General features: G+C 48.6%; 100 protein-coding genes and 4 pseudogenes (1 of these 104 only partly in view). 55 read left to right on the top strand and 49 right to left on the bottom strand.

Features of this window, described 5'->3' with window-relative positions:
- Nucleotides 1-293: 293 nt before the first annotated feature.
- On the bottom strand, nucleotides 294-1853 hold the full coding sequence (locus W04_RS02075) for a PAS domain-containing methyl-accepting chemotaxis protein (RefSeq protein WP_053909605.1): 1560 nt from the start codon (nucleotides 1851-1853) through the stop codon (nucleotides 294-296).
- A 568-nt stretch (nucleotides 1854-2421) separates the two neighbouring features.
- On the opposite strand from W04_RS02075, the gene W04_RS02070 reads away from it, so the two are divergent.
- From W04_RS02070 to pelG, 7 genes are read left to right on the top strand one after another with little or no spacing between them, the layout of a single operon-like run.
- On the top strand, nucleotides 2422-5040 hold the full coding sequence (locus tag W04_RS02070; protein ID WP_197275930.1) for an endo alpha-1,4 polygalactosaminidase: 2619 nt from the start codon (nucleotides 2422-2424) through the stop codon (nucleotides 5038-5040).
- Nucleotides 5041-5042: 2 nt separating this feature from the next.
- Nucleotides 5043-8537 (top strand): tetratricopeptide repeat protein, encoded by a 3495-nt coding sequence (locus W04_RS02065; protein ID WP_053909603.1) that lies wholly within the window; start codon nucleotides 5043-5045, stop codon nucleotides 8535-8537.
- A gap of 12 nt (nucleotides 8538-8549) precedes the next feature.
- Complete coding sequence (locus tag W04_RS02060) at nucleotides 8550-9062, top strand: hypothetical protein (protein WP_157576232.1); 513 nt, start codon at nucleotides 8550-8552, stop codon at nucleotides 9060-9062.
- Nucleotides 9063-9069: 7 nt separating this feature from the next.
- Nucleotides 9070-10437 (top strand): PelD GGDEF domain-containing protein, encoded by a 1368-nt coding sequence (locus W04_RS02055; RefSeq protein WP_053909601.1) that lies wholly within the window; start codon nucleotides 9070-9072, stop codon nucleotides 10435-10437.
- Nucleotides 10400-11380 (top strand): hypothetical protein, encoded by a 981-nt coding sequence (locus W04_RS02050; protein WP_053909600.1) that lies wholly within the window; start codon nucleotides 10400-10402, stop codon nucleotides 11378-11380. Before W04_RS02055 ends, W04_RS02050 begins: the two co-directional genes overlap by 38 nt.
- Nucleotides 11367-12872, top strand: a complete 1506-nt coding sequence (gene pelF, locus W04_RS02045) for a GT4 family glycosyltransferase PelF (protein ID WP_053909599.1) — start codon at nucleotides 11367-11369, stop codon at nucleotides 12870-12872. The genes W04_RS02050 and pelF overlap by 14 nt, the downstream gene beginning before the upstream one ends.
- A complete protein-coding gene (pelG, locus tag W04_RS02040; protein ID WP_053909598.1) occupies nucleotides 12860-14227 on the top strand; it encodes an exopolysaccharide Pel transporter PelG in 1368 nt (455 codons plus the stop codon). Before pelF ends, pelG begins: the two co-directional genes overlap by 13 nt.
- Nucleotides 14228-14239: 12 nt before the next feature.
- Here the strand turns inward: pelG and W04_RS02035 are convergent, their stop codons facing one another.
- Complete coding sequence (locus tag W04_RS02035) at nucleotides 14240-15064, bottom strand: endo alpha-1,4 polygalactosaminidase (protein WP_040643388.1); 825 nt, start codon at nucleotides 15062-15064, stop codon at nucleotides 14240-14242.
- Nucleotides 15065-15244: 180 nt separating this feature from the next.
- Here W04_RS02035 and glsB point away from each other — a divergent pair, with 180 nt between their 5' ends.
- Nucleotides 15245-16165, top strand: a complete 921-nt coding sequence (gene glsB / locus W04_RS02030) for a glutaminase B (RefSeq protein ID WP_022946966.1) — start codon at nucleotides 15245-15247, stop codon at nucleotides 16163-16165.
- On the opposite strand, the gene W04_RS02025 is transcribed toward glsB, so the two are convergent.
- Both W04_RS02025 and W04_RS02020 read right to left on the bottom strand, forming a co-directional pair.
- Nucleotides 16162-18096: a methyl-accepting chemotaxis protein gene (locus tag W04_RS02025; protein ID WP_053909597.1), complete on the bottom strand. Its 1935-nt coding sequence runs from the start codon at nucleotides 18094-18096 to the stop codon at nucleotides 16162-16164. The genes glsB and W04_RS02025 overlap by 4 nt on opposite strands.
- Before the next feature lie 83 nt (nucleotides 18097-18179).
- Complete coding sequence (locus W04_RS02020) at nucleotides 18180-20384, bottom strand: bifunctional diguanylate cyclase/phosphodiesterase (RefSeq protein WP_053909596.1); 2205 nt, start codon at nucleotides 20382-20384, stop codon at nucleotides 18180-18182.
- A gap of 296 nt (nucleotides 20385-20680) precedes the next feature.
- Between W04_RS02020 and W04_RS02015 the strand changes: the two genes are divergently transcribed.
- A complete protein-coding gene (locus W04_RS02015; RefSeq protein ID WP_053909595.1) occupies nucleotides 20681-20881 on the top strand; it encodes a hypothetical protein in 201 nt (66 codons plus the stop codon).
- A gap of 2 nt (nucleotides 20882-20883) precedes the next feature.
- Here the strand turns inward: W04_RS02015 and W04_RS02010 are convergent, their stop codons facing one another.
- The gene (locus W04_RS02010) at nucleotides 20884-22428 is read right to left on the bottom strand and encodes a sensor domain-containing diguanylate cyclase (RefSeq protein WP_053909594.1); all 1545 of its coding nucleotides are present in this window, start codon (nucleotides 22426-22428) and stop codon (nucleotides 20884-20886) included.
- Nucleotides 22429-22626: 198 nt separating this feature from the next.
- Here W04_RS02010 and W04_RS02005 point away from each other — a divergent pair, with 198 nt between their 5' ends.
- From W04_RS02005 to W04_RS01995, 3 genes are all read left to right on the top strand, one after another.
- The gene (locus W04_RS02005) at nucleotides 22627-23022 is read left to right on the top strand and encodes a hypothetical protein (RefSeq protein ID WP_026111298.1); all 396 of its coding nucleotides are present in this window, start codon (nucleotides 22627-22629) and stop codon (nucleotides 23020-23022) included.
- 130 nt (nucleotides 23023-23152) lie between these two features.
- The gene (locus W04_RS02000; protein ID WP_157576229.1) at nucleotides 23153-25303 is read left to right on the top strand and encodes a nuclease-related domain-containing protein; all 2151 of its coding nucleotides are present in this window, start codon (nucleotides 23153-23155) and stop codon (nucleotides 25301-25303) included.
- A 195-nt stretch (nucleotides 25304-25498) separates the two neighbouring features.
- On the top strand, nucleotides 25499-26011 hold the full coding sequence (locus W04_RS01995; protein ID WP_022946437.1) for a GAF domain-containing protein: 513 nt from the start codon (nucleotides 25499-25501) through the stop codon (nucleotides 26009-26011).
- A gap of 47 nt (nucleotides 26012-26058) precedes the next feature.
- Here W04_RS01995 and W04_RS01990 read toward each other — a convergent pair whose 3' ends face one another.
- Both W04_RS01990 and W04_RS01985 read right to left on the bottom strand, forming a co-directional pair.
- Nucleotides 26059-26982: a histone deacetylase gene (locus W04_RS01990; RefSeq protein ID WP_053909592.1), complete on the bottom strand. Its 924-nt coding sequence runs from the start codon at nucleotides 26980-26982 to the stop codon at nucleotides 26059-26061.
- A complete protein-coding gene (locus tag W04_RS01985) occupies nucleotides 26979-27449 on the bottom strand; it encodes a hypothetical protein (protein ID WP_231657976.1) in 471 nt (156 codons plus the stop codon). Before W04_RS01985 ends, W04_RS01990 begins: the two co-directional genes overlap by 4 nt.
- Before the next feature lie 420 nt (nucleotides 27450-27869).
- Here W04_RS01985 and dgt point away from each other — a divergent pair, with 420 nt between their 5' ends.
- Nucleotides 27870-29324 (top strand): dGTPase, encoded by a 1455-nt coding sequence (dgt, locus tag W04_RS01980; protein ID WP_053909591.1) that lies wholly within the window; start codon nucleotides 27870-27872, stop codon nucleotides 29322-29324.
- A 47-nt stretch (nucleotides 29325-29371) separates the two neighbouring features.
- On the opposite strand, the gene W04_RS01975 is transcribed toward dgt, so the two are convergent.
- Together W04_RS01975 and W04_RS01970 are read right to left on the bottom strand one after the other, a co-directional pair.
- Nucleotides 29372-31108, bottom strand: a complete 1737-nt coding sequence (locus W04_RS01975) for a methyltransferase domain-containing protein (RefSeq protein ID WP_053909590.1) — start codon at nucleotides 31106-31108, stop codon at nucleotides 29372-29374.
- Between the two features lie 107 nt (nucleotides 31109-31215).
- Complete coding sequence (locus W04_RS01970; RefSeq protein ID WP_053909589.1) at nucleotides 31216-31578, bottom strand: hypothetical protein; 363 nt, start codon at nucleotides 31576-31578, stop codon at nucleotides 31216-31218.
- Nucleotides 31579-31827: 249 nt separating this feature from the next.
- On the opposite strand from W04_RS01970, the gene W04_RS01965 reads away from it, so the two are divergent.
- From W04_RS01965 to W04_RS01935, 7 genes are all read left to right on the top strand, one after another.
- The gene (locus W04_RS01965; protein WP_053909588.1) at nucleotides 31828-33777 is read left to right on the top strand and encodes a sensor domain-containing diguanylate cyclase; all 1950 of its coding nucleotides are present in this window, start codon (nucleotides 31828-31830) and stop codon (nucleotides 33775-33777) included.
- Between the two features lie 81 nt (nucleotides 33778-33858).
- Entirely contained in the window at nucleotides 33859-34317 is a 459-nt protein-coding gene (gene nudB, locus W04_RS01960) for a dihydroneopterin triphosphate diphosphatase (protein ID WP_053909587.1), read from the top strand.
- Nucleotides 34318-34386: 69 nt separating this feature from the next.
- Entirely contained in the window at nucleotides 34387-34944 is a 558-nt protein-coding gene (locus W04_RS01955) for a hypothetical protein (protein ID WP_053909586.1), read from the top strand.
- Between the two features lies 1 nt (nucleotide 34945).
- Entirely contained in the window at nucleotides 34946-36046 is a 1101-nt protein-coding gene (locus tag W04_RS01950) for a beta-ketoacyl-ACP synthase III (protein ID WP_053909585.1), read from the top strand.
- A 2-nt stretch (nucleotides 36047-36048) separates the two neighbouring features.
- The gene (locus tag W04_RS01945; RefSeq protein WP_053909584.1) at nucleotides 36049-36729 is read left to right on the top strand and encodes an iron-containing redox enzyme family protein; all 681 of its coding nucleotides are present in this window, start codon (nucleotides 36049-36051) and stop codon (nucleotides 36727-36729) included.
- Nucleotides 36722-37564, top strand: coding sequence for a hypothetical protein (locus W04_RS01940; RefSeq protein WP_045980172.1), 843 nt, complete (start codon nucleotides 36722-36724; stop codon nucleotides 37562-37564). Before W04_RS01945 ends, W04_RS01940 begins: the two co-directional genes overlap by 8 nt.
- A 26-nt stretch (nucleotides 37565-37590) precedes the next feature.
- Complete coding sequence (locus tag W04_RS01935) at nucleotides 37591-39495, top strand: hypothetical protein (RefSeq protein WP_053909583.1); 1905 nt, start codon at nucleotides 37591-37593, stop codon at nucleotides 39493-39495.
- Nucleotides 39496-39535: 40 nt separating this feature from the next.
- Here the strand turns inward: W04_RS01935 and W04_RS01930 are convergent, their stop codons facing one another.
- Nucleotides 39536-40564 (bottom strand): NADP-dependent oxidoreductase, encoded by a 1029-nt coding sequence (locus tag W04_RS01930; RefSeq protein ID WP_053909582.1) that lies wholly within the window; start codon nucleotides 40562-40564, stop codon nucleotides 39536-39538.
- Between the two features lie 149 nt (nucleotides 40565-40713).
- Here W04_RS01930 and W04_RS01925 point away from each other — a divergent pair, with 149 nt between their 5' ends.
- Nucleotides 40714-41073: a MerC domain-containing protein gene (locus tag W04_RS01925; RefSeq protein WP_053909581.1), complete on the top strand. Its 360-nt coding sequence runs from the start codon at nucleotides 40714-40716 to the stop codon at nucleotides 41071-41073.
- Nucleotides 41074-41123: 50 nt separating this feature from the next.
- On the opposite strand, the gene W04_RS01920 is transcribed toward W04_RS01925, so the two are convergent.
- Nucleotides 41124-43385 (bottom strand): TonB-dependent receptor, encoded by a 2262-nt coding sequence (locus tag W04_RS01920; RefSeq protein ID WP_053909580.1) that lies wholly within the window; start codon nucleotides 43383-43385, stop codon nucleotides 41124-41126.
- 131 nt (nucleotides 43386-43516) lie between these two features.
- Between W04_RS01920 and W04_RS01915 the strand changes: the two genes are divergently transcribed.
- A complete protein-coding gene (locus tag W04_RS01915) occupies nucleotides 43517-44425 on the top strand; it encodes a histone deacetylase (RefSeq protein WP_053909579.1) in 909 nt (302 codons plus the stop codon).
- A 56-nt stretch (nucleotides 44426-44481) separates the two neighbouring features.
- Here W04_RS01915 and cyoE read toward each other — a convergent pair whose 3' ends face one another.
- From cyoE to W04_RS01885, 6 genes are all read right to left on the bottom strand, one after another.
- Nucleotides 44482-45366: a heme o synthase gene (gene cyoE, locus W04_RS01910; RefSeq protein WP_053909578.1), complete on the bottom strand. Its 885-nt coding sequence runs from the start codon at nucleotides 45364-45366 to the stop codon at nucleotides 44482-44484.
- 16 nt (nucleotides 45367-45382) lie between these two features.
- A complete protein-coding gene (gene cyoD, locus W04_RS01905; RefSeq protein ID WP_053909577.1) occupies nucleotides 45383-45739 on the bottom strand; it encodes a cytochrome o ubiquinol oxidase subunit IV in 357 nt (118 codons plus the stop codon).
- Nucleotides 45736-46365, bottom strand: coding sequence for a cytochrome o ubiquinol oxidase subunit III (gene cyoC / locus W04_RS01900; RefSeq protein ID WP_053909576.1), 630 nt, complete (start codon nucleotides 46363-46365; stop codon nucleotides 45736-45738). The genes cyoD and cyoC overlap by 4 nt, the downstream gene beginning before the upstream one ends.
- The gene (gene cyoB, locus W04_RS01895) at nucleotides 46362-48350 is read right to left on the bottom strand and encodes a cytochrome o ubiquinol oxidase subunit I (RefSeq protein ID WP_053909575.1); all 1989 of its coding nucleotides are present in this window, start codon (nucleotides 48348-48350) and stop codon (nucleotides 46362-46364) included. Before cyoB ends, cyoC begins: the two co-directional genes overlap by 4 nt.
- Before the next feature lie 2 nt (nucleotides 48351-48352).
- Nucleotides 48353-49258, bottom strand: coding sequence for a ubiquinol oxidase subunit II (cyoA, locus tag W04_RS01890; protein WP_053909574.1), 906 nt, complete (start codon nucleotides 49256-49258; stop codon nucleotides 48353-48355).
- 349 nt (nucleotides 49259-49607) lie between these two features.
- Nucleotides 49608-50006, bottom strand: coding sequence for a hypothetical protein (locus tag W04_RS01885; RefSeq protein ID WP_373432692.1), 399 nt, complete (start codon nucleotides 50004-50006; stop codon nucleotides 49608-49610).
- A gap of 420 nt (nucleotides 50007-50426) precedes the next feature.
- Between W04_RS01885 and W04_RS01880 the strand changes: the two genes are divergently transcribed.
- From W04_RS01880 to W04_RS01850, 7 genes are all read left to right on the top strand, one after another.
- Complete coding sequence (locus W04_RS01880; RefSeq protein ID WP_053909572.1) at nucleotides 50427-51869, top strand: hypothetical protein; 1443 nt, start codon at nucleotides 50427-50429, stop codon at nucleotides 51867-51869.
- 4 nt (nucleotides 51870-51873) lie between these two features.
- Nucleotides 51874-52350 (top strand): hypothetical protein, encoded by a 477-nt coding sequence (locus W04_RS01875; protein WP_157576226.1) that lies wholly within the window; start codon nucleotides 51874-51876, stop codon nucleotides 52348-52350.
- Nucleotides 52351-52390: 40 nt separating this feature from the next.
- Nucleotides 52391-52771: a hypothetical protein gene (locus W04_RS01870; protein WP_053909570.1), complete on the top strand. Its 381-nt coding sequence runs from the start codon at nucleotides 52391-52393 to the stop codon at nucleotides 52769-52771.
- 149 nt (nucleotides 52772-52920) lie between these two features.
- Complete coding sequence (locus W04_RS01865) at nucleotides 52921-53232, top strand: hypothetical protein (RefSeq protein ID WP_157576223.1); 312 nt, start codon at nucleotides 52921-52923, stop codon at nucleotides 53230-53232.
- 69 nt (nucleotides 53233-53301) lie between these two features.
- Entirely contained in the window at nucleotides 53302-53808 is a 507-nt protein-coding gene (locus tag W04_RS01860) for a hypothetical protein (protein ID WP_053909568.1), read from the top strand.
- A complete protein-coding gene (locus W04_RS01855) occupies nucleotides 53753-54145 on the top strand; it encodes a hypothetical protein (RefSeq protein ID WP_157576220.1) in 393 nt (130 codons plus the stop codon). The genes W04_RS01860 and W04_RS01855 overlap by 56 nt, the downstream gene beginning before the upstream one ends.
- Nucleotides 54146-54204: 59 nt before the next feature.
- Complete coding sequence (locus W04_RS01850; RefSeq protein WP_053909566.1) at nucleotides 54205-54597, top strand: hypothetical protein; 393 nt, start codon at nucleotides 54205-54207, stop codon at nucleotides 54595-54597.
- 146 nt (nucleotides 54598-54743) lie between these two features.
- Here the strand turns inward: W04_RS01850 and W04_RS01845 are convergent, their stop codons facing one another.
- Nucleotides 54744-56234: an OmpA family protein gene (locus W04_RS01845; RefSeq protein ID WP_053909565.1), complete on the bottom strand. Its 1491-nt coding sequence runs from the start codon at nucleotides 56232-56234 to the stop codon at nucleotides 54744-54746.
- Between the two features lie 66 nt (nucleotides 56235-56300).
- Here W04_RS01845 and W04_RS18670 point away from each other — a divergent pair.
- The 4 genes and pseudogenes from W04_RS18670 to W04_RS01830 all read left to right on the top strand — a co-directional run.
- Nucleotides 56301-56441 (top strand): annotated as a pseudogene (locus W04_RS18670) (helix-turn-helix domain-containing protein); the annotation flags it as partial.
- Between the two features lie 187 nt (nucleotides 56442-56628).
- Nucleotides 56629-57369: a ferredoxin--NADP reductase gene (locus tag W04_RS01840; RefSeq protein WP_053909564.1), complete on the top strand. Its 741-nt coding sequence runs from the start codon at nucleotides 56629-56631 to the stop codon at nucleotides 57367-57369.
- Between the two features lie 14 nt (nucleotides 57370-57383).
- A complete protein-coding gene (locus W04_RS01835) occupies nucleotides 57384-57899 on the top strand; it encodes a nuclear transport factor 2 family protein (protein ID WP_053909563.1) in 516 nt (171 codons plus the stop codon).
- A gap of 34 nt (nucleotides 57900-57933) precedes the next feature.
- Nucleotides 57934-58257 (top strand): hypothetical protein, encoded by a 324-nt coding sequence (locus W04_RS01830; RefSeq protein WP_045980153.1) that lies wholly within the window; start codon nucleotides 57934-57936, stop codon nucleotides 58255-58257.
- A gap of 33 nt (nucleotides 58258-58290) precedes the next feature.
- On the opposite strand, the gene W04_RS01825 is transcribed toward W04_RS01830, so the two are convergent.
- Complete coding sequence (locus W04_RS01825) at nucleotides 58291-59211, bottom strand: tetratricopeptide repeat protein (protein ID WP_022944667.1); 921 nt, start codon at nucleotides 59209-59211, stop codon at nucleotides 58291-58293.
- 313 nt (nucleotides 59212-59524) lie between these two features.
- Between W04_RS01825 and W04_RS01820 the strand changes: the two genes are divergently transcribed.
- A complete protein-coding gene (locus tag W04_RS01820) occupies nucleotides 59525-60154 on the top strand; it encodes an ABC transporter substrate-binding protein (RefSeq protein WP_197275929.1) in 630 nt (209 codons plus the stop codon).
- A gap of 52 nt (nucleotides 60155-60206) precedes the next feature.
- On the opposite strand, the gene W04_RS01815 is transcribed toward W04_RS01820, so the two are convergent.
- Nucleotides 60207-60596 (bottom strand): biopolymer transporter ExbD, encoded by a 390-nt coding sequence (locus tag W04_RS01815; RefSeq protein ID WP_022944665.1) that lies wholly within the window; start codon nucleotides 60594-60596, stop codon nucleotides 60207-60209.
- Nucleotides 60597-60861: 265 nt separating this feature from the next.
- Here W04_RS01815 and W04_RS01810 point away from each other — a divergent pair, with 265 nt between their 5' ends.
- The 3 genes from W04_RS01810 (at nucleotide 60862) to W04_RS01800 (ending at nucleotide 63230) form a co-directional block, all read left to right on the top strand.
- Nucleotides 60862-61539, top strand: a complete 678-nt coding sequence (locus tag W04_RS01810; protein ID WP_022944664.1) for a tellurite resistance TerB family protein — start codon at nucleotides 60862-60864, stop codon at nucleotides 61537-61539.
- A 260-nt stretch (nucleotides 61540-61799) separates the two neighbouring features.
- Nucleotides 61800-62504 carry a spondin domain-containing protein gene (locus tag W04_RS01805; protein ID WP_053909561.1) on the top strand — a complete coding sequence of 235 codons (705 nt, stop codon included), beginning with the start codon at nucleotides 61800-61802 and terminating at the stop codon, nucleotides 62502-62504.
- Between the two features lie 9 nt (nucleotides 62505-62513).
- On the top strand, nucleotides 62514-63230 hold the full coding sequence (locus tag W04_RS01800; protein ID WP_053909560.1) for a spondin domain-containing protein: 717 nt from the start codon (nucleotides 62514-62516) through the stop codon (nucleotides 63228-63230).
- Nucleotides 63231-63343: 113 nt separating this feature from the next.
- Here W04_RS01800 and W04_RS01795 read toward each other — a convergent pair whose 3' ends face one another.
- A complete protein-coding gene (locus W04_RS01795; protein WP_053909702.1) occupies nucleotides 63344-64600 on the bottom strand; it encodes a diguanylate cyclase in 1257 nt (418 codons plus the stop codon).
- Between the two features lie 211 nt (nucleotides 64601-64811).
- Between W04_RS01795 and W04_RS01790 the strand changes: the two genes are divergently transcribed.
- The gene (locus W04_RS01790; protein WP_053909559.1) at nucleotides 64812-65171 is read left to right on the top strand and encodes a MerR family transcriptional regulator; all 360 of its coding nucleotides are present in this window, start codon (nucleotides 64812-64814) and stop codon (nucleotides 65169-65171) included.
- Between the two features lie 63 nt (nucleotides 65172-65234).
- A complete protein-coding gene (locus tag W04_RS01785; RefSeq protein ID WP_053909558.1) occupies nucleotides 65235-65804 on the top strand; it encodes an NAD(P)H-dependent oxidoreductase in 570 nt (189 codons plus the stop codon).
- A 334-nt stretch (nucleotides 65805-66138) separates the two neighbouring features.
- Here W04_RS01785 and deoD read toward each other — a convergent pair whose 3' ends face one another.
- On the bottom strand, nucleotides 66139-66840 hold the full coding sequence (gene deoD, locus W04_RS01780) for a purine-nucleoside phosphorylase (RefSeq protein ID WP_022944793.1): 702 nt from the start codon (nucleotides 66838-66840) through the stop codon (nucleotides 66139-66141).
- A gap of 24 nt (nucleotides 66841-66864) precedes the next feature.
- Complete coding sequence (locus tag W04_RS01775; RefSeq protein WP_053909557.1) at nucleotides 66865-68076, bottom strand: phosphopentomutase; 1212 nt, start codon at nucleotides 68074-68076, stop codon at nucleotides 66865-66867.
- A 301-nt stretch (nucleotides 68077-68377) separates the two neighbouring features.
- Here W04_RS01775 and udk point away from each other — a divergent pair, with 301 nt between their 5' ends.
- From udk to W04_RS01760, 3 genes are all read left to right on the top strand, one after another.
- Nucleotides 68378-69007, top strand: a complete 630-nt coding sequence (udk, locus tag W04_RS01770) for a uridine kinase (protein ID WP_022944791.1) — start codon at nucleotides 68378-68380, stop codon at nucleotides 69005-69007.
- 14 nt (nucleotides 69008-69021) lie between these two features.
- A complete protein-coding gene (locus W04_RS01765) occupies nucleotides 69022-70245 on the top strand; it encodes a NupC/NupG family nucleoside CNT transporter (RefSeq protein ID WP_022944790.1) in 1224 nt (407 codons plus the stop codon).
- A 151-nt stretch (nucleotides 70246-70396) separates the two neighbouring features.
- Nucleotides 70397-71200, top strand: coding sequence for an ABC transporter substrate-binding protein (locus W04_RS01760; protein ID WP_053909556.1), 804 nt, complete (start codon nucleotides 70397-70399; stop codon nucleotides 71198-71200).
- Here the strand turns inward: W04_RS01760 and W04_RS01755 are convergent.
- The 15 genes and pseudogenes from W04_RS01755 to W04_RS01700 all read right to left on the bottom strand — a co-directional run bounded on the left by W04_RS01755 (nucleotide 71189) and on the right by W04_RS01700 (nucleotide 86028).
- Complete coding sequence (locus W04_RS01755) at nucleotides 71189-72193, bottom strand: NAD(P)-dependent alcohol dehydrogenase (RefSeq protein WP_053909555.1); 1005 nt, start codon at nucleotides 72191-72193, stop codon at nucleotides 71189-71191. The genes W04_RS01760 and W04_RS01755 overlap by 12 nt on opposite strands.
- Before the next feature lie 98 nt (nucleotides 72194-72291).
- Nucleotides 72292-72981, bottom strand: a complete 690-nt coding sequence (locus tag W04_RS01750; RefSeq protein WP_053909554.1) for a hypothetical protein — start codon at nucleotides 72979-72981, stop codon at nucleotides 72292-72294.
- Nucleotides 72968-73696: a hypothetical protein gene (locus W04_RS01745; RefSeq protein ID WP_053909553.1), complete on the bottom strand. Its 729-nt coding sequence runs from the start codon at nucleotides 73694-73696 to the stop codon at nucleotides 72968-72970. Before W04_RS01745 ends, W04_RS01750 begins: the two co-directional genes overlap by 14 nt.
- Nucleotides 73693-74028, bottom strand: a complete 336-nt coding sequence (locus tag W04_RS01740) for a cupredoxin domain-containing protein (protein ID WP_022944785.1) — start codon at nucleotides 74026-74028, stop codon at nucleotides 73693-73695. The genes W04_RS01745 and W04_RS01740 overlap by 4 nt, the downstream gene beginning before the upstream one ends.
- Complete coding sequence (locus W04_RS01735) at nucleotides 74016-75302, bottom strand: ATP-binding protein (protein ID WP_197275928.1); 1287 nt, start codon at nucleotides 75300-75302, stop codon at nucleotides 74016-74018. The genes W04_RS01740 and W04_RS01735 overlap by 13 nt, the downstream gene beginning before the upstream one ends.
- A gap of 11 nt (nucleotides 75303-75313) precedes the next feature.
- Complete coding sequence (locus tag W04_RS01730) at nucleotides 75314-75979, bottom strand: response regulator (protein ID WP_022944783.1); 666 nt, start codon at nucleotides 75977-75979, stop codon at nucleotides 75314-75316.
- Nucleotides 75980-75994: 15 nt separating this feature from the next.
- Complete coding sequence (locus W04_RS01725) at nucleotides 75995-76642, bottom strand: tetratricopeptide repeat protein (RefSeq protein ID WP_053909551.1); 648 nt, start codon at nucleotides 76640-76642, stop codon at nucleotides 75995-75997.
- 3 nt (nucleotides 76643-76645) lie between these two features.
- Entirely contained in the window at nucleotides 76646-77431 is a 786-nt protein-coding gene (locus W04_RS01720) for an SDR family oxidoreductase (protein ID WP_053909550.1), read from the bottom strand.
- Entirely contained in the window at nucleotides 77428-78117 is a 690-nt protein-coding gene (locus W04_RS19040; protein ID WP_231657990.1) for a TenA family transcriptional regulator, read from the bottom strand. The genes W04_RS01720 and W04_RS19040 overlap by 4 nt, the downstream gene beginning before the upstream one ends.
- Nucleotides 78118-78582: 465 nt before the next feature.
- Nucleotides 78583-79548, bottom strand: a pseudogene (locus W04_RS19035) (AMP-binding protein); the annotation flags it as partial.
- On the bottom strand, nucleotides 79545-80234 hold the full coding sequence (locus tag W04_RS01710; RefSeq protein ID WP_053909548.1) for a thermostable hemolysin: 690 nt from the start codon (nucleotides 80232-80234) through the stop codon (nucleotides 79545-79547). The pseudogene W04_RS19035 and the gene W04_RS01710, both read right to left, overlap by 4 nt.
- Nucleotides 80235-80350: 116 nt before the next feature.
- Nucleotides 80351-80533 carry a carbohydrate-binding protein gene (locus tag W04_RS19225; RefSeq protein WP_373432694.1) on the bottom strand — a complete coding sequence of 61 codons (183 nt, stop codon included), beginning with the start codon at nucleotides 80531-80533 and terminating at the stop codon, nucleotides 80351-80353.
- A gap of 24 nt (nucleotides 80534-80557) precedes the next feature.
- Nucleotides 80558-81484 (bottom strand): annotated as a pseudogene (locus W04_RS01705) (trypsin-like serine protease); the annotation flags it as partial.
- 42 nt (nucleotides 81485-81526) lie between these two features.
- Nucleotides 81527-81691 (bottom strand): hypothetical protein, encoded by a 165-nt coding sequence (locus W04_RS19030; protein ID WP_231657974.1) that lies wholly within the window; start codon nucleotides 81689-81691, stop codon nucleotides 81527-81529.
- 323 nt (nucleotides 81692-82014) lie between these two features.
- The gene (locus W04_RS01700) at nucleotides 82015-86028 is read right to left on the bottom strand and encodes a rhombosortase-dependent M36 family metallopeptidase (protein WP_053909546.1); all 4014 of its coding nucleotides are present in this window, start codon (nucleotides 86026-86028) and stop codon (nucleotides 82015-82017) included.
- A gap of 77 nt (nucleotides 86029-86105) precedes the next feature.
- Here W04_RS01700 and W04_RS01695 point away from each other — a divergent pair, with 77 nt between their 5' ends.
- The 4 genes from W04_RS01695 to W04_RS18820 all read left to right on the top strand — a co-directional run bounded on the left by W04_RS01695 (nucleotide 86106) and on the right by W04_RS18820 (nucleotide 89735).
- Nucleotides 86106-86522 (top strand): hypothetical protein, encoded by a 417-nt coding sequence (locus tag W04_RS01695; RefSeq protein WP_053909545.1) that lies wholly within the window; start codon nucleotides 86106-86108, stop codon nucleotides 86520-86522.
- Between the two features lie 337 nt (nucleotides 86523-86859).
- On the top strand, nucleotides 86860-88350 hold the full coding sequence (locus W04_RS01690; protein WP_053909544.1) for a SulP family inorganic anion transporter: 1491 nt from the start codon (nucleotides 86860-86862) through the stop codon (nucleotides 88348-88350).
- 9 nt (nucleotides 88351-88359) lie between these two features.
- Nucleotides 88360-89211, top strand: coding sequence for a universal stress protein (locus W04_RS01685; RefSeq protein WP_022944223.1), 852 nt, complete (start codon nucleotides 88360-88362; stop codon nucleotides 89209-89211).
- A gap of 356 nt (nucleotides 89212-89567) precedes the next feature.
- Nucleotides 89568-89735 carry a hypothetical protein gene (locus W04_RS18820; protein ID WP_157576217.1) on the top strand — a complete coding sequence of 56 codons (168 nt, stop codon included), beginning with the start codon at nucleotides 89568-89570 and terminating at the stop codon, nucleotides 89733-89735.
- Nucleotides 89736-89889: 154 nt separating this feature from the next.
- Here W04_RS18820 and W04_RS01680 read toward each other — a convergent pair whose 3' ends face one another.
- The gene (locus W04_RS01680; RefSeq protein ID WP_053909543.1) at nucleotides 89890-90531 is read right to left on the bottom strand and encodes a hypothetical protein; all 642 of its coding nucleotides are present in this window, start codon (nucleotides 90529-90531) and stop codon (nucleotides 89890-89892) included.
- 9 nt (nucleotides 90532-90540) lie between these two features.
- The gene (locus W04_RS01675) at nucleotides 90541-91023 is read right to left on the bottom strand and encodes a DUF2938 family protein (protein WP_053909542.1); all 483 of its coding nucleotides are present in this window, start codon (nucleotides 91021-91023) and stop codon (nucleotides 90541-90543) included.
- 94 nt (nucleotides 91024-91117) lie between these two features.
- Between W04_RS01675 and W04_RS01670 the strand changes: the two genes are divergently transcribed.
- From W04_RS01670 to W04_RS19170, 4 genes and pseudogenes are all read left to right on the top strand, one after another.
- Nucleotides 91118-92020 (top strand): LysR family transcriptional regulator, encoded by a 903-nt coding sequence (locus tag W04_RS01670; protein ID WP_053909541.1) that lies wholly within the window; start codon nucleotides 91118-91120, stop codon nucleotides 92018-92020.
- 312 nt (nucleotides 92021-92332) lie between these two features.
- Nucleotides 92333-92872, top strand: coding sequence for a hypothetical protein (locus tag W04_RS01665; RefSeq protein WP_053909540.1), 540 nt, complete (start codon nucleotides 92333-92335; stop codon nucleotides 92870-92872).
- Nucleotides 92873-93113: 241 nt separating this feature from the next.
- Nucleotides 93114-93380: a hypothetical protein gene (locus W04_RS19175; RefSeq protein ID WP_306341145.1), complete on the top strand. Its 267-nt coding sequence runs from the start codon at nucleotides 93114-93116 to the stop codon at nucleotides 93378-93380.
- Nucleotides 93381-93392: 12 nt separating this feature from the next.
- Nucleotides 93393-93713, top strand: a pseudogene (locus tag W04_RS19170) (acyl carrier protein phosphodiesterase); the annotation flags it as partial.
- Here W04_RS19170 and W04_RS01655 read toward each other — a convergent pair.
- The 3 genes from W04_RS01655 to W04_RS01645 form a co-directional block, all read right to left on the bottom strand.
- On the bottom strand, nucleotides 93700-94074 hold the full coding sequence (locus W04_RS01655) for a diacylglycerol kinase (protein ID WP_053909539.1): 375 nt from the start codon (nucleotides 94072-94074) through the stop codon (nucleotides 93700-93702). The pseudogene W04_RS19170 and the gene W04_RS01655 sit on opposite strands and share 14 nt — an antisense overlap.
- A 39-nt stretch (nucleotides 94075-94113) precedes the next feature.
- Nucleotides 94114-95988 (bottom strand): LTA synthase family protein, encoded by a 1875-nt coding sequence (locus W04_RS01650; protein ID WP_306341144.1) that lies wholly within the window; start codon nucleotides 95986-95988, stop codon nucleotides 94114-94116.
- 253 nt (nucleotides 95989-96241) lie between these two features.
- On the bottom strand, nucleotides 96242-96454 hold the full coding sequence (locus tag W04_RS01645) for a cold-shock protein (protein ID WP_022946139.1): 213 nt from the start codon (nucleotides 96452-96454) through the stop codon (nucleotides 96242-96244).
- 370 nt (nucleotides 96455-96824) lie between these two features.
- On the opposite strand from W04_RS01645, the gene W04_RS01640 reads away from it, so the two are divergent.
- Complete coding sequence (locus W04_RS01640) at nucleotides 96825-100040, top strand: S41 family peptidase (protein WP_053909538.1); 3216 nt, start codon at nucleotides 96825-96827, stop codon at nucleotides 100038-100040.
- A gap of 716 nt (nucleotides 100041-100756) precedes the next feature.
- Here the strand turns inward: W04_RS01640 and W04_RS01630 are convergent.
- The 5 genes from W04_RS01630 to W04_RS01610 all read right to left on the bottom strand — a co-directional run bounded on the left by W04_RS01630 (nucleotide 100757) and on the right by W04_RS01610 (nucleotide 107911).
- Entirely contained in the window at nucleotides 100757-101425 is a 669-nt protein-coding gene (locus tag W04_RS01630; RefSeq protein WP_053909536.1) for a M15 family metallopeptidase, read from the bottom strand.
- An 86-nt stretch (nucleotides 101426-101511) separates the two neighbouring features.
- Complete coding sequence (locus tag W04_RS01625) at nucleotides 101512-102522, bottom strand: hypothetical protein (protein WP_053909535.1); 1011 nt, start codon at nucleotides 102520-102522, stop codon at nucleotides 101512-101514.
- Between the two features lie 127 nt (nucleotides 102523-102649).
- Entirely contained in the window at nucleotides 102650-104587 is a 1938-nt protein-coding gene (locus W04_RS01620) for a phytase (RefSeq protein ID WP_053909534.1), read from the bottom strand.
- Complete coding sequence (locus W04_RS01615; RefSeq protein ID WP_053909533.1) at nucleotides 104577-105572, bottom strand: metallophosphoesterase; 996 nt, start codon at nucleotides 105570-105572, stop codon at nucleotides 104577-104579. Before W04_RS01615 ends, W04_RS01620 begins: the two co-directional genes overlap by 11 nt.
- A 44-nt stretch (nucleotides 105573-105616) precedes the next feature.
- On the bottom strand, nucleotides 105617-107911 hold the full coding sequence (locus W04_RS01610) for a TonB-dependent siderophore receptor (protein ID WP_053909532.1): 2295 nt from the start codon (nucleotides 107909-107911) through the stop codon (nucleotides 105617-105619).
- Nucleotides 107912-108196: 285 nt separating this feature from the next.
- Here W04_RS01610 and W04_RS01600 point away from each other — a divergent pair, with 285 nt between their 5' ends.
- The 3 genes from W04_RS01600 (at nucleotide 108197) to W04_RS01590 (ending at nucleotide 110517) form a co-directional block, all read left to right on the top strand.
- Nucleotides 108197-109123, top strand: a complete 927-nt coding sequence (locus W04_RS01600; protein WP_053909530.1) for a GGDEF domain-containing protein — start codon at nucleotides 108197-108199, stop codon at nucleotides 109121-109123.
- Nucleotides 109098-110102 carry an AraC family transcriptional regulator gene (locus tag W04_RS01595; RefSeq protein ID WP_053909529.1) on the top strand — a complete coding sequence of 335 codons (1005 nt, stop codon included), beginning with the start codon at nucleotides 109098-109100 and terminating at the stop codon, nucleotides 110100-110102. Before W04_RS01600 ends, W04_RS01595 begins: the two co-directional genes overlap by 26 nt.
- A gap of 76 nt (nucleotides 110103-110178) precedes the next feature.
- On the top strand, nucleotides 110179-110517 hold the full coding sequence (locus W04_RS01590; RefSeq protein WP_053909528.1) for a DUF1232 domain-containing protein: 339 nt from the start codon (nucleotides 110179-110181) through the stop codon (nucleotides 110515-110517).
- Here the strand turns inward: W04_RS01590 and W04_RS01585 are convergent.
- A complete protein-coding gene (locus W04_RS01585; protein WP_231657972.1) occupies nucleotides 110514-113360 on the bottom strand; it encodes an FAD-binding and (Fe-S)-binding domain-containing protein in 2847 nt (948 codons plus the stop codon). The genes W04_RS01590 and W04_RS01585 overlap by 4 nt on opposite strands.
- Nucleotides 113361-113622: 262 nt before the next feature.
- On the opposite strand from W04_RS01585, the gene W04_RS01580 reads away from it, so the two are divergent.
- Nucleotides 113623-115343, top strand: partial view of a glycoside hydrolase family 3 protein gene (locus W04_RS01580; protein WP_053909527.1) — the 5' portion only. Its footprint extends 100 nt past the window's final position; only the first 1721 of its 1821 coding nucleotides appear in the window; the start codon lies at nucleotides 113623-113625; the stop codon falls past the right edge of the window.

Raw genomic sequence — 115343 nt, 5'->3', positions numbered from 1 at the left:
ATTAGAGTTATATTGGGTACATATTTATTTCGTCTAGTTTATAACCAAAACAGTTTTTTAATAGCTTTGATGATAGAAAATGCAAAGAGTTATGCTATTTAGAAATATGACATGAACGTCAACGTTAATGCTTCTGCACACGTTGGTGGTTTTTACTTGCCGTTCACAAGCACTGGGCAAAGGGTTGACGGGGGAGTTAAGAGTGACACGTGTGCTAGCAGGTTCACCGCCATAAGCGTTACTCAGGCGGTGATAGGCCTAGTCAGCACGCTAGCGCGCTGACAGTTTAGGTATTAATCATGTGAGCGAGAGAAACGCACCACCAGCTCACAGAGCTCATCTGATACAGTTGTTAAGCGAGTAATAGCTTGTTGCGCTTGATCCGAGCTTTGCTGGCTATCATCAGCCAGGCCGGCAATACTGACCACTTGCTGGTTAATATCCTCAGCCACATGAGCCTGCTCTTCAACAGCCGCAGCCATTTGATTCGCCATGTCATTAATGTTGGCCACCGCCTGAGCAATACCACTGAGTTTTTCGGTGCTTAGTTGCACTTCATCAAGGCCTTGTTGCGACTCTTTACGCCCTTGCTCAGCAATAGTGACCGCCTGCTCACTGCGGCTATTGAGCTCGCTAATGATCCCTTGGATCTCCCCGGTCGATTTCTGTGTGCGTTGTGCAAGTTGCCTTACCTCATCAGCTACCACCGCAAAGCCTCGGCCTTGCTCACCAGCACGCGCCGCTTCAATCGCCGCATTGAGTGCCAATAGGTTGGTTTGCTCAGCAATTTGTTCAATCATTTGCGCCGCTTGCGCAATCAAGGCTGACTGCTCTGAGACCCCTTGTACCGAGTCACCGATTTGTTGCACCGTGTGCCCTAAGGTTTCAATAGATTGACGAGTCTTATCTGCCACTGCGGCACCTTCTGAAGCCAAATCATTGGCCTCGCTGGCTTGCCCAGAGGTCAGCTGAACATTTTGTGATACTTCGCCAATGGTGGCCGTCATTTCGTTCATTGCCGTGGCGACTTGCTCGGTTTGCTGATGCTGAGCGTCTATTTTCTCTCTCGCATCGACCGACATGGAATAGCTGCTGCTGGCATCTGCAGCAACACGGTTCGCGGCATTATCGATACGCGTTAAGATGGTATTTAAATGCGCCCTGTCTGATTTCACCGCTACGCTTAAACGCCCCAAAGGGCCAGCATGATCGCAGTAGCTTTGCACCGCAAGTGGGTCACAGAAGCGATCGCCTATGAGTGTGTCTAAGCGTTTTTTCAAACGCACCCGGGAAAAGGTATTAAACCCGGCAAACACTAATACACTCACTAGGGCCACCGCCTCGGCGGCGACAGTATTGCCACTTAGGAAGATAATAAAAGCGACTGCGAGGGCTAGGCCCAAGGCATAAAATTCAGTATTGTTAGGCAGCGTGAACGTGCTTTTATTGTCTCTGATGCGCGCGTAAAGTGCCTCAGCGCGGGCAATATCCTCACGTCGTGGGCTGGTGCGTACCGATTCATACCCTACCACTTTACCTTGTTCGGTAATGGGCGAAACATGGGCATCGACCCAGTAGTAGTCACCATTCTTACAGCGGTTTTTTACTAGCCCCATCCACGCTTTACCTTGCTTTAGGTAACCCCACATTGTTTTAAACGCCGCAGGTGGCATATCGGGATGGCGGACAATATTGTGAGGTTGGCCAACCAATTCGTCGCGGCTAAAGCCACTGATATCGACAAACGCTTGGTTACAATCAAGGATAGTGCCATTTAAATCAGTGACGGAAATGAGCTTTTGCTCGGGAGGAAAACGCTTTTCACTAGCGGTGATGGGTTGGTTATTTCTCATTAATGATTCCCTGTTACGACGCCCGTGCCATGCTGCACGTATAAAACTCTATATTAACAAAAACTTATACTTCATAGATAGCATTTGCTTGGCAAAAAAATAGCAGCTGCCATACTTACAACGTGAGTGTTGTAAGCTGCTGTAATTTATTACTTAGTTCAGTCTAGTTAAGCTTTGCTCGAAATTGCAAAGAATTCGCTGGGTACAGAGCCGTTGCCGGTCAATTTGCATAAACAATACATCTTATCGGTGAGTTGTTTACCTTTGTTCACCCTAGGTAAATTATTGCGTAGACGCATTACCCGGGGATGTGACATAATAGCGGAATACCCACCCTAAAGAATTAGTTTTAGTAGCAGTCTGTAGCAAGCTATTAAAGGGCTAACCCAGCCGCACATCGTCACTTGGTTTAAGTTAATCGGCAGTATTACTATTGACTAAATGTAAATTTGTTTTCACTGTGGTTGTTGCTCTGTTTGTCTCGGGTTTAATAGCGCAGCCTACAAGAGCAGTTGCACCCACACACTTCGAACAGTCAATCGCTTTTTATTACGGCGAAGTTGACTCCGTGCGCGAGCTTATAAGCTATCAGCGGGTTGTGGTGTCACCGCAGCAGCTGTCAAAACGCCAGTTACAGCAATTAAAAAATGCCAATACGCAAGTGTATGCATATCTCAGTGTGGGGGAGTACCTAGGCGCAGATACCCGGCTTTTAGACGCCGCAAGCATGGGCCGTAACAGCGCCTGGCAAGCCGAAATTATGGATGCGGCATCGCTTGTGTGGCGTCAACATCTGCAACAACAAACTGAGCGCTATCAGCGCCAAGGATTCAGCGGTGTTTTTCTCGATACCTTAGATAGTTATCAACTTGCACTGCCTCGCGAACAACATGCCTCGCAACAACAAGCGCTTGTCTCGCTCATCGATAATATCGCCACATCACTGCCGGTGATGCTCAATCGCGGCTTTGAATTGGTCGACAAGCTAGCCCAGCCGCCGCAAGCGGTGGTCGCCGAATCACTGATGTACGGCTTTGATATAACCAAGAATGACTATACTCGCCAAAGCGATAGCGATATCCAGTGGCTTCGCACCAAGCTTGAGCACATTGAGGGCTTGGGCATTGAGGCCATTGTGATTGATTACCTGCCAGCGGGTGTAGAAGCCAGAGTCGCGGCAGCAAAAGAAATCGCTGCTTTAGGCTTCACCCCCTATGTCAGCGACGGCTTATTGCAGCAGTTTGGGGTTTCTTTGCACTACCCTGTTCGTCGGCGAGTGCTGGGGGTCTATGACTCGAGCGTAGTGCTTAAAAAGCAATCTGCGTGTCATAAATATTTAGCCACCTTAATCGAGTATCAAGGCTATGTTCCCCAATGCGTTGATATTCGTGATGGCCACCTTACACAGCTTGATTTGAATCGGTTCGCCGGCGTCGCGTTTTGGCTCCCCCAAGCCAGTTATCAGCATTTAGATGCACAACAGCTGCTACTGCGCAGTATTTCTCAGCGGCCAACAGTCATTATCGGTGAGCTTCCCGATGATGAAGCCTTGCTAGCGCGTTTAGGGATACGTGAAAACGGCAGTTACATCGGCGCGCTTGAAAGTAGCGGAGCCAAGCTCACCTACCCCATGCCCCATGCTGCGCCCAAACAATTTCCTCGATATCAGTTAACTGATTCACGCACACCGGCGTTAGTGAGCATTAATGATAGCCAAGGCAATACGGGCGTGGGCGTAGCGCGTATGCCCTGGGGTGGGCTGTTTCTTGAACCTCTGACGGTCCAAGAGTTAATAGGCGATCGCAACCGTTGGCCACTAGAGCCATTTGCGCACCTAATGCCACTGTTTTCCCTTGCTGCTATTCCGGTGCCCGATGTCACCACCGAATCCGGGCTGCGCATCGTTACCGCGCACATCGATGGCGATGGTTTCCCCTCAGTCGCTTGGCTTCCTGGGCGCCCCTATGCTGGCGCATCAATACTCAATAATGTGCTGAAAAAATCGCCCCTCCCCCATACGGTTTCAGTGGTTGAAGCGGAAGTTGCTCCTCATGGCTTATACCCTGACATTGCCAGTGAACTAGAGGAAATAGCGCGGCAAACCTTCGCGCTTGATAACGTTGAAATTGCTTCGCACACCTTTAGCCACCCTTTCTTTTGGGACGACCGTATTGATGCGAAAGAAAAGCTCTATGGTGATTCCTTACCGGTCCCCAATTACACCCTTGATTATGACCGTGAAGTGTTTGGCAGTGTGCGTTATATCAACGAGCATCTAGCCCCTAAGCATAAGCAAGTAGAGGTGTTCTTGTGGTCTGGCATGGCCGACCCAACCGCTGATGTCATTGCTAAAACCAGGCAACTCGATTTATACAACGTCAATGGCGGCAACACCTATGTACTCAACGACAACTACTCTATTGCCCAAGTATATCCACACCTAAACTGGTATAAAGACGGCATTCAAGTCTACGCTGCGGTGATGAACGAAAACCTCTACACAGAGCTGTGGACTGAAAACTACCGAGGCTTTGCCCGTGCCAGCGAAACCTTTGAATTACTCGGTGCGCCACGACGCTTAAAGCCTGTGAGCATTTACTACCATATGTATTCCGGGGTTTATCCTGCTTCTTTAGGCGCATTAGATCACCTCTATGATTGGGTAGAGAAGCACGAATTAACACCACTGTACTTAAGCGAATACGCCCACCGTGCGCGCACGCTTTATGAAACTGGGGTGGCTCGCGCCATTGATGATGATAACTGGCATATTACCAGTACCGGCGTGAAATCGTTGCGTATCGCTAGCAATCAACTACCAGATGGTGACAGTGAAGGCATCGCAGGGTTCACCCCAGGCCCGGATGGCAACTACATCACCTTAGTACAGCCTCGCTCAACTTTATCGCTTAGCCAAGGCGATGCGGCGGCGTTTTCTAACCGTGCCTATTTAGCTAAAGCCAACGCGGTGATTGAACACTGGCAGTGGCAAGGAGAGAGGTTACGCTTTACAGTGCTGGCTCATCGTGATTTGCAACTAACGTTAGATAATGTCGCTTCATGCCAAGTAAACAAGCTCAGCGACCCCGCGCTTACGCTTGATAAAGCAGCTAATCAATGGACAGTTCGCAGCACTCAGCGTGGACGCTACCATGTTGAGCTCCATTGCCCAGGGCAAGGTCAATAACGATGAACCCGCCAGCGCGTATTCACACCAAGGGCGACCCTCGCGGCGACAAGCGTATCGTGTTGATGAGTCGTCGTGCGCTGATCACCCTTGCAACGGTAACGTTGGCACTGTTGTGGATACTGCAACCCAATCGCGCTCTGCTAATTGATATGCTTGAAGACGCGCAAGACCCCACTGTGGCCATCGCCTTCTTGAACGTGCTTAAGAGCAACCAAGTACCGAGCTTAAAACTGGATTTAACCCTCGCAAAGCAGCACTTCAAGCTCGATCAATATCATCAAAGCTTGGCCCAGCTAACACCGCTGACTAAATTTGCCGACTCTGCTTTACTTACACAAGCACAAACGCTCTACGCCGACAGCCTACTGCGACTGATACAGCGCCAAGACCCAACGGCGCGCAGACAATTAATCGATTATTTAAACGCCCTAGTGCCAGAGCTCAACTCATCACAACGCCAACACTTTGCCAGCTATGCCTTGCAAATAGGCGAGCCTCGCCTTGCTTATCAGTTGCTAAGTCAACAACAAGGTGAACATCAGGCTTTATTGTCTTTAGCGTTGCAGGCGGGTCTTAAAGAGCGGGTTATTTTCCACAGCCAAGCCTTGTACGAGCAACAACCCTCAGATGCACACTTTGAGCAATTACTTGGGTTATATAGCGCCCAACAACACTGGCAACAAGGTGAGGCGCTTATTCGCCGCCATCAGCATCAGTGTGACAACACCTGTTTGCAGTTGAGTATTAACTTCTTGCGGGCCGCCAACAAGCCAACGTTAGCAGCTCAATTAAGTGCGAATAAGGCCCTACAAAGTACTGATCCCGCTGATTGGCGCCAAGCCAGTGAACGCTTTGCTGAGGTGGGTGATATTGAACAAGCGGCAGTGTGGCTTGCTAAAGTTTTGAGTGTTGCACCTACTTTGGCAGATAAGCGCCAACTTCATGATTACTATCTTTGGCTGGGCGATACCGCCAGTGCGCTGGTACTTGCAAAGCAAATTATTGCCACGCAACCTGACAAAGCACTTCTATGGCAAGGCGTCAGTGAAGCTTTAGCAGAGAGTGACCTATTTGCTTTGAGCGACTTTTACTATCAGCTAGCACTCAAAGACGAGCTTGATGATAGCACTCTTAAACAATGGGTCGACTTCAGTGATAAAGCCTTGGGCGCACAAACGACCCTCACGCATTTGCAAACGCTGCATCAGCGCTTTCCAACTCGAGAGTTTTATTGGTTCCAACTCGCGCGTTTTTATAATTTTGTCGGCGCACCAAAGCAAGCCACGGCCTTGTGGGCAACGTTGCCGCTTGAGCCGACATACGACTACATCAACTTGAATTACTTTGCGCAAAGCTTTGTCGCGATCGGCGAGGTAGATAAGGCGCTGATGCTACTTTATCGATACAGCGATGAAGAAGCCTTAGATGTAGAGCAGCTTACCAACTTACAAGAGCTGGCGACCTATATCGCAAATAGGCCATTGCAACAGCGTTTTCAGCGTGCTCGTGTGCATCGAGGTGATACCAGTTTGGACCCCTACTTACTGATTGCCACCCACAATAAGCTAGACCAACAAAGCTTGGATACCTTGTGGCTTTATTATGCGCAAACAAAAAGCATTGTGGTGCTCAATCATCTCCTAGAATATGGCCTCAGCGAGCAAAATGCAGCACTGATAAAACGTGCCAGCGAGGCGTTAACAGCCGATCACAGTGGCGATAAACGCTTATCCGTGCAGCTATTGCGCGTGCGTTTAGCCATGTATAAAAAACACCATACTCGCGCCAAAGAGCTGCTAAGTGCATTACTCACCCAGTACCCGCATAACCCGAACGTGCAACAAAGTGCATTGTGGCTGGCGATAGACAGTCAAGACACCCCATGGCTGCGTGAGTTGTACTGGTATTTAGCACCACACAACCAGCAAACTGCGTCTATGTATCAAGCGTTAGCTTATGCGGCGCAGCAACTGGGCGAATATACTCATGCTGATAGCTGGTATCGCAAGTTAGATAACGCCAAGTTAAGCACCGCCGCTGATAAATTAGCCTGGGCATCGCTGTTGCAAAATCAAGGTGCTTTAGCGCAGGCTCAACGCTTGCGCGTGCAAGTGCTCACACAATTAAGTGCTGAGCTTCGCGCCCTCCAGGATGGCGAAATTAGCTACGTATCATTGCTACGCACTTTAGTATCGCCCGCCTATGCCAGCGCACAGCTCAATTGGCATCTGCACCAAGGCAACGGTGGCGCTGATATCAATGCCTTATTTAGCGACCCAACGCTTGGAGCCTTGCAAAAGATAGCCTTATTACAAGCCCAGCAAGTCATTGCTTCCGAGCAGTTCAATGACAGCATTTTATTGTCTTTAGCGCTGGCACAGCACAACCACTCGCAAGCACGTACTTTGGCTTACCAATCAACAACACTGACCGCCACTGAGCGGGCCACAGCACTCTCGCAATTAGGTGATAATTTTGCCGCATGGCAACTGGGCCAACAAGCCCTTAATGGTGGTGTCGCCAAACAAGATTTAGCACCATTGCAACGCTTTTTAGCTGCCCAACACGACCGCCATGCCCATGGTGTGCGTTTTGAACACAGCCTGCTTGATACGTGGCAGCTAAGCACAGAGCAGCTTAGCTATTATCGTCCTTTAGGCGATGGTCATATGGCACTCTCTTATCAATATGATAGTGGCGACCCCGCCTCAACCCTAATCGATCATTACCAAGACCAGAGTGTGAATCTAGATTGGCGGACACGCGCTCGACCGCGTTGGCAAGACCTGCACTTTGGTATAGCCATCAGCGAGCGCGATACCAACACGGTATTCGGCCAGCATGCAAGCGCAACGTGGCAATCAGATAGACGTCTAAGCCACACCTTGAGTGTGCGTCACAGCATGCCCTCGCAGCAAAGTGAAAATCTCTACATGCTCGGCAATGAGGATAGGCTCGCCTATCAACTGAGCTGGCAGCCAACGCGCTACGAGCAAGTAAATATAAATATTTCGCGGGCGCTGTTTCATTCCGATTTTGGTGAGCCTATCGGTCAACAATGGCAAAGCAGCGTGCGTCTGAGTGAGCAATTCAACTTTACTCCGAGTTGGCAGGTGTATGCGCAGTATGACCACCAAGAAAACACCTTGGACGAGCGGCCATTACAGCGATTAACAGCACACTTGCAGCGCCCAGAGCCAGTTAGAGCTGTGGATTTTCTAACCCCTAAATACCGACGTTTAGCGTTGGGCCAATCGTTGCTGCGTGGTGAAGTCTCACAGCCTGGACGAAACACCCCAGGTATGCGCTATTGGCTTGATACGGCCGTGGGTTATAACTTTATTGAGCAACGCGTCGATTATTCGGCTAACGTAGGGCTGGGTGTGCAAGCATTTGGCAATGATGAATTTTTCATAAAGGGTGTGTGGCAAAGTGCCGACCAAAATGGCCGTGAGAGCTTAACACTCAACGTGGGATACTTTATCGACTTTTGATGTGAGGATAAAATGATGAAAACAATAATGGCATTGGCTTTGGCCTTCATACTCAGTGGTTGCGCAACGCACTATGCCGGTGAAAGCCCGACGCTCAGCGCCAGTCAACAGGTTTATATTATGCCCTTGGCAAATCAGTCAAATATGCCCATGGCGCAGGCTCAGGCTGAGCAACTGCTGGCATCTGCACTTGCTGAGCAAGGGTTGAAGGTAACACTCTACCCCAAGCAACAAGTGGGTGATTTACAGGCGAGCCTTGAGCCTGCCCAGCGTAATCAAGAGGCGCAGCGGTGGCTGAGTGAACAGCAGCCGGGCTATGTGGTATCTGGTTCAGTACAAGAGTGGCAATACAAGTATGGCTTAGATGGTGAGCCGGCTGTGGGGCTGACACTGACCCTTGCAGATAGCAGTGGCAATGAGCTTTGGCGTGGTTCCACATCAAAAACAGGATGGGGCCGTGAGTCGCTCTCGCAGGTCGCACTTGAGGCCATCGATACCCTGATTGATGAACTAGACTGGGATTAGTCGCGCTATGCCTCACAGTAAACGTCGTGGCCTCAATGCCGTTATCAGGCGCCTGCTTTTTGGCAGTGACCACCAGCCTATCGCCTGGTTTGAACTGGTTTTTATCACCTTTATTGCCCTGAGCATCTGGGTGTATCAAGCCAGCCTCGCTCATGAACACGCCACTGATTACTTCTATTGGCCGATGTTGGGACCCCTTGTCATCGCCCTGCGCTACGGGTTTGGTCGCGGAATGATGAGCTTCGTGCTGTTACTTGTGAGTGTCGGTGTGGTCGATAATTTTATCGCCACCGAAGTATCGATTAGCCTATCTGTGTCTGTGGGCACAGCAGTGGTGACCATGTTGGTGGGCGAATTTCGCGATCACTGGCATGATATCAATCAGCGCTTTGAGCTAAACCACCGCTATATGGAACAAAAGCTAAAAAGCTTTACGCAAAATTACCATTTATTGAAGATATCCCACGACCAGCTTGAGCAGCGCGCGGCTGGCAAACAAATGAGCCTACGCACTGGCATTCAACTACTCCAACAAGCGGCCTCCGGCCATGCGGAAAACCGTCTTGCCAACCTGGCCCAAAAAAGCCTCCAAGTATTTGCTGATGTGATTACCATGTATCAAGCAGGTTTGTACGAAATACGTGACGGCAAGCTGGTGCCCGGCGCACTGGCCACCATTGGCAGTGAACATGCCCTTATCGCTGATGATTTAATGCTACAAGATGTGTACACCTCTAAGGCTGTACTCTCTCCGGCGAACTTTATCGACAGCGATGAGTATAATCTCAATTATCAGTTGGTGATCCCCCTAGTTGATGTCAGCGGCGAGCTACAAGGGGTGGTGCTTGCAGAGAAGGTCAAGTTTGTGTCCCTCACGCAAAGTAATATTGCCCTGATTGCATTACTGGCCGGTTATATTGCCAACTTTATGTCACACCAGTTGTTCGCACCCATTCTCAAACCCGAACAACGCCAGCTGTTCCGCCAGTATTTGGAAAACCAACTGTGGTATAAGCGCCATTACGGTGCAGATAGCGCCATGGTGGTGTTTTACGACAACAGTGAAGCGCAACACCTCGATTTAGAACATGTTACCGATTTTCGCCGTGGTGCCGATATTTACTGGTCTTGCGAGCGAGAAGATGGCCGCCAAGCATTGTGCGTGCTATTGCCGATGACCACAGTGATGGAAGCAGAGCAATTTGTGCAGCGGATCCGCAGTATCCTCGCCAATAATGCCCCCCTTGCCGAAGGCGATTTAGACGTATTTGGTCCGCTGTTGGTATTTGAGCAATACCAGCAAGTAAATACCTTGCTCGAAGACTTAGGAGCGTTCGATGAAGATTTGGCTGATTCTTCAAACGATTCTCTTTGAGTCGGCAAGCCTTTACCTACTCGGCAAGCAAGACCTTAGTCTGCTCGGCTGGTTAAGTTATGCTGCTAGCCATGGCGCTGCGGCGGGAACCTTCACCTTAGTGTGTTGGCTGGCGCTGCCGCGACGCTACAAACAACCCGTTATCGGTGCCATTACCTTTATTTTTGTCATTGCGTTCAGTATGCCCATGGTCGGTATGCTGGGGTTGGCGACGATTTTTATCGTCGCCTTGTATTTCCCGAAGAAAAAGCAGCCGGCACTATGGGAGCGCTCCGAAAGCTTGGAATTACCCCTGCACCCAGAGCAACTTGAACAAAGCCAGTTTGGTGCCGCCGCACTGAAAGATATTTTGTTGTTTAATCCCTCCGATGAGCGTCGCCTGATTGCGGTCAATGCCTGTCGCTTTTTACCAGAGCGCGTGGCGGTGCCGTTGCTTAAGTTAGCGCTCACCGATAAAGTCGATGACGTGCGTTTACTTGCCTACGCCGCCATCGAAAAAATAGAATTTGGTATCAACCGCAACATTGACGCATTGAAAAACAAACTAAGCGAAGGCGCACAAGCCTCGTTGCATTTTCAAATTGCTGAGCTGTATTGGGAGCTATGCTACCTTGGCATCGCTGAAGGGCCACTGCGCAATCACTATTTAGAGCAAGCGAAAAGTTACCTACTGCAAGCCGAAGCCCTCACCCCTTCACCGCGCAGTGAGTTACAACTCGGCCGGGTGCTGCTGGAATTACAAGAATATGATTTAGCCACGCAGTATCTAGAAAAAGCACGTCATCGCGGCCTGTTATTAAAACAAGTGGCGCCCTATTTAGCCGAGGCCGCTTTTGCTCAGGGCGATTACGACCATGCCGCTTTATTAGTCAGTCACCTGCCCACCGAACCCGGTGACGCGCTAAATGAATTAAGGGAGTTTTGGCGTCGTGAAGCGTATTGATGTGTGTTTATTGTTAGAGGGCACGTACCCTTACGTGCGCGGCGGTGTATCAAGCTGGGTGCACCAGCTGATCAGTGGCCTTAGCCACCTTAACTTTTACCTTGTATTTATAGGCGGGAGCCGCTCTTTTTATCAACAGCAGCATTACACCTTGCCCGACAATGTGGTCGGCATGGAGACCCATTACTTGATGGATAAAGACGGCTTACTGGCACCGCGCGCTCGACGCGGGAAAAAATCCGCCTTCAGCCTTTGGCAAAATGTCATCTCACGCTTTAAAAATCCGGAGCAAACCTTAGATGGTGAGCATTTACAAGGCTTGTTGGCTAACTTGGGTAAAAAGCATGGCCTAAGTTATGATGACTTTTTATACAGCGAGCGCTCTTGGGATGTGATTGTTGATCTGTATTTCCAACACGCACAAAACCAATCGTTTGTGGATTACTTTTGGACCTTTCGCAACATCTACAGCCCCTTATTCACCTTAGTCAAAGTGGCTGAAAACCTCCCCCCTGCGCGGCTATTTCACAGTATTTCGACCGGTTATGCCGGCTTTCTCGGCGCCTTGGCGAAACAAAAACAGCAGATGCCTTATTTATTAACCGAGCACGGTATTTATACCAAAGAGCGCAAAATCGATCTCACTCAAGCAAGCTGGATCAAAGACCGACACAGTGCGCTGGACACCAGTATCCATAAAAAAATGGAGCAAACACGGCAAACCTGGATAGATTTTTTTGAGCAATTAGGGCGTACCGCCTACGACCAAGCAGATAGCATCATCGCTTTGTATGAAGGCAATAGACAGCGGCAAATAAAAGACGGCGCACCGGCCGATAAAACTGGGGTGATTGTCAACGGTATCAGTATGGAGCGCTTCAGTGAGGCCTACGCCAAGCGACCGCAACAGGCGCCTAAAGTCGCGGGGTTAATTGGTCGCGTGGTGCCCATTAAGGATATTAAAACCTTTATTCGTGCTATTCGTGTGGCCCTTAATAGCGAACCAGAACTACAAGGGTGGATCATTGGCCCCACCGAGGAAGATCCAAGCTATGTTCGCGAGTGCGAACTGCTGGTTAATAGCTTGGGGCTGCAAGACAACGTGCTGTTCTTGGGCATGCAAAATGTTGCCGAAATTCTTCCCAAACTTGGCGTGTGTATGCTCACCTCCATCAGTGAGGCGCAACCCTTGGTACTACTTGAGGCCATGGCCGCAGGTATCCCCTGTGTGGCCTCAGAAGTTGGCTCATGCCGCGAAATTCTCGAAGGTATGAACGAACACGACCAGCAACTTGGGCGCTGTGGCTATGTAACAAATATAGCCGACCCCAACCAAGCCAGTGAAGCCTTGCTGGCGCTATTGGAAGATGACCAGCGCTGGCGACAAATGGGTGATAACGGCTACCGCCGAGTGCAAGCATATTATCAGGAACATACGATGTATGAGCGCTACCAAACGCTGTATGAGGAGCATTTAACATGGCAGGAATAGGCTTTGAGCTACGCCGAATATTAAAGAAAAACACCCTGCTCTCTTACCTCGAAGCATACGGCTTGGCGGCAATTGTGGGCTCGGGGCCCTGGGTGCTATCCATTTTAGCGCTGATGATCATCGGTATGATAAGTATCGGTCGAGTGTTCCCTAACACTCTGATCATACAGTACCTAGTGCTAGTCACTTACATGATGGCTGGCTCACTGATCCTCAGTGGTATGTTCCAACTGCTACTAACACGGTTTATCTCCGACCGGCTATTTGAAGGCAAAGATCACAAGGTAACGCCAAACTTATTAGGCTGCATGTTACTTGTTTCGGCGCTTGGCACAGCCATTGGTATTGCGGTATTGGCCAATACATCGTTAGATGCAGCAGTGAAAATGGCGTTGTTATGCGGCTTTGTGGTGCTGTGCAACCTGTGGTTAATCATCGTATTCCTAAGCGGTATGAAGCAGTATTATCGGATTGTTGCCACCTTGGCAATTGGCTATACGCTGATGGTGCTGGCTTCATGGTTACTGCCACCTTACGGTATTTTGGGGCTATTGATGATCTTTGCCGCGTGTCAGGGGCTGATCACCTTTGTTTTGCTCTTTTTTATTTTACGCAATTACAGCGCCGGTTCGCTTATCGCCTTTCAGTTTTTAAACCGCAAGCAAGCTTTTTACTCATTAGCATTATGTGGGTTGCTTTATAACTTGGGAGTGTGGGTAGATAAATTCGTATTTTGGCTACACCCCGAGGTGTCTTTTGCCGTTATCGATATGTTCCGCGCCTCATATATCTATGATTTACCAATTTTTATCGCGTACCTCGCCATTATTCCTGGCATGGCGGTGTTTATGCTGCACATGGAAACCGACTTTGCCGCCTCAAACGAGCGGTTTTACCAAACGGTGCGCGAAGGCGGCACCTTGGAGTCGGTGTACTTACTTAAGGACCAAATGGTATTGCACTGCAAAGACAGCTTATATCAAATTTTTAAAGTGCAAGGGATCACCCTCGCATTGCTGCTGTTGTGGAGTGAGGAAATTCTCACACTGCTGAAAATAGACCTCGCCTATCTACACTTACTGTATGTCGATTTAGTCGGCGTGTCTTTGCAAGTTATTCTGATGGCCATACTCAACGTCATGTTTTATTTAGATAAACGTTATCAGGCCACGGCCTTGGTGACGGTGATGACCCTCGCCAACTTGATGCTCACTGAGCTCTCCATTCAGCTTGGGCCTGAGGTCTATGGCTACGGCTTTGCTTTAGCCATGCTGATCAGCACCGTCTTGGGGTTAGTGATGCTAAATCGTCAGTTTAACCGCCTCGAATATGAGACCTTTATGCTGCAACGCTAATAAGTAAAGCGTTCATTGCTCGCTACAGCTAAAGCGATACGCGTCATTCAATGCCGTGGGCAGCACCAAGGTGGAAAAGCCCAGCGGCTCGGTTTGTGCACAGACTCGTTGCAGCTCACCGCTGCCGACCTCGGCCACCGACAAATATTCCACATGGAAAACCGCCTTTTTAGCATCAACAAAAGGGGCTAGGCGTGCACACTCATTAAAGCGAAAGCACGATTCATTGACCGCAAAATCAAAGTAAGGCTCCAAGGTTTGCGCCAAGCCAACATTGTTTTTAAGACCCACATACAAGCCGAGCGAGCGCGCATATTCAGCGATAAACTGGCTGTAATTAATGCTGTTCTCACGAGTCAGTGCAAAACCGGTGTTATTAATATGACCATCAACATTATCCGGCTCCACCGCATCACAGCCTTTGGCGGCGGCCAAATCCATGCGCGCGCGCATGATAGCGCGGACATTGCTACTGCGCGTGTCCAACCAACGCTCATTAGCAAAATTGGCCAAGGTATTGCCAAGCTCGGAGTCTAAAAACTCGCCGGCATCCTCACGGTAAGATTCATAACTTCCGGCTGAAAAATAACAGATGACGAAGCGCCCTTGCTGCTGGAGGCTAGCAATGGTCTCGGCAGCGGTATTAAACAAATCAATGTCGTAAGCGAATACATCGTACTCGCTATTGAGCGCCCCCAATAATTGCCATTGCCATGTACTACCTTGTGGTGGATACGGCGGCGGCCCTGCAGGCGCTTGTGAGTCGGAGCTTGACCCACCGCAGCCCACCAACATACCCATACTTAGCAGCAATGCACTGCTTAACCGTCTTATCATTGATGACTCTCTTTTCTCTGCTTAGCAGTCCCTTGCGCTGTTATTGTTTGCCTCATGAGTCCATACTCTGAGGCCAAAGCACTTGGTTATCTAAAAGCGGCCATCATTTGGGGCAATGCTGCGCTTTCGTATAGGTGTTATATTCCGTATCATTGGGTTTTAGTCAAGTGAAAGAAGCGGATGAATATTCAACAGGTTATTGACGACATTAACACCGATGTACGTTCACGATTGTCGCAGTTCGAGGGCGCGGTGGCCAGTTATATTCCGGCTTTGGCTGAGGTCGACAGTGAGCAGTTTGCGATGGCGGTGCATACCGTGGATGGGCAAACCTTCAGCACCGGCGATGTGGACGTGCCTTTTACTATTCAATCGGTCTCCAAAGTGCTCACTCTCACCTTAGCATTGCAACGCTATGGCAATTCGTTGTGGCACCGTGTTGGCAAAGAGCCTTCGGGCACTGCGTTTAACTCGCTTACCCAGCTTGAATTTGAACAAGGCATTCCGCGCAACCCGTTTATTAACGCCGGCGCGATTGTTACCTGCGATGCGCTTTACTCTCGCTTAAGCGCGCCCACTCACCACATGTTAGAAACGGTGCGTTGGCTCAGCGGTAATCCTCGGGTGTGTATCAACCAAACAGTATCTCGTTCAGAGTTTCAACACCGCCATCGTAACGCGGCCATGGCGCACCTAATGACCTCGTTTGGCAATTTTGAAAATGATGTAGAAGAAGTGCTCAAGGTTTATTTTGGCTTTTGCGCCATCGAAATGAACTGCCAAGAACTGGCGCGCACCTTTGGCTATCTCGCTAATCGGGGTGTCGACATCGCCTCGGGTGAGCGTATTCTGACTAGCAAACAAAACTCGCAATTGAACTCGCTGCTCTTTACCAGTGGCCTTTATGACGCCGCTGGCGATTTTGCATATCGCGTTGGCATGCCCGGTAAATCCGGAGTAGGCGGTGCCATTGTTGCTGTTGTCCCAGGGCAGTTTGCGGTGTCGGTGTGGTCACCCAAACTCAATGCCTTTGGCAACTCCAGCGCGGGTCTTTATGCGCTGGAGCAGTTCGCCGACAGACTTTCGCTGCATCTGTTCTAAACCTTAAATTGACTCACTAAATCGCGCAGATGCTGTGCCCGCGCTAATAAGCTTTGCGTTGCGCTTTGCTGCTGCTCGGCATAAGAGTGAATGCTGCCGGCACTGTCTGATATTTCATGGGCCGACTGGTTAATGTGCTCAACCACTGTGCCCTGCTCTTCGGTGGCGGCGGCAACCTGATGATTGCCCTGACTGATCTCCTCAAACTTTTGCTGAATCGCGCGCAGCGACGCCACCGCCGTTTGCGTGTGGTCAGTGACTTGGCGGCTACTTTCTGTGCCTCGTGCGATGGCCTCTTGTGATTGCGTCGAAGTGCTTTGCAAGCGCGCCACTTGATCGCGGATCTCTGAGGTAGACTTTTGCGTACGCTGCGCCAGTGAGCGCACCTCATCCGCAACCACAGCAAAACCGCGCCCTTGCTCACCGGCGCGAGCAGCTTCGATAGCGGCGTTCAGGGCTAATAAATTCGTTTGTTCGGAAATGGCATTGATCACTTCCACTACCGAGTTAATTTCTGCCGCCTGATTAGCAAACTCACCCACGCTGGTATCCACATTATTAAGAATATCGTTGAGTTCTTGCATGGTTTGCGCGGTGAGCGTCATGTTGTCGTTAGTGGTGGTCGTTTCACGCACCGCTTCTTCGGTATCACTGGCGGTACGGTGGGCAATATCGGATACCTCGGTAATCGTTTGCCCCATTTCAGTGATCGCTGTCGCGACCTGATCCGTCTGTGAGCGCTGGCTTTCTGTGGCACTAAAGGTTTTATCGGAAAAATCGGCCAGCTCAGCAATGCCCTCGCGCATCGCTTGTTCGGTGACACTGATTTCATCCACCAGCTCAGCGACTTTGGTAATAATGGCGTTAAAGCCCTTGGCCAGATGCCCCAACTCATTATCAACGCTATCATCAAGGCGCGTACTTAAATCGCCTCCTTGCCCAGACATGGCAAGGAGGTCATCACCCACGGTACGAATGCGGCTGCTCAGCCAATTGGCAAAATACATGGTTAGCACCAAGAACACCACTGCAAGTACCACGCTGGCAAGAACCGACGTCCAAATAACCGAATTAATTGCGCCGGAGATCTCATGCTCTGGCAGCACCGCGACCAATTTCAACTCGGTGCCTTCAATAGGCATCACCGCACCATAAACCGCCTCGCCATCGAGCTCAGTTTCATTGAGTACAAAGCCACTGCCATTGCCAGAAAGAGCCGAGCTCAGTGGTGCTAATTGGTTAACATCGGCCACCGTTTTACCAATAAAGCGGCTGTTTTCATGAGCAATAATACGCTGTGTGTCATCAACCAGGAACAGATACCCTTGCTCGCCGACTTTACGTGAGGTAACCATATTGGCAATTTTCGACACATCATAACCCAGTCCCGCGACTCCTGCGCGCTGGCCATCAATACTCACTAAGGTATTAACGTATAAAGTCAGTTGCCCACCTTGTTCACTGGCATCCAGCGCCAACTGTTGCTGTGCACTGCTGGAAATGAAATCAAAGAACCAGCTATCCCGTGATTCACTGCGCGATACCTGCTTAAACAGCCCACCCTCGGTGTAGTAATTCAGGCTTTCTCGGCTTACCCAAAACACCGATGTCGCACCGGATTTTTGCTGTAAGTCGCGAAAGTAATCAAGCACCTGTCCATGCTGAGTACTCCCTTGCTCGCCATCGCGCACCCATTGATGCAACATCGCGTTTTGCGACAGCGTTTTTGAAACCGTAATGGGATACATCAGTTCGGCTCTAATTTCATTCGCTACTCGCCCAACAGTATCTGGTAATAACTGCGTTTCAGTTTGCCGATAATAAAGGCTGGAAAACTGACCAGTATTAATGAGTGCAGTCACTAACGTAACCACAAACAGGGCGACAAACACAAAACCAATGAAAATGGTTTTGAGGGTGAGGTTTTGCATGGTGTAGCTCCTAAAACATCGGTCTTATTCACTATGGCACAAGATTGTTAAATTGCGATTAAAACGCTGCTAATCGCTTAATTTTAAACACTTTTTGAACCTATATTGGAAAATTCATTGGGGCCGTTTACATCATCATTATGCTTGGCTAACAGCGCCATCGCCTCTTTTAAAGGAACTGCAGGAGAGTAATAATAACCTTGGCTAAAGTGACAACCATACTCACGCAATTGTTGCTGTTGCTGCTGTGTTTCCACGCCTTCGGCAATCACTTCCATATCCAGCTCTGAGGCAATACGAATAACGCTGGCAATCACCACTTGGTGCTTGTGTTCGCTGAGCATTTGCTGGGTAAAGCTCTTATCGATTTTAATATAATCAGCATGTAGGTCGATAAGGTGACTCAATGATGAATACCCTGTACAAAAGTCATCTAAGGCCACCATGACTCCTTTGCTGCGTAACTCATTCAGCACCCCTTCGGCTTGCTTTCGGGCATGAATGGCCACCGACTCGGTCACCTCAATGGTCAAACAGCTGGGCTTTAAGTTACAGTCAGCCAAGGTATCGAGCACCGTATCAACGGGATGCAATACATGGTTAAATTCTGAGGCTGAACGATTCACTGCCATGCTGATGTCGTTGTAGCCTTGGCTATGGATCCATGCCAAATCGGTCAGCGCTTTGCGCAGCACAAACTGACCCAAAATAGCCACAAGTCCGAACTCCTCAGCGATGGCGATAAACTCATCGGGACGGATCACCCCAAGCTCTTCATCGCGCCAGCGTGCTAGGGCTTCAAACTTAACAATACGCCCGCTTAGGTTATCGATAACCGGTTGGTAGGCCACATCTAGGCCATCAAAGCGAAGTAGCTTATGGAGTTTGTCGCGCAGTTTAAGTTTACGCAGGTAAATGGCTTCAATCTCTTGGCTGTGTACGGCAATGCTGTGAGACTGAGCGCGCTTAACACTCAACATGGCATGATTGGCGTTGCGAACGAGCACCGTGGCGCTATCGGTATCGCTATGCATGTGAGCAATGCCAATACTGCAACTTAGTTCAATGCTTAAATCACCCAAGCGTATGGGCTGGTGGATTCGCTCCAACACTTTCTCGGCGCAGCGGTGCGCGTGCCCAGGTTTGGCATCGGCAATTAAAATAGTGAATTCGTCACCGCCATAGCGGCTGATCACATCATGGTTACGCACACAATTTTGCAGCCGCAACGCCACCGCAATCAGTACCTTATCGCCAATTTCTGGACCATATAAATCGTTGATATCTTTAAAACGATCGAGGTTTAAAAACAGCACTGACGCGTGCTGCTCCTGAGCGCGAAACAACGAAATATGTTGCTCCACTTTCTCTAAGAAACTGCGACGATTTAAAAGCCCTGTTAAGGGTTCTTGGCTGGCGTAAAACCGCAGTTGGCGCTCACTTTCTTTCCATTGGCTAATGTCACGAAACAAACCAATATAATGGGTAATTTGCCCATTGGCACCACGATTAACAGTGATCGACAGCTCTTCTGGGTAAATTTCACCATTTTTACGACGATTATAAATCTCGCCTCGCCAATGGCCCATCTGCTCGAGCTGCCGCCACATTTCATGATAGAACTCTGGAGGATGCTGACCTGAGGAAAGCACTGCGGGTGAACGCCCTTTTAGTTCACTTTCACGATAACCGGTATACAACTCAAAGGCGGGGTTAACCCGCAGGATACGGTTATTGTTATCGGTGATCATGATGGCTTCTTTGCTTTGCTCAAACACGATATTACGCAGTGATAGCTCAGCTAACAGCTTATCCTTTCGCGCCAAATCGGCATCATGGCGGGCTTGAGCAGCAACGATAAATGCCAAGTCCTTGAACCACTGCTCATCAACTTGGTCAAACGTTCGCTGTTGTTCAAATAGCGCCACCAAAATACCAATGGGTTGGCGTGATACATCGCGTAGCGTCACGCCGATGTAAGCTTCAATCCCCAGCTCCGCAAGCATGGTATCGTCGGGGAATAAATCAGCCACATTATCGCCAAAAGCGCACACATCGACGCTTTGTAATGCATCGGCGCATGGAGAACCAGCCAAAGGGTATTGGAAATTTGCGCGCACGGCACCGTCTTGATGGTAGGCCACAGTCTGTACTTCTGTCGCGTTGGCGCATAACTTACCAACAAAGCAATGGGCTGTGCCAAAAGCTTCATCAATCATACTCAGTGCCAGCTCATAGGCTTGCTCGCTGCAGCTACATTGGTAAAGCGCGTTAAAAGACGATGTCATATGATTCTTGTAATTTTGTATACCATTTCATAAGAAGCTTAGCACAGTATCAGGAACAGGCTTTGAGGGAAATTCTGGTTATTGGTTAGCTGGCAAATGTATGATTCAAATCAATAAATTACAAGAGTTTAATTGTTACTTTCCAACAGTTTAACAGCTGTGATCGGCGCGCCAGCTAGCCGGTGGTGAAACTTTGCTCATTGCATCTTGAATTACGTTGCTAAGTTACAAAGTGAAGGATGATCAGCGCCCAGAAGTTGATATACTAGGGGCGATTTCTAAAATGGTAGGTATGCATGACTAAACTGGCGAATAAACGCAAAAATACTTTACTGAGCATTTGTGTGTTTTGCTGCATTGTGCTGAGCCTAAGCTGGTTGTTTATTAATGACTCGGCGCTACTACTGGCGATCACACTGCTGATGATTTTGCTGTTAGTATGGGGCATTGCGCAGCGCCTATTGTCGCTTTGGGATAAGCAGCAACCACGCAAATAGCCCTAACCTAGCAACTCCACCTCGCAGCGATTGCGGCCTCGTTGTTTCGCCCGATACAGCGCATTATCAGCAGCTTTGAGCACCACATCCACCGAGCAACCCGGCTGCCATAAACTCACGCCAAGAGACACCGTTACTTGCGGTACTGGTGTAAAATCATGGGCCTGGATAGTCACTCGCAAGCGCTCTGCCAGCTCTAACGCAATGTCTTTACCTATGCCTGGGAGAATAAGTAGGAACTCTTCGCCACCACTGCGACACACGCCATCGTATTCTCGACAACTGCTCTGCAATAGCTGCCCTAGCCCTTGTATAACGTCATCACCCACATCGTGGCCATAGTTATCATTGACACGCTTAAAGTGGTCAATATCCAAGGTGATCACCGCAAAGGCTTGTTCATCAGCGACCATAGATTGAATAAACACTTCCATATAACGGCGGTTGCCAATGCCGGTGAGCGGATCGGTTAAGCTTGCTTTATTCAGGTCGTTAATACGCTGGTGCTGCTCATTGCTGTAAGTTCTCAGTGCATTGCGTAGCGTTTTCGCTTCAAAAAACCAGGTTGGCACATCATCATATTCTTTACTTGAATCGGCCACGCGTTGCGCGAGCTGTCGCAGCGGAGCACTAATTAAATTCGCTAAATACCAAATCACTAATAAGGTGATCACGGTCACTGGTGCAGCTTTGGCAAGCACGTTCATTATAGTGTTGCCGACACTCTCAACGACTTGATTGCGCTCAGTCCCCACTAGCACCACCCAATTCGCTGCGCGCACAGGTGCATAGCCTACCAACATAGCGCCAACACCTTCGCTGCCACTTTGCATTTGCGCATTGGCAAACGCAGGCCACAATGGCGAAGCCGGCGTTATTTTAGAGCCCACACGCTGGCGTTGAGAATGATAAATAACGCTGCCATTTGCGCTGAGCACCATAATATTGGCTTTATCGTTGTGAAAGTGCTGCCCGAGTAGCCGCGAGAGAATATTGTCGCCATGCAAATAAATAGTACCTGCAATATAGCCTTGATATTGATCATCGGGGCTAAAAATGGGGTGTGAGGGGCTCACAATTAAATTGCTAGCCGGCGATACAAACGGTTGAGGAATGGTAGGTGCTTGTGCGCGCAAAGATTGCTTAGCACTGTCGCTTTGTAATCTCACACCTTTAACACCTAAGGTTAACGGCGCAGTGCTGGTAATAACGCCTTGCTCGTTCACCACCACCACAGAGTTAAAAGACGCGGTTTGCTCTAATAATCGCAGCGTTTCTTGCTGCTGTGATTTTAGGGTATTGTTATCAGCTAATCGCGCAGCGCTATAGCGCAACTGCATTTGTAAAGAGTTGAGAAACTGTTCGGTAATATCAGAGAGCTTACTGGCATAAGCCTGATTGGATGCCAGGGTATGGGCCACCATTTGCTGGCCGTGTACTCGGTAGTTAATAATGAACTGATTACCCAGGGTGACCATCACACACAGCACCGCAAACCCGAGAATAACTTGGCGTAAGTCAATCACACCAAAACGGGAAAACTTCATATACACAGCCCAACTACAAGCACTACCTACTACTTTATGAGTATAACAATAGCACTAATCATCAAGCTTGTGCTACATCAAATGATCTTCCTACTGCGATGCCCCGTACTGCTCGGTAGAGAACTATGTATCACCTTAGGTGCAATCGTTTAACTACGGTTGTCGAACAACAATGCTATTGCTGACACGGCTGTAACTATGAATCAACCAAGCGCACATTTAGATTTAGCCGAACTCACTGAGCTGGAACTGTTTACCTTATGGCTTTGCCTGCATGCAGACAAAAGCAAAGAACAGGTTTTGGCACAATTACAACCCATGCTTGGCAGCGCTTTTTTATCGCCGCAAACCATGGCGCAGCGTTGGCGTGAGGATGTTTACAGGCAACTTATGCACAAAGGTATGGCCACAGAGCAGCGCCCGGCAAAGCCTGGGTTCGCGGATTATCTATTTTGCCTGTTATCAAAAGTGCCTGATGTAGAAACGCATTATGCCAAAGAGCTGGCGCTATTGGAGTCCATTATTCAGCACCCAGAGAAGTATCAAAACAATCCAACCATCATTCAGCATTGGTTGGAATCCCCTATTCACTGACTTGAAAAATAGGCGAAAAATTCATCAACTGTTCAGTATGATTGCGAATCGCGCTTTTTGGCTATAGCTAAATGTGGCCACAAGCTTTAGACTACGTGTAGATAACACCTTGTTTACCCATGTTTATAAAATGAGATTCGCGTATTTCGTCTTATTCCTAACCTTGAGCCTTGCGAGCACTCAAAGCAGTGCCCGCGAGTATAACAGTGCCATGTGTATTCTTTTGAAGCAGCAAATGGCACAGTTTGATCATTCTCGCACGCACCCAAGTTATCGCAGTGCCAAACGAGATTACGATGCCAATTGTAAGAATATAGAAAAGCGCACACCGCAAGCGAAAGCGACCTCAAAACCCGAAAATGACCAATCTCAGCCTCAGGAAGTAGCCAGCAAACCTAAGAAGGTATTAAAAGAGCAAAGACCTGAGGCCGAACCAACAGTTACCAACTCTGAGCCGCAACTTACTATTGTCGAGCAGCGTGCCGCCGAAGAGGCTGCAAAACAAGCGAAGGCGGAGAAAACACAAACTACCGCGCCAAAAACAGCTCCGGTGACAGCGAAAAAGGTGGCTCCTGCTCCTGTACAAAGCCAACCTTCAGAGCCGAGTTCACCTTTCGTTGGCTTGATTTTCCCTGCATTAATAGCCTTGGTGCTTATTGCCATGCTAATTACGTTGCTGATTTTTATTCGCAGCAACCGCAGCAGCCAAGGTAAAGCGGTGAAGCCGAAAAAGACAGCGGCTATCAAAGCTATTCCTGTGCCGAAGTTGCCTAAGAAACAGGTTAATTACAAAAAGATGTGGCAAAAGGTCACCGGTAAACAGCCTGACACGCTCGACCCACAAGTTTATAAACGCTTTTCTTCGGTCCCTGTACTGGTGGGTCCAAAAGCCAAATCATCAGCCATCGAGCAATTATATATTAGCCCGTACGGCGTGTTTATCGTGGCACGACCAAACCAAGAAGGCGATATTTTTGGCGGCGAGCACGCTCAAGAATGGACCGCCCGAAACGGCGATGAAGAAATCAAGTTTGATAACCCCATCACTGAGCTCAAGGCCCAGGCTGGCGCGCTAGCTAAAGTACTGGACATACAAGAGCAACAGGTTAACTTACTGGTACTGTTTAGTAACAACGCTTTATTCAAATCTGATTTGCCTGCGTTGGTGATGCAGCGTGAAGACTTGGTAGACTACATTCTTAGCTACAGTGTTGAAAGCTTCGACGCCCAACAATGTTCTCACCTAGTCGACAAGGTGAAGCAATTGCTTGCGCAAGGAAGCAACGCCGCGCTAGGCGCGTCTTCAACCAAGCCGTTAATCGAGACGCCCGTGCAGCCACCAAAATCAGAGCCGCGCACTGAGCCTACGCCTCAACCAAGCGCTGCACAAGAAGAGACACCTCGCCCAGGGGTGCCCGCAGAGAACGTTGCGCCGATGCCCAAACCTGCTGCTGAGCCTCGCTCCAGCGATCCGGAAGGAGCAAGCAAGAGCGCAGAAATTCACCCGTTTAAACGCAAAGACGACGCACCCAACTCGGACGATACAGCGCACTCTAGTAAAGATTCAGCACCCGCGCCGACTCCCAAACCGACACCTGCAACGGAGCAACAAGAGCAAACTCCTCTGCCCAGCAGTGACAGCAGTAGCAAAGACTGGTCGAATATGAGTGATGAGGAGTTTATGGCGTTTTTAGAAGCCGCCAATAAACGTGCAGGTGGCGAGTCCGACCCAAGCTCCGATGAGCAAGCATCATCCACTTCTGCCACAGAGCCGCCTGCATCAAGCTCGCAGCAAAGCCACGAGGATTCCAGCCAAGGGGATGACCCGTTTGACGACTTTGACCCGTCACAACCCTTGTTAGAGACCTCTGAGCCTGAGCCTGAGCCTGAGCCTGAGCCTGAGCCTGAGCCTGAGCCTGAGCCTGAGCCTGAGCCATCAATTATTGAGCCCCAAAGCACAGCAACACAAGCGCAAACATCATCAAGCGATGAAGAGTTGGCGCTAGATATTGACGATGGTAACAGTCAAAGCCTTGATGACGCGCTTGCGGAGTTAGAGTCTGCGCTTTCAGAACAAGACCAGCAAAGTGAAGAAGCTCGCACTGATGACTCAGAGCCGGAACAAACGAGCGCTGAAGACAAAGACAAAGACAAAGACAAAGACAAAGACAAAAAGTCGAACCCTTTTGCTAACCTTTCGCTAGACCCTGACTTTAAGCCAAGCGAAGAAAAAGTAGATATTGGCGCCGGCCCGCTCGATGACGAGAAACCAAAACGTTAGTGCCTGCGTATTATTTACTGGTGCGAGTGGTATTGAGCGAACGTGCAAAAATAGTCAGGCTACAACGCCGTGTGGTGCCTATAATAAATAATTGTCAGTGGCTCACACTGGCGCAGTAAAGTTCCAGTTACGCATCTAGCGTACGGAGCAAGATTGGGCATAGTCACAACGTTATTGTTGTGAGGAGAGTGGCAAATGGTTGATTTATTTCAGCTTAACTTGGCTTTAACTAACCCAGGTTTAAGCCACATAGAAAAGCTGCAAAAGATAGTTCACACTGCAGCAGAGCATGTTCCCCAAGCCGATGTCGTAAGCCTTTGGGTGGCCAATGAAAACACCTCAAGCATTGTGTGCATCGCTAAATTTGATAAACACACCGGCGCCTATTCTGACGGCGGGGTTATTGGCCAAGATACAGCCCAGGCTTATTTTTCTGCGCTATTCAGCCATGATTTTCTTGCGATTGAAGATGTGCGTCACCACCCGTTTACCAAACATATGGTCGCAGGCTACTTTGAGCCATGTGGCTTTTACTCTTTGCTTGATTACGTGCTGCACGATAACTTCGAGCCAAGAGGGGTGCTTTGCTGTGAAAGCCGCACGCAAGTGCCACAATGGCAGGACCAAGAAAAGGCAGCATTGAAGCGCATTGCCAATATGAGTTCGCTGTTTTTCGATTTGCCCACGTACCAACGTGCCGTGGGCTAGGTTGAATGCACACTAGTTTCTGAATAAAGAGATACGTTTGCGATATTTTACAACGATGCGCACGCCTTGATGGCTGCACTCACAGCTTTTGCGCTTTGTTTGGAGTACCCACCCCCTCCAGTTACAACTGCCGGAATCTTATGTTTTTGCAAGTGCTCTAAAATCATTTTTTCCCGGGCGGCAACATCTTCAACACTGAGTCCTAATCCCCCCAGCTTATCTTCAGCAAGTACATCTGTCCCTGCCACAATAAATGCCAGCGCATAATCACTGTCGGTAAGCTCTAGGGCACTCGACAGCCTTGCTAAATATTCCTCCCCCAAAGTGCCACTGGTTAGAGGAACTGGAAAATCCACTTGTTCCCGCGTGAAACCAGATAAGGGATAAATGTCTTCGTTATAAACATCGAGCAAATGCACATTAGTCTGCTCACGGAAGCTAAACGCGTTGCCGTTTCCATGATGGGCATCAACATCAATAATAAGCACCTTGTCATCAGTGCTTAGTCGACCATTTTTGATTAACTGTTGGTGTGCTATAGCAATATCATTATAAATACAAAAGCCTTGCATAAACTGATAGCTGGCATGATGGAAGCCACCGGATAAATTCCACATTACCCCGCCCGAGTCCAGCGCTCGCTCTGCACCGAGAAGTGTTCCGGCTACCGCCAAGCGCATAGGCTTAAGTATTTTTTTGTGTAGGTAATTGAAGCTAATAAACGGAATTTTAGAAACTTCTAAAGCTCGAAATATCAGTATTTTACTCTGAACACACTTCTGCATTAGGCTGTTCAGATACTCGTTTACTATATCCATAGAAACAGGCTCGGTTGGACTGATACAATCTACTTCAACTCCTTGTTTGCTTAAATCATTTATTACACTTAAGAACTTTTCCCCCTCAAAAGGATGTAAATACCTTAAAAGTCCTAGCCGGTAATTGTAACCTGGGTGATAAATGATTTTCATAGCTGTACCTCGTTTTCGCCGGCCAATTCTCTAGCGTAACGCAGTACCTCATGGGGAGTCCAGATACCTCTTCCCAACACTCCTGCCAACTTCCCGTAGGCTCTTGCGCTAGGCTTGAAGCTGGGCTGCTTCCCACAGGCTACTTTTAGGCAATCAGCCACTACATTAGAGCAATTAAATTTAGCTAACTGATACTGGGGGATATTATTTAACAGGGAAACGACGTAATCTTCCAAAGCGTCAACATCTGCAGCCAAAATGGTCACAGTAATAGGTCTTCTGCCTCCTTCAGATTGGATGTCTTGCTCCAATGCTCCCATAAAGTTCCCAGGTTGCCTGCGCTTTAACTTTAAATCTTTTCTGCCAGCCCCTTCTGCTGGCCAAAAACTGATATAAGATGTGTCAAATGAAAGCGAAGTATGGCCCACCATTTCTCCGTGTGGCAACCAAACATGTACCTTTAACATATAAAGTCCTTTTTAAATCCCTTTTGAAGGTACAACACTATAGATTGTGGCTCTTGCTATCAACTAGGGTCTGTTGACCTTTCAAGTTCGTTTTTGCAGCAGTTTGATTGGGTTTTATACAAGGCAGAGGCTGCGTGGCATAGTTATTCTATGTGAGCCAGCCGATAACACAGTAGAAAAGCCAATCAAGTGCTGCCGAACGGTTCTTTTGAGCGCACTTTTCTCATTGTTGCTCAATATTCGCTTAGATTACTAGGCCACACATCGAGCGCCGCGATAAAAGCACGCTCAAAGAGAACAAAAATAGAACAGCAAAGATCAACAGACCCTAGTACAGCAGGTTAGAAATATAAAACAACATATGTAAATGTGATACCAGAAAGCATACTATAGAATTCAATTTACTACTGAGGCGGACGTATGGATTTTACTACAAAAATAAACACCGCACGCCAAGTGAACCCGCTGAAAACTTTGCATACCAGCTTAGAGAGCGATCGCGGCCGCATCATCAATTCCTCCGGCATACGTCGGTTGCAGCAAAAGACTCAGGTATTTCCATTAGAGCGCAATGCCGCCGTACGCTCACGCCTCACCCACTCTCTAGAGGTACAGCAAAACGGCCGCTTTATTGTGCAAAAACTGTTTTCTAAGCTCAATGCACAAGAGCGTGCACACTATGGCCTCACCGACATGGAGCGGCCCTTTGAGACCTTAGTGGAAATGGCGTGTTTGATGCACGATATAGGTAATCCGGCCTTTGGCCATTTTGGTGAGGCCGCCATCAACCACTGGTTTGCCCGCTACCTGCAGCAACGCTTTGGCCCGTTGCCAACGCTTGCGCAAACACACCCGCTAAAGCACAAGCTAATGCTTGATTTACAAAGCTTCGAAGGCAACGCGCAAGCGATCCGCGCTGTTCACTCGCTGTTAGCGCTGAACTTAAGTTACAGCCAAATAGCGGCCATTCTTAAATACACTCGCCCCGGTACTATGGCGAAAGACGCGCGCCCTGAAGATAAAAGCTACCTTATGAAAAAAGTCGGCTTTTACCACAGCGAGGCCGCATTCATCGCTCAATTGCGTGATGCCTTAGAAATGGATAATGGCTGTCGTCACCCCGCCAGCTACATTATGGAGGCCGCCGACGACATCGCTTATTGCTTAGCCGATATGGAAGACGCGGTAGAAAAAGGCATACTCTCGGTGGAGAAATTGGTGCACTACTTAGATGACGCTTATCGCCAGAGACTGGCCGCACTGGATACCGCAGAGCAAGGTTACAGCGACCTGGTGGCCAAAGCCTGCGAGTTTGCCCTACAAAAAGCAGATGAGGCCGAGTTCAACTACAACAACACCTTTTTCATTTATCTGCGTGTAAAACTCTTACACCCATTGGTCGAGCATGCGGCAACGCGCTTTAAAGACAACATAGAGCAGGTGTACGCGGGCACTCTCAACGCCTCATTAATCGAAGATGGCAGCCACCACCAAGCCATTACCGATGCCTTGAAAACAGTCGCTCGTGAACGCGTATTTTGTCACCCCGAAGTTGAAAAGCTCGAGCTACAAGGCTATAAAATCATCTCCGGCCTGCTTGATGAATACCAAGTGCTACTCGATCTAAACCATGAGCAATTCACCCAAGTACTGAGCCACCACAAAGACTTTTTAATTGCCACACGCATAGTGAAGAAACTCTCGGGAAAATACCTCAACGTTTATGAAAAGGCCGTTGCTGCGCTGGATAAAAACGCCGAATACTTTCACCTGTACGAGTTTTACCACCGCTGTCGACTCATTCAAGACCACATTAGCGGTATGACCGACCAATTCGCCTACGACGAGTACCGTACTTTAAAGGTGGTGGAATGAGTAATGAAGATAAAGCTTCGAGCTTTATAAAATCTAAAAGTAAGGCATCACCATTCTTGAAGCTGTTGCATTTCTCGTAAACGATCACGCTGCAACACTAAGGCGTCGAAAAGATCATCGACTGAGGTATTATTAATATCTAAATTCGGCAGAGCCAGGTTAGCCTCTGCAAAAAACCGTTGCTTTTGTCGATTCGCTGCATCGCCAGTATTAAGCCAAGCACTACGCCACCAGTGCTTTATTAAACCTTCTTGAGCTTCTAGGCGCTGCACACTTGGCAAGCGGTCACGCTTTTCGTTGTTGGCTTGAGCTGATGCGGGAAGCAAATTCCACAGGTCATTATTGGGCCATCGCGCAAAGGGCATGCAATGATCAATGTCATACTCTCGTTGCAGCTTACGGGTTGTCCAGACACAAGATAAATTCTCACCTGCATGGCGCAATTCGTCGAAACGCTGGCGTACCTCGGTTGTCGTTCTTTTCGGTTCCAACCAACTCAATGCTTCCATAAAAATATGACGCTTAGTGGGGCACTGGTACTGGTTGTTACCTTGATAGGATTGCATGGTTTTAGCCCATTCATTGACTAGAACAGGCTCAATCCAGCAGGCATAGCGATTGAGCGCTGTCCAGGTGTGCTCAGGCAAAGAGAACTCGCCCCATTTGCATAACGTTTGAAAATCAAGAAATAGTAACTCAGTAGCTCGCACTACCGAACTACTGAGTTCAAACACGCATTGCTGCGTATTAGGGAAAGTAATGTAACGACAAGGCATATCACGAATGTTACTCACCGCATGCGACAACGTGCGACACACAGATTTTGCCTCTTCTCCTTTAAAGCCATTCCCGACTTTCAGATCTGAGGCGGTGAGGTGGCCTAATTTGTGCCAACCATTTTTCTTCATAAAACCCATATTGGGGCTTTTATTGGGCGTTTGATAAAGGCTGTAGTGATCAATTAAGGTTTTATATTGATGGCACCAATAAAGAGCAACTAAGCCAGCTGGCAATATCACGCGATTATCCTCGCGCCGTATTACAGCACCGGGGTGGCCATCGGCAATACGCAGTAGCACTCGCATTAAGGCGAGCTTATGTGTCGCTGACTTACCATCATTTAACGCCACATGGCGGATCAGCGGAAATGCACCCGAACCATCATCTGGTAAACGAAAAACCAGCGTTTGCCAGCTTACTTGTTCACGTTTTAGCTTATCGCTCTCACGTTCAGTACATAGAGTGCAACTAAGGCCCAAATTGCGAGCCATCGCTTTAAGCGAGTCAGCGCAAACTTGATACATAGCTCGCTCGCTACGCTCATGCTCACCTTGACCATAACGCAGGGAAATAACAATTTGTCCACCTGGTTTAAGTAAGTTGGTCAGTTTACGCAACGAGCGCTCGCGTTGAGACTCCGGAATGTGCATCCAAACGGCGCTAAGTAAAATAAGATCGAAACTGATTTCTAATCTTGTCACGGCGTGAAGTGCTGGTAATGAGTCCGTGAGCCAAGTCACAGGTAAGCCTTGCGTATGCTGCTCACCGAGCTGAGCTAACAGTTCCGCTGGCTCCACAGCATAGACTTGAGTTTGGTTACCTTGTTCAGCAAAATAGCGCGCGTCACGACCTGCTCCAGCACCAATATCAAGGATCCGAGCGCGAGCCTTGCTCAGTACCGGCACAATATATGGCATACACTGCTCATGTACCTGCTCAAAGTCAGTGCTTAGATACTGTTCAGCTAAGCGCTCAGCATGGGTGTTGTAAAAGTCGCTACTCACAAAAAGCTTTGTTATTTATAAAGTTAGTTAAAAGCTATCATATAACAAACAAAAAGTAATGAAGTGCTTTGCACATAAAAAACGCCTCACTGAGGCGTTTTTAAAAATTAATGTCTCCGGCTGATAATCTCGACTATTTCTAGGCTGTTCTCTAATAGCCGGAACACATCGCCGTGCATATCCACAATTACGTGGCCATGGCGGTCTCGCCTCAGAACTTTGCCATGACGGTATACGTCATCATCAATATGTCGGCCTATACGCCAGTAGTCATCGTCGTATCTATGGCTGTAATGATCACAGTGATGATGGCGCTCATAGCGCTCTTTGTGTTTGTGCTTATGTTTTTTGCCTTGGTGCATTTTTTTCGCATGGCCTGGGGGCGTGAAGTGTTCAGGCTTAGCCATTGCCTCACTCGTAGGAAGGGCACCGGCCAGTAACGTAGTTAAGCATAAAGCTGTCAGTCGCATAGCAACCTCCTTAATTGGTCTGTTGACCATTTCGCAATAACTTTACTGTAAATGTGCGCCAATGAACCCAAGCTAAACGTATTGAGTGCAAAAATATTGCGGTTTTCTCATTTTTTAATCTAGTAACGCACTAAAAATAAATAGCTTTTAATAATTAGCCTATACTTTTGTATGAGCTATCGAAATAAATACACTCTAAAGTATCGGTACCTTAAATAGGTCATTGTTTTGGCTAAGGAAGGAGGCACTTTGCAGACACAGTCGCACACATCACTGCTTATTTTCGACTCGCAAGGAGTTTGCAGCGCTGCGCACCCCGCTCAGCTTGAGCGCTATGTAGGTCTGCATTTTGATGATTTTTCATTTTTTAACAATCAAGATGTGTGTGTGTTCACTACGTTTTGCAAGCAAGCCCCCTACATTACCCTGCAAGTTGAACTTGAACAACGTACTTTTATTGCTACAGCGCAGTGGTGTCAGGGCAACCAAAGTAGTTTAGTGGTCTCATTGAGCGAACATTTTGAGGGTTACCGACAGCGCTCCAATGCTGAGCGTTTGGAGGCCTTAATCGAGGGCACTCAAGCCGGCACGTGGGAGTGGAATATGCAAACCGGCGAGGTTGTGTTAAATGAGCGCTGGGCCAATATTATTGGTTATACGTTGGATGAGCTTTCACCCATTTCAATTGATACCTGGCTGCTGTACGCCCACCCTGAGGACTTACACGCATCAGATGCTGCCTTTGACCGCCATTTCAGCGGTGAAGACCCTGTTTATCAATGTGATGTGCGCATGAAGCACAAGCAGGGTCATTGGGTTTGGGTTCGAGATTGCGGCAAAGTGGTGACCCGCACCGCAGATGACAAACCCGAGTGGATCTCTGGCACTCATATCGATATAACCCAACGCGTGCATGACTTGGAGCAGCTCACGCAAGTAAGAAACGAGCTTAAAACCATCATCGACAGTGTCCCTGCCGCTATTTATAAAGCCCCCTTTGATGAGCCTTGTTGTTTTAGTTTTATTTCTTCGCAGATAAGCCACATTACCGGTTACAACCGCATAAAGTTCGTACAAAGCCCGCACTGGTGGCGCGAACATATTCATCCTGAGGATTTAGATGCACAGGACACACAAACCCGCCACTGGCGCAAAGAAGGGGCGCAAGGGGTGTTTAAATCCGACTTTCGGTTTCGCCACAAAGACGGCCACTATATTTGGCTTACTGAGTACAGCCAACGCATGCAAACCACGGCGAATAATGGCCAAGATTACTTAGTAGGCTCGCTCACCGATAAAAGCGAAAATGTCAGCCTCTCGAATCGACTGGATGCGTTTGCACAAGTGCTTCCGGGAATGATTTATCAATTTGCGCTAACGGCTGAGCGCTCTTGGCACTTCCCTTACATAAGCGAGGGATGTACGCGCATCTTTGAAGTCGCACCCGAAGCAGTGCAACAGGACCCCGCCTCTTTGCTTACCAAAATCGCCCACGACGATCGCCAGCGGGTGGTACGTTCTATTTTAAATTCCGCGCAAAGCCTAGATGACTGGGAGTGCGAGTTTAAAGTGGAGCTTGAAGACAATGAAGAAAAATGGTTATTCGCTCATGCTATTCCCAAGCGCCAGCTCGATGGCACAGTGTTATGGTCTGGCATGGTGATTGATATGACCGACCGCAAAAGCTTGGAGCTCACCTTACTGCGCGAATCAACAACCGACCCTCTCACCGGGCTATATAACCGCCGTCATTTCAATGAACAATTGCAGCAGCAACTAGCTCGCGCAGAGCGAGATGGTACCCATGTATCGCTAATGATCATCGACTTTGATTTATTCAAACAGATTAATGACCAATATGGCCATCATGCCGGTGACATAGTGCTCAAAGAAGCCACCATGCAGATCAGCGCCATTTTACGTAAGTACGATATTTTTGCTCGTATTGGCGGTGAAGAATTCAGTGTTATTTTACCCAATACATCCTTGGCACAAGCACGCCATGTGGCAGAAAAAGTACGGCGCCAGGTGGAGCATTGCCACATTCAAGCGCACGAACACAGCATTTCGGTGACCACCACAATAGGTGTTGCCTCTACTGAGCAAACCACCGCCCACCCCGGCGCACTTTTAAAACAAGCAGACAATTGTTTATATCAGGGCAAGCATCAGGGTCGTAATTGCGTAGTGAGCGACTAGGCGTTGGCCTACGTATCAGCACCATGGACAATACCTAAATCTTAATGCACCCTGTGCTTTTAATTGCAGTTATCAACGAATATGAGCCTACGCCAACCTTACTCTGTACTCGTAGTTATCTACACCCTCGAGGGCGAATTTCTGTTACTACAACGCGCTGATGACCCTGACTTTTGGCAATCGGTTACCGGCGGTATTGATGAAGGTGAGCTCCCCTGTGCTACCGCAGCTCGCGAAGTGTTCGAAGAAACCGGCATTGATATTAGCCAGCAGCAACTCAGGCTGGTGGATGAACAGCGCTGCCACCGTTATGCTATCCGCGAGCAATGGCGCTATCGCTATCAACCGGGGGCAACGGTGAATACCGAGTATGTATTCTCATTGTGCTTGCCCAAGCGTTATCCAATCCAACTGGCCACCGACGAGCACCTTAGTTACCTGTGGCTTGATGCCAATCAAGCCAGCGCCAAAGCGTGGTCTGACAGTAACGCGCAAGAAATCCGTACACTGGCGTCGAAGCTTGCACATAACAGCCGTTAAACACGAATATTTGTTCCGCCTTTAGCTGCTGTGGTAATCTTTGCTTCCTAACATGGAAGTGTGAACGCTATGGATACTGCACAGATACTAATCAACCTCTTACTCTTCGTTTTTTTGCCGCTGTGGGGCATTGCCGGCTTCATCGACTGGTGTTGTCACCGCGCAACCGATATCGAACACACCTCTGGGTTAAAAGAGTCATTAATGCACTCGGTCATGGGTATCCAAGTGGGTATCCCTATCCTGATGTGTTTGCTATATCGCGTAAATGTTTTGGTGCTGCTGATATGCTTTGCCGCTTGGCTGCTGCACGAGGTGGTGGCCCATTGGGATGTCTCGTATGCGACGGGTAAGCGCCACATCAGCATATGGGAGATGCACGCACACAGTTACCTGGCGACCTTGCCGCTTTATATGTTGGCGCTCATCGCAGTAGTTAATTGGCCGGTGGTGGTCGATTTAGTCACCCTCAATTGGCAAGGCCAAATGCAGCTTACCCCAATGGAATCCCCCCACGGTGGCTCTTGGTTCTTACCCGCTTACTTAACCTTTATGGCGGTACTGTGTGTGTTCCCTTATTTAGAAGAAAATATTCGCTGCTTGCGCAGCAGTTTGAAAGGACTTTAACGTGAGCGTTTATATCACCAGCACGGGTTATCACTTGCCGGGCCCGGCCATTAATAATGAGCAAATTGAGCCACTTCTGGGTTATGTGCACGGCAAAGCAAGCCGCCTAAAAAAGCGCATTTTACAATCCAATGGTATTAAAACACGCCATTACGCCATTGATAGCGATCACAACACCACTATTTCTAACGCCGAAATGGCCGCTAAAGCGGGTGCCGACTGCCTTGCGCAAAGCTATCTTGATAAACATCAGCTTGGCTTATTGTGCGCAGCCACCAGCCAAGGTGATTTGGTGCTGCCCGGGTTTGCCTCTATGGTGCAAGCCGAGCTGGCACTCAGTGATGTAGAAATCCACTCCAGCCACGGTATTTGCTCGAGCAGCTTAATGGCATTAAAGAATGCCTATTTACAACTGTTGGCTGGCGAGCACGAATCGGCCATGGTGGTCGCCAGTGAACTCACCTCGCGGCTGTTCAAAGCCAGCCGTTATGAGGCCGCAGACGCGCAGCTAGATTTTAACGCCGAGTTTTTACGCTGGATGCTCTCCGATGGCGCGGGCGCCCTCATGCTCGAGCGCCAACCCCGTGGCACCTGCTTTAAAATAGAGTGGATCCGCAGTTTTTCGCACGCCGATGCCTATCCTGTGTGTATGTCGGTGGGTACGGCGGATAAAAGCACTAAGCCATGGCAGGATTACCCGAGCTATCGCGATGCCGAGGCCGCAGGGGCTATTTTATTACGCCAAGATGTGCGCTTACTCGATAACATCGTCAAACTGGGCGTGGATGGCTTTTTAAGGCTATTAGACCAAGGCCGTGTCCAGGTCGACGAGATAGACCATTTGCTTTGTCACTACTCATCCGACTATTTTCGCCAGCCCATCTTCGACATGCTTAAGCGCGCTGGCTGCCATATTCCCGAGCATAAGTGGTACACCAACTTGTATGAACGCGGCAACACCGGCTGCGCCTCTATTTTTATTATGCTCGATGAGTTTCGTCGCACTCAGCAGTATAGCGTAGGCGATACCATTATCTGTATGGTGCCGGAAAGCGGCCGCTTTAATAACGCCTACATGAAATTAACCGTGGTACAGGAGTAAATATGGAACATTACGTATTAAGTGAGCACGGCCAGCAGTGCCTGCAAGGGCTAATGCGCATTTGGTTCGACTTTGAGCGCCAACTTGGACGCGTCGACATTATTGCGCGCCTACAGCGTGGTCAGTTTACTGTGCACGACTACCAAAAATTACTCCTTAATCTGCGCCAGCAGGTGGTTGAGGGAGCCCGTTGGATCACCCGAACCGCCTCAAGCTTTGATAGAGACTATGCCGATGTGCGCGCCGTGGTCATTGGCCATGCCCAAGAAGAGCACCGCGATTACGAGGTGTTAGAGCAAGATTACCTTGCCACCGGCGGCCAACTTGACGATATTCTCAGCGCCCCTCGCAACGCCGGTAGCGAAGCCTTGCATGCGTTTTTAATGTATCGCGGCTCGCAGCCCAACCCGGTGGATATGATAGGCGCGATGTGGATCATTGAAGGCCTAGGCCACAAGATGGCCAGCGATTGGGCAAAGCAAATAGAGCAATGTGTCGCGTTAGAGGGTGAATACACTCGCTTTATGCGCTACCACGGCGAAAATGACGATGCCCACTTAGAAAAGCTTTATCAATTAATCGACCGGGTGTGTCAAAACGAGTCTCAAGTGCAAGCTATTTTACGCACCGCCAAGGTTGTCGCTCGCCTTTACGCCCTGCAATTGGAGGAAGTCGATGGCTAATAATAGCGCCAATAAAAACGACTCAGCGCTGTTGCAAGCGCTGGCCGTTGATAATTCCATCCCCATTGAGCAAGCGGCTGTGGATTTATGGCTTAAAGACTTAAACAACCCGCTGCGCTGGTTAGTGCGCCCGCTTTTTCAAGGGCTATTCGCTATATTGCTGCATTTGGTGTGGTTATTTAAACGTTTACCGCTGCCCCAATTTAGTGCCCATGGACTACTACAAAAGCTGATTTGCTGGTTTTGTCGCCACTTTGTAAGTGTGGAGGCTAATTTGCTGATTTTGCGCCACTACGCCACCGAGTCTAACATCTTGAATTTTATCATCGCCAATAGTGATAAAGCCGATGTTGAGCCGGTGCCGCTGTATCCAAAAACCATTGATGATATGCGCCATGCCAGCTTTGTTGAGCATGATCAGTGCTTGTTTAAAGCCTTTGCTCAGCTCGGCCATTGGCAACCGCTATCAAAGCCTAAAGCTGAGCTTGATTGGCACCATTGGCAAGCGGTTAATATGGATGATTTTCAGGTGGAAAAGCGTTGGAGCCAGTTTTTAGACTTTGAAAGTGCGCATGCACTGTTTATGTGCCTGTTTTGTTTACTGCTCAAACGCGACGAATACCGCGACGCCATTAATGGCTTTAACCTAGACCAATCTATGGCGATTCGCATTGGCCAAATGATTGGCGAACCTAATCTCACAGAAATGGCTTACAACAAACACCCACTGTATTTAGTTGGGCCATGGAACCTCAGCCAACGCTTTTTAATGCATGGCTTTTTTACCGAGTATATGTACGCACGCTTGGAACAGCTGCGCGACTCATCTTGCTAATATCAACAAGGACTTACATAATAAACATGAAACATTCGCTTCTTTGTAGTGCTATTGCACTGTCTCTTTTTGGCTGCGGTGGCAGCTCTTCTGATTCACAAAGTGCCCCTTCACAACCACAAAACACGGCCCCATCGCTCAGTGGCGTTGCCAACAACACGGTTAAAGCTTTGCAAAGCTCCACGGTCACTCTAGAGATGAGCGACAACGAAAGTGATGCGCTCACCTTTACCATTGAAGACAAACCACAATGGGTCACTGTGGACCTTACCGAGAATACCGCCACGTTAACGTTGGCACCGGATTTTTTTGATATTGGCAGTCACGAATTAGCACTGAACGTTTCCGACGGTGAGCTTAGCCAAGCCTACTCTTTAACCGTTGAAGTAGATGACAACCCCGAGCAATGGCGTGATGATATCAGTCTGAGTCGCGCTGAACTGCGTGGTGCTTGGTCAAACAGCGCTAATGATTTTAATATTGTATTTAATGGTTATGATGCCGGCGCGCTAATTATTGATGACACCATGAAGCAGTTTGACTATGAGTTAAACAATAGTGCGACCGCTGTGAACTTAGCTGTTGACCCTGCTTTGTGTGGCCCATATTGCGAGCGTGAGCAACAAACTGCAACGCTGCGTGCCGTCGCTGAGTCTGACTCGCAACTGCGTATCCATGTCGAGGGGCTAGAGCAAAACTACACTTTTAATATGGCCAAACGCTCGGCTCCTGCAATCGAAGATGCCTACTTTACAACAGCAATAGACCCTAGACTCACATTTTTAGGGCTGTTCACCGCTAACGCTGAAACTCGTTTAGAAGCGAAAGTTTCGTTACCTGATCGCTCTTTTTATTACGCTAGCCTAGTTGGAAAACTCGATGGTGAGCACTTCACTGTGAATGAAACCGAGATTAGTTTTTCTAAAGACTTTGAAAACGCCAGTGCACCTCGTTGGGAAGAAGTGACGATAGGTCGCAACATCGATTACATCGAGCCACTTTACGTTGATGATAACTTTGTCGTGTATGATGCACTGCACAGTGGCGAAGTATTGTCTTCATTAAATGGCTACGAAGTAGATGACTATATTGGCTTAGCCCCTTTATTAGCTGACTATGCTTCTTTAAGCGCCACCTATCGCCTGCACAAAGTAGCCCCCCCCTCTTTAGAATTCGGACAAAAATATGTTGGTCGATTAGCATCAGTTCACGATGATCTTGCCAGTGAAACACAATTTAAAGGAGTGGTTGAGGTCATCTTTGATTCTGCCAGCGAGCTGACTATTCCTTTAACGGTTCCACATACTGAGGGGTCATTAGAGCTAAAACTTCCTTATGAGATCAAAGCGGATCACTTGCTTGTAGGTAACCCTGGCAATGAATATAAAGTTGGCTTCTTCCAACACAAAGATGACGATATTTTTGTGTCGCCAGATGTAAGCCATGTATATACAACAAAAAGACCTATGAGTCTGTTTATGAAGGCCGAAGAGCAGCCGCCGCTCTCAGTGCAAAGCTTTGCCGGTTTGTATGAGCACCTAGATTGGGTAAATGAAAATGACGATATCTATTACTCAGTTTTTCACGACAATGGCACATTGGGATTCAATTTACGTGCCGATGGCCCTCTCGATGAAGTTGAATTGAGTGAAGAGACAACACACTTTTGGGGAGTTTACGATAATCGCGTCGTTTTTATAAAGTATAATAACTGCCCTCAAGCGACTAACTTTTCTACATGTTTTGGCATCGTACAAAATGCATTAAACAATAATGAATTAACTCTTATACAAAGTTTTGCACCTCTGGCAACAGAGGGTGAGAGTATCATTTTTAACTATTCATCATACTATGGTGGCTGGGCGAATAGTGAATTTGACTCAGTTTCCAATACCGCTGTAACTTCACTTCGACAACTAAAAAAGCATTAACTTTTTAACGCCGAGGCAAGCGCCTCGGCTCGCTTTTGCATTATTCGGGGTTGTTTATTTTAACCACCATTTTGCCAAAGTTACGCCCTGCCAGAACATCATTGAGGCCTTCAGGTGCATTTTCTAACCCTTCAATTAGGTGTTCCTTATACTTAATTTTTCCCTCTTGCACCCATTTTTGCATGTCGGTGGCAAACTCTTCATAGCGATGCGCGTAATCATCAAAAATGATAAACCCTTTCATGGTCATACGTTTAGTAAGGATTTTCCCCATCAGCAATGATAAGCGATCAGGCCCTGGCGGTAATTCGGTGGCATTGTATTGCGACACAAGGCCACACACCGGAATACGCGCACCGGTATTTAATAACGGCAATACGGCGTCAAACACTTTGCCACCTACATTTTCGTAATACACATCAATACCGCTGTCGCAAACCTTGGCTAATTGCTCAGCAAAGTCATCGGCTTTGTGGTCGATACAGGCATCAAAGCCAAGCTCATCTTTAACATAACTGCATTTTTGCGCGCCACCGGCGATACCAATGACCTTTGCCCCTTTTAGCTTGGCGATTTGCCCAACATTAGCACCTACCGCGCCACTGGCCGCAGCAACCACGACGGTTTCCCCCGCTTGTGGCTTGCCAATATCAAGTAGCCCCATGTAAGCGGTAAATCCTGGCATGCCCAAAACACCTAAAGCATAAGATGGGTTTTGTGGCTGGGAGCCTAGGTTAATAACGCCTTCACCATTGCTGATGGCGTAATCTTGCCAGCCATTCATTGATAGTACCCAGTCCCCTGCTTTAAATCCTTCAATATGAGATTCAACAACCTGGGAGACCGTACCACCGACCATCACCTCATCGATAGCCACAGGATCGGCATAAGACTCGGCGTCGCTCATGCGCCCGCGCATATAGGGATCAAGAGATAAATAAATCGTGCGCAGCAGCATTTCCCCTTGCTTCGCTTTCGGGACGTCCACCTCTTGCAGGCGGAAGTTATCTGCTACGGGCTCACCTTCAGGGCGAGAGTTCAATACGATCTGGCGGTTTGATAATGACATAGTCACTCCTTTTTGAATAGCCGTTCAAATTTAAATTGGGACACGCCGATGAATTTCAATAGCTGAGCGACGATTTATTTTGAAGATGCGAAGATATCAACACAACACAAAATGTTATAATATAACACCTGAAATTTAAGGGAGGACCTATGAAAGATAAATTAGCTATTTTTTTCAGTGCTTTTTGCCTAGTCCATTGCATTGTATTGCCCGCAGGCTTTTTGCTATCGACATCTATTTTAGGGCAGTTTTTGTTCTCAGAGCGCATTCATCAAGGACTTTTCCTCGTTATTGCAGCCTTGGCGCTGTGGGCTCTTCCTCAGGGGTTGCGTCCACATCATCAACCACTGCCGTTACTGCTCGCGTTGATTGGCTTGTCGCTGCTTGGCACCGCGTTATTTGTGCCAAGCTTAGAGGTGCTTTTCTCCGTTGTCGGCAGTTTATTGCTGATGGCTGCGCATCTACGCAATTTTTGGTTGTTAAAAAAAGCCAAGCCACTGTGTGTATAGTGCTTATCTGACAGTATGTACGAGGGGCTTAAACGCCCCCCGGCGATGAGTTAGAAGCGCGCTCGCAACCCAAGGGCTATGCTGCGACCTGGCAATGGAGCAATAAAGCGTAAGTAACTTTGGTGCGCACGGGCATCTTCATCAGTGATGTTATCGATATTGACAAATAATTCCCCGCTATCTCCTAACCAAGATTGCACAACACTGGCATCAAAACCTAACAAGGCATAGCTTGATGAAGGCCTTTCATGCTTACCGACATTTTGTTGTTTGTCATGATGTGTGTAATTTACAGTAAATCGCAAGCCATCATACTGCCAACCTAGCTTTAGGCCCGTTCTATTCGCTGGAGTTTTAGGTATGCTATCTCCTTCCATAGTGCGCCGCCAATATTCAGCTTCTTGTGCTTTATCTGGGTTTAGGAAGTTATCTAGTTCAAAAGGATCGTAGCTGCCATCAAACTGATAGCGAGGCGTATTTTTTACACTGTCTGTGAAAGCAGATAGCGTTATTACGCCCCAGTCTGTAAAGGTATATGAATAATCTAAAGTAATTTCATAGCCTTGATTATCGGTATCAGCCTGACGCCACTCTTGAACATACACACCCCCTCTGTTTACGCCAGTATTTCCTAGATAAGTGAAGTCGGTGTATTCATTATCAAACCAGGTCGCGGCCAATTGTAGGTCACCCAAAGTAACGCGCGTCCCCCATTCTAACGCTCGGTTTTGTTCGACATTTAAATGCGTATTGCCTTGCTCTTCTATTAATAAAGCCAAATGGGGGTTACTTGCGTAGAGCTCATTAATTGCAGGTGCACGCTGCGCATCAGTGTAGCTAGCATGTAGGGACCACATAGGCACGGGATGATAATTCATGCTTACACTGTAGTTTTGCAAGTGAAACTCACGTTCCTGCACGTTTGCTCCTTGGCCACGCCCGGGCACATAACTCCCTTCAAGATTCGGCTTATATTGAATATGGTCATACCTTGCGCCAAACTGAAGCTGCAATGCTTGCAAGTGCAGGTTTTGAAGTAAATACAGCGCCTCTCGTTTGCCCTCGATCTCAGGCAAATAGTTATCGCTCCCCTCGCCTCGGTGTTCACTGCGCTCTATCTGTAACCCAACTGAGGCCGGTGCTTGGTCGTGCCATGTAAAGCCAATTCGTGGATTGAGTTGCAAAGCATCTACTTCGAACAGGTTAACGGAGGTGCCAGCTAACGTCTCGTCATCTCTTTGTTGAGAATAAAAGCCATTAATTTCAAGGTAGTCTAGGTAGCTTTGGGTATTGAAGTGTTGACTGTAGCGGCCATCAATACGATGAAAAGAAGAGTAAATGCGAATATCCGCTGCTTGACCTACTTTTGGGGCCGTTGCGGACCCTAGATGCATAAACCCAGGGATCCCCCGGTTAGCTTTACCAAAGCTGTAAGCAAACCCGAGCTCTTGATGCTCTGAAAGTAGCTGGCTTCCGCCAATTGAGCCAGAGGTTTGATAGCTACTAGAGTTGCTAACTTTCCCTTGGTCATTGAGGCCATAGTGACTAATTATCTGCTCATCAATGGGGGTAATATCAACCCATTTTTCACCATTAAACTGCCACTGCGGCGACGCTAGATTAACCTGACAGTGGTCGGCTAGGCGCACATCGGTCACTAACTCTGACCAGCTTGCACACACCGGTGCCTTGGCGCTGTCTGGCACTTTGTAATCACCTCGTTGACGCACAAGAATATTGGCATTAAAGGCGAAGCCTTGTTGCTGCCCTTGAGTTTGCGCTAGCAATGAGCTGGCACTATTGTAGCCACTTTGCAATTCGACTTTTTCTTGCGCTTGCCAAGCACTTAGTTGTTTTGGAATACGGCTATCATCAACATCGACAACGCCTGCCATCGCCTCACCGCCAAAAGGGATCACCGCAGTGGCGCCTTTAATCACACGGATATTGTCGGCAAAGAAAGGCTCTATCGGCACAAGTTGATCCGCACTGATAGAAGACATATCACGCACAGCCATCGCATTGGACGCTAAGACCACACGTTGAGCGCCGAATCCCCTGAGTTGTGGACGACTAGCAGAGGGACCAAAGTGGCTTGCGCTCACACCTGGCAGTGTATCAAGTGTGTCGCCGAGTGTAGGCGCTTTTAACTCGTTTAATTGGGCACCATTGAGTTCAATATTTGCGCCAATCAATTCGCTGCTTGCAGAAGGAAGTTGATGCTGCCCACTGACTTCGATGTGCTCAATGGCACCACTCACATTGTGGCTGCTGGCTAACGCTAAGGAGATAAGAGAAAGTGAAAGATTCATGATTTACCATAAAGGTTATGATACAACATAACATTATCACCACAATAACAGTCCCTTTTCAAGGAAATTAGACAAACTCTAGGTTCTTTCGTTACGCTTAACTTCTCGTTATCGCTAAGTCTGTTTGCTGTATGGCCTTGAATCCGCATTTACCTTTGGTTTATCACCCCAATTACTCGTTTAGCTTTGACCCCAATCATCGCTTTGTGATGAGCAAGTTTGCCCGCCTGTACCATCATGTAAAAGGCTTGGGCCTGGTCGGTGATAACCTTGAGCAACCGCCGCTCGGGACCCCGGATGATCTCAGCTTAATTCACTGCGATAACTATGTGCATGACCTATGGCATAACCGCTTAGATGCCAAAGCAATGCGCCGTATCGGCCTACCCTGGTCACACAACTTAATGGCGCGTACCTTTACTGCGCCTTTGGGTACGTTGAAAACAGCCCGCCTTGCCCTTGCTCATGGGGTGGCTTGCCATTTGGCAGGAGGCACTCACCATGCTCATTATGACTTTGGCTCTGGCTATTGCATGGTTAATGATTTAGCGTTCACGGCGCAAACGCTGATTAATAGTGGCGAAGTGACCAATGTGTTGGTTTTTGACCTTGATGTACACCAAGGCGATGGCACCGCCGCGCTGCTGCAACATCAACCTTATGCTTTTACCTGCTCCATTCACTGTGAAAAGAACTTCCCGTTTCGCAAATGCCCCAGTGATTTGGACATCGGTCTTGCCAATCACATAAGCGATGACGAATACCTCGGCGTGGTCGATGACACCCTAGTGCACTTGCTCGACAGCCTAAACCCCGACTTAGTCTTGTATGACGCGGGCGTTGATATCTGGCAGCAAGACGGCCTAGGTAAGCTGGATGTCAGCTGGCAAGGGATCGCACAACGTGATCGCTCAGTGCTCAAACGCTGTGCACAGCACAATACCCCAGTGGCTACGGTGATTGGCGGCGGCTACGATAAAGACCATGAACGCCTAGCAGCACGCCATGCCATTGTGGTTGAGCAGGCTGCACAACTATAAGAAAAAAGGCCCTTACGGGCCTTTGGTTAACTTTGGGAAAATGCTGCTAAAAGGTGCTAATTAAGCACCAGCAACTGTGGATTGGCAGCGTGATAGTCCACAGCCATGGTGATGCTCAACACAGTGACATTAACAATGGAAAAGGCAAACACTTGGCGTGCCCAGCCATGCATATCAATATCGCGGCGATAGCCACGTAGGGCCATCAGCAACCACCAAAAACTAGTCGTGCATGCCACCGCCATAAAGGCGAGCCCGGTGTAGCCACCGAGCGGCAATAGCATGACCACCAAGGCATACAAAGCAATGTAGAAAACAATATGCCGCTGCGCCCGGGCTAAGCCCTTTGCCACCGGGAGCACCGGAATATTGGCGTCGCGGTAATCCTGATAACGGAAAATCGCAATGGCATAGGAATGCGGCATCTGCCATAGGCAAAACATCAGCAGCAAAATGGCTGCCCCTGCATCAAATTGGCCGGTGACGGCGCCATACCCCACTACCGGAGGCACCGCCCCAGAGAGGCTGCCAACCAGGGTGCCATACACGGAGTGACGTTTCATATACAAGCTGTATATGCCTACATAGATGATGTAGCCAAAGGCAGCAAAGCCCACCGCCAAGGTATTGGTGTAGTAGATTAATGCGCCAAAACCACATACCGCCAATACCAAGGCGTGGAGCAATGCCGCCGACGCCGATATTTCGCCGGTGACGGTGACGCGGCCTTGGGTGCGCGCCATTTTGGCATCAATGTCACGGTCAATAACATTGTTCACAACGCACCCCGAGGCCACCACCAACGAGAGCCCCATGAGCGTAGCCAGCATAAGTGGCCAGTCTATCTCGCCGCGTGCGGCCAGCAAGAAGCCCCCCGCCACAGAGATAAGATTGCCGATGATGATCCCCGGTTTAGTCACCGAAAAATAACGACGAAACATAAGCTCGACCTCAACGTTAGTACATCATCATGGCGTTGGACTCATAAATGATCCACACCGATAAGCCAACCACCATAACGATGATAAGGGCACTAAAAATAAAGGAGATACTATTCGCTTTGCCTTCTTCACTAACAAAGTTAAGGTGCAAAAAGTATTTTAAATGCACGCAAATTTGCACTATGGCTGCCACCACCACAGTGGCCAAGGTACTGGTTGTGGACAACACTCCACTGCTCACCGCCCAAAACGGTGCACCGGTGAGCACTACCGAGAGTACAAAACCAATGACATAATCCTTAGCGTGATTAACTAGGCCTTGCTCTGCGACTGCCTCGAGCTTATCCATCGCGTGAGTTTCACTATGACTCATGACATCACCCCCATTAGATACACCACGGTAAATACACAAATCCAGACAATATCCAAAAAGTGCCAAAATAAGCTTAAACAGCTTAATCGCGTCACCGTTTGCCCCTTAAGCCCACGGCGCAGCACCTCAATCATCATCACGCTCATCCAAATCAACCCCGCACTCACGTGCAAGCCATGCAGCCCCACCAAAGAGAAAAACGAAGTTAAAAACGCACTTTGTTGTGGGCCATTGCCAGCGGCAATTAAGTGATGAAACTCATACACTTCCATAGCGATGAACACCGCCCCTAGGGCAAAAGTAACCGCCAACCAGCTCAATGTAGCCGCCTGTTTTTGCGCCTTAGCGGTTATCATGGCAAAACCAAAGGTAATACTACTGAGCAACAAGGCCGCCGTTTCTAGGGCAACAAAGTCAAGCTCAAAGATATCTTTGCCGGAAACCCCGCCGGCGGTGTTCATGTACAGCACCGCGTAGGTGGCAAAAAATGACGCGAATAACAAACAATCGGTCATCAGGTATAACCAAAAACCAAACACGGTATTGCTTGATGTATCGTGGTGCGCACAATCGGGGTGATGCGCCTCACCTAAGGTGTGAATAGCGGTTGATGTAGTGGCACTCATGAGCGACCCTCCGCAGTTGCATGGTGGATATGGGCTGACTCGATGGCTTCAATTTCAGCCACCGGCACATAGTAATCAACGTCATTGCTGTAACAACGCTTAATAAACACGGTTATAGCGGCGCCAAGGCCAGCAATGGCAAGCCACCAAATATGCCAAATCATGGCGAAGCAAAATGCCGTAAGCGCGGCGCTCATAAGCACGCCAGCTGAGGTGTTTTTCGGCATGTGGATGGGCGCATAGTGTTGCCCTTGCTGATAAGCCTGCCCCTGCTCTTTGATATCGGTCCAAGCGTCAATATCACGTACCACCGGGGTGTTCGCGAAGTTGTAGTACTGGGGCGGTGATGCCGTAGACCACTCTAAGGTATGGCCATTCCAAGGATCGCCGGTGGTATCTTGCAATTGCGCACGGTTTTTATAACTCACCACCAGTTGGATCACCTGAAATAGGATGCCAAACATAATGATCACAGCACCGGCAAAGGCAATGTACAGCCAGATGTTCCAATCTGGGTTGTTGGTGTGGTTTAGGCGTCGCGTCATACCTAAAAAGCCCAGTACATACAGCGGCATGAAGGCAACAAAGAAGCCCACCAGCCAACACCAGAATGACGCCTTACCCCAACGCTCATCCAATTTATAGCCCATGGCTTTGGGGAACCAATAAGCAAAGCCGGCAAGGTAGCCAAACACTGCGCCACCAATAATGGTGTTGTGAAAGTGCGCAATCAGAAACAAGCTGTTATGAAGCACGTAGTCTGCGCCGGGAATGGCCAACAACACGCCGGTCATACCGCCCACGGTAAAGGTGATCATAAAGCCAATGGTCCACAGCACCGGCACGGTGATGCGCAGACGCCCTCGGTACATGGTAAATAGCCAGTTAAACAGCTTCACCCCAGTAGGCACCGCAATGACCATGGTCATCACCCCGAAGAAGGCGTTTACATTGGCACTGGAGCCCATAGTGAAAAAGTGATGCAGCCAGACGATAAAGCCTAAAATAGAAATTGCACCACTGGCATAAACCATGGACTTGTAGCCGAACAAACGCTTGCCAGTGAAAGTCGAGATCACTTCAGAAAAAATGCCAAACGCTGGCAAAATCAGAATATAAACCTCTGGGTGGCCCCATGCCCAAAATAAGTTGATATACATCATGGCATTACCACCTGCTTCATTGGTGAAGAAGTGGAAATCCATGTATCTATCTAGAGTAAGCATGGCCAGCACCGCTGTTAAAATGGGGAACGATGCGGCGATAAGAATATTCGCCCAGGTACATGCCCAAGTAAAAATAGGCATCTTCATCAAACTCATGCCTGGCGCGCGCATTTTAAATACCGTCACCAGGAAGTTTACCGCCGTCAGCAAAGTACCCAAGCCTGATATCTGCAACGCCCAAATATAATAATCGACTCCCACACCGGGGCTAAAGGACAACTCTGACAGCGGCGGATAGGCGACCCACCCAGTCTTCGCAAATTCGCCAAGCCCTAGAGATAAATTAATCAGTATTGCGCCGCCCGCCGTAAGCCAAAAGCTCAGGTTGTTTAAAAATGGGAAGGCCACATCGCGGGCACCGATTTGCAGTGGCACCACAATGTTCATCAACCCAATCATAAACGGCATCGCCATAAAGATAATCATGATCACGCCGTGTGCGGTAAAGATTTGGTCGTAGTGCTCAGGGGGCAAGTACCCGGCCGCCCCGCCGGTAGCCATGGCCAGCTGAGTGCGCATCATAATAGCGTCAGCAAAACCACGGAATAACATGATCAGGGCAAGGGTTATGTACATCATGCCCAATCGTTTATGGTCAATGGAGGTGATCCAATCTCGCCACAGCACGCCCCATTTTTGATATTTTGTCATCGCCGCTGCAAGCAGCAGCCCCAGTACAGCCACAACCGCCAAAGTCACCATAATAATGGGCTCGTGGTATGGAATGGCCTCAATTGATAGTTTTCCAAATAGATTCATTTTCACTCCTCGACGCGATGTTGGTTATGCGCCGCATGCTCGGGCTTGGCGTAGTAATTCATTTCACCGTGACCTTGCATGTACTTCATCACAATGCTGTGAAACAGCCCCTGCTCCACCTCGTTGTAATAGCTCACCGGGTGGTATTCACTGGGTTGGGTTAACGCCTCGTAGCTGTGTTGGTCTAACTTAGTCCCTTTGGCTTTGACATTGGCAACCCAGGTATCAAAGTCGGCCTGTGTGGGGGTGGCAATGGCATTAAACTTCATACCGCTAAACCCGGCGCCACTGTAGTTAGCTGAAAAGCCTTTGAATGTACCAGGCTCATTGGCAATCAGGTGTAGCTGGGTTTCCATGCCCGCCATGGAGTAAATTTGGCTTCCCAGCTGGGGAATAAAAAAGGAGTTCATGGTACTTTGCGAGGTGATTTTATATTCCACCGGCACATTGGCTGGAAACACCAGCTCATTGACCGTGGCAATACCCTGCTCAGGGTAGATAAATAGCCACTTCCAATTTAGCGACACCACCTGCACGGTTAAATGTTCCCCTTTCCCAGCCAGCGGCTTGTATGGGTCAAGTGCTTGTGTAGAGCGCCAAGTGATCACCCCAAGCACAATGATGATAACGATGGGAATGGTCCACACCGCCGCTTCTATTTTGCTCGAGTGCGCCCATTTCGGGGCATAAATCTCATGGTCGCGACCATCGCGATATTTCCAGGCAAAATACAAAGTCATGATGATCACCGGGATCACCACAACCAACATCAGAACAGTGGCAATAATAATGAGATTTTTCTCATCAATGCCAATTTGCCCCTTGGGGTCCAGCACTCCGCCACTACAGCCACTGAGCGCCAACACCATAAGAGCGAAAGCGAATGAAAAGAGTTTTCGAGTTAACAAAACACTACCCTACAACCTAAAGGTTAAACCTCGCCACAAAGTGGCCTGAGCTACTTCAAGCGCATAAATACAGCGCTTAAAGGGCGAAATTCGCGGTTAAGGGAGCATTTTCAAGATGCAAAAATGCTGCTTTGCCAAAGGTTCTCTGCAGCCGCAACATGGGCGACTGAGTCAGCGTATAGCTTGACCTTCACTAATGTAGAGTGTGCAGAGATAAATTAGCATTGCTGCCCGAGGCACCGCGAATAACACTGCGGTGGGTTGACTGTGGTCAGTGACAAAAATTAAGCAGACGCACTGAGAGCGCTACCGAGGACACGCATTTCCTAGGGGATAGCAACTAAAACAATCAACCGGCAACTGATGGAGGAGCGCGGCACCCATGCGCGCCTTGAGGATTCTGGCAACGGGTGGGAGCGACAAAGGCAAACGCCGCTTTACGCAGCGAAATGGCTGCGCGCTTAGGCGCAAAAAAATGAAACAATAACCAACATAAACCAACTAACAACTGGGCGCTAAGCACCGGCTGGGCAAAAAACTGCATCGCCGCCACCAACCAAGGCTCTTGGCTTAAACCTTCGCCCATTAGCGCTTCAAGCTCGATGGCATCTCCAAGGGAGCCACTGAGCAACAACGCCGTATTAAGCGCAAAGAGCACACAAGCAAGCACAACACCACGACCAAAGCACGCGCCCAACACCAGCGGTTGCGTTAGCAAGGTTGAATTGTTCGTGTTAGCTGAAAGCACTATGTACATCCACTTCGGGTTTAATTACGAAATATTGGTTAGGAACTTTCACTACTTACTGAAAGTTCGCGCCGAGTATAACAAAGGCATGCTAGGTTGCAACTAACAAATCACCTAAGCCCACGCATTAAAGTAAGGCGCTAGTTCTCTAGCCACGAGATAGACGCGATTGTTATTTTTTAAAATAAAAGTGATCACTCTATTTATAAAGTTCCGTAAAAGCGTGCGAAGGGTTTGCAATTGCAACCACCTTTTGTTCCTCTCTAACTGGATTCAAACAGGGGGTGTGCATAGGAATTGGCCCCCCTTCACCATAGCGTAGAATAAGCGCCCTGACTGGGCGCTTTCTTTTTATTGTGCTTTTTTTTAGGCATCATATCGGGTAATATTGTCGCCAGTTAAAAACAATTTATGTGTGCTATGGAAAGCTCTAGTCTTGTCAAGGATTACAACCCAGTAACACCTGCGGCATTCGCTCGCGGTTACATTGTGTATTGCAGTTTTGGTCATCCTCATTTGGTGTGTCGCCCTGAACATATCCCCGATGATCCTATGCTTCCCCATCCCATCTATGCATTTCGGTCCGGGCGTGTATTCGCCGAGCAGTTTTTGCATGATCTCGACCCATGGCGCAATAGTCAGTTTATTATTAGCACCTTGTTCGACTATTTACATATCACCAGCTTCGGCTCAGGCTATAAGCCTGTCACTTCACAGCTTAACGAGGTGGCCGAAGCTTTGGTGGATGAACGCTTAGTGATGTTCGAGTTGTGGGATATTGCCGAGCACCCTAACGTGGTTAAACAACAGCTGCAAAAATCAGATAAAACACGCAGTAGCGATGCCGCTGGCTCAAGCGCACCGAAGCGCAGCAGCGGCGCCGATTTGGCAAGCCCAGAGAAAAAGGCACCCGCACCCAGTTCCACAAGCTCAGCCCCAGTGGTCACCGGCGCAGGCAAAAAAGCGGATACCAGCAAAGCGAGCGAACCGCAAGCAAGTGAAGCAAGCGCTAAAAAAGCGCCAGCACCAAAAAAAGCACCACCGCAAAGCATGGAAGAGTGTGTGCAGCGCTTGGCGGATGCGCGTAAACGTCTAGAAGAGACCGGCGAATATCAACCTAAATATTCACAGAGTGAACTTACGGAATTAGCCGAAAAAGGTGAACTAAACGACCGTTTCTTTGTGAGGCTAATCTTCGGTGATGTAAGTAAAGCGGAAAACACCAGTCTTGGCTTCCCCAGACCAGATTCAAAAAGAGCTCCATATTGGGCAACTACTTTCGATCAAATGGAAAATGCGGATACAGACCCAATGCTACTGGCCGCCTTATTCGGTATTGATCATAAGGAGATATCCCCAGATCAAGAGTTTACTTTAGCCATCATCGACTCACACTCAATGCCGCCAAAAGCCGAACGGGAAACCTTTATTCCTACGTTCGAGAAAATGAAAGACTTTAGCAAACGCGAGCTAAAAGGCGACTTGAAAGAGCGGAAAATTCCCCAAGGGGTAATCGATGAAGTGCTAAGTGAAGAAGGTGCCATTGAGTTTGAAAAGACTATTGAAACATATAAAGAAAAAGGAGGTAACATATTTGACGAGCAGGATTTTAAAGAATTTTTAGAGATAGAAAACAATAATAATCAAAATCAAAGTTTGGCTAGGTTCAGAATTATGAACCAATTTGGCGCCAATCAACTGTTTAGTGGTAACGGCTTAACGAAAATCGATAAGTCCTCAGATTGGGGTAGCAAAACTAAAGGTAACTACGGCGTGGTTGAATCTTTCACGTTTGAAAGAGACCCTCTTGAAATCAACCAACTTGAAAATGCAGTTAAGCTTATTAAAGCTCCAAGAGTGTAACGGTATGAAATTATTAAATCCCTTTGACTTGCCTTCTGACATGTGTGTTGTATTCAAAAAAGGCTCGCCTGATTCAAAAAAACATTTTCTTATTATATCGAGCGAATCTATAGATGTGCTCATTAATCTATCTCCCCCGAAATATGGCAAACCGGATATCCCTGACTTTTATGTTAACCAAGTTGAATTCCCAAAACTTACTCTTCCTTTAATTGCGAAAACAATAGAAGAGAAATTCTGGAGCAGCTCTTCAGAGGGAGGTCTACCTTCCGGAGTAAACCGAACGGATATCTTTGTAAATGGCGAAAAGGTAACTATTTATAGAGAAATGAACGTTGGCGCACCACTTAGAAAGGGTTTTAGGATCACTAACTTTAGCCGACCCAGCCGCAAATTTAAGGAAAACTTTCAAGACTTCTGGTTGACCGATGATGAGCTTTTAAACGAAGGTGTTCTGCGAGCTTTTAAAGAATGCGCTTAAGCATCACAATGAGTAGGGCTTTAGATATTTGAATATACCAATGGAACGACTTCAATACATTGCTGATCTCTTCCTGTGTTGCAAGAAAGTACAGCAAAACCCATGGACAGCGTTTGCGTTTGTCTTTGAATTTAGCGAAGGTCATGTAGCTAACTCTGGTTTCCTTTATAACGGTGAGGCAGTGCGTCCCGCTTCAGCAAGCATTGAAGAGGAGCCTCTATTACTACGAAATACTTTGCGTGAATTCCGTGAGGAAGTTTATGAGCAATGCGACTGGCGTTTTATAAAGTTATTGTTCCAAATGGAAAGCGAAACCGGGCGCTTTAAAATCGACTTTGAGTTTGAAGATAAAAGCCGCTGGGAAATCCACCCAGGTAATATGATGGAGATGCGAGAAGAGCTGCGCCCTCATTTCGATTGATGCCTATTCTGATTTGCCTACTATAGGTCTTCGATTGCGAAAAGTATCAGCCAATCAGTCTGGTACTTTTCGTACAGCAAAACCGTTGGCATTGTTAATCATCTCTTAGGAATTTTTAAAAAAGGCCTTGTTATTTAATGCCTTGTGAAATGACAGGATCAGATATCAAAGCTCAAGGCACTGGCACAATGAATTTCATAAGACTTGAGAGCGCGACTCAAAATGCGTTGAGGTTACTCAAGCTGGAAACGGATGACTCAATTGCCAGCGTTAAGCCCGAGATAATGGCGCAACTGGCGTTTATTTTGGCCTGCGCTCAATATGAGAAGAACCCTAGAGACGAGCTTCCTGAAGGAAAGGCTTTTACTTTTGGAGTCCTAACTTCCAGATATTTTACCGCACCAATCCATAACGAACTCTTAGCAAATATCGATATTATCTTCGAAGAACTCTTAACGTGAGCCATGCTTTGACCTATCTAACTCTGAGCTCAATTTAGCAAGCCCCGAGAGCGCTGATACGGGAACAATATGAATATACCAACAGAACGACTCCAATATATTGCCGACCTCTTCCTGCGTTGTGAGGACGTAGCAGAAAACCTATGGACAGCGTTTACGTTTGTTTTCGAATTCAATGATGGCCATATAGCTAACTCCGGCTTTTTATATAATGGCGACAAGGTTGAACCCGCAACAGCTAGAATAGCAGAGGATATGTTAATGCTTAGCAATACTCTTCGTGAATTCCGTGAGGAAGTTTATGAGCAATGCGACTGGCGTTTTATAAAGCTGCTGTTTCAAATGGATGGTGAAACAGGGCGCTTTAAAATCGACTTTGAGTTTGAAGATAAAAGCCGCTGGGAAATCCACCCTGGCAATATGATGGAATGCGTGAACAGCTGCGCCCTCATTTCGATTAATCGCTATTTTGGCGTTGGTTGTCGATTTTATGCATCAAACGCCTACAGAAGGACACAGTATGAATATACCAACAGAACGACTCCAATACATTGCAGATCTCTTCCTACGTTGTGAGGACGTAGCAGAGAACCTATGGACAGCGTTTACGTTTGTTTTCGAATTCAATGATGGCCATATGGCCAACTCCGGTTTCATATATAACGCAGAGGCAGTACGCCCTGCCTCTGCGGAAATAGAAGACGATCCTTTGCTGTTAGACGACACATTGCTCGAATTCCGTGAGGAAGTTTATGAGCAATGCGATTGGCGTTTTATCAAAATGCTGTTTCAAATGGAAAGCGAAACCGGGCGCTTTAAAATCGATTTTGAATTTGAAGATAAAAGCCGCTGGGAAATTCACCCTGGCAATATGATGGAAATGCGTGAGCAGTTGCGCCCTCATTTCGATTAATCGCTATTTTGGCGTTGGTTGTCGATTTTATGCATCAAACGCCTACAAGAGGACACCGTATGAATATACCAATGGAACGTCTCCAATACATTGCAGATCTATTTCTACGCTGCAAGAAGGTACAGCAAAACCCATGGACAGCGTTTTCGTTTGTTTTTGAATTTAACGAAGGACACATCGCTAACTCTGGTTTCCTATACGATAACGATAAAGTAGAGCTCGCTACAGCCAGGATTGAAGACGACTTGCTGTTGCTCGAGGATACCTTACTCGAATTCCGTGAAGAAGTTTACGAGCAATGCGATTGGCGTTTTATAAAACTGCTGTTTCAAATGGATGGTGAGACAGGGCGCTTTAAAATCGATTTTGAGTTCGAAGATAAAAACCGCTGGGAAATCCACCCTGGCAATATGATGGAAATGCGTGAGCAGCTGCGTCCTCATTTCGATTAATTTACGCTTTGCCAATATTATTGAGTCTTTGGTTCTGGCTCAGCGCTTTTTGTATAACTGACCAGTGCTTTTGTAAAACAAGGCCACAGAACAACTTATATTCAACCATAGCGCCCTGCAACCTGAGGCAGGGCTTAACTGCTTGGTTATAGGAACATGGGTGCTTTAAGTACCAACTCAACGCGACGGTTACGCTGCATATTATCGTCATTGTCGTTTGCAGCCAACGGAGCGACTGGCCCGACACCCACCGCTTGCAATCGCTGTTGGGTTATTTGGTAATCACGAACTAGGGTGTTCACCACTTCTTGAGCGCGTCGACTAGCTAAGTCTTGGTTGTAGTCAAATGCACCTTTGTTATCGGTGTGACCAACCACATACAAAGAAACATCAGCCCTTTGTGTTAAGAACTTTGCAATTTCATCCAATTGCGCTTTTGAGCTAGGTTTAATGGTGTGTTTATTAAAATCAAACTCAATACCATACAAAGAAACACTGCCTGTGTTTTGTATTTCTTTTAAAAGATTATCACTGTCGATATTTAAAGCTACGTGGCTAACTCCTTTTTCTTCAATAATATCAAACACCAACTCAACACTTTCCTTGGCCCTACGTTGTAGGCTGTACATCGATGTGTATAGCTTGCCATGAGGTGTGTCTTTCTCAGCTGTAAACAAGTAAAAGTTGCTTTTTTCAGTCATGTTATAAATATCAGAATCATGACGCTTAGCAAAAATGGTATCGCGGTAATTATCACGCAAGATATAGTTGCCACAACTACGTGCTTGGCACTCATAAATAATAGTGAACCCAGCTTGGGTCAGTGCATTCATGTAGTTTTTATGGACTGCATAAGGTCCAACCGTTTTATCAATACGGTAGTTTAGCGTGGTCACTTTACCGCCGACGGTGCGCACCGGAATTGATTTTTTATACTGACCGACAATTAACGGGTAGGGTTCATAATCACTCACGCCGCTGCTTTTGATATAACTGCCAGGGAAGCGCTCGATTAATGGGTGATCAGCACTGCCTTTTGCATCTTTTTCCTTGGCTTTTAGCTGACTAAAATCCAACGCATCAATCTCAAAGTCTTGTTGCACGCTAAGACCCGCATCAGGCATAGGCAACGATGCAATTTGCTCATAGCCTAAGGAAAGCCCTCCGCTGCGTTCTTGTTTAGCAAACAGCATAACTGCACGTGGCTGCTCATTCACTGTTTTCATCGCTGACAGATAGCCAAATCGGTTTTCCTGCACATTGTAATAACCTAAGCGATACAACACTGTATCGCGAAAGGTATCATCAATTAGCCGAGCGTAAGTGCGTTTATCACACTCCTGAACGCAATAAACCTGTGTGCTAAAACCCTTGGCCTCCAGCTTGGCTTTAACATCAGCAAGTAGATGTGAAAAGCCGAGCTTGGCGCTAGGCTCAATCTCCTGCATGTAAGCGCGATACTCCCCCGCTAACTCTATACGTTGATCACCTTTGCCTAGCACTAATACAGGCATATAGCTGTAATGGGCGTCAGCCTTGGTGCGGCCGCCTTTGTATTTGTCGACGAATAGATTACTTTGCGCAAGGCTAGAAGTGGTAAGTAACAATAAAGCGAAGGTAAAGAGCAAGCGAACCATTATTTTCATCCTTAAATATAATTAGTCTTATTAATACTTATTACTGTATTTAAATCAACTAGTTTCAGTAGCGAAAGCAAAAAGGCGGTGATCTCCGATCAATGTGGATTCAACAACATTTCTAATTTTAACCGACGCTTTCAAACAATAAAGAACTGCACCCCGAGCCAGTTTCGCGCGCGGCTTCAGCAGCGCGCACTGATCTAAACATCGGAATCTCCTCCCAGGCGCTATTAAAGCTTTACCCAGCAACCACGCCAGAGCAGCCGCACAGCGCTATACTGATACTGTTAGCGCTTTCTAGCAACTGTACCAAAAATTAAAACTCATTGACTTTATAGCTCACAGTTGCCACAGTTAACTTATTGAGTAAAAAGACATTACTGGAGGCGAAATGGCTAATTGGCTGAGCGCAAAAGTGACCCGAGTGAAGTGGTGGAATGATAAGTTATTCTCGCTGGTGGTCCACGCCGACATCGCCCCTTTTACTGCGGGGCAGTACACTAAGCTTGCGTTAGAGGTAGACGGTGAGCGTGTGGCCCGAGCCTATTCATTTGTAAACCCTCCTAGCAGTGATGACCTCGAGTTTTACTTAATTAAGGTTGACGATGGTGCCCTATCTGAGGCGCTGGCCAACTTACAACCCGGTGATGAGGTACGCATCGCCGAGCAGAGTACGGGCTTTTTCACGCTTGATGAAGTACCCAGCAGCGAGCAAGTGTACATGCTTAGTACCGGCACCGCGATTGGCCCGTTTTTATCAATACTGCAACAGCCACATGTATGGCAAAAATTTACTCACGTGGTGTTGGTACACTGCGTAAGAGAGCAGCAAGATTTAAGCTATCAAGCACTGGTTAAACAGCTGCAACAGCAGTATCCACAACTACACTATGTGCCCGTGGTCACCCGCGAAAATGTCGATGGCATGTTGAGTGAGCGTATTCCCGGGTTAATAAAAAGTGGCAAACTTTTTGATCATGTTCAGCTCAGTGCCAGCCCAGATGTGGCACAGTTTATGATCTGCGGTAACCCTGAGATGGTAAAAGACACCAGTGCCTGCCTTCAAGAACTAGGCTATACACGCAACCGACGGCGCACGCCAGGGCAGATCACCGTAGAGCAGTATTGGTAAAAAAGGACCAACAAATGAAATACCTAATTGTGTCATTGCTATGCCTAAACTTTATTGGCAATGCCTACGGCGAACAAACGCCGCTTGAGAAAGAGCCAGCGCAGCAACAAGCGCTTGAGCAAGCCATCAAAAAAGCCGAAAAGAAAGCGGTTAAAAAGCTCAGTAAAGAACAACAACAAGCGGTTGCAGTCGTGGATGCCTTGGTGGATGCCTATAACAACAAAGACATCGACACCTTCATTAGCTACTTCGCTGAGGATGTGGCATTTTATATGTTCCCCAACGAGTTGATGTTCACTGGCAAAGAGCAACTCATAGCCCGCTATGGCCTAATGTTTAAAAAATTACAGTGTGTAAATACCGCCCCTATCAAGCGTATTGTTCATGGTAGCTTTGTTATTGACCAAGAGCTTTCAGAGTCGTGCAGTACAGACCCTGAAGTTATTGATAAACGCTCTGAGGTGGTCACCAGTTATCAAGTGAAAGACGCCAAAGTACAAAAAGTGTTGTTTTTTAAAACTACCAGCTAAACTGCTAGGTGTGCGCAAGTAACTGAGGAAAGCCATGGCAGCAAACACCCCACCACAGATACAGTTATTATACCGTGTTGAACCGGGATGTTTGGGGCCGGATGGCAAAGATCACATAGAGGGGTTTTGTGCCTACGCACAACAGCATATCAGCGCTCCCGAATTTGCCACTTACCGTTTTGTGCCGCGTTACGATAAAAGCAAAGATGAAGTCAGCTACACGCTGCGTAACAAGCGTTTATCACTGCAACAGGCCGAGCAATTTCTCGCTCACTTTGGCAGCCAACGTAGTGATTTTGAAGAACATCTAGACGAACAACTCGCCGAAGCCATCGACCAATTTTTACGTCCCAGCTAGGGGCGTAGCACCAGCTACCCCCTCCAAATTCCTTTAGCCATTAACGATTTCATTAAAGCTATCGTTGTCATGTAAGCTGGCAAACGCGCTCTCGTGCAACAGCTCATTGCGCAGGTTAGGCGAGTAGTCTAAGGCCATACGAATATCCGCCAAGGCATCGCTGTGCTCGTGTGTTAGTGCGTATGCACAAGCCCGCTGCCAATAGGCATAGCCATAATCTGAGTCAATTTCTAGCGCCTGATTACACAAACTAATTGCCTCTTGGGTATCACCAAGCTCGAGTAAGGCATCCGCCTTATAGGCGATAGCTTCAACATCTTCAGGCTTACGATTGAGGATCTCGTCGTAAATCTCAACCTTGGTAGCAAAGTCACTCTCTAAATTAGCACGCATCCACAATGAATGAATTTCGTTGGTGATGGTGATCTTCTTCTGGTTGTTGAGGATTTCCTCTGAGCGACCTCGAAGCTGCTCTTCTAAATCTTTTAGGCGCGCTTCATATTCGTCGGTAATGGCACTGACGCGGGAGTTAACAATGTCTTCAACCTTATTTTTTACATCGCGTAGTGAGTTCCACCCAACTAACACCAAAATTGACGCCGTCGCGGTAAGAATAAAGAACACATTGTTAATGGTGTCTGTGGTGTAGACAATAGCGCGATCAGCGGTTTCTAGCTGCGCGTGAGCAATCTTTTCGGTGTATTCGGCACGCAAAGCCTGTTGGTCTTGGCGCACCGCCTTGAGCTCATCGAGGATGTAACGCTCAATCAACGGGCGATACATGGGCTCATTTAAATCCTTAACCACCTGCTGTGTTTGTTGCTCTTGGTTTGGTGTTAGCCCTTTCGCCTGTTGCGCCGGCAGCGCCGACTCGGGGGTATTGGCATAACTGCTGGCCATAGTGCCAAAAACAAAAAGTAAGCCGCTGAATATAAAGCAAACTAACTTAGACATGCCTATTTCCTTTTTTATAATTCTCTCAGCCCCTATGATGCCAGTTTGCTGTGTTTCAGGCAAAAAAAAGCCAGCTACAAAAGTAACTGGCCAACCTGCTTAACAACAATAAAGGTTCAAAGGAACATTAACAGGAGTGAGATTATAACTTAGCAAGATGTCCCTGAACCCATACTTAATTGATTTTGCTAAAACTTAGTTTATCTCCTAGGCTTATTTGGGACGAAGGATTGAGTAGATTGATGTGAAGTATTGGCTGTTATTATTACCCCTTGTGAGCTGTTTGAGCATAGCCCAGAATAAGGTTTTTTTGGTGACCGAGCAGTTGCCGCCGTTAAGCTATGTTGATAAGCAGGGCCAGGTGCGAGGAGATGCCACCGAGCGCGTACAGCAACTTATGCATCATGCCGGCCTTGATTACAGCATTGAAGTGTTGCCATGGAAGCGAGCCTACAAACAAGCAGAATCCTCTGCCAATACCCTTATTTTTACCATATTAAAAACCCCCACACGCAGTGAGCGTTTTGATTGGTTATGCCCTCTGGTTCCTCCTTTGGAGGTTTATCTGTATAAACTCAAAAACCGTCATGACCTGGCCCCAAGCTCTCTGGCTGACGCAAAAACGAGCTTAGTGGGCGTGAGTCGTGGCTCGGTTGCACATTCTTTATTACTCAATCAAGGGTTTATCGAAGGCAAAAACCTGATGGTGACGACCAATATTGATGTATTAACGCAAAACCTCCGTAATGGCCGGTTAGATTATGTGTTATTAATTAATACCTCAGTGCATGATACAGACAATATTACCGCAGCTCTGCCGGAGAATTTTAGCCGCGATCTCCCTGCATGCTTAGCAATTAATAAGCAATCTGACCCACAGATCAAGCAGCGATTAATGGCTTCGTTCACTACGTTGAGCGCAACAAACTTTCACCAACCTTGAGAAAAGCGCCAGTGTCATATTGGCTAATGACACCGGCGTTGAATACAGGCCGTTAATCAACTAACGCAATGGGCCACTGCCCCATTTCGCGTACAGCATTCATGACCGTCACAACTTGCTGATGACGGCTTTGCTCATGCGCGCGAATGGCAACCGAAGAGAATGGCTCTGTAGCAGATATGCGGGCGATGTTGCTGGCAATTTGTGAGGTCTCGATATTCCTCCCCGCCATCACCACATGGTTACTGTGAGTGACTTGAATCATCAAGGTTTTATTTTCTGCTGATACCGCTGAATTAGACTCGGGACGGGTAACACTCAAACTGTGCTCGCGAACGAATGAGGTTGTCACCACAAAGAAAATAAGCAGGATGAAAACCACATCAAGCATTGGGGTCATATCAGCTTGCGCTTCGGTGTTGGTCGGTCTTTTTCTATTCATAACATGTTCCTTTTTATTAGACTCCTTATTCACCCTAGACCACGAATGAAAATGCTTTGTTACATTAAAAGCGTATAAACATTTTATTTTTATCATCTTTTTGTGCTTTTAGTGACGCAAAAATTAAAACAGTGCGGTGTATACCTCTGGCTTCCTTTGTCTCACGTACTTTTGTATTGTTTTGTAACAAGCTGGTTGTTTTTATTTACGTAGCCATGACTTATGCTCACAGTAGCCAAGTAAATATGGATATAAGGAAAGGGCAATGAAAGACTTACAAAAACTCGTAGGGAGTTTAAATAAATCAGGCGCACTAAGCGGCTTTCTAGGCGGTGTCGCTGGCGGTGGTCTAAGTGGCTTAGCCACCGGCAAAAGTGGCAAAAAGACTTCTAAGAAAGTGATGAAGTATGGTGCCCTTGCCGCCATTGGTGGCCTTGCTTGGAAGGCATATCAGCAGTATGCACAAAAAAGTTCAGCTGCTGAACCAAGTACAGCACATCAACGCTCAGGCAACTTTAATTATCACTCGACTCCTATGCAACAACAAAGCTTTGAACACGTTGTGGAAGATGACAACGAAGGCGGTCAACTGCTGCTGATGCGCGCGATGATTGCAGCCGCCTACGCCGATGGTCATATAGACGAGCAAGAGCGACAACGCATTTTTGCGCAAGTAGAAAACATGGACTTGCAAACCCATGAAAAAGCCATGTTATTTGATGAGCTGCGCCAGCCCATGAGCTTGTCGGAGCTGGTTAATGCTGTACCAAATGCGCAAACAGGTATCGAAGTCTATGCCGCCAGTGCCAGCGCCATAGACCTGAGTCAGCCCATCTCTGGGCAATATCTTGATGCGTTAGCGAATAAGCTCTGTATCCCACAGGAATTAGTCAACAATGTGCATCAACAACTGACTCAGCAAGCGCGCCTAGCCAGTGAGTAACCGTTGAATGCACGCTAGAGTGACCCACGCGGCGTCACTCTCTGTTTATTTATCAAGTCACACTCCCCCTGGTTTTTCACGGCATTTGAGCCGACAAATAAAAAAGATTGATGTTATTTGAAAGTTAACTGAGAACCACAAGGTCTGTCTTAGCTGAGTGATGAAACGGCCGATTCGCATTCACGAACTTCCCATAACTAGGTTGCCTTTGCCAGTGCAAAACGCGCTGTGATCGGCATATGAATAACAGAGGATTCGAGATGAAATCGTTGCCAAAAATGACCCTGAGCGCTCTTGCACTCACACTTTGCCACACTGCGGGCGCTGCTGAACTTGATGTGCGAGTGCAAAACCTAACCCAAGGTATGTATTTCACGCCCCTGCTGGTGGCTGCCCACGATAGCAACAGTGAATTGTTTCGCGTTGCCACTGCCGCCTCCAGTGAATTACAAGCCATGGCCGAAGGCGGTGCCATCGACGGTCTTGTTAACCAAGTAGAAGTCGCTGGCGGTGATGTGCTTGCCAACCCCGCGCAAGGTTTGCTTGCGCCCGGACACAGTGGCGAAGGCACCCTCACCACCAGTGAAAGTAATACCTATTTATCGCTGGTGGCGATGATGCTACCCACCAACGATGGTTTTGTTGGCCTTAGCAATTGGCCTGTACCGAGCGAACCCGGAACTTACCATGTATACCTTAACGCCTATGATGCCGGCACTGAAGCCAACGATGAAATACGCGGCGGCGGTGCCCCAGGTGTGCCTGGTATGCCGGTTCCACCGCCTTTAGAGGAACTCATTGGCAATGGGGGCAGCGGCGTCACCAACGAATTGAGCAATACGCTGGTGCACATTCACCCCGGTAACCTTGGCGATGACAGTGCATCAGCGGGAAAAAGCGACATCAATAACAGCGTCCAGCGATGGTTGAACCCTGTCGCTAAGCTAACAATTACTGTGCAGTAGGGGGTGAGCATGCGTTTGCAAACACATTTCCCTCGAGCACTGGGTTTAAGTGCTCTAGTGGTGCTTGGTTTAAGTGCTTGCGGCTCTGATAACACAAAACCCACGGCAGCCGTGGACACGCCAGAGCCGGTGCAATATCGTTATCAGGTCACACTGACCAATTTAACGCAAGCACAACCATTGAGCCCTATCGCTGGCGTACTGCATCAGCAAGGTCAATTTTGGCGTATTGGTGAGCCGGCTTCAGGTGCTCTCGAAGCACTTGCTGAAGGGGGCGATAACTCGGCGCTGCTAGCAAAGACAGAGGTGATTGCACACTATGGTGGAGAAGCGCCTATCAGCCCTGGTCATACCGATGAATTTACCCTGTCAGTAGAGGATGTTGCTGATAGTAAGTTGACCTTAGCAACCATGTTGGTCAATACCAATGATGCGTTTACGGGTGTTAACGCCGTGGATTTAACGCCACTGGCTGCTGGGCAAAGCATATCGCTCTATGGCCATGGGTATGATGCTGGCACCGAGGGCAACTCTGAACTTGCGCAGTTTATCCCAGGTCCTGCCGGTATGGGTGAAGGATTCAACGCAATAAGAGACGACACTAACTTTGTGGCTTTGCACCCTGGCGTGGTGAGTGCCGATGATGGCTTAGCGCAATCGGCTTTAGGCGCTCAACATCGCTTTGACAACCCGGTGATCAAAGTGGTGATCACGCGCACCGAGTGAATCACATTCATATCTAGGCGTCACACCCACGAGACATAACCGCTGGGTGTGAACTCACAACTTTTTACGCCAAACTGCAACGGCACTGAATACCTGCTATGTGACCTTGGTACTTACGAGTCAGTGTTAAGCGGGGCATAGGCAACTGTATTTCTGCCAGAGTCTTTAGCATGATAAAGCTGCACGTCGGCGGCTTTTATCAACGCTTCAATATTATCGCTGATGCCGTAGGCAGCCCCGATAGAGACAGTAAATGCAATGCTCTGCGGGGTTAATGCCGCACCTTGAGTGTGCACAAAGCGGCGAAAAGCCTCCAGTTTTTGCAAACAGTGCTGTGGGTCTTCAGCGGCAAAATACACCGCAAATTCCTCACCGCCCATACGTGCGACTTGCTCATAATCAAAATGCTCACATAATGCCTTACTCAATGCCTTGAGCACCTCATCGCCACCATCATGGCCGTAGCGATCGTTCACCGCTTTAAAATGATCAACATCTAACATGGCAATCATACTTGGTTGCTGTTGCTGCGCAGCCGCCTTTAGAGATTTGTTCACTTGGCTAAAAAAATAACGCCGATTCGGCAGCTCGGTTAAGTAATCCGAGTTTGCTTGGCGACGGATGGTTCGAATTTGCTCGAGCATTTCTACGTTTTGTCTTACCCGACAGTAAAACTCTTCCGGGTTAAAAGGTTTACGCAGGTAATCGTTGGCGCCATTTTTTAAAAATCGCGCCGATAAATGCGAAGACTCCACCCCAGAAATACCGATAATGGCGATATCCTCTTCAGTGTAAATGCGACGAACCTCAATGCACAGCTCCTCACCTCGCATTTTCGGCATCTCATGGTCAGTTACGATTACAGAAATATCATTATACTGCTTCAGCTTGGCCAAAGCTTCTAAGCCGTCTCGCGCTTCCAGCACCTGATATTTATGGCGCTTAAGCAGGCCACTCACATAGTTTCGGGATGTCGCTGAGTCATCCACCACCAATATCTTTATTCTCTCATTGCGCGGCAAGCGCTCGAGCTGACGCTTTAGGTACTGATAGGCCTGCTTGTTTTCTTTGGTGATGTAATCAATGATGGGGTGGCGGTCTACAATTTCTCGAGTTTTGCTCTCTAAGCTGCCGGTCATCACTATGGTAGGAATTTTCGCCTTTGTACTACAAGGTATGGCCTCCCCCTGCGGCGCATCGGGCAATATAAAATCGACAATAGCGCAAAAGTAATTGTTTTTTGCAATCAGCGCCTCGGCTTTCGCTTTAGAGTCAGCAATATCAACCTCATAGCCCGCTTGCAAACAAATGTGCTTTTGCACCCGGGCGATAGTAGGGGTGTCTTCTACGATAAGGATTTTTCGTAGCACTATGCGGCGCTCCAACTGGTGCTCAATCGATAACTCAATTGTTAGCCCTACTGGCGCTAAAAGCAATCTTTGCATTTGAATCTTAAGCAAAAATATTGTTATTTAGAAAAAACCTACAGAGGGCTTAGAAAGATACCCGCCCTGCATGCTTAAGTTTGCCTAGAACCGCAAACCTAACTTCTATAAAGTATAAAAGAAAACAAGGACCATCATGTATATAGGTGAAGTTGCCAAAAGGACCGGGTTATCCGTTAAAGCCATCCGTTTGTATGAAGCCCGAGGGTTAATAACCGCACCACCAAGGCAAGGGCGCTACAGGGTGTATAATAAGTCCCATGTAGAAGTGTTGTTATTGATTGTGGAGGCAAAAGCCTTAGGCGCGACTTTGGCAGAATTAAAAGATGCGCTTATCTACAACAACGGTACGCTTGATTGGTCACGGGTGCACGGGTTTTTAGCTGAAATTAAAAACAAATTACTCACTCAGCAATCCGATATTTTAAAGCGTATAGACGCTGTAGAGCGCTGTTTATCCACCCTCGATTCATGCCCCCATATTCAGCAGGCTTGACTCTGCCCCTAGGGGCAGAGCTTAAGATAGTCATCGAGTTTTCACCTTACGGAAGTACACCCGATGACAAAAAACATCCTAATCATTAACGCTAACCCAAAACGCTCAAGCTTTTGCCAACACTTAGCAGATACCTATGAGTGTGAAGCGAGGGAGCAAAATAATACCCAAAGAGTTAACCTGTCGGCATTGCAGTTCAATCCTAGCTTGGATTGTGGCTATGATGATGAACAACCTTTAGAACCTGATTTACAGGTATTTCAGCAACAAGTTGCCTGGGCAGATCATGTTGTGATCGTTTCGCCTATTTGGTGGGGCAGCCTTCCAGCAAAATTCAAAGGCCTGTTTGATAGAAGTTTCCTGCCCGGGTTCGCATTTAAGTACCAAGGCTATACACCCGAGCCTCTACTCACCGACAAAACCTCACGCATCATCTTAACCATGGATGCACCGCCGCAGAGCCTACAAGACCAAGTCGCATCGGTTATTGCACAACTCGATATCTTCACCTTACAGTTCAGTGGGTTTCAGCCCAGCGCAGTGAGTTTATTTGGCTCGGTAGTTGCGGCCTCTGAATCCGATAAGTCTGCTTGGGTAAATGAAATAAAGCAATTAGGCCGAGCAGCGAAATAGCCTTCGATAACTTTCTTGCTCGATAATAATGTAGCTTAGGCCAAGCCCCAACTTCCTTAACGAGGTCTACTTATAATTTACAGCATAGTTTTACTGCTGGTATCGACTCCTCATACTTAGTGAGGGCCGTTTTAGGTGTTCTGGCAAGCGGGCTACATTTGCTATAAAAATAAGCCAAAGCGGTCATTTTTTTCAGACATAAAAAAGCCCCACCTAAAAGGTGGGGGCTTTGGGTTAACGTATTTACGTATTACCAAGGAACTCTGTGCGCACTGGCCATGGGCAGATGGCATAGTGCACCGCAAAGACGTTACTTTGCGTTAACTAAATTTATTTAAATTGATTCAAGCGCGATTTTAACCATTTCGTTAAACGTGCTTTGGCGCTCTTCCGCTGGGGTTGCTTCGCCGGTGATCACATGATCGCTCACAGTAAACAACGCCATGGCTTTGGCACCATATTCAGCGGCTACACCGTATAAGCCAGCGGTTTCCATATCCACCGCTAACACACCCAGTTTGTTTAGCTGCTCATAAAAGCTGCCATCGGCCTGGTAGAAAGTATCGGTGGTGAATACATTTCCTACTTTGGCATCAATGCCTAAGTCGCGGGCTGCACGCACACCATTTTCTAGCAAACCGAAATCGGCAATCGCGGCGTAGTCATAACCACTGATGCGGGCGCGGTTCACGTTAGAGTCGGTGCTTGCACCTTGAGCAAAGATAACATCACGAATTTTGGTGTCTTGGGCAATGCCACCACAGGTGCCGATGCGAATAATGTTTTTAACGCCAAAGCTAACAATCAGCTCACGCGCATAGATAGACATAGAGGGAATACCCATTCCCGAGCCCATGATGCTCACAGGCTTACCTTTATAGGTGCCAGTAAAGCCAAACATATTACGTACACTGGTGACTTGTTTGGCATCATCCAAAAAGTGCTCAGCGATGTATTGCGCACGAAGTGGATCGCCTGGCATAAGTACCGTTTCGGCAAAGTCACCTGGGGCTGCGCTGATGTGTGGCGTGCTCATATTCTATCCTCTTGCTATTCGTTCTTAGCGCTCTAGCGCCGCTTTAAACCCTGTACCATAGTCTAGCTCAGGTAAGTTAAACCACTGCGCTAAGGTTTGCCCCATATCGGCAAAGGTTTCACGCTCGCCCAGCGCCACCGGAGTCATCCCCGGCCGATAGGCAATGACTGGGACATACTCACGGGTATGGTCGCTGCCAGCTGCAGTGGGATCACAGCCGTGATCCGCAGTGATTAACAATAAATCGTCGTCATTCATTTGCGCGAAAATACGCGGCAAAAAGTCATCAAAGGTTTTCAAAGCTTCGGCATAACCGATAGCGTTGCGACGATGACCGTATTTTTCGTCAAAATCCACCAAATTGGTGAAAATCAGACTGTTATCCGGCGCTTCAGCCATCACTTGCGCGGTTTTCTCGAGCAAGTTTTCAAGGCCCGGCGCTTTGTGTTTTTGAGTGATGCCTTGGTGCGCATAAATATCAGCAATCTTGCCAATACTGATCACCTCACCACCGGCTTGCGCGAGTTTATCAAGCACCGTAGGCGCCGGTGGCAACACCGAGTAATCACGGCGGTTGCCGGTGCGCTCAAAGTCGTCGCTGCTCTCCCCCACAAAGGGGCGGGCAATAACGCGGCCAATGTTATGCTCATCAAGTAGTGTCCGTGCAACTTCACATACTTCGTAGAGTTTATCTAGGCCAAAACTTTGCTCATGAGCGGCCACCTGAAACACGCTGTCACTGGAGGTGTAACAAATCGGTTTACCGCTGCGCACATGCTCTTCACCTAACTCGGCGATAATAGTGGTCCCCGAGGCATGGCAATTGCCTAAGATGCCAGGAATACCTGTACGCTCAATCAGCTCATCAATAAATGCTTGCGGGAAACACGGTTGCTCAACGGGAAAGTAGCCCCAATCAAACAACACGGGCACACCGGCCATTTCCCAATGCCCTGAGGGCGTATCTTTACCACTGGAAAGCTCTTTCGCATAGCCCCAAGCTGCTTGAGGTTGTTGGCGTTCATTAATGGTAATGCTCGCCCCCGATGCAGCCTCACATGCATCGATCAACCCTAAACGCGACAAGTTTGCCAATGCCAATGGCTGGCCCTTATCTTGCTCGTATGCCAGCAAAAGATGAGCGAGTGTGTTGGCGCCAACATCACCGAATTTATCAGCATCTGGAGCTGCACCAATACCTAAACTATCAGCCATCAGGATAATTGCGCGTGCCATACTCACCTCACTTTTGTGGTTTTATGGAGCCACTTTAACGACTTGTTACTAGGCGACACAGGACAAAAGTCCGTGCTTTGTGGGTTGCTATGAATACAGCCGCAACTGACGATGGCTGTTCACATTCAGCGGACATAAGTCCTTATTTTGACTACTTAATAATAGCTACATTTGTCGGAATAACGTGAGGATTTGCGTCACTAAGGCGCTAGACAGCAGTAAAGGACGACATCTTCAGAGATTAATAGCAGCAAATTTGCTAAAGTAATCCTTTATCTTACATCAGTCTGGGTGCTTGTCTGTGACACAAACGATTATCGCGATCGCTGGTGCGTCTGCATCAGGGAAGTCGCTTTTTAGCCAAACAATATATAACGAGTTGGTAAATGAACTAGAGCCGGGGGCCATCGCCATTATAGAGGAAGATGCCTACTACCGTGATCAGTCTCATTTACCGATGGCGCATCGTATTAAAACCAATTATGACCATCCCGATGCGTTTGAGCATGAGTTAATGGTGACTCACCTACGCAATCTGCGTGCGGGAGAGTCAGTTGATGTGCCAATTTATGATTATAGCGAACACACTCGCAGCGCCGAAACGCGTCGAGTGTTGCCAGCAAAAATACTCATTGTCGAAGGTATATTGTTATTAAGTGACCCAGCACTTCGCGACGAATTTAACATTAAGGTGTTTATCGATACGCCACTGGATATTTGCTTGATGCGCCGAATGCAGCGCGATATTGAACAACGTGACCGTAGTTTGCAATCGGTGGTTGAACAATACAAACGAACAGTGCGACCGATGTTTTACCAGTTTATTGAGCCCTCGAAGCACAGCGCCGATTTAGTGGTGACCCGAGGCGGTAAGAACCGTGTAGCAATCGATATAATAAAAAGTAAAATCAAACACCTACTACAAGAATAACGGGAACATCGGGCATGACAACATTAATGAGCTTGGTGGGTATGCTAGCCCTACTCGCCATCGCTTTCGGCGCTTCAACGAACCGTAAAGCAATAAACCTGCGTACGGTTGGTATCGCCTTTTTATTACAAGTCATCATCGGTGGCTTTGTATTATTTTTTGAATTTGGCAAAAACATACTCGCTAAGATGTCGGCGGCGGTCGCGCAAGTGATTAGCTACGCCACCGATGGCATTACGTTTTTGTTTGGGCCATTGGCCTCGGAAAAAACACTGGGCTTTTTGTTTGCCTTTCAAGTGTTGCCGGTCATTGTCTTTTTCTCCTCCTTGGTTGCGGTATTGTACTACCTCGGGGTGATGGACTGGGTTATTAAAATTCTCGGTGGTGCGCTGCAACGGTTATTAAAAACCTCGCGTCCAGAGTCGCTCTCGGCAACGGCAAACATCTTTGTTGGTCAAACCGAAGCGCCGCTTATTGTAAAGCCGTTTATTGCCTCTATGACTAAGTCGGAGTTGTTTGCGGTGATGGTCGGCGGATTAGCGACGGTAGCAGGCTCAGTGATGGCCGGCTACGTAAAAATTGGCGTCGATTTACAGTATTTGATTGCCGCAAGTTTTATGGCGGCGCCAGGTGGTTTCCTTATGGCAAAAATGATTGTGCCAGAGACAGAAACCCCGAAAGAAGATTTGGCTGAACTGGATGGCGACCACGAGCAGCCCGTTAATGTTATCGATGCAGCCGCATCAGGTGCATCAAGCGGGATGCAGCTTGCTTTGAATGTAGGCGCTATGCTGCTTGCATTTGTGGCCCTGATTGCATTGCTTAATGGCGTATTGGGTTGGTTTGGTGGTTGGTTTGATTACCCACAGCTCACGCTACAAGAAATTCTCGGGTATGTTTTCGCGCCGGTGGCCTGGTTATTAGGTGTACCGTGGGACGAAGCCATTATTGCCGGTAGTTTTATCGGCCAGAAATTAGTCGTCAATGAGTTTGTAGCTTATTTAGACTTTATAAATTATCGCGACCAGTTAAGCGAACACACTCAAGCCATAGTTACCTTTGCGCTGTGTGGTTTTGCTAACTTGTCTTCGATAGCCATTTTACTAGGTGGGATTGGCGGTATGGCGCCAAGCCGGCGAAAGGACATCGCACGCCTAGGGCTCAGAGCAGTGTTGGCAGGATCTATGGCCAACCTCATGAGCGCCGCAATTGCTGGGTTTTTCCTCTCTATTGCTTAGAAACAAAGAGAAGCCACAGTTGCAAAACAGGGCCTCCTCGGCCTAGGTTATTGTTTTAAGGGGTTAAGGCAATAGCTAACTTGAACGATACTTCACCAAAGGGCCGCAAGGCCCTTTTATCGTTTAGGGCAAAAAATCATCGCAATTCGCTGTGAACTTATCTATTCTAAAAACAAGTGCTGTGTCTTTGGTTTATCGCTTTATGGCTTTGTTTTTGGCTCGCTTTACGCTGTGGGTAACGATTTTATTATCGACCACGAGCATTGCTGCACAACCTATTGAAGTGGTCACAGAGCTGAGCCCACCCAACCAATTAGTGATCAACGGTCAAATAGGTGGTAGCAGCACCGATATAGTCCGCCATGTGCTCTCTAAAGCCAATGTTGATGCCACTATCAATATGTACCCTTGGGCACGCGCTTTTCACCTGGCACAAAAAAAGCCTAACACTTTACTTTACAGCGTTGCCAAAACCCCCGACAGGCTCGACAAATTCCAATGGTTAGGCAAAGTGGCATATTTCCGCTTAGGTTTTGTTACCTTGGCTTCACGTTCTGAAATTAACTTACGCCAAGTGAACGACGCTCATCCTTATCGTATCGCTGTGCAGCGCGGCGATATCAGCGCCAAGTTCTTTGCCGATCGTCAGTTTAGCACCGTACAAACCGCTGATATTAAACATTCCTATCGACTACTGCTTTCGGGCAAAGTCGATTTAGTAATTGATGATCCCAATTACCTTGGTGCTATGGCTAAACAGTTTAATGTCCCCACCAAGGAGCTACGCTTTGTCAAAGATATCGAGCAATTGAGTGTATATGGCTATCTCGCCGCCCATGTCGATAGCGACCCACAATTGGTGGCCAATATAAAAGCCGCTTTCTCAGCTATCGAGAAAGCGGCTTGGTATCAACAAAAATTATATAATCCGTATCAGGATGTATTAACGCGTTAGCACTACGCGGTAACGCGCCTTGCCTTCGCGGACATGGTCAAGGGCGGAGTTGATATCATCAAACTTAAAGGTTTCGATTTGTGGAGCAATGTTATGCTGCGCGGCAAAATCGAGCATTTTAGCAATGGTTCCTGGGCTGCCCACTGGGGAAGCAGATACACTGCGCTGACCCATTAACAAACCAAACACGCTTAAGTCTAACGGCTCAAGCGTAGCGCCAACAAAATGCAAACGGCCTTTGGGTTTCAAGGTATTGATGTACGCATTCCAGTCAAGCTTCACATTGACGGTGGAAATAATAAAGTCGAACTGCCCTGCGGCCTCTTCTAGGGCCTGCTCCGAACGCGAGTTAATAATATGATGCGCACCCAACTCTTTGGCTTCTTTAGCTTTGCTATCACTGGAACTAAAAGCAGTGACTTCGCAGCCCCAGGCGTTTAAAAATTGCAGCGCCAAATGGCCCAAACCACCAATACCAATGACCGCGACTTTATCGGTAGGTTTGATATCGAACTGTACCAAGGGGTTGAAAACAGTGATACCGCCACAGAACAACGGGCCTGCCGCCTTGGCATCAAGCCCCTTAGGCAGTGGGATCACACTTTTGCTTTGCGCGCGCACTTTATCGGCAAAGCCACCGTGGTGAGCAATAATAGTCCCTTGCGCACTGGCACAGAGGTTTTGATCGCCATCATCACAGCTCGGGCAATGACCGCAATAGCCGCTGTGCCAACCTAGGCCTACTGTTTGTCCAACTTCAAGATTATTGACATCGCGGCCGACTTTCTCAATGCGCCCTATCACTTCGTGTCCGCCCACCAGCGGATATTCACTCATCCCCCACTCGTTATCGATCATCGATAGATCAGAGTGGCAGATACCACAGTGATCGACGGCGATTTCAACTTCATCAGCGGCCAGCTCACCCGGATCATATTGGTACGGCTCAAGCGCTTTACCTGCTGCCATCGCAGCATAGGCGTTAATTGTCATTTTTTGCTCCCGTTTAATAACTCAGTACTGAGTGAAAATGTACTGATAACAATGGCATGTCGATCAACTTAATGCAAAATCATAATCGGGTTGCACATTTAAAACTCAAACTCTAGCGCTAAACGAACGCTGTGGTCTTTACCGCCATGACCTACTTCGGTAATAAAGCCTGCCTCCCATTTTAGCTGTCGCTGCCCTGAAAACCGGTGCAAACCTATAAATCCAGGGCCGATGCCAATAAAATCCTCACCGCTATATAGCTCTATTGCAGGTTGAAATGCAGCACGCCAGCGATAACGATATTGGCCTCGAAACTCACTTTCCCATTCACTATCTATATCCGCGCCCCACTCATAAACCGCAAACGCATTAAGCGTTAAGCTGGTCGATCCAAATTCTTTTTCAAATAATAGCCCGGTGGTAAATTCATAGGCATTTTGACGATGGCTTTTTTCTACTTCAAACAAAGCTCCAAGATCAGCCCAATAACGACCTTGCTCCACAACTTGCCAGCGCAATTCAGTTTCATAAGCAGCAAGACCAAAATCACCATTGTCATCGCGCTCACCCACCGCATAAAGCTCCACACTGAGAGTTTCGCTAATAGCGCCGCCGCCACCAATGCGCTGCGCCAGCACATTCCCAGCGTCACTTTGATGCGACACTAAACGCCATTCGAGTTCTTTTTCATAGGGTAAAACATAAGGATGATACACCTTATCAACCACCATACCATCAGCCCAACAGGGCAAGCTGAGGAACAGCAATAAGCCACTAAGGTAACGCATGAATTCTCCTTCGTTGCCAATAGGCGGCAAGTAGCAAGAGAGCTCCAGCGCCAAGATAAACACACACAGACAATATGGTTGGCATCGCCTCGTACCCGATTAGAATCTTTAAAAGTCGCCCTATTGGGCTATGCTCATCAAGCCACTGACGACCATCAAACAGTGGTTGTGGCAAAGTGATCAGCCCAGCGCCAGCGGCGATATCTAGCGAAGTAATAAACTGACCACTGACATGCAAAGCAAAAAGCGCAACACAGAGCCAACCATTTAGCCATTGTGCCAGCCAGGCTAGTAAAAACACGAGCAACACCGCCATACTGAGCACAATGCCCACCCCTAAGCCAATCCCCAGTAACACACTGGTATTGAGTTGCAGCTGCATTAACCAAGGCACATAGTGGCTTAAATACAAACAGGTAGCACAGGCAAACAGCGCCAGCGTTGACATGAAATTACGAAAAAAAGCCAGCCCGCCAGCACTTAGGGTCAGCAACACAATCAACAATATTTGTGAGTATTCAAAGCCTAAATAGTTAAACCCCTGACTCAATTGCTCAAGTGCAGCGATATAAGCTGCGGCGGGCACAGTGACGAAAAAAGCAAGCGCCCCCCACTGTTTGCCTTGTATTTTCTTATCGACAAAGTAAATTGCAAAAACACCGATAATAGCAAGCGGCAACAGCTGGTTAATGGTCACGATGACACTATTGATCATTGTCCCTCCTGAGGCGCTTTGACGATAACGACTCCCCTAGCTGTATCCGGTGAGAATTCACCAAAAAAGGCATATTCGCCTGGTGCTAATGGGCCAATGAAAATAACGTTCACACGTCCAGGAAATAGCACTTTTTCACGATTTAAATCAAAGCTGTCAAATTCCTCCGGGGTGGCATCGTGATTGCTGACCAATAACCGTACTTTCTCCCCCGCCGGAATTTCTAGGCGTGAGGGATAAAATAAATGGTTTTTTAGGGTTAGATGAAACTCTTTGAGCTCGGCCTTAGCGGGTAAGCTCAATAGCAACATAATCCAAATCAGTCGCTGCATAAGGTATCTCGCTGCCTGGCCAAAGTGACCTGCACCTGCAGACCGCCCCAGGGACTGCTCATCAATGCCAGCCTACCTTGGTATAGTCCGACAACATGCTGCACGATAGCCAACCCTAACCCTGCTCCGGGTATATGGCTTGGGTGACTATCCCCACCGACACGGAAAAAGCGGTCAAAAATACGCTCTCGAAGATCAGTAGCAATGCCTGGGCCTGAATCGCTGACACTCAGTATCACCTCGGTGTCGAGGTCTTGCAGCTCTATCACCACTTTTCCCCCTTCAGGTGTGTACTTCACGGCATTACTAATAATGTTTTTTATCATCACTGAAAGGGTAAAGGTTTCGCCCTGAATATCACGGCACTCTCCATTTAAGCTGATATCCAGCTGTTTCTTTTCAATTTGCGGATACAGCTCGGCAATACAGGCTTGACATAACTGTGCCAAGGATTGCGGCCCGAGCTTATCCTGCCACTGATGGGAAGAGGTGCGCCCCAGCGCGAGCATTTGTTCAACTAAATGGTTTAGCCGCTCTACACTCTCCACGAGCGCCTGCGCATCATCGTCATCATAGCGCTGCTGTAAGTTATGTAAGTTAATTTTCATTGCACTTAGCGGTGTGCGCAGTTCGTGTGCGGCATCACTGGCAAAATAACGTTCTCGCAAATACGCTTGCTCGGTGCGATGCAAAAGCTCATTAAGAGTCTGCACAACCGGCTTAATTTCCGACTCATTGGGTTGCATCTGCAACAAGGTGAAATCGTGAGCAGCCCGCCCTTTCAACTCCTGTGACAACTGCGATAAAGGCCGCAATGCACGCTTCACTACGATACTAATTAACAGCGCCAGCAGGGCCATACCCCACAACATAGGCACCACCATGGCCATAATCAGCTGTTCACTGAGCGCAAAACGCTCAGCGATGGGCTCAGCAACGGCAACACATTGTTGGTTTTGACAATACGTAGCCACACGCAGGCGTTGTCCTTGTGCATTGAGGGTACTCATGCCTGGTTGCTCGGGCTGCGTCATCCAAGTTGTCGAGCCAGCGACAATATCGCCCTGATGCCAACGTTGCCAAATGACATTAGGCAAACTCTGTGGTGCTATCTCGCCACTGTGAAAAAGGACCTCCGCTTGGGTATGCAAATGTGAATCAAATAACGTTTCGGCGCGGGCTAAACTGCGTTGGTAGCCCTCAACTAGAGCCAAAAATAAGGTCAAAACCATCACTGATATCAATAACAACAAAAGTTTCGTACGAATACTCATCATCGCTGCGCTTATTGAGGCTCACACGCGAGGACGTAACCAATGCCCCGCAATGTTTTGATCATGTTAGCTGGCAGCTTTTTACGCAAATGGTGAATATGGACCTCAATGGCATTTGAGCCGAGTTCTTCGCCCCATTGATATAACTTTTGCTCTAGCTGCTCCTTTGATAACACTCGACCTTGGTTTTCCATCAATGCTTTAAGCAACATATACTCCTTACGCGGCAAGGATAGCGGCTGATCTTCAACCCAGGCTTGATGCGCAGCTAAATCAAGGCGCAGTGCAGCACAACGCAGTAAACTAGAGGTGACGCCACTGATACGCCGCGACAACACCCGCAGCCGAGCAAGCAGCTCATCCACTTCAAAGGGTTTCACAAGGTAATCATCAGCACCTAAATCAAGGCCTTTAATCTTATCATCTAAGCTATCTCGTGCCGTTAAGATCAACACCGGCAGCGGCTTTTTGCGCCCTTTTATTTGGCTCATCAAGGTGAGTCCATCACCGTCGGGCAAGCCTAAATCTAAAATCACCATGTCAATGTCGTCGCTGGCGATATATGCGCGAGCTGACGCTAGGTCTGATACCGACTCCATCGCATAGCCCTCATTGCCTAATGTTCGCGTCAGCCCTTGATTCAAGAGCGCATCGTCTTCAACTAACAAAAGCCGCAACCCAACTCTCCCCTATTAACGGCGTAATTTACGCTCAACTTTAGCTAATAAAGTGCTAATTTCCTGCTGCCGATACTTATCTGCAAGCGGGCGAGCCAAGCGAGGTGGTGCGGCTTGGGCCTTAAGCAGATAGGTTTTCGCTTCTTTATATTCTCTTTCATCATAGAGGAACTGAGCATAAAAGTAATTAACGTCAATGCCTTCAGGGTTGATTTGCAGCGACTTCTGTAGCAGTTCTTTGGCTTTATCATCGTCACCGAAGCCGATAGGCCAACCCGGTACTTGCGCATACAAGGTCCCCAGGCTAGTGTAAGCAGAGCCTTGTAAAGCACTGCCATCTAAACGGATAGCGTACTCCAACTCTTGCTTCGCTTGCTTTGCCAAACCCAAGGCACCTAGCCCCCCTTTCGCACCAGCAAAACTGGAATAAATAATACCTGCCCAGATATGACCCTCTGCATCTTGTGGAAACTTGTGGGTGTAATCTTTGGCAGTCCCCATCAGCGCTTCAAAAGCCTGCTCTTGGTCATCATCTTGTAGCTCATAATTAACGTGTGCCCATTGGCTCATCAATTCAGCGACACTGATAGATGGTTCATCTGCGTAGGCTGGGGAGTGGCACAGTGCCACAGTGAAGATCAAAGATAAAAATGATGTTTTCATAGCTCACCTCATTAGCTTTTTAATAACAGGAAGTTGCTTGGCTAGCGCGTTATCAACCAAGGTTGGCCATAGTGCATTTACCTTGGCGAAGAATGATTCTTTCTTGCCAACACTGCGTTGGCGCTCTGAAGAGTCGAGTAGGCGTATAAATTCATCGGCTACATAATCAGGCGTATCCATAGCGTTACCGAGTGCCGTGTTAAGCGCCACCACTTTGTCGCTGTTGATCGCCGTGTGTGTTGCTCGTGGGGCGAAGTATTTGACGGTAATCACGCTGTCGCTGAGCTCTCTAGCTAATGCTTCGCTAAAACCACGTAATGCAAATTTGCTCGCACAGTAATGGCTTTGCAGGGGGTAACCGATGGCGCCGAATGACGAACCAACATTAATAATGGTGCCCCGAGCTTGGCTCAAAGCCGCCAATAACCCTTGACTCAGCAGCATTGGCGCACGAATATTGACGCTCAACATATTATCGATTTGTGTAGTCGAGAGCGTCTGTAGGGGCTGCATACTGTTGACACCGGCATTGTTAATGAGCAAGTCACAACGACCAATCCCACTAAGTAAATCAATAACATGGTTAATATCATTGGTCATTGCCAAATCGACACTGAGCCCGATATGGTGACCACATTGAGGACTTGGCAACTCGCTTATTAAAGAATCAAGCAGCTGTTGCTGGCGCCCAAGCAGCACCAAACGATAGTGACGTTGCGCTAAGCGTTTGGCGATGGCTTGGCCGATGCCGCCAGTGGCTCCGCTGAGTACGGCGATAGCTTGGCTCATGCGCTCACCTGCTGGTCACGGATTTTGGCAAGACCGTGCTCTGCACTCAAAGAGTGAAAGATATTCCCATAAAGGTGGTAAAAGCGCTGCGCCGCATGGATGATCGCATGTTGATCATCTGTATCGGTTATACGATTCATAAGCCCCTGAAAAAACTTCACATGTTCTTGGTCTAAGGCGCCATGGGAGGTGAGATAAGTAAACGCCTTTTGAGGCAGCGCCAATGACGTTTTTATTTCGCTTGCAGCAGAATCTGCAAGTGCTATCGAGGTTCCTTCCAGTACATGCACCATGCCAAAAAATCCAAGCGGATTGTTTCGCGCTATGGTGTCGTAGGCATAGCTCACCATCAGCTCTGTCGCCATAGCCGGCTTACTGGCCCGGGCTTGCTCTTTATCAAAGCCGCAAGCAGCAATATCATTGAGTATCCATTCTTGGTGCCCCAACTCTTCCTCAATGTATTCGGCGAGCGCGTCTCGTAGCCACTCCTTGTGTTCAGGGACGCGTGCACCACAGGCCATAAGTAACGGCACAGTGTGCTTTACGTGATGATAAGCTTGGGTTAAAAAGGCGACGTACTGATCTATGCTCACCTTACCGGCCAATGCTTCACTAATAATCGGCGCTGACAATAAATATTGACGTTGCGCCTCGGTTTTAGCCACTAGCTGTTCAAAGAAGGTCATTTTGGGTTGCTCCTGGTATAAATCATTTAAAATATCGCTGAATGCGTGCGCGATAGCGGCACGTTTTGGCCGATGGTTAGCACTTAGGTGCCCAGCGTCCACAGATAAAGGAGTTGCAAGGCGGTGGTAACGCATGATTTGCGCATAACTTGGCAGTGCTTTATTGACACGCGCTAGTGCGCTGTTTAATTGCTGGTCGGATACATTTTCAGGCGCCCACAACAACGCCACAAGGTGGGCTTGAGCCTCGCCAAATACCACAGCCTGAGTAACTGCAGTTTGGTTTAACAGTTCAGCCTCCGGCCACTCGGGGGAAACATTGCGGCCATTCGCTAAAATAAGGCGGTTACTTTTTCGACCGACAATAAATAACTCACCCTTTTCCACGCGCACGAGATCGCCAGTTCGATAGTGTTGCTCAGTAGGGTGTGGCTCGCCGAGATACCCCAAGAAATGAGGTGCAACAAGACATAACTCGCCATCTTCAATATGATATTCAACATGCTCTAGAGGCCGGCCGACACTGTGCAAGTTATTGCAGCCCTCAGTTGCAAGGCTCACCACCGAGCCGGCCTCAGAAAGGCCATACCCCTGATAAACAGGCAGACCCAATTGCCTTGCGCGTGCGATGAGTTTGGCACTGACTTTGGCCCCACCCACAGCGATAAACTGCAATGACGTAGGCACGTTCCAGCCATTCTCAGCCCCTTGCACTAAACCCTTAAGCAATTCTGGAACAAGGATCAACGAGTGCGGTGCAAAGGTGCTGATATAGGTCAACAGCCGCTGTGGTTGTACAAGCTCGATACCATTGAATCCAAGAGTTCTTAAACTTGGCGCATGCACTTGCCCTCCCGTCAGCAAGGGTGCATACATACCAGCCACATTTTCAAGCAATACCGCGAGGGGAAGTAAACACAAATGTTTCGCTCGAGTCAGGGTCGTGCGTTGCACGAGCGAATTGGCAACTTGAATGAGCTGTTTGTTGCTCAAACACACCCCTTTTGGGTTGCCCGTAGAGCCCGATGTAAAAGTGATCTTCTGGGTGTTCTTAGGAAAGGTCTGAGCTTGCTGCTTATACTCAAGCTTTGTCAGTCGCAATTCAGTGCCTGCCACCCACAGTGATTGACCTTGATGACGAGAATCGCTGAGCACATAATCTGGCTGAGCAGTATCTAGGGCATGCTGGCGCTGTTGTGGGGTAAAAAACGCAGGGAGCGGCAACGCAACAATGCCTGCTTGCTGCATGGCCAAATCCAATACCATCCACGGTACGCCATTATCTAGCTCTAATGCGATACATCGCGCCGACATTTTGCTTAGCTGCTGTGTTAGCTGGTATACCGCGAGGTCGAGCTGTTTAGCTGTCAAGGTGGTATGCTCGTCACTAATGTGGCTGCCCGATGGCAACGGCCATAACTTGTGGTTCATAGCATTTTCCCCTGCCAAGCTAGGGTGCTCACTTCCTCACTTAGGCTGTTGGCCAGTGTTTGTAACTTAGGCGTGTTATCTATGTGCTTACACACAGAATCTATATCGACGCGACATACTTGAGGGCGGTTAAAGTAATAACTTCCCCAACATCGCCCCTGATCGCTTAAACACTCGGGTTGAGCGTCGCACACGACCTCAAACGGTGCCCCGATCCGCGATAGTAAAGCGCGTATGTGGGCCGTGGCGCAAAAAAGTAGGCTTTTTTTATGTGCTTGTTTCAACGCCTTAGCAAGGATCACAAAGTGAGATAATGTAGTCTCGCTGTGTGTCGACACTAAGTTACCCATTTCTACACATTGCTGCGGCGCTATCTGCCACTGCTTAAGATATGACGACAAAGGCCGAGGCAGATAGTTCTCTATAAACAAGGGCTCATTGGCACTGCGTAGGCCGAAACAACAATAGCGCTCTTTGGTAGTCACCAAACACACCAATAACGGCATAAATTGGTTGATATCCGCATCATAGTGCTTGGCAAAGCCTTGACGGATCCGCGTACATAACACCTTATAATGATGGTGCTCTAACGTGGCCGTAAAATACCCGGTGGACGGAGGTCTTTTTGACGTGTTCAGCGACTCTGGCGCATGTCGCTGTTGGTGGTTTAACGCTATCGACTCCATAACCTATCTCGTTTTACTTATGCTATGGAATCAAGTTAGTGAGCCAATCTTAAGTAAACCTTAAGGGTGCTTAAAAATATAAAAAGGCCATGATTATGGCCTTTTTGGTGGGCGTATTATTGGCAGGCGGGATCAGAGCCGATTCGGCGCCACACACCCCAGGGACCTGATTCTGAGGGGACATCTCCTTGTGTCCACCAGCGTGCCTGATAGCGATAGCCATTGTACGTGACCTGATCGCGACGATAGTAAATGGTATTAGCGTCCCAATTACCTTTACAGACGCTGCCGCCATCCACTGCGTTAGCCGAAATTGCCGCGCTATATTGGCGTGGACTCTGCTCGACACTGAAATCAAGCGTTACACCCAAACTCCCAGCAGCTGATGCACCAAACTCAACACCTACGCTACAACTTTGATTCGCTGGCAGTGTTGCAGCGCTGCAGCTATCTTGCGCTTTGACAACAGTTGATGCCACACCAGCGCTTGATAGGCTCACGGTATTGAAAGTGACGGCGCTGCTGCCTGTGTTGGTAATGGTGAAAGTGTGCTGTTGCGTCTCTCCCAAGGTAAAATTACCCAAGGATTCGTTTTCTGTATACGATAAAGACACTGTCGGTGTGCCTGAGCCACCGGTTATCCCATCAATCCAACTGCGTAAGTCAGCGACATCAGCGTACACCCCGTAGTTGTTTGGTCTGGCGCACCCGATCCCCCAACTTACGATACCAAGCTGCACCCTTTGCCCACCGGAATTAATAACAATAGGGCCACCGCTATCACCCTGGCAGGCATCTTTTTGTCCTTGCGAATAACCAGCACAAAACTGGGTTGCTCCGACATTGCTATAAGAGCCCCCAGATTGGCGACACACACTATCAGACACCAGCGGTACATCTACTTCATATAAGGTACTCGGTGACGAGCCACCTTCACTTAAGCGCCCTAAACCTGCAACAGTGAGTAAATCACCGTTATTAGCGTACTGACCTATCGACCCCTGTGCCATGGTTACCGCCTGACCTTGATTTGGAAGACGTGCCAGCTTTAATAGCGCCACATCGTATCCGGTTGACACTGAGGCGAAGTTCGGATGTACGTATACTTGCGACACGCCAATACGATCGCCATCACTGCCGCCGCTGCTAAACCCCGCTACTTTTACTTTCAACGAGGAAGCTGAGCTGCCATCAACACAGTGCGCTGCCGTTAATACATAGCCATCTCCGATGTAGCTCGCGCCACAAAAGGGAGAGCTACCATAACGTGATAATAGCTGAGTGAAAAAGGGTCAATCTGCGGTGTTAGCAGGATTGCCGCCGACAATAAGAGGGCTCACTTGTCCCGGCCCGTCGAGGTGTTGTTGAGCATGCACTGCTGCACTAGTAAGCATAACTACGGTCACCCCAGCGCAGGCCAGAGCTCGTTGAACGGGGTTGAGGGTTGTTGTTTTCATTACCTTGGTCTCCTTGTTAGTTCGAAGTATCAATATAGGTACGAAAACAATAATGTAAATTTTTTGTTATTGAATATTATTCAAGCGTATCGCTCCCGTTGTTCACGCTGCATTTAAACTTCATATAATTATTACGTTATATCAAAACTTTGCGTCATTCTTTTATTTGCCTAACAAGCCTTTACTACACGCGTGCGTATCTAAAAATTTACACTTAGCGCAGCTTAGACCAGTCCCCTGAGTTGGGAAAGTAGGCTGCGGTTCTATGCGAATAAGCAAAAAAAAGCCACCCTGAGGTGGCCTTATAAGTGCTAATCGCGCCCTTATTTTTGTCGCCGTAGCCCTAGCATAGCGAGCAGCAATAATGCCCAACCACCCATGGAGCCACTGCCACCTTCATCACTGTCTGAGGGCGTGGGCTGAGGCTCGGGTTCAGGAGCTGGCTCGGCGACATTATTGACACTCACCTGCGCATCTTGCTGAGCAATCAGCTCGCCATCGCTCACCGTCACGGTGAATTCCAAGGTTTGCTGCGCACTGACTTGTGGTGCATTAAAACTGACTGTGGCCGTGTTAGCTGCGCTGAGAGTCACGTCAGGCCCAGCAGTTTGTTGCCATTGATAGCTCAAGGTATCACCGTCAGCATCTTGCGCATCAGCGCTGATACTGACCGGCTCTCCCTCATCAACACTTTGCGCTGGTATCTGCGCAATAACAGGAGGACGATTATCACACCCTTCCACGTCGCCGGGTACAACCTGATAAAACACCTCAGAGCTGATCCCCACAATACTGACATTATCTATCCACCAACCGGTATCTTCTACGCTGCCATCGGAGCTGATACGAAAACGCAATTGCACTTGCTCACCTGCCAGTTTCTGGCCAAAATCAATGGTTTCCATATTGCCAAACACGCTGTCGGTGCTATTGCGCCCAGTAAACACAGGACGCTGTTGCAGCGACTGAGCCGGGTTCTGGTTGAGTTGTCCATCATAGCCGACAGCGAACTGCCCTCCCGCCTCGGTGACATCTTGCCAACCTTGATCATTGATGTTCACTTCAACGACCGCGCCATCCCAAAACTCTTCTAGGGCATAGAAGTGCCAAAAAGAGACGCTAAAGTCTTGCTCTTCAGCAACCGTAAACGCTCGCGTAGTCAAAGCCACATCGGACTCGAAGCTATTGTTGCGTAAAAATAAGCTCTGCTCGCCCAGTTGCACACCTCCTTGTTCAAAGGTGTCGATGATATCTGAATTATCAAAGCTTAATGTTTGCTCAGAACCCACCGTGTCTTTGAGCAAAGAAAGCGCTAGGTTCTCTCTACTCAATGCCGCTAATTCCATGTCGTCACTTTGACTGGCATCGGTGAGAGGCGCATCCGCAAAGGCAATATTTACTGTAAACGTCTGGGTGATAGGTTCGGGACGTTGCACACTCTCACCATCGTCAGGGAAGCTAACCTGAAGCTGTAAAGGCGAGGCGATATCAGCACCATTTAAGCTCACATCGATGGGCGTGCTTTGAGCGCTGGCAAAGGGCTCAATGGACACCACTTCACTCTCACCGCCATTGCCTAGGGTTACATCTTGCGGCGATAGCACGCTAAATTGCACAGGAATGTTATTAAGCGTTTCACTTCCGGTGTTACTGATTTGCACCGTCAGCGTACCGGTTTCACCAATATCAAGGTAGCCATCGGCACTACAGAAGCTCACTCCTTCGGGGTCGAGCACTATTTGCTCGGCACTAAACGCTGACGCTTGTGTTTCATAGGATTCGACCACGCCATCTAAAGAAGTACTGAAACGCTCTGGCGATTGCGCGCCCAGCCCCATCCCTCGGTTGGCAAAGGCACTCAGTGCGAGGCGATAGTCGTCGACGTCCTCTGCGGCAATGGCCGCTAATAAAGCATCTCGTGCTTCGGTATAAAGCGGAGAGACCGGGGTCATTTTATACCCGGCAACGAGATAGCGCGCCATGCGTTGTTGGGCCTCACTAAAGCCATGTTCATTAATCAACGCCACGTAGCTATCCCACAACACAGATGCCCATAGCTCACCCGGTGCATGAGGTGAGGCGACACTGGTAGGCGGTAAACCAACGTCGCCACCTGCACCTTCAGTGATATGCCTAAAGTTCAGTGGATTGATATCTTGGTTCGGCGTATAAGGAACACGACGAATACCGAAGTAAAAATCCTCTACAAAGGTGCCGGTAGCATAAGGCTTGGTAAAGTCGCTATTACCCGCAATTTGCGCATCACTGGCTTTAGCAATAAACAGCAGTGAATGAAAATCTGCCCAGCCCTCGCCCATAGCACGGCCTTGGAAGTTACCCAGCCCTGAGCCGTTACCAATCAAACGATTACTGATGTAATGACCCCACTCATGAGCGATTATACCGTTATCAAAGGTGCCATCTTTGAGCGGGTTGGTATTAAACATTCGCACCGTGACCGAGCCCAACAGCATGGCATTATACAACTGTTGGCCGTCATCGAAGCTGAGACCCATATTGCCAATGGTGACGGTCGCGTCCTCACCGCCCATGGGGGCTGGGGTACCATCATCGACATTGTTAGTGACAATAGCGCCTAATGCACCAGCATCTTGTGCGTTTTTAACCTTCACCGTGAAGTTACAACTGCCACGCTCAATAATAGCGATTTTATTCGCCAAGGTGCTGGGGTCGGCAGCGGCCTCGCACCCATCAAACACACTGCCTGAATCAACATCGTTGCCATCGTTGAAGCGCGCAAGCTCGCCTGTTATATCAAATTCTAAAGGGCCAAAGGCCGAGCGCTGTGATGAGCTTAAAGTGCCTATTCCCGTCGGCCCGATAACACCAAAATCCTGACCAACTTGGGCGTCTTTGGAGTTATACAAATACATTTGCATTCTTGGGCTGGCGCCATCTGCAGGGGTGGCCATATTAGCGTTATTCAAACCACTGTAATCTTGTGCCTGCGCCTCTATCGGGTCGCCAGCAGCGCCACCTCGACCATAATTATTTTGCTGAGCAACCCCGGCGGCCTCATCAAAGCCGTAGTCGTAAAAAAAGTCATGCAAAAAGTTATTCATGTAAAAAAGGTTCACCACCGCCGCTTTTACGTTGCCCTCAGCAGTCGGTGCTAATTCGGGGTCAATGGGATAGTCAAAGGTGAACGCCGAGGTGGTCTCGGCGGTGATATCGCCGGAGGTAAAACCTTGGGGAGCATTGATATCTGCATAAGCAAAAACGTTGTTACCCTCGGTGCGAGTGGCACTCTCGCTAAGCCATGGGTCTTGAGTTGAAATCGCCGAGTAATAGGCAAGAGTAACCAGTGGTGCAGCTAGAATAGTGGTTTCGTCGGTTTGATTCGGTCCATCGGCGGGGATCACATCACCATGCGGCCCCTCTAGGGGATAGCCGCTTTGCATATCAGCGTAAACTCGGTAGTTATACTCCGTGGCATGACTATGCAAATTGTTTTTAAACAGCACTTTACCGGTGTCACTGGCAATCACATAAGCAAAGTAATCACTCTCCAGTGAATCGCTGCGTTTGCGTTCCACTTCAACGTAATGGGCAGCTTTCAACTCATCGGCAAGTGGATAGAACACAGCCTTCACGCGCACATTGTCAAATTGTTGCTGGTCGCTGGCACTGCGTACTTCAAAATGGTTATAGCCTTGACGAATACGGCGTGCATCGAGTTGTACCGGCACATCACTGAGCTCGGCAATAGCCCTAAGCGCTGCCTCCTGCTCAGACGAAAATGCGCCAAGGACGGTAAAGTTCTGCGCGCTTTGCGGTACATCAGCAAAATATCCGGCGCCAGCAACGAGGCTACCTTGACGGTTGAGCATAACGCTGTAGCGGCGATTAAATACTTCAATACCTTGCACAAATTGCTGATAACGCGCCACGATAGCGCCAGTACCTATGTCATGCCAGTCATTGAGGCGCACATCAACCTGAGATGATTTGAGCGCACTGATGCCGCTGAGCCCTTGCATATGTGTGTGTGCACGGGCTTTTAAATCTGTGACTTGGGCAGTGCCAGGTGCCGCCTTAGCTTGACCCCACACGAAGGTAGCGCGCTCTAAGGTATTATCAAAATGAGATTGATGGCCACTGGCCGTTGGTTGCTGTGCTTGCTTTCGTTGCGCCACGGCCAGCGGCGCTGCGGCCTTGGCCACCGCTTGGTAATGGTCTTGGCCAGCCTGTTGTGGCGCGCTATGCAGCGTTAGCGGCATACCAAATAAAGCAGCGCTCAATGCAGCGGTAACTGCAACGCTTGAAGCCGTTCGCGTTAATCTAAAAGAGTTACTGCATTGTTGAGATTGAGCCATAAGTCACCTTGCGTTCGCGGTTATATCGGAGCTACCTTAAAGGTAGACCATATTACTAATACACATTCGGAGTAATAATGCGATCAATTTATCTCCTACTCAGCGCACTATTGCTAACCAGTTGCATGCCTCAGACGCCGACTTCTGCCACTGCACAAAAAAGCACGCCTGCTGTTTACACGCTAAACAACAACGGCGATAAGATTCGCTGGCAAACACCTCGCTTGCAAGCTGGAAACAAGGTATTCAACGTATCGACAGGTGAATATGGCACGGTAGTGGGCGATATCGTTGTGACCAGCCAAACTTTACCCACTGACATGCTGCGCGCTCGATATAAAATAAACAGCCTCTCTGGGAATAACTATCGCTTGACCCCCATAAATAAAATTGATTTAGCCGCTGAGATGATGCAACTGCAACAAAACGAAGCCATCGACGTTGTTGAGCTATTAGTGGATTATTCAAAACCAAGTCAAGCGGCTATCAAGTAATCATTTATTGCTACCTTTTACAGCTGAAAACTGCCCGCACATCATCGCTAGGCGATTGTTTTTCATACGCTAACCATGTAGCCTAAAAAAATAATTAAGTATTTGGAGCGTTATTGTGACATTTACGCCGCCCTAGGCTTTTTCCTTCCTTTTGTGCACTACACTTAGTGCCGCAACCTTTATTGTGCGCGCAGTATGCGAACACACTCAATAACACAATCATTGCCCATTGGGGCAAAGAATAGTTCGTGCCATGTTATCGAGGCTGTGACGCTTAGCTTTTCAGCGTTTGTAGCTAACCCGAGGGCGCCAACTAGTAACGCGTTAGGTTATCTCTATGTTTGAACACGTAAAACAAGACTGGTTTTCTAATATTCGCGGCGATGTGCTTGCTGGAATCGTAGTGGCGCTTGCACTGGTGCCCGAAGCCATTGCTTTTTCCATTATCGCCGGGGTCGACCCTAAGGTGGGGTTATACGCCTCTTTCTGTATCGCCGTGGTAATCGCCTTTGTTGGTGGTCGTCCGGGGATGATTTCGGCAGCCACCGGCGCCATGGCGCTGCTGATGGTCACACTCGTTAAAGAGCACGGCTTAGAGTACTTACTGGCCGCAACCTTACTCACTGGGGTGCTGCAAATCATTGCCGGAACACTGCGCCTCGGTGAACTAATGCGGTTCGTTTCTCGTTCGGTGGTCACCGGCTTCGTCAACGCCTTGGCGATATTGATATTTATGGCACAACTGCCGGAGCTCACTAATGTCACCTGGCATGTGTATGCGATGACCGCTGCGGGCTTAGCTATTATCTATTTATTCCCCTATGTCCCTGTGGTCGGCAAAGTGATCCCCTCACCACTGGTATGCATCGTATCGATGACCATTGTTGCGACGGTTCTGGGCTTAGATATTCGCACTGTCGGTGATATGGGTGAGCTGCCAGACACCCTCCCGGTATTTTTGTGGCCGGATGTGCCTTTGAACCTCGAGACCCTTAGTATTATCTTCCCCTACTCTGTCGGCCTTGCCGTGGTGGGCTTGCTGGAATCGATGATGACCGCCACTATCGTCGACGATTTAACTGACACCCCAAGCGATCGTAACCGCGAGTGTAAAGGCCAAGGTATAGCCAATATTGGTGCTGGCTTGTTCGGCGGTATGGCCGGGTGTGCCATGATAGGGCAATCTATTATCAATGTTAAATCCGGCGGTCGTGGTCGGCTTTCTACTTTTGTTGCTGGCAGCTTTTTATTGATCATGGTGGTGTTTCTCGATCAATGGCTAAAACAAATCCCCATGGCGGCGTTGGTGGCAGTAATGATTATGGTGTCGATTGGTACTTTCTCGTGGTCGTCTATTCGCGACTTACGCACCCATCCATTATCGACTAATGTGGTGATGATCAGCACCGTTATCGTGGTCGTTGCCACCCATAATCTCGCCTTGGGTGTGCTCGTTGGGGTGTTACTCGCCACGCTGTTTTTCGCCAATCGCATTGGTCGCTTTATGGCGGTTACAACAAGCCATAATGAACAGCAGCACAGCGTTACCTACACCGTCAAAGGGCAAGTCTTTTTTGCCTCGGCAGAGCAATTTATTGCTGCTTTTGACTTTAAAGAAGCGGCCCCCAAAGTGATTATTGATTTAACTCATGCTCACTTTTGGGATGTGACAGCCGTGGCTGCGTTAGATAAGGTAGTCATAAAATATCGCCGTGAAGGCGCAGAGGTCAGTGTTATCGGAATGAACGAAGCCACCGAAACCGTAGTAGACAAATTTGGCGTTCACAACGACCCCAAAGAAGTGGATAAGCTTATGGGCGGACATTAGGAGCATACTATGAAGAAAATAATTACCTGCGTGGATGGCTCAGCAATCACCCAAGCGGTCACTGACGCCGCTATCTGGTCAGCAAATAAACTGCAACACCCGCTGTGTTTTTTACACACCATTGAGCGCCAACAGCAACACGGCGCGGACGACCTTAGCGGCGCCATCGGTCTCGGAGCTCGTTCATCGTTACTCAATGAGATGACAGAGCTCGATGAAAAGCGCGGCAAAATGGCGTTGGAGTTGGGGCAACAGCTACTCGAAGACTTGGCCACACAAGCCAAACAGGCTAACGTTGAGCAAGTAGAAACGCGCCAACGCCATGGCGATGTGGTCGAGGCCATTATTGACCTCAGTGACATGTCACGGTTAATCGTTATCGGTCGCTGTGGTGAAAACCATGAAGATAACTTCAAAGCATTGGGCTCACACATTGAGACCTTGCTACGCCAGGCCAGCGCGCCGGTACTATTGGTGCCAAAGCAGTTTTCAGCACCGAAGTCATTTATGATTGCCTATGATGGCCGCGCCACCGCCGACAAGGCACTGCAAAAGGTTATCGACGGGGGCCTTTTACATGGCATCCCCTGCCACTTAGTGGCGGTAAAAAATAAAGAACGTGACTTAGCACCAAAGCTGAAGCTAGCCACACAACGTTTGCAAGAGCAAGGGTTTGATGTCAAAGCCGAGCTGCTTGAAGGCCCTATTTACGACTCGCTGATGGCCTATAAACAAGCCAATGATATCGAGTTGATGGTTATGGGCGCCTTCGCGCACTCGAAACTGCGGCAACTTTTTGTTGGCAGCAATACCCTACGGATGCTGGAAACCTTAGATATCCCGCTGGTGGTGTTACGTTAAACATACTTAAAGCCCGCTAGGCGCTTTGCGGCGCGGGCTTTGCCTTCAACATTTGCAAAGTAAGTGATTATTTACTTGCTTTGCACAATCAACTGCCTTATAGTGGCCGCTTGTTTGCATTATCTCACCAAGCAAACCCGACACCACAGTGTCATCGTGATGCCTTTCCTTGATCCAGTCAGTTCCATCGCCACAATACAAGCCTTAAAAGTCTGACCAGAGATTTATAAGCTCAATGCCTTTATCTGTTGCAAGTAAAAGCCAGAGCCTGCTCCGTGTGAACAACGCGGCCATTTCCAGACGATAATAAGGCTTATTTTTTGCGCCCAAAGCGCCCAAATAAAAAGAGTTTTATTATGTCCTATTTATATCAAAATCAGCGTATTGATATTGCGCTACCTATCCATGCTATTTCCGTGAACAAACATGCGATGGCGATTCGCCACCATCAAGGAAAAAGCTACATTGAGTTTGCCAACAAAGCCGATATGCAAGGTTTTATGCATTGGCTCACAAGCCAGTGATCAAGTGTGCGGTGCACCCAAGCGCCGCGCCTAAAAAGTGTAACGAGTATAGTGGCTATAGCCCCTTTCATGGCCTGCGCCATGGCGACTGAAAGCTGTTATTTAAGGAGCAAGCGCATGGCTACCACTTACCGCAAATACAGGCGCGCCCTGCCTAGCCTGCAATGCTGAGATGCCAGGTACTATTAAACGCCGGGGTAAACCCTTTTATGCCCTCGGGCATGGCTGCTCGGTTAAGGCAATCAAGGCGATAATGGTCACCATAGAGTTGCTGTAATTCATTTGCTGGAACCGATTGCGGTGTACTTTGTGGCTCGGGCTGAGGATATTCCACAGTAACCACAAGCTGCTGCGCCTGAGGGCACAGCTCTTTTAGCTTGGCGCTGTAACGCATGCGCAGGGGCGCATCTAAAGCAACCAGTGCGCCGCGATCGTAGATAGCCGTCACTCCCTCTAATTGTGCCCGTTCAAGCGCAAACACGTCACCCACATACACGCAGAGGTTGCCCGCCTGATAACACCGGTGCTCACCCTGCTGAGAGATATCTGGGGTGAGCTGAAGCGCTTGAAACAACGCCTGCACGGCGTCTTCACTGAGCTCCACCGCAACCACAGCGTGCCCTTGTTGCAACAGCCACTGCACATCAATACTTTTACCACACAATGGCACAAACACACGCGCGCCTGGAGTCAGTGCCAGGGTGGGGAAAAACGCCACTAGGTTGCTATTAGGCTCTTGTTGATCAAAGCCAATATCCCCTTGCTGCCAACGTTGTAACCAATATTCAGGATTCATAATACACTCTCAATTACTCACAATTAGACTGCCAATGTGTAGGCCGACACCAAAAATACCATGGCTCAACATGCTTTTACCCCGTGCCCGCCAGGGCTTGGGGCTGTGGCACGCGGCTAAGCCTGCGCCCATGCCCGGCTGCATTACAAAAAATGCAAATACCACCGTGGCTAAGGCGTAGGCGATAGCAATCATTAGACTGGGTGGGCGCTGCAGCCACTGCAACATAAGAAAATACCCTAAGGCAAAGAGTATTCCAATAGCGTAATGCACGCTCCAGCCCAATGCACATTCACCACGATGCCCTGGTTGTTGCGCAACATGGCGTTGCACCATGCCCTGCTCGGGCATTTGCAGTAGCCAGCGCCCGAGCACACACAAGCGCAATGAAGGCACTTGCAGGGTTGATTTTAATAGCCATGCCCAGGCATCAAGTAACGCAGTGGCGACCACTCCGACAATAAGCGCCGATAACAACATGTCTGTATTCATATGCGACTCCCAAAAGATATTGGCAGTAGCATATGTAATTTCACTAATAACCTATACACTGAAATAAACAACTTTAAATTCCATTTATGAAATCATGCTTGATGATATTCGTGTATTTGTTCATATTGCTCAACAAGGCGGATTAGGCGCCGCCGCTCAGCTTTTATCGCTGCCGCCAGCCACCGTCACTCGGCGTTTACAACGCTTGGAGCAGCACCTTAATTGCAAACTACTAAACCGCAGTGCCCGTCATTGCCAACTGACACAACAAGGCGAGGTTTACTACCATGCCTATGTCGATTTGGTGGCGCAATTTGAGCACACTAAGCACCGCCTTAACGAGGCCAACGCCTCGCTAACAGGACAACTAAAGGTATTGGCGCCGATGAACTTCAGCCACGGTTTTTTAAAGCCGTTTTGGCTGCATTTTACCCGCACCTACCCACAAGTTACTCTGCAGTTGGAGCTCAGCAATGATAAGCAGGATATGGTCAACACCCAAGCGGATATGGCAATACGCATTGGCCCCCAACACGATAGCGCGTTTATGCAACAACGCTTAGGTGAAAGTGACACCTTACTGGTCGCAAGCCCTGAATTTATGCAACGGCAAAACTGTGAGGAGGTAAACACCTTAGAGCAGCTGCGTACCTTGCCTTTAATTGGCACTACGCTGCGTAAAAGCTGGCAATTAACGCACTTACCCTCGAAACGCCGCCATAAGTTTGTGCCGCGTTTTATGCATCAATTTAACGATACCGGGTTTGTAAAGTATTTGGCCTGTAATGGCCAAGGCGCAGCGCTGCTACCCCGCTTTGAAATTATCGATGAGCTACAGCGCAATGAACTAAAATGCATCGCCCCAAATTGGCGCTCTGAGCCGCGCACAATTTATGCACTATGGCCCAGTGGCCGATTACTCAGCCGCCGTGCCCAGCTATTAAAACAGCAACTAAATGAGTTTATTGCCACGCATTTACCATCCGACAATGGCTGATCGTTGGCTGCAACGCAGGCATCCAGTCACGCTCGTTTCACGCGTACAGAGTATAAAGTGTGAGTAAACAGGGGTGAGTTTGAAGATCACTGCATGTTTTTGTCTATGAGTTCATGCATTCAAAAGTTGTTCGCCATGTCTAGCTCATGCTTTACCCTTAATGTACATGGCCCACTAACACTTAGCTACAATTAGTTACCTCGCAATTTAAGGCTCCAGTGAGCATTTCCTTGCAAAAATTGCGCCTAGTGTTTATTCCCTGAACATAGATTGCCATACTTATAGGAAAATCACTCGTTAATAGGGAAATTGATGAAGAAGATACTTTTTGTCCTACCATTTATCTTTCCATGTAGCGCTTCTCTGGCTGCGCAAAAGTGTGACTTTATCGGCAAAGATAAGCTTATTTATGAAATTGCCAAACCTCTGATGCCTTTGGAGTGTAAAACATCCGGCAATGCTTATCGCCTTACCGGCGAGGGCATCAATATTGAAATCAGCTCATATACAAACAAAGAGATGCTTGATGATGAGATGACTGTTGACGGCGAGCGCCTGACCTTCAATCAGCTTTACAGTGCAACTCAATCACCCGAGCCAAGTATTACAAACGACTATATAGAGCTGCGCCGCGAGTTTCTTGCCACAGTTGAAAGCTCAGGCATTGTAAAAAGGGATATTGGCAATTTCTATTATGAGCTTGGTGCGATTGACACACAGTACAAGCATTTCATTACATTTGTTCCCAACAGCAAGCCTGAGACCTATTTCGGCATTGGAACAAATAGCAATTCGAGCGTATTTATCAAATTAATGTTTAATAAAAAAGGAGACGAGGCTGATGGCCAGTAAGTACACGGATGTAAGTAAAGATGAGATTACAATAATTGCTCAAGGGAGCCCTCTTACCAACTAAAGGTAACAATTTAAGGTCTATTAAAACACTATTTCTGAACCTCGCGGCACACATTAAGCTGTTTCACTATACGCTTCATTGCCTTTTAGCCCTCGCCTAAGCAGGCACAACTTACTTCACCTAAGCCTTGCTCATGCTTTACACTAAATGCATGTAACCTGTGAACACTTAGCCGTCATGAATTACCTCGCGCATTTATTTTTGGCCCAAAACACAGCGGATTCCCACTTTGGTAATCTGCTTGGCGACTTTCGCCGTGGTGTTAGTACCGAGCAATTGCCTCGGCCTGTGTATTTGGGATTACAAAATCATTTATTGGTGGATAAGTTCACCGATAACAATGAGCAGGTCAGGCAGGCCAAGCAGTTGTTCTCACCTCAGCGCCGCCGCTTTGCCGGAGTGGCATTAGATGTGTTGTTCGATCACTTTCTTATTCGCCATTGATCGCGCTTCAGTAGCACGGAGTTTGCTAACTTTCGCAATCACGCCTACACGCTGCTACTAAGGCGTCAGTCGCATATGCCCCAAGCCATGCGACAGGTGGTTGCGCGTATGAGCGACCAAGACTGGTTTAGCACCTATGCCCACTTAGACGGGGTGGCTTTGGCGCTGGATAACATTGCCAAACGTATCCGCTTTAACAATGAGTTTGCTGGCAGCATTAACGATATTGAGCAACATATTGAGCAGTTTGAGGCGGTGTTTTTACACTTTTTCCCGCTGTTGCTCGCTCACGTCAAACGTCATAGCGTCGAAGCCAGCTCTAAAACGCAGTAATGACAGCTACCCAAACGAGCGCATAGATGATTAATGCCACGAGTACAGCGGCCGACCCTAAATCTTTTGCCCGTCCAGATAAAGGATGAATATCTAACCCTACTCTATCGACGATCACTTCAATTGCGGTATTTAATATTTCAGCAAACATCACAAAAAGTGTAGCCCCAATCACAGCTATCCATTGATATATACCGGCTTGTAACACACCAAGCGCGACTAATGATACCAGTAGTAATGTCACCTCTTGCTTAAATGCTGATTCGTTTTTTATTAACCAAGAAAGAGCTCTTAACGAGTGTCGCAATGCGAAGACAATTCGCTTGAACCCTTTTGGCTTCTTGTTGTTGTCAAAGCGCATAGTCAACCTTCTCTCGTTTTATCATGGTGTGGTAATTCATTACTTAGGTTGTGGCAGTTGATATAAGCGCTTTTGATACGCCATCGTGCTATATAAGGCATGGGCCAACGCTTTATTTTTCAAAGTGACCAACTTATTGCCCGTTGATAACGATGTTTGCGTTTTTGATGCTTTGTTATAAGACCAATAACTAGCCCTTTGACCAGGCATTAATACCACCGCTTTATCATTCTCTAAGTATGCAAAGTTGTCGTAATACTGCATCAGCGCTCTTTCCACTGGATAATGCTTTGTAAGATCAAACCCAGTCATAGGCGTTGCTGCTTCAATACCTGCTAAGGATAGTAAAGTCACTGGCAAGTCTATTTGACTGACAAGCCGATCATCTTGAATGCCGTCAAAAGGAGAATTGAGAATAACGCCGGGAATATGAAAGGATTTAATTGGCACTGGCTCACGCCCATACACCCTAACATCATGATCTGCAACGATAAGAAACACAGTATCCTGCCAATATTCACTGTGTTTTGCACGCTCAATGAATTGACCAAGCGCCATATCGGCATATTTTATCGCCAAATCTCGCTTAACATGTTCATTGGTACCGACCGCATCGAGGACGACTTTATTCTCTGGAATATCAAAGGGGTCATGATTACTAGAAGTAAAAATAAGACTAAAAAAAGGTCGTTGCTGCTGCGCTAAATAAGAGAGTTCTTTATCTGCTTGAATAAATAAATCTTCGTCACTGACCCCCCAAGAGGACGTAAACTGAGGCTCGGCAATATCATTCATATCGACAATATCCTGAAACCCATTCCCTAGAAAGAAGCTTTTCATATTATCGAAGTGGCTCTCGCCACCATAAATGAACTGTGTCATATAACCGTGCCTAGCAAGCAGCTGAGCAATGGTAAAGAATTGCTTCTGAGACTTTGATAGCTTCACCACTGAACGTGAAGGCGATGGTAAAAAGCCACTAATAACCGCTTCAATGCCTCGCACCGAGCGCGTGCCCGTTGCATAAAGGCTATGAAATCCCCATCCTTGAGCGTATAAATTATCCAGTTGTGGGGTTAATCCTTTACCACCCAAGGCGCCAACAAACCGCGCTCCCAGACTTTCCTCTAAAATAATAACCACGTTTTTACTTTGACCTTGGTGGTAAGGAGCATTAACCGTGAGTGTAGGGATATGCTCATCGCCCATTGAGGAACGAAAAGTGGATGACTTCATTATCTTAACAACCTGCTCCTCTGCCATCGCCCCGTACAAGGTCTGCGCGCTGCGTTCCGAGGCCATATTTTTGGCTGCAAAAACCACACTGTATGACGAGTTCAAAATGAGTGAATTCACTAAAGCGTCTTGAGAGAAATAAACTAGTGCAGGGTTTAAAGGACGATGTGCAAACGTACCTCGAGCTAAAACCGCCAGCGTAACTACCGTGACTAAGACTGCGAATACGCTGAAGCGACGAGACTGATGTTGGCAATAAGGACGTGGTATATAACGGATTGTAGCAATGGCGAAAATCAAGGCCAGAATGAGTGAGATTGCTGCCGCGAGAAAGTGCCCATTCGCAAGCATGGATAGAACCTCTTTGGGGTATTGCACATATTCTATGAATAATCGATTTGGTCGAACGTCATACTGCAAGATAAATGCTGGTGTTGCGGCTTCGACCAACACAATTGTCGCAATAGTAAGTGCCGCATAAGCCTTTAATAAAATAAATAAAACGTATTTCAATTTGCGTGGTGCCATCAAGTACACCACATTGATGATTAATAGTGGCAGAGCTATATAAGCAATACTGCTCAGGTCAATACGCACACCACCTAGTAATACCAACCCCCACTGACCTACTTCCAAGCGCTCATGTTGCCAGAGCATTAAACCGAGCCGAGTAGCCACAAAAATTACTGCTAAAGTAGTTACGAATAAAATAAAGGGGGCAAATTGCCGTATGTATAATTTGAGCATGTCATCGCATTAAAGAGAATTCGTGCGACTAACATAAAATGTGAAACTTAAGTGAAGCTTATGGCGATGAGAAAACAGTAGAAATGCGAACGCGGTAGACAAAAAAATACCCAAGCTCAAGCTCAGGTATTTCTTATTGCAAGTGAGCGTATGCGCTCAATTACATCACAGATTAGCGCCGTAATTAAACAGCAGTAACTTGTGTAGCTTGTGGGCCTTTAGCGCCTTGTTCAACAGTGAACTGAACTTCTTGGCCTTCTTGCAAAGTGCGGTAGCCGTCATCAGAAACGATAGCGCGGAAATGTACGAATACGTCTTTGCCGCCATCAGTAGGAGTGATGAAACCGAAACCTTTGCTCTCGTCGAACCATTTAACTGTACCAGTTGTATTAGACATAGTGTCTCCAAAATCTTTTAAATATAAATGTGCGCTGTTAACAGACGCGGTAATGCCAAACTAAGTACTAGCTAACACGAACGGCTTGGTGCTTAAATTCGGGTGGAACACTAACTGGATAGGACTCACGAAGAACTGAAGGACAAAAGCAAATATCGAATCTGGGTAGAACTCATCAGACAGGGGCACCTTAACACAGGCACTAGGGTTTACCTAATGTTATTTCAATTATCTGCGCCAATGTTATTTCAATTATCTGCGCCAAGCTCAGCACCTGACATATTTTGTAACAGCCTTTTATCGCAGCGCTGTCGCAATTGTAAGTACCCTTGTTATGATGTAACAGCTTCTAAAAAAAGGGTTACCAAAGATGAGAAAAATAACCACCTTGGCACTCGCCATGGCTGCAACGCTGGCCCCGTGGGTGTCAGCCTATGAAACTGAAGACACACGCTTATTGCGCTTTCCTGATATTCACAACGAACACGTCACCTTCATTTACGCTGGCGATGTGTATGTAGCAAACACCGAAACCGGTGCCAGCCAGCGCCTGACCGATCATATCGGCTTTGAAACTTTCCCTAAATTCTCCCCAGATGGCCAACGGATCGCCTTTGCCGCCGAGTACAATGGCAGCCGACAAATCTACGTCATTAACCGTGATGGTTCCGGCCTTAAACAGCTTACCTATTACAACGATGTTGGCCCTATGCCACCGCGTGGCGGTTTCGATTACCGGGTGCTTGATTGGACACCCGATGGTAAACATGTGGTATTTCGGGCTAACCGCACTCCTTGGGGTAAACGCATGGGCCGCCCATACATGGTGCCTGCCGATGGTGGCCTAGAGCAGCCTCTGGCTATTCCTGAAACCGGGGGTGGCATGCTAAGCCCAGATGGCAGCAAATATGTATACACCCCGATTGATCGTGAATTTCGTACCTGGAAACGCTCGCGCGGCGGTCGTGCCCAAGATGTATGGGTGTATGATTTAGAACAAAACAGTTCCAAGCAGCTGACCACAGATCGCGCCACCGATCAGCAGCCAACTTGGGTGGGCGATAATATCTACTTTGTCTCCGATCGCGACTACACCTTAAACCTGTATCAATACCGTGAAGGCGAAGCGCCTAAAAAGCTCACCACCCATGAGGACTTCGATGTGCTGTGGCCATCAGCTGGCCCCAACGCGGTGGTGTACGAAAATGGCGGTTATTTGTATCGCTTCGACCCCACAACCGAGCAAAGCAATAAACTCACCATTAATGTGGCTGGCGTGCGCCAATATGCCATGCCTTACAGCAAAAATGTGAGCGACTTTATCGACTCTATGTCGCTGTCTCATGATGGCAAACGGGCCTTGTTTACCGCCCGAGGCGAGCTATTTAGCGTCCCCGCTCAAAAAGGCCCAACTCGTAACCTTTCCTACACCCCTAAAGGTCGAGAAATAGACGCCAGTTGGTCGCCCAACGGCCGCTATATTGCCTACATGAGCGACGAATCCGGTGAATATGAGATTTATTTGCAGGACCGCGCGGATAATAACGCCGTTAAGCAACTGACCAGTAATGGCACCATTTGGCGCTTTACCCCCATCTGGTCGCCCGACAGCTCTAAGCTGCTTTTTGCCGATAAAAACCACACGTTATGGTGGCTAGATGCGCAATCAGGCAAGCAGCATAAAATTGATACCAGTATCTATGATGAAGAGGGCATTCGTCAGTACACTTGGTCACCTAATAGCGAAGACATTGTCTATGTTAAAAACAATGAAAACCGCTACGGCTCGTTATGGCATTACAATACCGACGAGCAAGACGTGACTCGCCTGACCGACGAGATGACCAATGAGCACAGCCCCACTTTCTCACCGGATGGCAACTACCTGTATTTCACCTCTGAGCGCGACTTTAACTTAGCCTTTAGCAGCTACGAGTTCGATTACATGTTTAACCGCGCCACACGCATCTACGCTGCGGCGGTGAACACTGATATAACGCCATTGGTTGCATTGCAAAGTGACGAAACAACCATAGTGAGTGACGACGATGCGCAAAGCGATGCCGACAATGGCAACCAACTGCAAAGCTCGGGCTTTATGCAACGCGTGACCGCGCTAAACGCGCCCTCGGGCGATTATCGCTCACTGCATGGCGTTGACGGTGGCGTGTTGGTGATGGCTAACGGCGCCTTGCAACTTCTTGGCACCGAGCACGATAGCGAGCTGAAAACCGTGGCCAAGGGCGTTAGCAGCTATACGGTATCGGCAAATGGCGAACACCTGTTAGTGCGCGCTGGCGATAACTACAGCATTATTGCGCCTAAACCAGAGCAAGATTTAAGCGCCACAAAATTGGATTTAACCAATATGACGCTGAAAATCGACCCTCAGCTTGAGTGGCAACAAATGTATGTGGAAGGCTGGCGCACCCTGCGCGATTGGTTTTACGATGAAAATCACCACGGTCAGGACTGGGATGCCATTGTTAAGAAGTACCAAGGCATGGCCAATGCCGTGGCCCACCGCGCTGATTTAGATTATGTTCTCAGTGAAATCGCCGGGGAAATTAACGCCGGCCATATTTATGTGCAATCCGGCGATATGCCCAAAGCCGAGCGTAAAAACCATGGTCTACTGGGTGCCAAACTAGCCAGCCACCGCTCTGGCTATGTGCAAATTGAGCACATTTTCCAAGGCGAGAACTGGCACGAAAACTTCCGCTCTCCGCTTGGCACCACCGGTGTGAAAGCCAGCAAAGGCGACTTTATCATCGCCGTTAATGGTCGCTCAGTAAAAACAGTAGCGAACTTCTATGAGCTGTTGGAGAACACTCAGGGTGAGCAAGTTGAGCTGGTGCTTAACGACAAACCGAGTAGCAAGGGGGCATGGCAAGTCAGTGTCGAGCCGGTAGCCAGCGAGCAAGGGCTACGTTATTTGCATTGGGTAAACACCCGCGCCGCTTATGTTGATAAGCTCTCTGACGGGCGTATTGGTTATGTGCACTTGCCGAATACCCATTATGAAGGTAACCGCGCCATGTTTAAAAATTACATGCCGCAAACCACCAAAGACGCCATGATCATTGATGATCGTTATAATGGCGGTGGGTTTATCCCCGAACATATGATCACCTGGTTGGCTCGCAAGCCCCTTAACTATTGGAAGCGCCGTGGTGTCGAGCCGACAAAAACGCCGCAGTTTGCGCACGATGGACCAAAAGCCATGCTGATCAACGGCTATTCCAGCTCCGGCGGTGACGCCCTACCCTATTACTTCCGTCAAGCAGGGTTAGGTAAACTGATTGGTACCCGCACCTGGGGCGGCCTCATTGGGATCTCGGGTAATCCCAGCCTAGTGGATGGCGGCCAAGTGATTGCCGCGACCTTCCGGATTTTAGATAACGAAGGCAATTGGATTATCGAAAATGAGGGAGTCACCCCTGATATAAAGGTGATTGATCGCCCAGAGCTTATTTACAAAGGCCAAGACCCATCGATTGAACGTGCGGTTGAAGAGCTGTTAAAAGAGCTTAAAGCGAATCCGAAAAAACCACTGAGTGTGCCGCCGGCGCCCAGTGAGTTTTAATTCACCTTAACCAATGAAAAGGGCGCAAATCGCGCCCTTTTACATATAAAGGAGTTGGCTAACTGTTATCCACATGCCTTTTTATTAGCACTGTTGGTTCACGGTTTCCATGTATTTAAGCACTTTGCGCTTTCTTCGATGTAAACGTCTTAGTATCAGGGCACTCACGAAGGCTAACCTGCTGTTAAGTAACCATAAAGACAGGCTATTAAGGCTCAAAAAAACCACTGCTAATGTGGGTGGGTATGAGTTAAGCTCGGCACCAGCTAAAACAAACATAGGTGCACAATAAAACAGAGTAACACTGCCAACTTACAGTATGGCAAAACGCCTACCTTACCTCGAGACAACATCCATCCCACTGCGCACACTATGAGTATCCCTAGCATAGTAGCCATATACCATGCTTTAAGGCGTTGATCTAAAGAGAAAACTATATTGACAGTGATCGATATCGCCGTATAACAAAACACCAACGCCATGATGCAGGCGACTAATGTCAAAGAATACCTCAGCTTAGGAATGAACTCATTTATTGGCAAATCTTCGGCTTTCATTATTCACACGCTCATTTTTAGTTTTCGAGAGCTCTTTCACCATTAGCGTATGGGTAAGAAGTTAGAGGTCATTTGCAGGTTTGCTCACACTATAAAGTACCCCAACCAAACTTCAATATGCAGCAGGTTGCGAGCCTAAGTCTATAACTTGTTTTTTTTCTAGCGCACCACAAAGTCAAAATAGGTATCTGGATAGGGTTGGGGTTTTAAGGAAAAGTGCCACCATTCCATCGCGTAGGGGGCAAAGCCCTGTGCAGTCATGAGGTCACGTAGTAGATAGCGATTGTTGCGCTGTTGCGCACTGATACGCGGATCATCAGTATTTGATATCGGGTCAAACATATCAAACGCCGAGCCCATATCCAACTCCTCACCGGAAGCCATGTCGACTAAGGTTAAATCAACGGTTGCGCCTCGGCTATGGCCCGACTTTGCGGCAATGTAATCACCAAGTAACACGCCCTTATCCAGATTCGGATAATAATGTGCTTTGGTATCTTGTGCGCTGGTATCGCTCACCCAGCGGACAAAATGATCAACGGCGCGCTGTGGTCGATAACAATCAAACACTTTCAGGGTCATGCCCTGTTGCAGAGCCTTTTTTTGTACCTTGGCTAGCGCTTTAGCGGCACGTTGATGGAGCAGACATTTAGGTGCCAAGTAACCATCGATAGTCGTACCAACAAAGTTATCCCGACCAAAATAACGGATATCTTTTTGAATACTTGGCGCGATATCAGCAATGGCGACAAATTCACTCGGCTTCGCTGCCACAGGGTTGATAGTAGCGCAGGCAAACACAGCAGCACCGATGACACACCCTTTCATAACCTTTCATTCCTGTTGTTGCCCAAAGCGATAAAATCAACAATACCCTATTCCATCGCTAAGGAAAACCACCGCTCATGCGAGACTCAGCGATGCACATGTTCGTTGAGGTTAGCGCTTTGACAGCGCGCCAGTGCCGCCTGCATGGACGCACTGGCGCTTTCGCCTTGGTGAACAGTTCGCGCGGGTAAGCTCAAGTTTAAATAGTCGGCGCTGTAGCGCACTAACTGGGCTAGGCTGTCATCTTTTATGTGTGTATAGCGTACTCTTAGTTGCTGCTCAGTGTGGCGCACTGGTTGGTGTTGTTGCTTATCGAGCATTGCGTGCAGATATGCAGCCAAGGTATGGCGGTCAGGGTCAGCAGACTGTGCAACTAACGCATCTATATCGGCAAGTAATCGCGCTCCGCGCTCGCTCTGCTCGTTTAACAACAGCGCTAGAGTCAAGTTCATCGCTGCATTCAATTGACTTAATGCGAGATTATGCTGCTCTTTTAAAAAAGTGGCTTTACGAAAATCCCCCACAGCTCCTTTAATATCACCCAAACTTAACTTTAACATACCCATATTATTGGCAAGACTGGCGCTTAAAGCATCATTTGGATGGGCTTGTAAAATGGCTGCTGCGCGGTCGTAATAACTTTGCGCCAACTGATAAGACTGCCGATGACGGGCAACAATCAACATATTATTAAGATAGATAGCGCGATAAATAGGTCGTGATTCGGTTGTAAATGCGCATTGGTAGGCGTGCTCTGCATCGGTTAATAGCTGGTTTTTCTTAAGCCAAATACCCAATAAATTATAGCTACGACTCAGCTGCTGCGTTTTGCTATCACCAAGGGCTAAAAGACTGTCGATAAGATCGCGCGCCTGGCTAAAGTTATTACTGAATATGGCCGCTTGAGCAGCCGCGAAATACCAGCGAAAGCGCACCGACGTCGGCACAGAGCCGAAGCTATCGTTATATTGTTGATATAGAGCCAATGTTTGCTGCGGGCGCTCACGCGCATGGCTTTCGGCCCGCACCAGCACGTCATTTAATTGCATGGAGGTTAACGTTGCAGCTAACACTATTAAGCTGGGAACTACGGCCATAAACGCACTCTGTTATTGTCGTCACCGTCAAAGTATAGAAACATTTTACCATTTCAGTTATGACAATAATTCAATTCGCACGTTAGCTGCGCGATGCCCCGGCTCACAGCCAGACATCGCGCGCTACTTAAGGCAGTAATTTATCTATCTGCCGCCAATCAATAATTTTAAAGTTTTGTGGTTGTTGCGGCATACGGTTATAACCATCTTGAACAACCAGCACGCCTTGAGGGTAACCTGGTAAGGCATGGGCGGTGACCGTTAGTCCATCTGTTTCCGATACACCATCTATGCCTTTTTCAATATTAGCCGTTACCGTAAACGTCACTAATCGCGTTAGCGTCGGCTCTAAGCGCGTACCCTCTATGCGATAAAGCACATAGCTGTTATCACCCTGACTGGATACCACCAGCAATCGTGTGCCATCGTCACGATGATAAATCTCCATGCCCTCAACATCGGCAACAAGGTGACTATCTAGCTGTTGTATACGCTTTGCCATGGTGCCAGCATCAGGCTCAGCGCCGATAAACCAAATACCCGCATCTTCCTCACCCATAAATAGTTGCCCGGATTGATCGTCAGCGCTGCAGCCTTCAGGCTGGCTTGGCAATGAGAACTGGCGTACACGTTGACCGTGAACCTCAGTGTCTTGCACGCTAATACGGTACTGTTGATAGGTGCCATTTTTGTCATTCACAAACACATACTGACCACTTTGCGCGCTGTACATACACAGGCCATAAATTTCTGTTAGGTTAGTGGCAATATCACTGAGCTGCTGTACCTGCCCATCGGTGCTCACGGTAAACAAACTAATGCTATTGCTGCTGCGGTTACTTGCTGCAATTAACGTATGGGTGGCGTTATTGATACCTTGATGCTGGCGCACATCAACATTGTTCACCCGGCCCACAGCGAGCTGTTGCCGTAACTGACCATCAAGCCCATAGACCATTAAGCCACGACGTTTATCTGTGCCCAAAATCAGCGAGTGTTGCGCATTACTCGGATGGACCCAAATAGCGGGGTCGTCCGCCGCATCGCCAAAGGCGGCTACTGGCGTAGTTTCAGCGCTTGCGCTGACCTGTTGCAACCCTTTTGCATGCCTCGCAGGAACCTGTTTAGCACTGGGTAGCTGGGTGCTGATATAGCTATCGAGCTTATCGGCAAACAATACGGCTTGTTGTTGCCCTTGGCTGTTTGCGCCCACAGCAATGGCCTCAAGGCCTAACTCGGGACCCTCAAGATGCCAGTTTTGCAGCGTTTCACGCAGTGGGTCGTAGCGATACACCTGCTGGCGCTGACTGCTGGTAAAGTAGATATAGCCCTCGGAGTCGCTGCTGAGCGCCGCAATTTCCGGTGCCAGTTGTCCAAAGGGCGAGACCAAGGCGACAGGTGTTTTATCGGCCCGCGATTCGCTGTTGGCGTTTATCTTCCACACACCCAGCTCTGCCTCACCGATAAAGAGCTGCTGAGCCTGGTCGCTGACGGCACAGCCAGACGCTTCACTGACTCCAGCAAAAGTGCGAATCGGCAGCTGCATCGGCTGCGCAGCCTCTAGATCATACACTAGCGTTTGCGCAATAAGCCCGCGCACATCGGCAACAAATACCGATACCGTGCGCGTTTGCGCATCATGGTATAAACAGGCCGCTTCCGGCTGCGCTTGCGGCGGTGTTAGCCGTGACAGCTCATCAATCTGCCATTGAGCGCCATCATAATCTAACTGCCATACCACCACCGCATCGGCACTATTATCAATACTGGTTAGCACATAGCGCTGTGGGCTTAGCTGGCGTAAAGACAGGCCTTCATAATTACCAGCGAGCAACGGGGTGATTTGTTGTTGATGTTGCTCGAGCAGCAATAAGCCTTGGCTTTCACTGGCGAGTAGCCAGTGCCCGGTGTGCAACCACTGAGCCTGTGAGCCCTGCATATTATGTTGCTCACCGAGCTCCGTCACCGCCAAGCTTTCGCTGTAACTATGTTTAGTAAACAGGGTTAGCGCCATTAGCGCTGCCGCCATACTGACATTAACGAGCTTATTATTTTTAATGGTCATGTTTTTGCTCCTTATTACGGCGCAGTTGTTTATGTTGGTAACGCACTTCGCCTCGGTGATTAACCGCCGTCATCTGCAGTGCATCGGCATTAATTGAAAATGTTAAAAAGCCTGGGGTAGCTTCGGCGTAGCGCGTAAATTCTCGTTGCTCGACGCTGCGAGCTTCGCTGCCGCCGCCAGAAACATAATGCGCCAGATCACTGTGTTTAATTTGGTTATGTTGTAAGTCATGTTCATGGCCGGCTATATAGGCATCAACGCCATAGCGCTTCAGCAGCGGTGCTAACGTCTCAACCAAGCCGTTATCGCGACCATAGCGTTTGCCACTGGTGTAAATGGGGTGATGGCCCACAACGAGGGTCCATGCTGCGTCACTGCCCGCCAATTGCCGCTTTAGCCATGCGAGCTGTGGCCCTGGGTCTTGCCCTTGGGTGGCGCGGTACTTGGCGCGAGTGCGATAGTCACTGACTAGGGTATTGGTATCCAAAAACAACACCAGCACAGGCTCACCACTTGCTAACGTGAAGCGCTGGCTGTAATAGCGTGCCGGCATCTGCCAACGGCCACTGACGTTGCTGTAATCAATTTGCGCTTGGGCATTGCCTAAGTAGTCATGGTTGCCCAACACACTGTGCCACGGCACAAAACTATGAGGGCCGTGATATATCCGCTCAAAGGCACTTTGCCACAATGGATCCTGGGTACTGGCAACACCATCGGGATAAAAGTTATCGCCGGTGGAGATCACAAAGTCGCCATCTAGTTGGTACAAGGCAATCTCTAACTGGTGGGCAACGGGGCGCTGGTAAAAGTGCCCGTTGTGGCCCCAATCACCAATAACGGCAAAGTTGATGCTATCTGCCAAGGGCGCCAATCCTTCAATGCGCTGCTGTTGATAGAGCGCATCGCTATAAATGGGCGTGCTCTGGGCCAACAATGGCGGCGCTACGAGCAAGGCAATGAGAGTCATTAACTGCTTAATCATGTTCTTTCCTCATTAGCGTGGTGCATAACTCACCACGCCTAAATTTAAAAGGCGTAGCGCAACATCAATTGCACCACAGGCCCGGCCTGCTCCGACTCCAATTCGTATTCATCAAAGTCCCGTTCGATTTGCTGCTCTAAGGTATCGAACTTGTTGAATACTTCCTCTTTACTGGCATCCAGTAAGTTGGAGCCGACCATCCGTAGCGTCAGCTTTTGCCAACGTTTTTCTATAAACAGCTCAAGATCAGCGCCATAGTGCGTGCTTACCTCTTCACCGACAAAGCGCCCGAGGGCATCGCCTTGCTTGCGATAGGTAGCCCCGAAAGACGCGCCTAGCTGAGGAAAGTCATGAATAAATCCGAGGTTATAGACGTAATCTGATTGGTCGTTAAATTTACGCTCACCGAAAAAGTCTTCGACTTCACTATCAAGCCAAGAGTAATTCACAAATACCCCGGTATTGGGTAGCCCCAACGCGCCTAGGGGTGTCGATAAGTCGAGCTCGACGCCATACACCGTGCCATCACCGGTATTACGGGGTTGCAGCACAAAGGTGCCCTCGCCCTCGGCCCCTTGCATACCGGTATTGGCGATTTCAATTAAATCGCTGACATCACGATAAAACAGATTCACGCCCATCACCCCGGTCTTACCGAGACGATACTCATAACCTAGGTCGACGCCCCACGCCGACTCCGGCTCAAGTGCCGGGTTACCCAATAAGTCGTTGTCGGCTAACTCTTCCTCACGCAGCGCGGGGGTAATATAGTCAAAGTCCGGACGACGTAAGCTGCGCGCTAACGACGCGTTGATACGGCCGTTTTCTGCCACTTGCACGCGTATATGAGCGGAAGGCAAAATAAAGTCGTAATCGTTGTCGGTGCGCACCGCATCAACATGGTTGTCTACCTGCGAATCGGTGCTCTCCCAACGTACACCCAGCTCCCAAGCAAACTCCTGACTCTCGTGTTTAAGCAACGCAAAGACATCAAAACGCTGCTCTTGCACTGTGTTCACACCGCCGCTAACGGCCTCAAATGGCGCATCAAACGTGGCCAGCGACAGCGGCGACTGCGCGAATTGGTCCCAGCTGCTTTGCATGGTTTCTAATTCACTTTCAGAGGCGTAAATACCGGTATCCCGCTCTTTTTGCTGCCAAAACGCGCCAATTTGCCATTGTTTGCTATCGCTGTAGGGCTGACTGTGCTGCCATTGTAGTGTCCACTCTTTATCATCAATGTCGCTGCGCTCTTGCTCCTGCTCCAATACCATGGGTAATTCAGCGGTATCGAGCTCCACCTCTTGTTCAAATACCGACTCTTCAAAGCGCGCCACAGCCACCTTAAATTTACTGTTACCGCCAAAAAGTGGCTGGTTATAGCTGGAGCTCAGGCTGTAATTGGTCTGCTCAATATCGGCAATATTGGCATTATCGGTCAGCAAACTACCGCCGTTGGCCGCATCACCACTGGCCGCACTGGGGTGGTTATACTCATATGAGCGTTCATCTTCGCTGCGCTCGGTGTCGACCCAAATACCGCTGATATCAAAATAGGCGCCATCGTTAAAGGTGTATTCATAACTGGCGTTCAGTGAGGTGTCATCACCATCACGGGTATCGTCTTGATGTTCGCGATTATCGAAGCTTTGTTCACGGTAGTCGGGGTTGTTTTCCGGGCTATCACCGTAGCGAAAACTGGTCTTTTTCTTGGGGTTGTAGCGCCCTTGTAAATTGGCTCCCAGTAACAAGCGGCCGCCGCCAAGTTCGGTGCCATAGACACCACCTAGGCTTTCTTTAAATTCACCATCATCGTAGCGCAGGCCACCGGCGCGCAAATAGCCACCGTCTAGGCTATAGCCATCACGCAAAACGATATTCAGCGTACCGGCAATGGCATCGGCGGAGCGGTTAGCACTGGGCGAGCGGATGATCTCCACTCGTTCGATGAGCTCAGCGGGAATGCGATCAACAAAGAATGAGCGGTCGGCGCCAGCACCAGGTACTTCTTCGCCATTGATCAGCACCTTCGTATAGGCAGGACTCAAACCGCGCATACGCGCGCCGTCGGATTCCAGCACATCAGATAAAAAAGTCACACTCGGCACCCGTTTAAGGGCATCGCCAGCGGTCAGTGGTTCAAAGCGCTGAAAGTAATCTTGGTCATATTCCAAAGTGGGCGCTAGCTGCTGCGAGCGGTTGCGATAACCGATGTCGCCATACACCACCAGCTCCTCAGAGACTTTGACCTGTTTGTTGGCGTTTTCTTGAGCGCCATAGGCGCTGATATTGGTCAGCGCTAATGCCGCCACCAGCGCTTTTAGTTTAAAGCTTGTCATTGCTGTTTTCTCCTGCATGTCCTTGGTATGGCGCTAAGCTAAAAACCGCAGATGACAGCACTGTGACAGTCGCTGCTATCGTGCTGCCGAAGCGAGCTAAATGTGTCGCGTTATGGCTGCTTTTGAGCTGTAAAAACCCTACTCGCAGGGCAAAGAACGGGCGCTTGCACGGTGTTATCGCATGGCGTGGTCATGATGCTGTCATATCATTGAGCCAATATGACCCTGCCCATAGTGAAGTTGGCCCGCTAGCATAACCACACACTCATTAACTCAAGGTCTTTCATGCGCTTTAACCCATTTCGCACTCATCCCTTACTGGCTCATATAAGCATCGCTTGGCTGGTACTTGCCGCGCTACTCAGCTATCAGTTGGGGGAGCTCAAATACAGTGGTGATATTGCCTGGCTTGATATCCTTGGCGAAGGCGGCATTGTGCTCATGACATTAAGCTGGATTGTCGCGCTACTAGTGTCCCGGCCACCGGGGAAGGTCACAACCTTGCTGGTGCTAGGGCTGGGGCTATTTATGTTTTCTGCATCATTAGACTTGCTTGATGAGTGGTTACACCAGCCCAGTCGCTATTGGTTAAGTTGGATTGAGTCTCTGCCTGCACCCATAGGCATGTTATTCACCAGCGCCGGACTGTATTGGTGGCATCAAGAGCAGTTTGTGCTGAACCGCCAACTGGCTCGCCGTGAGGCACACATGCGCGACCATCAAAAAGTGTGCCCGGTCACCGGATTATATCGTATTCAGTATGTGCAAAAAGTCTTCGATAGCAGCCGCGAGAGCGATACTAAATGCTGTATCGCCATGATTGATGTAGAGAGCTTTGCCACCGTCAACGCCCGCTTCGGCCTTGCCACCGGCGATCGATTACTGCGTGAGCTCAGCGATTTAATGGTGATGAATATTCGTATGGGTGATGTACTCAGTCGTTATGCCAGTGACAGTTTCATACTGCTTTTGCCCGCCACCACGAGTCGTCAATCACAGCAGCTTATCGCGCAGTTACAAAGCGCCATTCGCCACTGCGCCTTTCGCCTTGGCCCCCAAGGGCAAGCCCACTACATAAACACCTACAGCGCCGTTATTGAAACCGCAAAAGATGAGCCGTTGCCGCAGCTGTTGAGGCAGCTGCAACAGCAATTACAACAACAAAAACACCGACCAGGCCAGGGCGATGCCACGCTTTGCTCTTCAAGATAGAAAAGTCATTAGCAGTGAGGGGCTGATCAGTGCCATCGCCGAGCTGGCTCTGGCTCGTGGTGCTGATTTGCACAAGCTACTACGAGGCACGGGGATTTTTAGTGACGACTTACTCGACCCACACAGCCGTTTTAGTCATCATCAGCTAATGCGCTTACTGGCACAATACCAAGGCCAATTTCCTCACCCCGATGCGGGATTTTTATTAGGGCAACAACTGCTTAATGAACTGGGCACTGTCGGGCAAGCCTTGCTAAGCGCGCCTACTGTTGGCGAGAGCCTACGTATGCTGCAACGCCTCTACCAACACATTGCGCCACTGGTCCATGTTCGTTATCACCTTTATCAGCGCCAAGTGCATGTGTTTATTACGCCAACGCTGGCCCCAGAGAGTAAGGCAACCGAATTACTTATGCAGGCCTATAGCAGCGCTTTCTATGCGCTGTTAAAGCGCCTAAGCCAAGGCTATCCACACTGTCACTTTGATTTTGCCTGTAAGCGCCCACGCCATATGTATGAGTTTGAGCACAACCTTGGCACGCGCTTACGCTTTGCCCAGCCCGTATACAAATGGTCCTTTGCTGCCACGATGCTCAGATGCACTAACGACAATGCCAGTCTGTTGCGCTGGCAGCGTCTGCAAAGCCAACCTCATTGTGAGTCGCCGTCGTATTTCATCGCTGCGCTGTGCCAGTTGTTATCGCGCCAACCGCATCTTAGCTTAGCCGCTCTCGCGCAACATATGGCCATGAGCCCTGCCACTTTTAAGCGCAAACTCAAGGAGCATGGCTGGCGCTTTTCCCAATTACAACAACAACAGCAAACGCTTAGAGCGGTTTATTTACTTAGCATTCGTGATAAAGGCAACGATTATGTGGCGAATCGCTTAGCTTTTTACGACACCCCGAACTTTCGTCGCGCATTTAAGCGCTGGACCGGCCTCACTCCGAGCGAACTAAAAGAGTCAATGAGCCTGTAAAAAGGCATAGGGTAACGCCGTGTAATAGTTTTATTGCACGCAGGCATTATGCTGTCAGTAACAACAGGAGTGACTTATGCACAGCAATCCCAATTTAAATCATCGAAGTGCCTACCCACGCTGGCTACTCATCGGCATTCGCGCCTTGCTCGCAAAGCTGCTAACCCTGTATTTCGCATGGCATTCACCGAAATGCACGGCTACGTATAAATTAGCGTTAATCGCCGCATTAGCGTATCTGCTTTTTCCCTATGATTTAATCCATGACTTGGCCACAAGTTTTGGTTACGCCGACGACGGCACCTTTATGGGCGCGGCGATCATGACGTTTTCATCATGCATTGATGCCCGAGTCAAAAGCCTAGCCAAACGCAAAGCACAGGCCATGGTCTATGTCCCCAAGGGCAAGCGTTAACTGCGTGCTTGCGCTTGCTCATTTAAGCGCAGCAAAAGCGACGAAAACACCACACCACTGTGCGCTTTGAGGCCAATTTCACAGGTGCGACTGTTGCTGTAACCGCTTTTGCAGCCAGGGGGCTGCGAGTCTGTGAGATGACGCAAAGCATGGCTGTTGAGCTCAGGATGCGTGAACCCTTTATCACCGGCAAAACCACAACAACTGATATCGGTGGTACTGACTTTCTCACTTAATGCATGTGCCAACGCCAACATTGCCTTGCCTCCGTCGAGGTGTTGCGAGCTACAGGTGACATGTAACCAGATAGGCTCGGCACTGGGGGTAATGTGTAGATGTGGCAGCAGGTACTGCTGCGCAAAGGTAATACTATCTAGCGGCGCGATGTCTCCACCATTGGAGCTGTGCAAGGCACAGGGGCTGGCATCCATGACCACCGGCCAACGCCCGTTGTCACTGAGCTCGGCCATAACCTGCTGAAGCTGTTGCTGCTTATACTGGGCTTGGTGCTGCGCGCCTCGACTGTGAAACGCCATACCACAACACAATTGCCCTAGTTGTTTGGGCACAATAACCGTAAAGCCTGCTTTGGCACATAATTGTTGCAGTGTTTGCTGCACACTGTGCTCGCCATCGTTAGCAAAAACCCGATTTGCACAACTAGGAATGTACACCACGTTACGCTCCCCCGACTTACTGTGGCTCGATGTGGGGGTTGACTGCCCCTGCCCTTGCGGCCAGGCGCTGAAGTAGATAGGGGTGCCAAAACGCTGATGCAACCACTGGGTGCTGTTGTGCAGCTGCGTCTCGCCCACCACATGGGCCAGCTTTTTCATGCTACTGAGGCCAAAACGAGCAAGCTGCGTACTGCCCTGAAAATGCTGCGCGCTGTATTGGGCAATGCGATTAGCCAAACGCGATTGCGCAAACTCTTGTTGGCGTAACGATTTCACATAGGCTCCGGTGTCTATGCCAACAGGGCAGCGCGTTGCACATAATCCGGTTGCGGCGCAGCTGCTATCGACTAAGTGCTGAAAGCGGCTTTGAACGGCCCCTAAACGCTGCCGTAAACGAGGGCTTGGGCTGGCGCTACTGGCTAATTGCGCCTTAAGCTCGCGTTGATGACGACTCAAACTAATACGTTGACGCGGCGTTAATGTGTAACCTTGCGATGGACAAACAGGTTCGCAAAAGCCGCACTCGATACAGCTATCAATAGTGTCATCGGTCGCTGGCAGAGCTTTAACATGCTGCACGTGCGCACGCGGGTCGCTGTTGATGATCACCCCAGGGTTAAAAATCCCCTTGGGATCAAACAGCTGTTTGACCTGTTTCATGACCCCATAGCCGTCATCTCCCCACTCTAGGGCGACAAAGGGGGCCATGTTTCGCCCGGTTCCATGCTCGGCTTTCAGCGAACCATTGAGTTCAACGGCCACTAGCTGCGCCACCTCGGCCATAAACCGTTCGTAGCGCGCCACCTGCTCATCGTTATCAAAGCGCTGGGTAAATACAAAATGAAGGTTACCGGCTAAAGCATGACCGAAGATAATGGCTTCCTGGTAGCCGTGCTTGGCAAACAAGGCATGCAACGCCTTAATGCCGCGTGCCAAATCGCTGAGCGCAAAGGCGACATCTTCAATAATCACTGTGGTGCCTATCTCCCGCACTGCCCCCACCGCTGGGAAGGTGCCCTTACGCACATTCCACAGCGCCTGTGCCCGCTCGCTATCACTGCTAAGAGCATATTGATGAATAATATCGCCTTGATAACGCTCGAGTAAGGCACTGACAGCGGCGCTGGTGGTCTGTAATTCAGACTCGTCAGCGCCGGCAATTTCAATCAACAGCGCAGTGGCCTGCGCCGGAAAATCAACAACCTCGTTGGGCATAATGGCCTGTTCGCGCACCGACATCAGCGCGCGTTTATCGAGCATTTCCACCGCCTCTACGGGGTAGCGACTAAGCTGCTCGATAAAATCGCAGGCACTGTCTATTGTCGCAAAGGTAAACAGCCCGGTGTGTTTATGCGCACTGTGGGGCACGGTGTGGTAGGTAATATTGGCAATGAATCCAAGGGTGCCTTCGGAGCCGATCAGCAAATGCTTGATAATATCGATACCATCTTGGTAATCGACGAGCGCATTCAGGCCATATCCTGTGGTGTTTTTCAGTCGGTATTTATGTTCAATGCGCGTGCGCAGCGCCTGGTTTGCCCGCACTTGCTCGCCGAGGTGCTCGAGGGCCTGTACAAACTCGCCGTGACTGCGACGAAATTGCTCACAAGAGTGTGCATCTGCGGTCTTTAGCTCAGTGCCGTCGGCCAAAATAATGTGCATGTCCTTAAGCGTGTGGTAGCTATTATGCTTAACACCACAGCACATGCCTGAGGCATTATTTGCGGCAATACCGCCCACCTTGCAGCTGTTGATCGAAGCCGGATCAGGGCCTATTTTACGCCCAAATGGTGCCAGCAGCTGGTTGACCTTGGCACCGATAAGCGCTGGTGATAGCGTTATCCAATCGCCGTTGCTACCAATTTCATAATCCTGCCATTGGTCACTGAGCACCACCAATACACTGTCGCTAATCGCCTGCCCGGAGAGGCTGGTGCCAGCAGCACGAAAGGTTAACGCAACCTCAAAGCGCTGGGCTAGGGTAATTAACTGTTGCACCTGCGCGCGATGGTGCACTCGCACCACACACTCGGGGGTTAGGCGATAAAAACTGGCGTCGGTGCCCAGGGCATAACGCAAAGCATAATCAGTGATCACCTGCTCGCAGGATAAGGTTTTACGGGCAGCCTCAATGAAGGCTTCCATGGCGGCGCGGTACTCTGACATAATGACGGTCACTAATAGCGGGCGATGTGCCTTAGCATAGCTTGGAATAAAATATTATTAAATCCCTTAAGGTAGATAGTTTTACGCCTAAGCAACTGAGATCAGTACATGTTAAGGTCAGTCCGTCTAAAGTGGTTGTTTTTCTACCACTACACACTATAGAATCGTGAATAGTTTATTCCAAAAATCAGTCTCGGAGCGAGCCGTGTTTTTTCGCCAGATAGCCAAGGTACTAAGCCTTGCCATAGTAGGATATGCCCTTATGAGTGCCCCAAGTTTTGCCGCTACCCAGCTCACCTTAAAGCAGCAAATTGGCCAAAAGCTAATGTTAGACTTTCGCTATTATTGCGGTGATAGCACTGCCAGTGACCGCTGTCGCACCCCGATGACCAAGCTGCCACAGGCTCTTGCCGATGCCATTAGCACGCACTACATTGGTGGCGTGATCCTATTTGCCGAGAACATCGACAACACCGAGCAAATTGTCGCGCTGAACCGCGACTTACAACAAGCGGCGCTGGCCTCCTCATTAGCGGCCCCTTTGTTTATTAGTGTGGACCAAGAAGGGGGGCGTGTCGCTCGGATTCCCCGTCATCTTGGTACGGCGATGACTGGCAATATGTCCATCGGTGCGACCTATGCAAAGCATGGCAGTGAATATGCCAGCGCCAGTGCCAAAGTAATTGCTAAAGAGCTACGGGCCGTTGGTTTTAACGTTAATTACGCGCCCACCTTAGATGTCAATATGAATCCTAACAACCCGGTGATCAATGTGCGCTCCTTTGGTGAAGACCCGGCCCGCGTCGCTGAGCTTGGTGGCGCTCAGGTTGACGCCTATCAACGCCAACAGGTCATTGCCGCGTTAAAGCACTTTCCGGGTCATGGCGATACCAATGTCGATAGCCACACGGGTTTGCCCAAGGTCATGCATAGCAAAGAGCAGGTCATGGCCCAAGATATTGCCCCGTTTAGGGCGGTGATTGAGGCCGGCCATGCCCCGGGCATGATTATGACCGCACACATTCAATACCCGGCGCTCGACAGCAGCACCTTTGTCAGTAAACAGGGGCAAACAATGGTTAAACCGGCGACCATGTCGCGGGCCATTATGACCTCACTGCTGCGTGAGGAGCTGGGTTATCAGGGTGTCACCATCACCGATGCGTTAGATATGGCGGGTATCAGTGACTTTTTTACCCCCGAGGACGCGCTCATTAATACCTTCAAGGCCGGTGTCGATATTGCGCTTATGCCCATTGCTATTCGCAATGAACAAGATATTGCCGAGCTTAATCAGCTCATTGATGCCGTAGCCCATGCCATTGAGCGCGGCGAGTTAGAGCGCGGCGAATTTGCGCAATCAGCGCAGCGAGTCATGGCTTTGAAAGCCGACTATCAATTGCTGCCAGCGCACTTTGACAATCATCTGCTACAAACCGAGCTAGCGGCGATGACCTTAGGCAACGCCAGTCACCGGGCCATTGAAGCCGAGCTGGCCAGCGCCGCTATCACCGATATCAAAGCTGGACAGCGAGCCACCACCCTAATTAAGCAAGCGCGCAAAGTGGCGCTCATTATGCCCGATACCCGCAAGTGTATGGCGTTGCAGCAAGCTCTGGATCACCTCAGCGAGCAGCACCGAGTGTTTCACTGCATTAGTTTGCAAGGCCACGACCCTGAGCAAGCATACCTGGATATCAATGACGCCGATGTGGTTCTCGCTGCGAATGCCAGCCCACCACAAAGTGCCGTCGAAATAGGCGGCATGGACGATGTTTCAGCGTTAGCGCAGTTTGCGCTGAATCGTCAGCAGCAACCCGATGCGCTGGAATCGTTATTACAGCACGCGCAGCAAAGCGACACCCCGGTGATATTCGTCAGCTTACGAGCCCCTTATGACATTACTCAATTTGGCGCCTACGCGCAGGCCGTGTTGGCAACCTATGCGTATAATATTGATGTTGATGATGGCGAAACCGTACA

The organism is Pseudoalteromonas sp. SW0106-04 (assembly GCF_001293805.1).
In the GTDB taxonomy this organism is placed as follows: Bacteria; Pseudomonadota; Gammaproteobacteria; order Enterobacterales; family Alteromonadaceae; genus Pseudoalteromonas; species Pseudoalteromonas ruthenica.
This window is presented reverse-complemented; position numbering and strand designations above follow the sequence as displayed.

Excerpts from the sequence above, each read along its gene's own strand:
- W04_RS02075 (WP_053909605.1), bottom strand. The coding sequence starts at position 1,853 with ATGAGAAATAACCAACCCATCACCGCTAGTGAAAAGCGTTTTCCTCCC.
- W04_RS02065 (WP_053909603.1), top strand. The coding sequence starts at position 5,043 with ATGAACCCGCCAGCGCGTATTCACACCAAGGGCGACCCTCGCGGCGAC.
- W04_RS02060 (WP_157576232.1), top strand. The coding sequence starts at position 8,550 with ATGATGAAAACAATAATGGCATTGGCTTTGGCCTTCATACTCAGTGGT.
- W04_RS02055 (WP_053909601.1), top strand. The coding sequence starts at position 9,070 with ATGCCTCACAGTAAACGTCGTGGCCTCAATGCCGTTATCAGGCGCCTG.
- W04_RS02050 (WP_053909600.1), top strand. The coding sequence starts at position 10,400 with ATGAAGATTTGGCTGATTCTTCAAACGATTCTCTTTGAGTCGGCAAGC.
- pelG (WP_053909598.1), top strand. The coding sequence starts at position 12,860 with ATGGCAGGAATAGGCTTTGAGCTACGCCGAATATTAAAGAAAAACACC.
- W04_RS02035 (WP_040643388.1), bottom strand. The coding sequence starts at position 15,064 with ATGATAAGACGGTTAAGCAGTGCATTGCTGCTAAGTATGGGTATGTTG.
- glsB (WP_022946966.1), top strand. The coding sequence starts at position 15,245 with ATGAATATTCAACAGGTTATTGACGACATTAACACCGATGTACGTTCA.
- W04_RS02025 (WP_053909597.1), bottom strand. The coding sequence starts at position 18,096 with ATGCAAAACCTCACCCTCAAAACCATTTTCATTGGTTTTGTGTTTGTC.
- W04_RS02020 (WP_053909596.1), bottom strand. The coding sequence starts at position 20,384 with ATGACATCGTCTTTTAACGCGCTTTACCAATGTAGCTGCAGCGAGCAA.
- W04_RS02015 (WP_053909595.1), top strand. The coding sequence starts at position 20,681 with ATGACTAAACTGGCGAATAAACGCAAAAATACTTTACTGAGCATTTGT.
- W04_RS02010 (WP_053909594.1), bottom strand. The coding sequence starts at position 22,428 with ATGAAGTTTTCCCGTTTTGGTGTGATTGACTTACGCCAAGTTATTCTC.
- W04_RS02005 (WP_026111298.1), top strand. The coding sequence starts at position 22,627 with ATGAATCAACCAAGCGCACATTTAGATTTAGCCGAACTCACTGAGCTG.
- W04_RS02000 (WP_157576229.1), top strand. The coding sequence starts at position 23,153 with ATGAGATTCGCGTATTTCGTCTTATTCCTAACCTTGAGCCTTGCGAGC.
- W04_RS01995 (WP_022946437.1), top strand. The coding sequence starts at position 25,499 with ATGGTTGATTTATTTCAGCTTAACTTGGCTTTAACTAACCCAGGTTTA.
- W04_RS01990 (WP_053909592.1), bottom strand. The coding sequence starts at position 26,982 with ATGAAAATCATTTATCACCCAGGTTACAATTACCGGCTAGGACTTTTA.
- W04_RS01985 (WP_231657976.1), bottom strand. The coding sequence starts at position 27,449 with ATGTTAAAGGTACATGTTTGGTTGCCACACGGAGAAATGGTGGGCCAT.
- dgt (WP_053909591.1), top strand. The coding sequence starts at position 27,870 with ATGGATTTTACTACAAAAATAAACACCGCACGCCAAGTGAACCCGCTG.
- W04_RS01970 (WP_053909589.1), bottom strand. The coding sequence starts at position 31,578 with ATGCGACTGACAGCTTTATGCTTAACTACGTTACTGGCCGGTGCCCTT.
- nudB (WP_053909587.1), top strand. The coding sequence starts at position 33,859 with ATGAGCCTACGCCAACCTTACTCTGTACTCGTAGTTATCTACACCCTC.
- W04_RS01955 (WP_053909586.1), top strand. The coding sequence starts at position 34,387 with ATGGATACTGCACAGATACTAATCAACCTCTTACTCTTCGTTTTTTTG.
- W04_RS01945 (WP_053909584.1), top strand. The coding sequence starts at position 36,049 with ATGGAACATTACGTATTAAGTGAGCACGGCCAGCAGTGCCTGCAAGGG.
- W04_RS01940 (WP_045980172.1), top strand. The coding sequence starts at position 36,722 with ATGGCTAATAATAGCGCCAATAAAAACGACTCAGCGCTGTTGCAAGCG.
- W04_RS01935 (WP_053909583.1), top strand. The coding sequence starts at position 37,591 with ATGAAACATTCGCTTCTTTGTAGTGCTATTGCACTGTCTCTTTTTGGC.
- W04_RS01930 (WP_053909582.1), bottom strand. The coding sequence starts at position 40,564 with ATGTCATTATCAAACCGCCAGATCGTATTGAACTCTCGCCCTGAAGGT.
- W04_RS01925 (WP_053909581.1), top strand. The coding sequence starts at position 40,714 with ATGAAAGATAAATTAGCTATTTTTTTCAGTGCTTTTTGCCTAGTCCAT.
- W04_RS01920 (WP_053909580.1), bottom strand. The coding sequence starts at position 43,385 with ATGAATCTTTCACTTTCTCTTATCTCCTTAGCGTTAGCCAGCAGCCAC.
- W04_RS01915 (WP_053909579.1), top strand. The coding sequence starts at position 43,517 with ATGGCCTTGAATCCGCATTTACCTTTGGTTTATCACCCCAATTACTCG.
- cyoE (WP_053909578.1), bottom strand. The coding sequence starts at position 45,366 with ATGTTTCGTCGTTATTTTTCGGTGACTAAACCGGGGATCATCATCGGC.
- cyoD (WP_053909577.1), bottom strand. The coding sequence starts at position 45,739 with ATGAGTCATAGTGAAACTCACGCGATGGATAAGCTCGAGGCAGTCGCA.
- cyoC (WP_053909576.1), bottom strand. The coding sequence starts at position 46,365 with ATGAGTGCCACTACATCAACCGCTATTCACACCTTAGGTGAGGCGCAT.
- cyoB (WP_053909575.1), bottom strand. The coding sequence starts at position 48,350 with ATGAATCTATTTGGAAAACTATCAATTGAGGCCATTCCATACCACGAG.
- W04_RS01880 (WP_053909572.1), top strand. The coding sequence starts at position 50,427 with ATGGAAAGCTCTAGTCTTGTCAAGGATTACAACCCAGTAACACCTGCG.
- W04_RS01875 (WP_157576226.1), top strand. The coding sequence starts at position 51,874 with ATGAAATTATTAAATCCCTTTGACTTGCCTTCTGACATGTGTGTTGTA.
- W04_RS01870 (WP_053909570.1), top strand. The coding sequence starts at position 52,391 with ATGGAACGACTTCAATACATTGCTGATCTCTTCCTGTGTTGCAAGAAA.
- W04_RS01865 (WP_157576223.1), top strand. The coding sequence starts at position 52,921 with ATGACAGGATCAGATATCAAAGCTCAAGGCACTGGCACAATGAATTTC.
- W04_RS01860 (WP_053909568.1), top strand. The coding sequence starts at position 53,302 with ATGAATATACCAACAGAACGACTCCAATATATTGCCGACCTCTTCCTG.
- W04_RS01855 (WP_157576220.1), top strand. The coding sequence starts at position 53,753 with ATGAATATACCAACAGAACGACTCCAATACATTGCAGATCTCTTCCTA.
- W04_RS01850 (WP_053909566.1), top strand. The coding sequence starts at position 54,205 with ATGAATATACCAATGGAACGTCTCCAATACATTGCAGATCTATTTCTA.
- W04_RS01845 (WP_053909565.1), bottom strand. The coding sequence starts at position 56,234 with ATGGTTCGCTTGCTCTTTACCTTCGCTTTATTGTTACTTACCACTTCT.
- W04_RS01840 (WP_053909564.1), top strand. The coding sequence starts at position 56,629 with ATGGCTAATTGGCTGAGCGCAAAAGTGACCCGAGTGAAGTGGTGGAAT.
- W04_RS01835 (WP_053909563.1), top strand. The coding sequence starts at position 57,384 with ATGAAATACCTAATTGTGTCATTGCTATGCCTAAACTTTATTGGCAAT.
- W04_RS01830 (WP_045980153.1), top strand. The coding sequence starts at position 57,934 with ATGGCAGCAAACACCCCACCACAGATACAGTTATTATACCGTGTTGAA.
- W04_RS01825 (WP_022944667.1), bottom strand. The coding sequence starts at position 59,211 with ATGTCTAAGTTAGTTTGCTTTATATTCAGCGGCTTACTTTTTGTTTTT.
- W04_RS01815 (WP_022944665.1), bottom strand. The coding sequence starts at position 60,596 with ATGAATAGAAAAAGACCGACCAACACCGAAGCGCAAGCTGATATGACC.
- W04_RS01810 (WP_022944664.1), top strand. The coding sequence starts at position 60,862 with ATGAAAGACTTACAAAAACTCGTAGGGAGTTTAAATAAATCAGGCGCA.
- W04_RS01805 (WP_053909561.1), top strand. The coding sequence starts at position 61,800 with ATGAAATCGTTGCCAAAAATGACCCTGAGCGCTCTTGCACTCACACTT.
- W04_RS01800 (WP_053909560.1), top strand. The coding sequence starts at position 62,514 with ATGCGTTTGCAAACACATTTCCCTCGAGCACTGGGTTTAAGTGCTCTA.
- W04_RS01790 (WP_053909559.1), top strand. The coding sequence starts at position 64,812 with ATGTATATAGGTGAAGTTGCCAAAAGGACCGGGTTATCCGTTAAAGCC.
- W04_RS01785 (WP_053909558.1), top strand. The coding sequence starts at position 65,235 with ATGACAAAAAACATCCTAATCATTAACGCTAACCCAAAACGCTCAAGC.
- deoD (WP_022944793.1), bottom strand. The coding sequence starts at position 66,840 with ATGAGCACGCCACACATCAGCGCAGCCCCAGGTGACTTTGCCGAAACG.
- W04_RS01775 (WP_053909557.1), bottom strand. The coding sequence starts at position 68,076 with ATGGCACGCGCAATTATCCTGATGGCTGATAGTTTAGGTATTGGTGCA.
- W04_RS01765 (WP_022944790.1), top strand. The coding sequence starts at position 69,022 with ATGACAACATTAATGAGCTTGGTGGGTATGCTAGCCCTACTCGCCATC.
- W04_RS01755 (WP_053909555.1), bottom strand. The coding sequence starts at position 72,193 with ATGACAATTAACGCCTATGCTGCGATGGCAGCAGGTAAAGCGCTTGAG.
- W04_RS01750 (WP_053909554.1), bottom strand. The coding sequence starts at position 72,981 with ATGCGTTACCTTAGTGGCTTATTGCTGTTCCTCAGCTTGCCCTGTTGG.
- W04_RS01745 (WP_053909553.1), bottom strand. The coding sequence starts at position 73,696 with ATGATCAATAGTGTCATCGTGACCATTAACCAGCTGTTGCCGCTTGCT.
- W04_RS01740 (WP_022944785.1), bottom strand. The coding sequence starts at position 74,028 with ATGCAGCGACTGATTTGGATTATGTTGCTATTGAGCTTACCCGCTAAG.
- W04_RS01735 (WP_197275928.1), bottom strand. The coding sequence starts at position 75,302 with ATGAGTATTCGTACGAAACTTTTGTTGTTATTGATATCAGTGATGGTT.
- W04_RS01725 (WP_053909551.1), bottom strand. The coding sequence starts at position 76,642 with ATGAAAACATCATTTTTATCTTTGATCTTCACTGTGGCACTGTGCCAC.
- W04_RS01720 (WP_053909550.1), bottom strand. The coding sequence starts at position 77,431 with ATGAGCCAAGCTATCGCCGTACTCAGCGGAGCCACTGGCGGCATCGGC.
- W04_RS19040 (WP_231657990.1), bottom strand. The coding sequence starts at position 78,117 with ATGACCTTCTTTGAACAGCTAGTGGCTAAAACCGAGGCGCAACGTCAA.
- W04_RS01710 (WP_053909548.1), bottom strand. The coding sequence starts at position 80,234 with ATGGAGTCGATAGCGTTAAACCACCAACAGCGACATGCGCCAGAGTCG.
- W04_RS19030 (WP_231657974.1), bottom strand. The coding sequence starts at position 81,691 with ATGAAAACAACAACCCTCAACCCCGTTCAACGAGCTCTGGCCTGCGCT.
- W04_RS01700 (WP_053909546.1), bottom strand. The coding sequence starts at position 86,028 with ATGGCTCAATCTCAACAATGCAGTAACTCTTTTAGATTAACGCGAACG.
- W04_RS01695 (WP_053909545.1), top strand. The coding sequence starts at position 86,106 with ATGCGATCAATTTATCTCCTACTCAGCGCACTATTGCTAACCAGTTGC.
- W04_RS01690 (WP_053909544.1), top strand. The coding sequence starts at position 86,860 with ATGTTTGAACACGTAAAACAAGACTGGTTTTCTAATATTCGCGGCGAT.
- W04_RS01685 (WP_022944223.1), top strand. The coding sequence starts at position 88,360 with ATGAAGAAAATAATTACCTGCGTGGATGGCTCAGCAATCACCCAAGCG.
- W04_RS18820 (WP_157576217.1), top strand. The coding sequence starts at position 89,568 with ATGTCCTATTTATATCAAAATCAGCGTATTGATATTGCGCTACCTATC.
- W04_RS01680 (WP_053909543.1), bottom strand. The coding sequence starts at position 90,531 with ATGAATCCTGAATATTGGTTACAACGTTGGCAGCAAGGGGATATTGGC.
- W04_RS01675 (WP_053909542.1), bottom strand. The coding sequence starts at position 91,023 with ATGAATACAGACATGTTGTTATCGGCGCTTATTGTCGGAGTGGTCGCC.
- W04_RS01670 (WP_053909541.1), top strand. The coding sequence starts at position 91,118 with ATGCTTGATGATATTCGTGTATTTGTTCATATTGCTCAACAAGGCGGA.
- W04_RS01665 (WP_053909540.1), top strand. The coding sequence starts at position 92,333 with ATGAAGAAGATACTTTTTGTCCTACCATTTATCTTTCCATGTAGCGCT.
- W04_RS19175 (WP_306341145.1), top strand. The coding sequence starts at position 93,114 with ATGAATTACCTCGCGCATTTATTTTTGGCCCAAAACACAGCGGATTCC.
- W04_RS01655 (WP_053909539.1), bottom strand. The coding sequence starts at position 94,074 with ATGCGCTTTGACAACAACAAGAAGCCAAAAGGGTTCAAGCGAATTGTC.
- W04_RS01645 (WP_022946139.1), bottom strand. The coding sequence starts at position 96,454 with ATGTCTAATACAACTGGTACAGTTAAATGGTTCGACGAGAGCAAAGGT.
- W04_RS01640 (WP_053909538.1), top strand. The coding sequence starts at position 96,825 with ATGAGAAAAATAACCACCTTGGCACTCGCCATGGCTGCAACGCTGGCC.
- W04_RS01630 (WP_053909536.1), bottom strand. The coding sequence starts at position 101,425 with ATGAAAGGGTGTGTCATCGGTGCTGCTGTGTTTGCCTGCGCTACTATC.
- W04_RS01625 (WP_053909535.1), bottom strand. The coding sequence starts at position 102,522 with ATGGCCGTAGTTCCCAGCTTAATAGTGTTAGCTGCAACGTTAACCTCC.
- W04_RS01620 (WP_053909534.1), bottom strand. The coding sequence starts at position 104,587 with ATGACCATTAAAAATAATAAGCTCGTTAATGTCAGTATGGCGGCAGCG.
- W04_RS01615 (WP_053909533.1), bottom strand. The coding sequence starts at position 105,572 with ATGATTAAGCAGTTAATGACTCTCATTGCCTTGCTCGTAGCGCCGCCA.
- W04_RS01610 (WP_053909532.1), bottom strand. The coding sequence starts at position 107,911 with ATGACAAGCTTTAAACTAAAAGCGCTGGTGGCGGCATTAGCGCTGACC.
- W04_RS01600 (WP_053909530.1), top strand. The coding sequence starts at position 108,197 with ATGCGCTTTAACCCATTTCGCACTCATCCCTTACTGGCTCATATAAGC.
- W04_RS01595 (WP_053909529.1), top strand. The coding sequence starts at position 109,098 with ATGCCACGCTTTGCTCTTCAAGATAGAAAAGTCATTAGCAGTGAGGGG.
- W04_RS01590 (WP_053909528.1), top strand. The coding sequence starts at position 110,179 with ATGCACAGCAATCCCAATTTAAATCATCGAAGTGCCTACCCACGCTGG.
- W04_RS01585 (WP_231657972.1), bottom strand. The coding sequence starts at position 113,360 with ATGTCAGAGTACCGCGCCGCCATGGAAGCCTTCATTGAGGCTGCCCGT.